At 45.7% G+C, this 101679-nt stretch carries 71 protein-coding genes, 16 tRNA genes, 1 rRNA gene and 2 pseudogenes; 40 read left to right on the forward strand and 50 right to left on the reverse strand.

What is annotated here, in order from left to right; genetic code table 11:
* Window positions 1–389: 389 nt before the first annotated feature.
* Entirely contained in the window at window positions 390–4367 is a 3978-nt protein-coding gene (locus tag RIE73_RS23870; RefSeq protein WP_446403564.1) for a DUF2157 domain-containing protein, read from the forward strand.
* 750 nt (window positions 4368–5117) lie between these two features.
* On the opposite strand, the gene RIE73_RS23875 is transcribed toward RIE73_RS23870, so the two are convergent.
* From RIE73_RS23875 to RIE73_RS23960, 18 genes are all read right to left on the reverse strand, one after another.
* Window positions 5118–5194: transfer RNA gene (locus tag RIE73_RS23875), tRNA-Tyr, on the reverse strand.
* A 44-nt stretch (window positions 5195–5238) separates the two neighbouring features.
* Window positions 5239–5868 (reverse strand): hypothetical protein, encoded by a 630-nt coding sequence (locus RIE73_RS23880; RefSeq protein ID WP_446403565.1) that lies wholly within the window; start codon window positions 5866–5868, stop codon window positions 5239–5241.
* 47 nt (window positions 5869–5915) lie between these two features.
* Window positions 5916–5987 (reverse strand) — tRNA-Thr (locus RIE73_RS23885).
* A 91-nt stretch (window positions 5988–6078) separates the two neighbouring features.
* Window positions 6079–6152 (reverse strand) — tRNA-Leu (locus tag RIE73_RS23890).
* A gap of 101 nt (window positions 6153–6253) precedes the next feature.
* Window positions 6254–6333: transfer RNA gene (locus RIE73_RS23895), tRNA-Leu, on the reverse strand.
* A gap of 62 nt (window positions 6334–6395) precedes the next feature.
* Window positions 6396–6470 (reverse strand) — tRNA-Gln (locus RIE73_RS23900).
* A 5-nt stretch (window positions 6471–6475) separates the two neighbouring features.
* Window positions 6476–6550: transfer RNA gene (locus RIE73_RS23905), tRNA-Asn, on the reverse strand.
* Between the two features lie 7 nt (window positions 6551–6557).
* Window positions 6558–6631: transfer RNA gene (locus RIE73_RS23910), tRNA-Phe, on the reverse strand.
* Window positions 6632–6642: 11 nt separating this feature from the next.
* Window positions 6643–6716: transfer RNA gene (locus tag RIE73_RS23915), tRNA-Trp, on the reverse strand.
* A gap of 31 nt (window positions 6717–6747) precedes the next feature.
* Window positions 6748–6830: transfer RNA gene (locus RIE73_RS23920), tRNA-Tyr, on the reverse strand.
* 39 nt (window positions 6831–6869) lie between these two features.
* A tRNA-Ser gene (locus tag RIE73_RS23925) sits at window positions 6870–6976 on the reverse strand.
* A gap of 3 nt (window positions 6977–6979) precedes the next feature.
* Window positions 6980–7051: transfer RNA gene (locus RIE73_RS23930), tRNA-Glu, on the reverse strand.
* 7 nt (window positions 7052–7058) lie between these two features.
* A tRNA-Met gene (locus RIE73_RS23935) sits at window positions 7059–7131 on the reverse strand.
* A gap of 10 nt (window positions 7132–7141) precedes the next feature.
* Window positions 7142–7214 (reverse strand) — tRNA-Lys (locus RIE73_RS23940).
* A gap of 95 nt (window positions 7215–7309) precedes the next feature.
* Window positions 7310–7382 (reverse strand) — tRNA-Glu (locus RIE73_RS23945).
* A gap of 6 nt (window positions 7383–7388) precedes the next feature.
* A tRNA-Asp gene (locus RIE73_RS23950) sits at window positions 7389–7461 on the reverse strand.
* A 268-nt stretch (window positions 7462–7729) separates the two neighbouring features.
* Window positions 7730–8371, reverse strand: a complete 642-nt coding sequence (locus RIE73_RS23955) for a hypothetical protein (RefSeq protein ID WP_446403566.1) — start codon at window positions 8369–8371, stop codon at window positions 7730–7732.
* A gap of 241 nt (window positions 8372–8612) precedes the next feature.
* Entirely contained in the window at window positions 8613–10499 is a 1887-nt protein-coding gene (locus RIE73_RS23960; protein WP_446403567.1) for a S8 family peptidase, read from the reverse strand.
* Between the two features lie 595 nt (window positions 10500–11094).
* On the opposite strand from RIE73_RS23960, the gene thrB reads away from it, so the two are divergent.
* From thrB to RIE73_RS23975, 3 genes are all read left to right on the forward strand, one after another.
* On the forward strand, window positions 11095–12054 hold the full coding sequence (gene thrB / locus RIE73_RS23965; RefSeq protein ID WP_446403568.1) for a homoserine kinase: 960 nt from the start codon (window positions 11095–11097) through the stop codon (window positions 12052–12054).
* Window positions 12055–12426: 372 nt separating this feature from the next.
* Entirely contained in the window at window positions 12427–12921 is a 495-nt protein-coding gene (locus tag RIE73_RS23970; protein WP_446403569.1) for a pentapeptide repeat-containing protein, read from the forward strand.
* A 325-nt stretch (window positions 12922–13246) separates the two neighbouring features.
* Window positions 13247–15160, forward strand: coding sequence for a CHASE3 domain-containing protein (locus tag RIE73_RS23975; protein ID WP_446403570.1), 1914 nt, complete (start codon window positions 13247–13249; stop codon window positions 15158–15160).
* Window positions 15161–15334: 174 nt separating this feature from the next.
* Here the strand turns inward: RIE73_RS23975 and RIE73_RS23980 are convergent, their stop codons facing one another.
* A complete protein-coding gene (locus RIE73_RS23980) occupies window positions 15335–16201 on the reverse strand; it encodes an Npun_R2479 family HD domain-containing metalloprotein (protein ID WP_446403571.1) in 867 nt (288 codons plus the stop codon).
* Window positions 16202–16740: 539 nt separating this feature from the next.
* Here RIE73_RS23980 and RIE73_RS23985 point away from each other — a divergent pair.
* From RIE73_RS23985 to RIE73_RS24000, 4 genes are all read left to right on the forward strand, one after another.
* Complete coding sequence (locus RIE73_RS23985) at window positions 16741–17721, forward strand: glycosyltransferase (RefSeq protein WP_446403572.1); 981 nt, start codon at window positions 16741–16743, stop codon at window positions 17719–17721.
* Window positions 17722–17939: 218 nt separating this feature from the next.
* Window positions 17940–18872, forward strand: a complete 933-nt coding sequence (locus tag RIE73_RS23990; protein ID WP_446403573.1) for a glycosyltransferase family 2 protein — start codon at window positions 17940–17942, stop codon at window positions 18870–18872.
* Window positions 18873–18946: 74 nt separating this feature from the next.
* Window positions 18947–19168, forward strand: a complete 222-nt coding sequence (locus RIE73_RS23995) for a hypothetical protein (protein WP_446403574.1) — start codon at window positions 18947–18949, stop codon at window positions 19166–19168.
* 20 nt (window positions 19169–19188) lie between these two features.
* Window positions 19189–20151 carry a GDP-mannose 4,6-dehydratase gene (locus RIE73_RS24000; RefSeq protein ID WP_446403575.1) on the forward strand — a complete coding sequence of 321 codons (963 nt, stop codon included), beginning with the start codon at window positions 19189–19191 and terminating at the stop codon, window positions 20149–20151.
* 21 nt (window positions 20152–20172) lie between these two features.
* Here the strand turns inward: RIE73_RS24000 and RIE73_RS24005 are convergent, their stop codons facing one another.
* Window positions 20173–21705: a glycosyltransferase family 39 protein gene (locus tag RIE73_RS24005; RefSeq protein ID WP_446403576.1), complete on the reverse strand. Its 1533-nt coding sequence runs from the start codon at window positions 21703–21705 to the stop codon at window positions 20173–20175.
* A 121-nt stretch (window positions 21706–21826) separates the two neighbouring features.
* On the opposite strand from RIE73_RS24005, the gene RIE73_RS24010 reads away from it, so the two are divergent.
* The 5 genes from RIE73_RS24010 to RIE73_RS24030 all read left to right on the forward strand — a co-directional run bounded on the left by RIE73_RS24010 (window position 21827) and on the right by RIE73_RS24030 (window position 28375).
* Entirely contained in the window at window positions 21827–23041 is a 1215-nt protein-coding gene (locus RIE73_RS24010; RefSeq protein ID WP_446403577.1) for a glycosyltransferase family 4 protein, read from the forward strand.
* 334 nt (window positions 23042–23375) lie between these two features.
* Window positions 23376–24593 carry a glycosyltransferase family 4 protein gene (locus RIE73_RS24015; RefSeq protein WP_446403578.1) on the forward strand — a complete coding sequence of 406 codons (1218 nt, stop codon included), beginning with the start codon at window positions 23376–23378 and terminating at the stop codon, window positions 24591–24593.
* 210 nt (window positions 24594–24803) lie between these two features.
* Window positions 24804–26177 carry an ATP-binding protein gene (locus RIE73_RS24020; protein WP_446403579.1) on the forward strand — a complete coding sequence of 458 codons (1374 nt, stop codon included), beginning with the start codon at window positions 24804–24806 and terminating at the stop codon, window positions 26175–26177.
* Between the two features lie 40 nt (window positions 26178–26217).
* On the forward strand, window positions 26218–27396 hold the full coding sequence (locus RIE73_RS24025) for a DNA cytosine methyltransferase (protein ID WP_446403580.1): 1179 nt from the start codon (window positions 26218–26220) through the stop codon (window positions 27394–27396).
* The gene (locus tag RIE73_RS24030) at window positions 27386–28375 is read left to right on the forward strand and encodes a hypothetical protein (protein WP_446403581.1); all 990 of its coding nucleotides are present in this window, start codon (window positions 27386–27388) and stop codon (window positions 28373–28375) included. The genes RIE73_RS24025 and RIE73_RS24030 overlap by 11 nt, the downstream gene beginning before the upstream one ends.
* Window positions 28376–28409: 34 nt before the next feature.
* Here the strand turns inward: RIE73_RS24030 and RIE73_RS24035 are convergent, their stop codons facing one another.
* Window positions 28410–29498 (reverse strand): hypothetical protein, encoded by a 1089-nt coding sequence (locus RIE73_RS24035; protein WP_446403582.1) that lies wholly within the window; start codon window positions 29496–29498, stop codon window positions 28410–28412.
* A gap of 93 nt (window positions 29499–29591) precedes the next feature.
* Between RIE73_RS24035 and RIE73_RS24040 the strand changes: the two genes are divergently transcribed.
* Window positions 29592–34523 (forward strand): nSTAND1 domain-containing NTPase, encoded by a 4932-nt coding sequence (locus RIE73_RS24040; RefSeq protein WP_446403583.1) that lies wholly within the window; start codon window positions 29592–29594, stop codon window positions 34521–34523.
* Between the two features lie 139 nt (window positions 34524–34662).
* Here the strand turns inward: RIE73_RS24040 and RIE73_RS24045 are convergent.
* The 5 genes and pseudogenes from RIE73_RS24045 to RIE73_RS24065 all read right to left on the reverse strand — a co-directional run bounded on the left by RIE73_RS24045 (window position 34663) and on the right by RIE73_RS24065 (window position 41726).
* Window positions 34663–35191, reverse strand: a pseudogene (locus RIE73_RS24045) (Uma2 family endonuclease).
* Window positions 35192–35800: 609 nt separating this feature from the next.
* The gene (gene lon, locus RIE73_RS24050) at window positions 35801–38338 is read right to left on the reverse strand and encodes an endopeptidase La (RefSeq protein WP_446403584.1); all 2538 of its coding nucleotides are present in this window, start codon (window positions 38336–38338) and stop codon (window positions 35801–35803) included.
* 353 nt (window positions 38339–38691) lie between these two features.
* Complete coding sequence (locus RIE73_RS24055; protein WP_446403585.1) at window positions 38692–40074, reverse strand: cytochrome c biogenesis protein; 1383 nt, start codon at window positions 40072–40074, stop codon at window positions 38692–38694.
* Window positions 40075–40078: 4 nt separating this feature from the next.
* Window positions 40079–40819: a cytochrome c biogenesis protein CcdA gene (locus tag RIE73_RS24060; protein ID WP_446351605.1), complete on the reverse strand. Its 741-nt coding sequence runs from the start codon at window positions 40817–40819 to the stop codon at window positions 40079–40081.
* Window positions 40820–41075: 256 nt separating this feature from the next.
* Window positions 41076–41726: a DUF1361 domain-containing protein gene (locus RIE73_RS24065; protein ID WP_446403586.1), complete on the reverse strand. Its 651-nt coding sequence runs from the start codon at window positions 41724–41726 to the stop codon at window positions 41076–41078.
* Window positions 41727–42049: 323 nt separating this feature from the next.
* Here RIE73_RS24065 and RIE73_RS24070 point away from each other — a divergent pair, with 323 nt between their 5' ends.
* Entirely contained in the window at window positions 42050–43417 is a 1368-nt protein-coding gene (locus tag RIE73_RS24070; RefSeq protein ID WP_446403587.1) for a TldD/PmbA family protein, read from the forward strand.
* Between the two features lie 602 nt (window positions 43418–44019).
* Here the strand turns inward: RIE73_RS24070 and pirA are convergent.
* The 3 genes from pirA to RIE73_RS24085 all read right to left on the reverse strand — a co-directional run bounded on the left by pirA (window position 44020) and on the right by RIE73_RS24085 (window position 46044).
* Window positions 44020–44181: an arginine synthesis PII-interacting regulator PirA gene (pirA, locus tag RIE73_RS24075; protein WP_446403588.1), complete on the reverse strand. Its 162-nt coding sequence runs from the start codon at window positions 44179–44181 to the stop codon at window positions 44020–44022.
* Between the two features lie 203 nt (window positions 44182–44384).
* On the reverse strand, window positions 44385–44981 hold the full coding sequence (locus RIE73_RS24080) for a cysteine hydrolase family protein (RefSeq protein WP_446403589.1): 597 nt from the start codon (window positions 44979–44981) through the stop codon (window positions 44385–44387).
* Between the two features lie 256 nt (window positions 44982–45237).
* Window positions 45238–46044, reverse strand: a complete 807-nt coding sequence (locus tag RIE73_RS24085) for a lipoate--protein ligase family protein (RefSeq protein ID WP_446403630.1) — start codon at window positions 46042–46044, stop codon at window positions 45238–45240.
* 401 nt (window positions 46045–46445) lie between these two features.
* Between RIE73_RS24085 and RIE73_RS24090 the strand changes: the two genes are divergently transcribed.
* The 11 genes from RIE73_RS24090 (at window position 46446) to RIE73_RS24140 (ending at window position 62586) form a co-directional block, all read left to right on the forward strand.
* A complete protein-coding gene (locus RIE73_RS24090) occupies window positions 46446–47645 on the forward strand; it encodes a response regulator (RefSeq protein ID WP_446403590.1) in 1200 nt (399 codons plus the stop codon).
* A 105-nt stretch (window positions 47646–47750) separates the two neighbouring features.
* A complete protein-coding gene (locus RIE73_RS24095; RefSeq protein ID WP_446403591.1) occupies window positions 47751–48122 on the forward strand; it encodes a response regulator transcription factor in 372 nt (123 codons plus the stop codon).
* A 132-nt stretch (window positions 48123–48254) separates the two neighbouring features.
* Window positions 48255–48620, forward strand: coding sequence for a response regulator transcription factor (locus RIE73_RS24100; RefSeq protein ID WP_446403592.1), 366 nt, complete (start codon window positions 48255–48257; stop codon window positions 48618–48620).
* Window positions 48621–48735: 115 nt separating this feature from the next.
* Entirely contained in the window at window positions 48736–49311 is a 576-nt protein-coding gene (locus tag RIE73_RS24105) for a chemotaxis protein CheW (protein WP_446403593.1), read from the forward strand.
* Window positions 49312–49711: 400 nt separating this feature from the next.
* Window positions 49712–52558 carry a methyl-accepting chemotaxis protein gene (locus tag RIE73_RS24110; RefSeq protein WP_446403594.1) on the forward strand — a complete coding sequence of 949 codons (2847 nt, stop codon included), beginning with the start codon at window positions 49712–49714 and terminating at the stop codon, window positions 52556–52558.
* A 319-nt stretch (window positions 52559–52877) separates the two neighbouring features.
* Entirely contained in the window at window positions 52878–56225 is a 3348-nt protein-coding gene (locus RIE73_RS24115) for a response regulator (RefSeq protein WP_446403595.1), read from the forward strand.
* A 107-nt stretch (window positions 56226–56332) separates the two neighbouring features.
* The gene (locus tag RIE73_RS24120) at window positions 56333–56866 is read left to right on the forward strand and encodes a chemotaxis protein CheW (protein ID WP_446403596.1); all 534 of its coding nucleotides are present in this window, start codon (window positions 56333–56335) and stop codon (window positions 56864–56866) included.
* Between the two features lie 800 nt (window positions 56867–57666).
* Window positions 57667–58260, forward strand: coding sequence for a Uma2 family endonuclease (locus RIE73_RS24125; protein WP_446403597.1), 594 nt, complete (start codon window positions 57667–57669; stop codon window positions 58258–58260).
* Window positions 58261–58531: 271 nt separating this feature from the next.
* Window positions 58532–59371, forward strand: coding sequence for a dual specificity protein phosphatase family protein (locus RIE73_RS24130; RefSeq protein WP_446403598.1), 840 nt, complete (start codon window positions 58532–58534; stop codon window positions 59369–59371).
* A gap of 583 nt (window positions 59372–59954) precedes the next feature.
* Complete coding sequence (locus tag RIE73_RS24135; protein WP_446403599.1) at window positions 59955–61934, forward strand: tetratricopeptide repeat protein; 1980 nt, start codon at window positions 59955–59957, stop codon at window positions 61932–61934.
* Between the two features lie 220 nt (window positions 61935–62154).
* Window positions 62155–62586: a nuclear transport factor 2 family protein gene (locus RIE73_RS24140; protein WP_446403600.1), complete on the forward strand. Its 432-nt coding sequence runs from the start codon at window positions 62155–62157 to the stop codon at window positions 62584–62586.
* A 643-nt stretch (window positions 62587–63229) separates the two neighbouring features.
* Here the strand turns inward: RIE73_RS24140 and RIE73_RS24145 are convergent.
* Window positions 63230–63400: a hypothetical protein gene (locus RIE73_RS24145; protein ID WP_446403601.1), complete on the reverse strand. Its 171-nt coding sequence runs from the start codon at window positions 63398–63400 to the stop codon at window positions 63230–63232.
* 80 nt (window positions 63401–63480) lie between these two features.
* A complete protein-coding gene (locus RIE73_RS24150) occupies window positions 63481–64179 on the reverse strand; it encodes a hypothetical protein (protein ID WP_446403602.1) in 699 nt (232 codons plus the stop codon).
* Between the two features lie 35 nt (window positions 64180–64214).
* Here RIE73_RS24150 and RIE73_RS24155 point away from each other — a divergent pair, with 35 nt between their 5' ends.
* A complete protein-coding gene (locus tag RIE73_RS24155) occupies window positions 64215–64994 on the forward strand; it encodes an ABC transporter permease (RefSeq protein WP_446403603.1) in 780 nt (259 codons plus the stop codon).
* Here RIE73_RS24155 and RIE73_RS24160 read toward each other — a convergent pair.
* The gene (locus RIE73_RS24160) at window positions 64980–65132 is read right to left on the reverse strand and encodes a hypothetical protein (protein ID WP_446403604.1); all 153 of its coding nucleotides are present in this window, start codon (window positions 65130–65132) and stop codon (window positions 64980–64982) included. The two genes, RIE73_RS24155 and RIE73_RS24160, sit on opposite strands and share 15 nt — an antisense overlap.
* A 575-nt stretch (window positions 65133–65707) precedes the next feature.
* On the opposite strand from RIE73_RS24160, the gene RIE73_RS24165 reads away from it, so the two are divergent.
* A complete protein-coding gene (locus RIE73_RS24165) occupies window positions 65708–66232 on the forward strand; it encodes a hypothetical protein (RefSeq protein WP_446403605.1) in 525 nt (174 codons plus the stop codon).
* Window positions 66233–66490: 258 nt separating this feature from the next.
* On the opposite strand, the gene RIE73_RS24170 is transcribed toward RIE73_RS24165, so the two are convergent.
* Window positions 66491–66868, reverse strand: a complete 378-nt coding sequence (locus RIE73_RS24170; protein ID WP_446403606.1) for a VOC family protein — start codon at window positions 66866–66868, stop codon at window positions 66491–66493.
* 257 nt (window positions 66869–67125) lie between these two features.
* Complete coding sequence (locus RIE73_RS24175) at window positions 67126–67674, reverse strand: Dps family protein (RefSeq protein ID WP_446403607.1); 549 nt, start codon at window positions 67672–67674, stop codon at window positions 67126–67128.
* A gap of 191 nt (window positions 67675–67865) precedes the next feature.
* On the opposite strand from RIE73_RS24175, the gene hisB reads away from it, so the two are divergent.
* A complete protein-coding gene (gene hisB, locus RIE73_RS24180) occupies window positions 67866–68510 on the forward strand; it encodes an imidazoleglycerol-phosphate dehydratase HisB (protein ID WP_446403631.1) in 645 nt (214 codons plus the stop codon).
* A gap of 418 nt (window positions 68511–68928) precedes the next feature.
* Here hisB and RIE73_RS24185 read toward each other — a convergent pair whose 3' ends face one another.
* From RIE73_RS24185 to RIE73_RS24195, 3 genes are all read right to left on the reverse strand, one after another.
* Window positions 68929–70155: a class I SAM-dependent methyltransferase gene (locus RIE73_RS24185; protein WP_446403608.1), complete on the reverse strand. Its 1227-nt coding sequence runs from the start codon at window positions 70153–70155 to the stop codon at window positions 68929–68931.
* Window positions 70156–70354: 199 nt separating this feature from the next.
* Entirely contained in the window at window positions 70355–71056 is a 702-nt protein-coding gene (locus tag RIE73_RS24190; RefSeq protein WP_446403609.1) for an Ig-like domain-containing protein, read from the reverse strand.
* Window positions 70977–71204, reverse strand: a complete 228-nt coding sequence (locus tag RIE73_RS24195; RefSeq protein ID WP_446403610.1) for a hypothetical protein — start codon at window positions 71202–71204, stop codon at window positions 70977–70979. Before RIE73_RS24195 ends, RIE73_RS24190 begins: the two co-directional genes overlap by 80 nt.
* A gap of 296 nt (window positions 71205–71500) precedes the next feature.
* On the opposite strand from RIE73_RS24195, the gene RIE73_RS24200 reads away from it, so the two are divergent.
* The gene (locus RIE73_RS24200; protein ID WP_446403611.1) at window positions 71501–72007 is read left to right on the forward strand and encodes a hypothetical protein; all 507 of its coding nucleotides are present in this window, start codon (window positions 71501–71503) and stop codon (window positions 72005–72007) included.
* A gap of 4 nt (window positions 72008–72011) precedes the next feature.
* On the opposite strand, the gene RIE73_RS24205 is transcribed toward RIE73_RS24200, so the two are convergent.
* Window positions 72012–72986 (reverse strand): carbohydrate kinase family protein, encoded by a 975-nt coding sequence (locus tag RIE73_RS24205; protein ID WP_446403612.1) that lies wholly within the window; start codon window positions 72984–72986, stop codon window positions 72012–72014.
* 156 nt (window positions 72987–73142) lie between these two features.
* Between RIE73_RS24205 and pedR the strand changes: the two genes are divergently transcribed.
* Both pedR and RIE73_RS24215 read left to right on the forward strand, forming a co-directional pair.
* Window positions 73143–73430, forward strand: coding sequence for a photosynthetic electron transport-dependent transcriptional regulator PedR (gene pedR, locus RIE73_RS24210; RefSeq protein WP_446403613.1), 288 nt, complete (start codon window positions 73143–73145; stop codon window positions 73428–73430).
* A gap of 148 nt (window positions 73431–73578) precedes the next feature.
* On the forward strand, window positions 73579–74631 hold the full coding sequence (locus tag RIE73_RS24215; RefSeq protein WP_446403614.1) for a M28 family peptidase: 1053 nt from the start codon (window positions 73579–73581) through the stop codon (window positions 74629–74631).
* Window positions 74632–74641: 10 nt separating this feature from the next.
* On the opposite strand, the gene RIE73_RS24220 is transcribed toward RIE73_RS24215, so the two are convergent.
* The 4 genes from RIE73_RS24220 to RIE73_RS24235 all read right to left on the reverse strand — a co-directional run bounded on the left by RIE73_RS24220 (window position 74642) and on the right by RIE73_RS24235 (window position 80132).
* Window positions 74642–75481: a hypothetical protein gene (locus tag RIE73_RS24220; RefSeq protein ID WP_446403615.1), complete on the reverse strand. Its 840-nt coding sequence runs from the start codon at window positions 75479–75481 to the stop codon at window positions 74642–74644.
* Between the two features lie 338 nt (window positions 75482–75819).
* Window positions 75820–76725, reverse strand: coding sequence for a DNA adenine methylase (locus RIE73_RS24225; RefSeq protein WP_446403616.1), 906 nt, complete (start codon window positions 76723–76725; stop codon window positions 75820–75822).
* A 258-nt stretch (window positions 76726–76983) separates the two neighbouring features.
* The gene (locus RIE73_RS24230) at window positions 76984–78210 is read right to left on the reverse strand and encodes a hypothetical protein (RefSeq protein WP_446403617.1); all 1227 of its coding nucleotides are present in this window, start codon (window positions 78208–78210) and stop codon (window positions 76984–76986) included.
* A 20-nt stretch (window positions 78211–78230) separates the two neighbouring features.
* On the reverse strand, window positions 78231–80132 hold the full coding sequence (locus RIE73_RS24235; protein ID WP_446403618.1) for a two-partner secretion domain-containing protein: 1902 nt from the start codon (window positions 80130–80132) through the stop codon (window positions 78231–78233).
* Window positions 80133–80281: 149 nt separating this feature from the next.
* Here RIE73_RS24235 and RIE73_RS24240 point away from each other — a divergent pair, with 149 nt between their 5' ends.
* From RIE73_RS24240 to RIE73_RS24255, 4 genes and pseudogenes are all read left to right on the forward strand, one after another.
* Window positions 80282–81703 carry a DUF3370 domain-containing protein gene (locus RIE73_RS24240; protein WP_446403619.1) on the forward strand — a complete coding sequence of 474 codons (1422 nt, stop codon included), beginning with the start codon at window positions 80282–80284 and terminating at the stop codon, window positions 81701–81703.
* A 382-nt stretch (window positions 81704–82085) separates the two neighbouring features.
* Window positions 82086–82235 (forward strand): annotated as a pseudogene (locus RIE73_RS24245) (Npun_R2821/Npun_R2822 family protein); the annotation flags it as partial.
* Entirely contained in the window at window positions 82235–82393 is a 159-nt protein-coding gene (locus RIE73_RS24250; RefSeq protein WP_446403620.1) for a hypothetical protein, read from the forward strand. The pseudogene RIE73_RS24245 and the gene RIE73_RS24250, both read left to right, overlap by 1 nt.
* A 273-nt stretch (window positions 82394–82666) precedes the next feature.
* Window positions 82667–83653, forward strand: coding sequence for a glycosyltransferase family 2 protein (locus RIE73_RS24255; RefSeq protein WP_446403621.1), 987 nt, complete (start codon window positions 82667–82669; stop codon window positions 83651–83653).
* A gap of 168 nt (window positions 83654–83821) precedes the next feature.
* On the opposite strand, the gene RIE73_RS24260 is transcribed toward RIE73_RS24255, so the two are convergent.
* The 3 genes from RIE73_RS24260 to RIE73_RS24270 all read right to left on the reverse strand — a co-directional run bounded on the left by RIE73_RS24260 (window position 83822) and on the right by RIE73_RS24270 (window position 91494).
* Window positions 83822–85915 carry a protein kinase domain-containing protein gene (locus tag RIE73_RS24260; RefSeq protein WP_446403622.1) on the reverse strand — a complete coding sequence of 698 codons (2094 nt, stop codon included), beginning with the start codon at window positions 85913–85915 and terminating at the stop codon, window positions 83822–83824.
* A 48-nt stretch (window positions 85916–85963) separates the two neighbouring features.
* Window positions 85964–91030, reverse strand: a complete 5067-nt coding sequence (locus RIE73_RS24265) for an ELWxxDGT repeat protein (protein ID WP_446403623.1) — start codon at window positions 91028–91030, stop codon at window positions 85964–85966.
* A 230-nt stretch (window positions 91031–91260) separates the two neighbouring features.
* Window positions 91261–91494 (reverse strand): hypothetical protein, encoded by a 234-nt coding sequence (locus tag RIE73_RS24270; RefSeq protein WP_446403624.1) that lies wholly within the window; start codon window positions 91492–91494, stop codon window positions 91261–91263.
* An 83-nt stretch (window positions 91495–91577) separates the two neighbouring features.
* On the opposite strand from RIE73_RS24270, the gene RIE73_RS24275 reads away from it, so the two are divergent.
* Together RIE73_RS24275 and RIE73_RS24280 are read left to right on the forward strand one after the other, a co-directional pair.
* Entirely contained in the window at window positions 91578–91883 is a 306-nt protein-coding gene (locus RIE73_RS24275) for a type II toxin-antitoxin system Phd/YefM family antitoxin (protein ID WP_446342410.1), read from the forward strand.
* A complete protein-coding gene (locus RIE73_RS24280) occupies window positions 91855–92172 on the forward strand; it encodes a Txe/YoeB family addiction module toxin (RefSeq protein WP_446403625.1) in 318 nt (105 codons plus the stop codon). Before RIE73_RS24275 ends, RIE73_RS24280 begins: the two co-directional genes overlap by 29 nt.
* Window positions 92173–92328: 156 nt before the next feature.
* Here the strand turns inward: RIE73_RS24280 and RIE73_RS24285 are convergent, their stop codons facing one another.
* A complete protein-coding gene (locus RIE73_RS24285) occupies window positions 92329–94392 on the reverse strand; it encodes a hypothetical protein (RefSeq protein ID WP_446403626.1) in 2064 nt (687 codons plus the stop codon).
* 223 nt (window positions 94393–94615) lie between these two features.
* Between RIE73_RS24285 and RIE73_RS24290 the strand changes: the two genes are divergently transcribed.
* Window positions 94616–96595 (forward strand): aconitate hydratase, encoded by a 1980-nt coding sequence (locus RIE73_RS24290; protein WP_446403627.1) that lies wholly within the window; start codon window positions 94616–94618, stop codon window positions 96593–96595.
* Between the two features lie 127 nt (window positions 96596–96722).
* On the opposite strand, the gene RIE73_RS24295 is transcribed toward RIE73_RS24290, so the two are convergent.
* From RIE73_RS24295 to glyQ, 4 genes are all read right to left on the reverse strand, one after another.
* Window positions 96723–96809, reverse strand: a tRNA-Ser gene (locus tag RIE73_RS24295).
* A gap of 103 nt (window positions 96810–96912) precedes the next feature.
* Entirely contained in the window at window positions 96913–97488 is a 576-nt protein-coding gene (locus RIE73_RS24300) for a Uma2 family endonuclease (RefSeq protein ID WP_446403628.1), read from the reverse strand.
* A 203-nt stretch (window positions 97489–97691) separates the two neighbouring features.
* On the reverse strand, window positions 97692–100043 hold the full coding sequence (locus RIE73_RS24305) for a ComEC/Rec2 family competence protein (RefSeq protein ID WP_446403632.1): 2352 nt from the start codon (window positions 100041–100043) through the stop codon (window positions 97692–97694).
* A gap of 79 nt (window positions 100044–100122) precedes the next feature.
* Window positions 100123–101016, reverse strand: coding sequence for a glycine--tRNA ligase subunit alpha (glyQ, locus tag RIE73_RS24310; RefSeq protein WP_446403629.1), 894 nt, complete (start codon window positions 101014–101016; stop codon window positions 100123–100125).
* A gap of 533 nt (window positions 101017–101549) precedes the next feature.
* Between glyQ and RIE73_RS24315 the strand changes: the two genes are divergently transcribed.
* A 16S ribosomal RNA gene (locus RIE73_RS24315) occupies window positions 101550–101679 on the forward strand; the annotation flags it as partial.

Genomic DNA, 101679 nt, shown 5'->3' on the forward strand with positions numbered 1-101679 from the left:
CTCTAACGGTACCACAAAACCCGCCCTCACCTCTAACGGAAAAACAAAACCAATTGTAGGGGCGGGTTTAGGGACTCAATTAGATGGTCACCACTAACGGAAAAACAAAACCCGCCCTCACCACTAACGGAAAAACAAAACCCGCCCTGAGTCATCAATCATCAACTGGAAAATCTGATGCTAGAATTAATTAATCTTGCATTAGTATCAACTTAAGGTGAACGGCGTCCTCCTTAAGCAAACTTGGACGCCAGGAAATAAATTTCCTGCTTAAAGCTCAAGTAAGCTAAAGCTTACTACATGAAAGGCTTTGAACCCGTTTTAACGGGTTTTAGCTTTTAGCCCGAACTTTAGTTCAGGGCATAAGTTGACTTACTCCCCCGAAAACTATGTCCTCGCTACGCCCTGTGAGAATTGAACTCACTGTTTCTGCCTCCAATCCCAAGTTACTCGAAGGTCTAGATACTTGGTTGCGCTTGGGTTTAATCAGTGATGCCCAAGTTAAGCAACTCGGTCGAATCTATCTATCTTGTCGCCTCCCTGAACCAGCGATTGCGCCTCTGCCCTCTCGCCCCCCATCCCGAAAGGTGGAACCCAAGGTCGAGGAACCCGTTGCTACAGTGTCGCCTGTATCCCGCATCTGGCAGTCATGGCAAGAGGAACTGAGTGTACGCTGGCTGCTGTTTCTAGGTGTCTTTCTGGTTGTTGTCTCCTCCGGTGTCCTCGCCGCGACTCAATGGCAGAATTTTCCGCCAGCGGGACAGTATGGTGTGTTATGGACCTATACCATTGTCTTTTGGGGAATTAGCCTGTGGGCGGGAAAACGTTCTAATTTGAAATTAACCTCTCAAACCTTACAACTGATTGCCTTACTTTTAGTCCCGGTTAATTTTTGGGCAATAGATGGTTTTGGGTTATGGCGTCATCCCTGGGAATGGATTGTTGTTGGGGTGGCGGCGTTAAGTTTAACGGGAATTACGGTTATCAATTCGTCTATCCAAACCAACTCATTCCGGCTTACCTCCCGCGCTTCTCTAATTTTATGGTTAAGTTATCTACACTGGGGTTGGAATTGGTCACAGGTTCCATTAGTTGCTGTTTATTTAGGTGTCATCGGAACTGCGATTTTTCTCCCCGCCGCCGCTGCAACCCCTCGCGCTTCTCCATCTTTGCCGAATAATCCACCCACGGGTAGTTTAGTGGTGATTTATGCCCTCACGGTGTTATTAGGACGGGCAATTTTCGTGATGAATGTGCCAATTACCCAACTCGGTTTGGCAATGGGAATTTGTGGTTGGTTGTTGGCGCGACAGGGAAAACCTCCAGCCGTCTCACGAGAGTCTGTTTCCTCCTTTAGTACAAAAGTCTGGGATGGAATTGGTGGTGGGTTACTGTTGATCGGTTGGTTGGTTTCGGTAGGAGAAGACATTCCTTGGCAAGCCACGGCGGTTAGCGGGTTGGCGATTGGGTTTTTCGCCCAGCGCTTACAGTATTCTCGGCGGCGTCTGGATTTAGCTGCCATCTTTTTGATTGGCTTGCAAACGCTGTTTTTACTATGGCGATTAATCCCTTTGGCGGTACAAGAGGAGGTAATCAGTTTCCTCTCTCAACAGGTGGGTTCAAACGTGGAAGCCTGTTGGGGTGTCGTCCTATTTCCCTACATTATTCTCTGGGTAGGTTTGACCGATTGGCTATATCGGAAGTCGAACCCTAAATTAGCCCGGTTTGGGGAAGGACTCACATTAGGATTGGGTGTGATGTTAACGGTAATCAGTAGCCTGAATCCGACGGCGCGATCGCTCAATCTTTTACTCTCTACTATCACCCTTGCTATTGTTACTCATCGCCGCCCTCCGCTGCGAATTCCTCTGGTTTATCTCACCCATATCGCCGGATTATTAACCCTCTGTTCGTTTATCGATGGATGGTTTCCAACTCTCAGTGAATCCCGATGGGCAAGTCTATTGTTGGCGTTAATGGTGGCAGAATGGAGTCTGAGTACAAGGCAGGAACCTTTCAGAAGGCAGGAGACAGGAGGCAGAGGGCAGAGGGCAGAGGGCAGAAGGAACAGAGGACAAACAGCAGCAACAAATTTCCCATCTCCTGTCCCCCAACAGAGTTGGTATCGCAGTTGTTGGCACATTGGTTTTGTCCTCGCTGGAATCAGTTATGTGTTACTGGCTGGGGAAAGTGTTACCTATTTGATTTCCTTTCCCACGCACCCTTGGGGACTTTTATGGTTACTCACCCCATTAACCTTAACTGGAGTTGCCAGTCTGACTCAGCGATCGCGGCGCATTCAGGCTGCTTCGTGGAGTGCGATCGCTTTATTTTTAGTACAAGGGCTAACCCTAGCCTCACCGCAGAGTCGGCTGATTGGCTTAGGGGTTGCCACAGTGTTAATGTTCCTGAATAGTCGCTATTTACGCCAAACGGTAGCCGCCGTCATTACGATTGGTTTTGCCCTCAGCTTTTTTGGTGCATGGCTATGGCAAGGAATTCCTGGATTACCAACTCTATCCGCCGCCGATTGGTATTTGGTTGGTGCGATCGCGATTTTCGGATTATGGCTGCTACGGGCTAGCTTAATTCCCCAGTCTGGCGATTTAGCTTCGTTGTACGCCCAAGCCTCGGATGGATGGGCAATTGCCTTGTCTTGTACAGAATTAGGCTTTCTGACGCTGCACAGTACCCAGAGTTACGTCGAACTAATTCCATCCAGTTGGCATTACCTAGCCGCATCAGTGTTAATTGGCGGTGCGATTTGGTTTCGCTGTTGGCGATCATTTACAGAATTTGGTGTCTATGGCATCAGTTGGGCAATCGAATTAGCGATCGCGGATACGATTCTGTTACGAAATGGTTCAACCTTAACCTTAGCTACCGCCAATATTATCTTGGCACTTGTGATACTATTCCTCACCGATTGGTGGTTTGCCCGTTTAGAGGGAAACACCGAGGAAGAGGTAGGCGCTAGAAATGCACTGGAGAGTTTACCCTTAATTTATGCCCTAATTGGCATTAGTTTACGCTGGACGTATTTCACCCCTTATACCGGGTTACTCACCCTCGGTGCAGCATTAACCGGAATAGGCGTAGGGCGTCGCCGTCTTCCCTGGAAAGGGATCACCTATCTTTCCCTAGCGGGGATTTCTATTGCTTGGTATGAACTGGTGATTTACCAGATGATGCAAGCCGATGGGGGAAATTCGGCGGATGGCTTTACCATTCTAGGGGGTGTAGCGGCTGCGATCGCGGTTATTTATCGAGTGTTGGCTTGGTTTTGGCAATCGCGCGATCGTTCCAGAGTTCTCAACCTTAGTATCACTGAAATTAAAATCACCGCCCACATTCACTGGGCAATTGCCAGTTTCCTGATGGTGGTAACGGCGGGAATGTCGGTGTTAACCACACCAAATCTGAGAACCATCGGACTTGCCATCAGTTGGGGACTAGCTATTTACGCCTTATTACAAGGGCGTACAAAACAAAAACGCCAGTTATCTTCCTCATCTTCCCCATCTCCCTCATCTCCCCCATCTCCCCCATCTTCCTCATCATCTAACCTCTGGATATACGCCGGATTAACCGAAGTCGCCGCCACAGGTGTTTATGCGCGTTTGACATGGACACAGTTGAGTATATTTGACCCCTGGAGAGGGGTAATAGCTTGTTTATTCGCGATCGCGCTTTTTCAACTACCCTGGCGACGCTGGGGATGGAATGATAAACCTTGGCAACATTACGCCATCATCTCTCCTTTGCTAACCGTTTGCCTCAATTATCAAACCCTATCTTCAATAAATTTACTGGCAATTGCCGGGTTTTATGCCTGGGTTGCCAACCGCCAGTCTAATTTACGCTGGACCTATTTGAGTCTATTTTTTGTTGATTGGGCAATCTGGCGAGTTTTCGTCGAGCAACAGATCACTGAACCGTTGTGGTATGCTGCCCTAATTGGCGGCTCTTGCCTCTACATTGCCCAAATTGACCCAGAATTAAGACGTCCACGACAACGACAAACTCGTCATTATCTCCGCTTACTGGGTAGTAGCATCATTTGTTTAACCGCGTTCTTTTTCCATCAAGAGACTGGACTGATTCCGGGAATCATTAGCATGATTGCTATATTTGCTGGATTAGGACTGCGAATTCGAGCATTTTTAATGGTTGGCACAGCCACATTTATTCTAACGGTATTTTACCAGTTAGTTGTGTTAAGTTTTCGCTATCCCTTTTCCAAATGGGTCATTGGCTTAATCGCTGGCATCATTTTTATTAGCATTGCCGCTAACTTTGAACAGCGACGGGAACAAATTTTGGGCATTTTCCAAAACTGGGCGAACCAGTGGCGAGAATGGGAATAGAAACTAACAATTTTAGATCCCCTTCCCGTCCCCCTTTTGATCCCCCTCCCGTCCCCCTTCAAAAGGGGGAAGCCAGAGGATGCTTCGCTTTTATTGCACGGGGGAGACCAGATGTTGCTTCGCTTTTTGTTCCATGGGAGAAACCATGCTGCATGAGTGTAGATGGTATACCACACAAGGGTTTCAAGCCATTTTTTGCCCCAACAAGTGCAAAGTTTTTATGCCTAAACGGTCAAAAACCTTGCAATGCAAGCCTAAAAGCAGCATCTCTACCCATCTTCCCCTCACCTCACCACTTACAGCGCTTTGCGCTGTAATAAAGTACAGTAGATCAAAGTCCCCCTTTTTAAGGGGGATTTAGGGGGATCGAAAATGTACCGCGTAGCAGAGCAAACTGCTGTATTCAGCAGACCCTAATTAATTAACCAACAGGATCATAAATTTCCGCGTCAAAGCCAAAGTAAGAATCGAACTTACCGGGGAAGCCTTTGAACCCGTTTCAACGGGTTTAAGCTTTTAGCCCCAACTTTAGTTGAGGGCTTAAGGAGCTATCCAAACGGGGAAATTAACCCAAATTAAGAATGAAATGCTGACCACTCAGCCAGGTGGGGACCTCAAGGTTTTATGGAACCTACAACCAACACCCTGGATTTTATCGATCGTTAACCTTTATGGTTTGAGAGTTAATTGTCTAACCTTTAACGATTGAAGTTTAAGCGTTAAGCGTTGAGCGTTAAGCTTTAAAGGTAGTGGAAGATGGAGTCGGTTGCGAATCGACACCTCATGCTTCTACTAGCATGTGCTCTACGCCATTGAGCTATCCATCTAATACCATAAATTTAGAGACTTTCGAGTGACCAGCACTTCTAGTTTAGTCGGGAATTTCAATCATGGTGCGGGCATTGCTAATTGACAGTACCCGGTCAACCGTTGATTTAAACTCTTCAACAAACGCTTGCCGTCTCTCAATTTCTTCTGCCAGATTAGTGGGATCGAGCAGTTCGACACCTTCTCGCTCTAAGAAGCTATCCGCCAGAGATTGATATTTTTCAGATGACGCATTTTTACCCAACACCTCCTTAGCTAACTTATCCAGTCGATCCTTCACTCGTGTTTGAGCAGCTTTGTACTCATTTTTAGTGTGAGTATACGCCGACACCATCGTGTGAAAAACCGTCTCATAGTACAAGATGAAATTCTTCATCTCGATGGCTTCAGCCACCGTCATTTCTTGACCCGCGACGGAAACCATGGTGGAGGCATTTGACAAAACAACAGCTCGTTTAATCGTGCGTCGTCTGTCAATTAAAGCATCAACTCGTTGTAAAGCCGCGCGTGCTTTAGAGGCATGGTCTTCTCTTGATTTATAGCCTGTTGGCACTTTGCCGACTTCCACAACAGCAATTAACGTATTATTGTCTAAATTCGCTCGTGCCGAATCAATCCGTTTTTCCAACAGTGTTAATTCTGCCAAAGCATCAGTTACCGTCATCGTCGTCATTTCTACACCTCCTTAATCTGACAAACAAAACCTCCAGCATAGTGACAAGCAGGTGGCGAGAGTCGAACTCGCATCGGAAGGATACGACGCTTCTATGCTAGCCATTACACCACACCTGCATTTTGGTGGCGGGGGCAGGAGTTGCACCTGCTGATATCCAGGATATGAGCCTAGCAAGCCACTCTTGCTTCATCGGGAGCGTATCACCCATACCCCTGACTGGACTCGAACCAGCAACGACTAGGTTCTTAGCCTAGTACCTCTTCCAATTGGGTTACAGGGGTATATCGGGATGGCAGGATTTGTTCGCAAAGCGTTCTCGAAGAGTAGCTGCGACTCCATGCTCCCAAAGCATGGCTTCTCGCCACTGAATTACATCCCGTTATGCTCCCGGTGGGAGTCGAACCCACAATTTCAAGAAATCGGGTTTAAGCCGATCGCGTCTGCCAATTCCGCCACAGGAGCAAGTTGTGGTACTCAGGCGTGGAATTTGAACCCACATTAAGTTGGGCTACAAGAGCATCATTTGGCTGCCCCGCCAGGGTTTGAACCTAGACCGTCTGAGTCAAAGTCAGATATGCTGCCAGTTACACCACAGGGCAATAAATGGCTGCCCCAGTAGGACTCGAACCTACAACCCCCGCGTTAACAGCGCGTCGCTCTACCATTGAGCTATAGGGCAATGCCAGTCCCCCAGGTCAGTATTGAACTGACGACCTCTTGCTTTTCAGGCAAGCGCTCTACCCAACTGAGCTACCAGGGGAAATGTTTGATTGGCGCAGGGACTGAGATTTGAACTCAGATCATCGGTTTTGGAGACCGAGATGTTGCCGTTACACTATCCCTACATTCGATTTGAACTTTGAATCCAAAATTCAATGGGTCGGGCAGGATTCGCACCTGCAATGCATATAAGCGGGTGTTTTACAGACACTTGCCCACCCTAATAGGCGAGCCGACCCAGGATATGTAGTATGTCTGGTTCGATATACTACACAAAGCGGAGAGGACAGGAGTCGTTCGCGGAGCGTTCTCGAAGAGTAGCTGCAATGAGTTGCCCCATGCTTCCTTAGCAGGGAAGTGCTTTCACCAATTCAGCCACCTCTCCAGATAGCCCCAAGGAGACTTGAACTCCTCTTTCTGCCTTGAGGGGGCAGCGTCCTAACCACTAGACGATGAGGCTGGAGCAGTAGGAGTAGCAGGGATCGAACCTGCGACTGGCATCTTATGAGGGTGCTGCTCTGCCGACTGAGCTATACTCCCAAAAATTGAGTGGGAGCAGCAGGACTTGAACCCGCAACCAGACGGTTAAAAGCCGTATGCTCTGCCAGTTGAGCTATACTCCCCTTCCTCAAATAATCTGCTTCTTTTAAAGGTCAAGTTCGGAGCTGTCAGTATTCCCTTCAACCCCTTGACAACTTGACCTGATTCATCAATGTCATAGCCCCAACGGGATTTGAACCCGTGTCTTCTGAGCGAAAATCAGAGATCCTTGTCCACTAGACGATGGAGCCAGATAGCGGGAGCGACGAGATTTGAACTCGCAACCTCAGACTCGACAGGTCTTTGCTCTAGCCATTGAGCTACGCCCCCACATTAATGAAAAAATGTGTTACATATTCAGTTTTCAAGGTTCGGTATGAGCGTTTGGAGTCAAGCTGTTTGGCTCTTTCCCCTTCGCTCTTAAGTTTATACTACAAGTATACTACAAACTTGTCAAGGGTTTGGGCGAAAAAATTTTTGGACTTGGCTCAAAAGCTTATGGATAGGACGATTCAAGCGCGATCGCACAACCCATGCCCCAACGAAAAAGCCCGGAACGATTCCGGGCAACTAACAGGGATTTTTTCTGGGTTATCCGTCAATTGGGCAGAGGTTGTACGGGACAATCCTTTCCACAATACACTTCGACAAAACGAATCGTCGCCGTATCCTTATACTCCTTCGTCTGGTTAAATTCCTTTTGGGGCGAGGGATAGACCCCAGCAAAACTATCATCATTCGCAGCACCAAGCCGAAACGTTACGTCAGGAGACGGATGTTGGGCAAACTTGACGTATTCCCGTGACTCGTTAACAGTGTGATAGGTCAGAGTCGCCTCTCCGTAAACCTCTTCTGCTTGCTTGAGGGGGGTTCCAGGTCCAACACCGTCAGCCGTTTGATAATTGGGATTGTCTGTCACTAGCGCCTCAATGATGTCGTCATCACTCATCGGTATTCCCGCCGGATACAAGATGTAGTATTGGGGTTTACCCTCTTGAACGATCGCGATCGCATCAAAATCGACCATGAATGGTGACGTAACCTGAAACTCAGCTTGATCTCCCAGCAATTCTTTCAGTTCACCCAGCGTCATCCCCACTTGCGCCACTCCAATCCCCTTTGCAGATATCCGTTGGGTTTGAGCCGATTGAGTGGATTTAGACGGATCAACAGTAGGACTTTCGCCAGGTGAGGTGTCAGGGGATGATGGCTGCGCCGATGGTGCATCTTGAGAAGACACAGAAGAGGTATCTGTTGGGTTTGGAGAGTTGTTCTCGCAACTGACGAGTAGGCAAAAAATAAACGTGATTAGAGGGATTTGTAGTAGGCGCATGATTGACCCCGTTTTAACTCCAATGGCACGCTCCAGTCAGCATTGTGATCTTATGGGATGAAAGTGTTTCTCTAATATTTTCCCCACACCCCACACCCCATACCCCACACCCTGCCTACCTTTGACGCGAGCTTGTCACCCCCTCAGGTCAATCAAGCTTCTTCCCTAATAATCGAACACCTATCCCCACAGCACCGAATACCAACAACCCTAACACCGAACCCGGTTCCGGAACAGTAGCCGCTACAGCGCGATCAGCTTGAATTAACCCGAAACCACTGTCAAAGTCAAAGCCAGGACTCTCCATATCCAAAGCAGTCGTTTCCAATATACGATAAATTTCACTTGGACTCGTATCCGGCGCCGCGTCCAACATTAAAGCCGCCACAGCCGCCGCATGGGGAGCCGCCGCCGACGTACCAAAGAAGTTGGGAAACCCATCACCTTCGGGATCTCTAGGATCTAAGAAAGGAGGTGGGAAAAAAGTTGTATTCGTTCCGTCAACCGCAATAATCTCTGGCTTCAAGCGAATTTCCGGATTTGCCAAGCGATTACCCGCCGTATCAAACAAAATCGGCGTGGGTCCTGCTGAGGAAAATGGCTCCAATAAAGCTGGATCAACACCAAATTCGGGTGTATCTTGATAAAATGCCGCGCCAACAGCTTCTGCTCCCCTAGCATTAGGATGTCCGAACACCGTTCCACTGGCAGTATCGTACTCGTTCAGCGTACCCTCGCCAAACAAGATGTATTTCATCAATCCAGGATCTAAACCCTCTACCTTTGATATCGCTAAGTTAAACGCATCGGTTCCTAATGAGCCATCATTGAAAAACGAGAACAATTCAACCGCATCATTCCCCACATTTTGATTAACACTGCTCGCCACTATATTCGTTCCTGACTCATCAAACAGGAAAATATCCAGATCATTCAGAGAACCCGCACCACCGCTCACCGAAAAGAAGGGTGAATCCCACTGAAATGAGATGCCAAATCCGCTATTCTCAGGAATCGTCAAACTTTGGAAAATATCAACGCCTACACCTGAATCAAAATCATGAAATTCACCGCCGACTAATGGTTCAAACAGATTACTTCCATTAAACGCACTTTCGTAAGACTGTCGAGCATCGTTACCAGCCGCCGAGAAATAGGAAACACCCTGATCAACGACAGTATCAATCGCTTGAGCAATGACTCCATCCTGGAACATTGGTTCAGTGGGGTAAAAGATGTCATCGACAATAATGTCCGCACCTGCATCGGCGAGTGCCAGAATCCCTTGGGCAAAATCGGTTTCATTAAACGCCGCCGTGTGAAACGCCAAATCCGCACCTGGAGCCACATCATGGATCAGTTGCATCATGGCACGACCTTCATCGATACCAAAGATATCACCTAAACTCCCATCATTGGGTAAATCTTTCAGCACGTTGATACCCGATGGCAAATCCCCACTCGCCACATCCTCGGCGGCTGTACCAGAAAAATTAAAGCTATCCGATAAAACTCCAATCGTCACCCCAGTACCATCGACACCAAACTGCTCACGCGCTATATCTGCACGTAAAGCGGCATTAGCTTGACTGGTGGTTCTGCCGACATTGGTGATGGGTTTATAGGCGGGTTTCGCAAATTTCAAGCTCTCTAACTGTGCCGCCGATGCCAAAGCCTCAATCGGCAGCATTCCTGATACCAAGGAACCAAAGGTCGAAGTATTTTGCAATCCCAAGCCTTGTAAATCAGACAATAGCGAATTTACGTCACTTGCGGCAACAGCATCAATGACCACGTTATTATCGTAGGTCTGTAATAAAAATGAGGTATTCTGACCCGAATAATTAGCTCCATTAACCGCCAGGGGCGCTAAATCAAACATTAGTTTACTTAGAGAACCTTGTTTGATAGCGCTCGTTTCAATAGAGTTTTCCCCATTGGTAAATGTGATTGCCTCGGCTCTATTGGAGAAATAGCCAAGCGTCGCTGTTGTCAGAATGGTAACTGATGCAACCGTTTTAGCGAGACGTTTCATGTTTTCGCCCTGCCAATGAAATCATTATTTATCTATCTCCAGAATAAATCGTTCTATAAAGAATAGGTTAAATTTATCTGTAGCTTTACCAAAGATTTACTATTTTGATTAAACGGAAAAACTTATTAATATAAAGGTTCTGTGAAGAAGAATGACGTGTATAATAGCGGTTTCTAAAAAAAAAGCGTTATAATATCCTCAATATTAAAAAATGCAATAAAATGTGACTTGTTTGGGTGATAAACCTTAAGAAAAGGCAAACAATTATTGAACTGAGTGCTGTCTTAGGGATTTTACGATAAGAAAAACTTATAAATTAATATTGAGTAAGTCCAAGGATGAGTTTTACATACGCTTCATAGTCTGGACTTTAAGGAGGTGGGTAGAAATACACTCAACTCTGTTAAGTTATGTAAACAATCCTCAAACCCTTACAAAGGATGAATGACGGCAGTTGGTTAAGGGAAGCAATATAGAGACGTAGCATGCTACGTCTGGAAGCAGGGGAAGAAAACTTATTTAGCAACCCCGAAGGTATGACTTCTACCAGGGAATCTGATAAGATTTCCCATTGGCATCCTTTAATCCCGCACGAATGTCTATCCATTCTCCTGTCACTGTCACCGTTCCTGCTACAACCGCCAACTTGGGTCCCGGATTTGATTGCATTGGCGCAGCGTTGACCCTCTATAACCGATTTACGTTTACGCGCCTGAGTTCGGATACCCCGTGGGAAACGGAACGGGCGGTAAGAATTCGGGTGTCTGGTGTGGAGGCGACACAAGTTAAAACTGATGACACGAATCTGGCTTACCAGGCTTTTCTGAAATTATACGAGCATATTGGTCATACACCTCCACCCGTCCAACTCAAAATTGAGTTAGATGTCCCCCTTGCCAGAGGGTTAGGAAGTTCCGCCACGGCGATTGTGGGTGGGTTGGTTGGCGCGAATCAGTTAGCTGGGGAACCCCTGAGTCAAACCGAAGTCATGCAATTAGCGATCGCGCTGGAAGGACATCCGGATAATGTTGTTCCCGCTTTATTGGGTGGCTGTCGTCTGGCGGTGCGAGGGGATGCGGTTCTCAAGGAATGGGAGATTTGTGACATTCCCTGGCATGATCAAATCGTTCCGGTTGTCGCCATTCCCAATTTTGAACTCTCCACCCAACAAGCGCGACAGGTACTCCCCCCTCAACTGAGTCAGGCGGATGCTATTTTTAATCTTGCCCATTTCGGGTTACTGATCCGCGCCTTGGCAACGGGACGCCGTGATTGGTTACACACTGCCCTCCAGGATAGGTTACATCAACCCTATCGACAAGCGTTGATTCCAGGATATGACGCGGTGCAAACCGCCGCTTTAAAAGCGGGGGCGTATGGGGTAACGATTAGTGGCGCAGGTCCGACTCTGTTGGCGCTTGTCGATCCGATGCAAGCCGAAACCGTAGCCACCACCATGGCTGAGACTTGGCAACACCTGGGGATTTCTGTGCAAGCGCGATCGCTGGCAATTGACACCCAGGGAACCCAAAGCGCGATCACACCTGCCGTTTAACACGCCTTTAATTTGAGCCTCGAGAGATATAGAGACGCTAGCCTGCTGCGTTTCTACTACATCCAGTCCCCAATCCCTGAATTTAAAGGGTATTCATAACTATGCCATAGAAAATCATCTATGTTTTGACCAAGCACTTCTTATCCGATAAGTTGAATAACGTCTTAAACTTTTGTTACATTGATTAATGAAACCCCTATTTGTTTGATCACCCATTTTTGGCATGAACTCAATGTTAGTTACTTAATTCAACAGTAATCACAGCAATTTTTATGACTCCAAATTAACCCTATTTTTACCAGACTGAATAATTCAGATAATTCTAAAAAAAACATAATTCGATCACGTTGAAACTTGGAGGAGTCATACAAAATGGCAAATGCGAACGATATAGTTGTCCTCAAACAAGGCGTTGAAAATTGGAATCGGTGGCGACTGAAAAATATTAACTTAAACTCAAACAAAAGTCAAGCTAATACACTCAAACTTAACTTTAGTAAAGTTGATCTGAGTGGCTCAAACCTCTGTGAGTATAACTTGCAAAACTTCAACCTGAGTCGAGCCAACCTGAGTCGAGCCAATCTCTATGAAGCGATTTGTCATACGACAAACCTAAATCAAGCCATTTTGATTGATACAAACCTCATGGTGGCTTTCTTGAGAAATGCAGATCTTAGAGGTGCAAATTTGAAAGGAGCGGATTTAACGGATGCGAATCTCAGTGGTGCTGATTTGACAGGCGCTAATCTCAGTTATACCAACCTGAAAGGAGCCAACCTGAGAAATACCAATCTGAATCAAGCAAATCTCAATGGTGCAAATCTCAGTGGGGCAATTTTGAAGGGTGCGATTATTTCTCAAGTCTAGGTGAGTAGCTGAATTTTGACTATCCAGGTTTTCATTCTCTGACAAATGACAAATGACGAATAAACCAGCATTTGCCAAAACCGAGAGTAGCTCGGTAAAATGCTGGTTATATTCTAAGACCCCAAAAGCGCAACGTATTTCTCTGAACGAATAATAAATAACCCAGTTGGGGCATGATTTTTATCTGAAAACAATAAATTCATGCCGAACTGACTGTGTAAAAAAATATTATTATTTTAAATTACTGACAGAGATAAATTATACCTGAATAAGTATTTTGAGATTTAACACCAATCAGAGTTTCTTTCGTTAAACTCTACCCTTGATGATGAAACTATCGATACAACGAAAAATCATCCTAGGATTTGGACTAACCTCCAGCCTTATCATTCTCGTCAGCTCAATTGGTTATTATAGTGCATTTCGCCTAAGAGACACGAATCAAAAAGAACTCCATGCCAAAAAAGTATTAACGAAACTTGAAAAAGTTTTAGCTGAAATTACCGATGCAGAAACGGGACAGCGGGGTTATCTGTTAACGGGTAAACCGCGCTACCTTGACCCTTATAAAAAAGCCGTTGATCAAGTCAAAGATGATATCAAACAGCTACAAATGTTGACAGCTAAAAACCCTGATCATCAAAAAAATCTAGAACGGGCTATTCCCCTAATTAATCAGAAATTTGCCGAACTTCAGCAAACCATTCATTTAAGAAACGAGCAAGGATTAGACGCAGCTTTAGAAATTGTTAACACCAACCAGGGCAAACTGCTCATGGATCAGATCCGCGAAATATTCCATCAGATGAAGGCAGAGGAAGAACGATTATTTCAGGTGCGATCGCAGTCTACTCAAAGTACAGTCCATACAACAATTTGGATTTTCTCCATTGGACTAGCCTTTGATTTAAGTCTGCTTGTCTTTGTCTATTCTCACATTTATCGCGAAATTAATCAACGGCTCCAAGCTCAAGATCAATTACGAGACAGTGAAAGTCGGCTCACTCAATTCTTAGAAGCAATACCCGTCGGTGTATTTGTCGTTGATCACAATAGCATACCCTATTATGCCAATCAGACAGCCAAGAAACTGTTTGGTCAAGGGCTAATTCCCACCAATCCTACCAATCGGTTACCCGAAATTTATCCCATTTACTCGCCTGAAGCTGAGAAAGTCTATCCTGGCAATCTTGAGCCAATTATCCAAGCGCTTAACGGAAAAAGTTCTATCCATGATGGCATAGAAATTCACCAGCCGGACAAAATTGTACCGATTGAGGTTTTAGGCACCCCTATCTTTGATGACAAGGGAAATGTTAGCTACGCTATCGTCGTGCTGAACGACATCACTGAACGCCAACGATCGGAATCCGAACGCCTCCGGTTTACGGGTCATCTCAATCAACTCAATCAAGCGTTCTCTCGTTTTGTTCCGGGTCAATTTCTCCAGTTATTAAATAAAGAGACGATTGTCGATGTTGAATTGGGCGATCAAGTTGAAAAAGAAATGTCTGTATTATTTTCGGATATTCGCGACTTCACTGCGCTTTCGGAAGGGATGACACCTGAAGAAAATTTCAAATTCATCAATTCCTATCTATCTCGAATGGAACCGACGATTATTAAAAATAAAGGATTCATTGATAAATATATCGGCGATGCGATTATGGCACTCTTTAGTGGCGGTGCAGATGATGCGGTTAAAGCCGGAATTGCCATGTTGCATCAGTTAACGGAATATAATCGACATCGGGCTAACTGTAATTATCGAGCCATTCAATTGGGTATGGGAATTAATACAGGAACGTTAATGTTAGGCACTGTGGGCGGATATAACCGGATGGATACCACGGTAATTAGCGATGCGGTGAATTTAGCCGCTCGTTTGGAAGGGTTAACCAAAAATTATGGTGTATCCTTATTAATTTCTCACCATACATTCAAGCAACTACAAAATCCCTACGATTATGCTATCCGCATGATTGATCATGTCAAAGTCAAAGGTAAGTCGGAATTAGTCACAGTTTATGAAATCTTTGATGCTGATTTACCGGAAGTTCGAGAGGCTAAGTTAGACAATCAAGACCGATTTGCTTTAGCGTTGTCTTTGTATAATCAACAGGCGTATGCCGAAGCGCTACGCTTGTTTGAAGCCTGTTTGCATCAAAATCCAGCCGATCAGGTGGCGCAAATTTATCAGCAACGCTGTCATCTGAATTCTAATACCAATTCTGTTTGACAATTCTAGCCCGGAGTTCAAACTCCGGGTTAATCGCTTAAGTAAGTGGGTGGACACAATTAAAGTTAACGGTTGAGCTTAGGGAACTGCTTAACAGGGAACAGTAAGGATTTGAGAGCAATTTACAAAAATTAATACAGTACCGTTTTCTTTTGTCCAACTACTTAGTCGTATTTAGACAAATATCGCAACCTTCCTTGAGCTTACCCTATTTTCTTGTTCAACCTGTAAGACATTACCATACAAATTGGCAATAATCTGTTGACCTGTTCCGGTTACCTCTAAATACTGCAAAGCCGATTGGATGTATTGCAACACAACTTTCCAGAAAAAGTTGGGGTAGTTTTGCCGCAATTCACCTGGATTGTGATAGCCTAAAATTTTATTGGCGCCACTTTCTTCAAACTCACCAAACAATGCAGGAATCTTTTGTAAGTAACGCGGATCACTGAGCTGACCAATCAAATCAGCCGCACGAGTCAAACCCGGATAATTCATCGTATCTTGATGGGCGTCATCAGCAGGTACTGGGAAACGGGTTAACTCAATATTGCGCTTTACGGCAGTACAATCAATGAAGGGATGAGTGCCAAAATATTCCTCCACAAACCGCTTGCCTCGGTCAACATGATAGGATGTCAAACTGGCATCGGTTGCGCCCTGAGGTAAAGATATCATCATATCATCGAGACCAATCACGTACAATCGTTGGTCAGGTTGGTCATTTCGGCAAATCCCCTTAACATAGCCAATGTCATGGCACAACCAAGAGACGATTAACGTGAGCCAGTCTTGACGAGAAACGTTCCCGTGCAGGATATGTTTCCCTCTCAGGATTTCTTGTCCGACTAAGGTTACCAAAATGGTATGTTCAACATTGTGATAGAGAGCATCACTCTGGGCAATCTGTTCGAGAGCCACTTGAGCCACTCCCGTGATCACCTCAGTATAATCGGGTTGACAATTTCCGTAAGTCTGGCGGTAGCCAGCTTGTAGACGTTCAACGCAATCGTGAACTAGCACCCCTGTTAAATTAAACATTGTTCTTCCCCTGTCATTATCTAAATTTATAACCGAGTCGGGTATATCTGCACGCTTGGGCGGCTTTACCCTGGTAGATTCACAGATCAATCGGTGGGGAACACCTATTTATTAGTTTCGTTGATCATGTGGGTTATGTAAACCATAAAATCTCACAAAAATAAAATTATACTTGGGGTGATTGAATAATTCACATCGATTTTATTCGTTAATTAGATAAAAACCTCATAAAACCTCATAACTCTCCAGGTATAGGTTCGTCGTCAGTTAAAAACCTCATGAATGTTCAGGTTAAATTACCTCATCGCTATTCCCGTCATTGAGAAACTGAATTCTCTAGAGATAACGCTTGTTAAGATTATAATAAATTTGATGAATCAGAATTAATATCATTCAGCATGGCACAACTATAACGGGAACGCAACGGCGGGAATCGTCATTCGTCATTCGTATTTGAATGTATTGAGCAAGGGGAGATGGATTTGACGACAAACCCTTGATAAAATGTGACCAGCCTTGAGCTAAATTCGGATAAAATCATGTGTTCTGCTCACACTCCCGATAGTCAACCCCATTCCTCTTTTGTCCCCAAGGTATCCGTCGTTGTCCCCATCTATAACGGTGCAGCCGACATCCCCGACTTAATCCAGTGTCTCTTCTCACAAACATACCCCAAGGATCAGGTAGAATACCTCCTCGTAGACAATAATAGCCGCGATCGCACTCCTGACATCCTGCACCAAGCCGCTCAAGACGCCAAATCTCAAGGCATCACGCTTCACACCCTGACTGAGAACCAGATTCAAAGTTCCTACGCAGCCCGCAATACAGGCATAAAAGCATCCACTGGTGAAATTCTAGCCTTCACCGATGCCGATTGTCGCCCCCTTCCCCAGTGGTTGAGTCTCTTAGTTCAACCCTTTGCCAATCCCCAAATCGGATTAGTTGTCGGCGAAATTTCCGCCCTACCCGGTAAAACCCTGCTCGAAAAACATGCCGAACGTCAAGGAACATTAAGCCAAAAAAACACTCTAGATCACCCATTTTATCCCTACGGTCAAACCGCTAATTTAGCCATTCGTCGCCAAGCCTTACAAGAGGTTGGCTTATTCCGTCCCTACATGACAACCGGCGGAGATGCAGATATATGTTGGCGAATTCAGCGCCAGACTCAATGGCAACTCGACTTTGCCGAAACCGCCGTTGTCCAACACCGCCACCGCACGAACCTAAAGGAATTTCGCAGCCAATGGCAACGCTATGGGCGTTCCAATAAATACTTACACGAACTGCACGGCGTCGAGTTACAACCGAAATTAACATCAAAAAAATCGTTCTATTTAATTAGTCGCTGGTTGCTCAAAGAATTGCCAATAACCAGCGGACAAGTTATTGCCGGAAAAGCCTCTTTTGGGGATATAATAAAAACTCCAATTAATCTGTACGGCGCTTGGTATCGTGACCTCGGACAAAACCAAACTCAACTTGATGAAAAAGCGAATGAAATTGATTGGCTGTAAAGAATTTCTTAATTTTGAAGGGTGTAGGGGCGGGTTTTACCATTATCGTTACTTGTCACCCAGATGTGACTAAACCCGCCCCCTCTGATTCAATGGGGTATAGGGTATAGGGTGTAGGGTGTAGGGGGAAGAGGACGAATGGGATTTGCCGATTCGCCTGATTCTTGTGTTACAACAGAGCTGTTTAGACTCCCTAGCGACGACTCATCCCGACAGTTATGCCAACGCCTCAGATTGCTGCGATTATCTGTACTCACAACCGAGATGCTTATCTAGGCGCTGCCATCGATAGCCTATTAGCCCAAGAGTGTGATAATTTTATCGTCGTAGTGGTCGATAACGCCTCGAGCGATCGCACTCGTGAGATTGTTGAAGCCCGTATCTCTCATCCTCAGCTAAAATACGTTTACGAACCCGTCATTGGTCTTTCCGTTGCCCGCAACACTGGCGCACAGGAAACCACCGCTCCCATTCTCGCCTATTTAGATGATGATGCCGTCGCCAGTCCCCAATGGTTGAGCGTTCTCCTAGACGCTTATCAACAGAATGAACAATTAGCAATCGCTGGCGGTAAAGTCACCCTAATCTGGCCCCCCGGCGTCGAACCCCCCAACTGGATATCCCCAGAACTCGCTGGCAATCTAGGACTTTATGATCTCGGAGATCACGTCGTTTATATCAAAGAACCTGGTTTAACGCCCAGAGGCTTAAACTACTCAATCCGGCGTACCTTCCTAGAACAAATTGGCGGCTTTGATCCTAATTTAGGGCGTCAAGGTAAAAAACTATTATCCAATGAAGAATTATACATGACTGAACTTGCCCTCAAACAGGGTTGGCAAGTCGCTTATCTCCCCGGTGCTGTCGCCGCCCACAACGTCGCCCCAGAACGCCTCAAAGCAAGCTGGTTTTTGCAGCGTAGCTGGTGGCAAGGGATTAGCGAATGTTATCGCGAAGAAGTCGCAGGTCGAACCGGGATACGTCAGTTAGGACGAGGAGGAGAACGCATAGCCCGGGGACTCTACAAATCCGCGAAACATTTGACTGACCCAGCCAAACGGTTTGATAATCTAGTTTATGCTTACGGGCAGATTGGTTACCTAAGTGCCGCCATTCAAGCTATGCTACTTAAACCCAAAGATGAGGGCTGAATGATTAGGGAACATGTAGAGACGTAGCATGCTACGTCTGGGAGCTGGGGAAGCTGGGGAAGTAGAGACGTAGCATGCTACGTCTGGGAGATGGGGGAGATGAGGAAGATGGGGGAGATGGGGGAGATGAGGAAGATGAGGAAGTTAACTCAAAACTCTACCTTACCTGTTCCCTGTTCCCTGTTCCCTGTTCCCTATTCCCTGTTCCCTATTCCCTGTTCCCTGTTCCCTGTTCCCTGTTCCCTGTTCCCTGTTCCCTGTTCCCTGTTCCCTGTTCCCTGTTCCCTGTTCCCTGACCAATGACCAATGACCAATCATGAAAAAAGCACTAATTTGTGGCGTATCCGGTCAAGATGGCGCTTATCTGGCTAAATTACTTCTCAACCAAGGTTATAGCGTCTGTGGTACATCACGGGATGCTCAAATGTCCTCCTTTCAGAATCTAATTCGTTTGGGTATCCGTGACCAAGTGAAACTAGAATCCGCCGCCCTCACTGATTTTCGCAGTGTGCTGCAAGTCCTGATGAAAAACCAACCCGATGAGGTCTATAACTTAGCGGGACAAAGTTCGGTGGGCTTGTCGTTTGAACAACCCGTAGAAACCCTAGAAAGTATTTCTATTGGTACATTAAATCTTTTAGAAGCGATTCGGTTTACGGGTGAGCCAATTAAATTTTATAATGCGGGGTCGAGTGAATGTTTTGGCGATATTGGCACAGAAGCGGCGGATGAAACCACTCCATTTCGCCCCAGAAGTCCTTATGCGGTAGCCAAATCGGCTGCCTTTTGGCAAGTGGCAAACTATCGGGAAGCTTACGGGTTGTTTGCTTGTTCCGGTATTCTGTTCAATCACGAATCTCCCCTGCGACCCCAACGATTTGTAACCCAAAAGATTGTTGCAACCGTGTCTCGCATTGCCCAAGGTAGCCAAGAAAAGCTTTATCTAGGCAATGTTGACATTAAACGCGACTGGGGATGGGCACCGGAATACGTCGAGGCGATGTATAAAATATTGCAACAAGAAGAACCCGATGATTATGTGATTGCCACAGGAGAGAGTTACACCTTAGAAGAGTTTGTGGTAGCGGCTTTTGATTCGGTCGGCTTGGATTGGCAAGATTATGTGATTACGGATAGGAGTTTGTTCCGACCAACCGATTTAGCGGTCAGTCGGGGAAATCCTGCCAAAGCCAGAGAAAAACTCGGATGGCAAGCGCAGTATAAAATGCCTGAGGTTGTGCGGATGATGGTTCAAGCCAAGCAAAATTCGGCACAATAAAAGTGCATGGTTCTTTGTCTGTCATTGGTTATTTGTCTCAATATCCGGAGAACGCGGACTCAACAAGAAAACCTCCATGCTTCCATCATTGTCTAACTTCTGAGCAAATGACTTATGGGTGAGGATATCGAAGTTTTCTGCCAGGAATGTCTCTAATAGTGGAGAACTCTGGGAAGACACTTGAGTCGCTAACCAAAAGCGTGACTCAATTGGTGGTAAGTCACTCAACAACTGTTCCAGATCGGATGTCTCTAAAGTACTTGGAAGGATATGTTGATGAGCTGGGGCGGAACCTTGATAGTAATGGGCTAGCGCCTTGTCATAATACATCGACCAAATAATTACATCACCCGGTTGCTCGTTGGTGTTAATTACTTGGACAACGGCTTTATAATTGGGTCGATCTTGAACGGTGTAGTAGCGTACCAATCCACCGACAACGGCTATTGTATAGGCTACCGCAATGGCTATCGCCACGATTCGCCACTGACGCCATACTCTGATCAAACCTGCTGCCAGTAGGATGAAAATGTAAGGGCTGACAAATAACAAATAGCGGGTTACCCACAGGGACATTGAGATATACGAAAACCCAAATATCAAGCCGAGCGGAATAAATGCCCATGCTGCGACCCAAAACAGCTTTGATGAATTGTGATGTTTATTTTTGATCAGCGCCGCACCTAATAAGCCCGCCAATAGTCCCGTAAATAACTTGTAAAACCAGGCGGCGATCGCATTCGAGTGCACCGAGAAGGGCCAAACTGTAAAAAACTTCAAGGTGCGGACAAGATCAATCAAATGGGGGGTGCGTCTCCCCGCGACATGTCCTTGCTGGGCGTAGGAGGATGAAGGAGACGCCATCTGAACGACAGACAATACACCTGGAGACCACAAAACCACAATCAGCAGTAGCCATTTACCAAAATCGAACAACACGGCGCGTTGATTGCGGAATCTCCATCCCACTAACAGGATATCCGGTATCAGTAACGTCAGATTAAGCGGTACTGTAAATATGGCTAAGAGTCGCAAACCTGCCCACCCAGCCATTGATGCCAAACTCGGACGCTTCCCTGGCTCACTCATCAGGGCGTAGGTCAACGCCACGGTACCGCCTAACCCCAAGCAAGTACTCATGGTATACATGCGTACTTCTTGGGCGTGATTGATGAATAGGGGTGAAAGTGCCAAGATGAGGGCAGCGATTAAGCCTTCTGCTTCTCCGGCTAAACGACGACCTAGCTGATAGACAAGGAAAACACTTGTTATCGCAAAAAGGACGGCTAATCCTCGCAGCCAAGCATCATGATTGCTAACCTGTATCCAGATACTCAGCAGCATATAATAGAGGGGACGAATTAGGTTGTTCGGCGGTAATCCCCGTCCTGTTTGAATGTCGGTAACACTGGTGAGTTCGTCAATCCAGAATCCTTCTTCTGCTAGTTGGTAAAGATAGAGGGTTGCGGCGATTAATCCGATTAAGCTAATGGGCAGCCATTGCCGGAAATGAGCCGATCGCCGTTTGGCGTTTATCGAGGTAGATGATCCCATATCAGTTCACCCAATTGATAAAGTATGTTTTGAGGGAAGAATTATTGATATTCTACAGGCTTGATCAAAACTAAAATAGGTTACGTTTTGGATACACGCCTTAAACCCTCACCAATCACCCATGAAGATTTTGATGCTCTCTTCTACGTTCCCCTATCCCCCAACCCAAGGAGGGACTCAGGTCAGGACGTTTAACTTACTCAAACATCTCAGTGGACATGAGATTACCCTACTCACTCAACGCGCTGACGATGTAACTGATGCTGAAGTTGAAGCATTACGAGAATGGGTGGCTGAGTTGGTCGTTTTTCCCCGTCCCACAACTTCCAGTCTTCCGGGAGGATGGTTCGGTAAGGTAAAGCGCTTCGGTCGATTTTTGCTCCAGGGGACTCCTCCTAGTGTCCTCTCGATATATTCTCCACAATTACAGGATTGGGTTGATCAGTGGGTCAAGAAGAATAACGTTGATGTGATTACCTGCGAACATAGCGTTAACGAGATTTATGTGCGTCCGGAGTTTCGCGAACAACTGCGAACGGTTGTCAATATTCACAGTTCGGTGTACGCTTCCTGTCGCAATCAGTTGCAAACGGGTACAAGTGAGAATCTCTGGCGCGATCGCTTGAATCTGCCTCTACTGTATCGCTATGAACAGCGCTACTGTGCTAAATTCTCTCATATTGTGGTGACCACGGATGAGGACCGCCAACAGATTCAATCCTATAATCCCTCCAGTCAGATTGCTGTGATTCCCAATGGTGTAGACTTTAGCCAATTCCCCTATCGAACCGTTGATCCCGGTGGACATCGTTTGACGTTTATCGGCGCGATGGATAATTTAGCCAATATTGATGCGGTGACGTTCTTAAGTTTAGACATATTACCCGCGATTCAAGAACGGTATCCTGACACAACCTTAACCCTAGTTGGCGCACGTCCCACCCCTGAAGTATCGGCGCTGGGGAATCGTCCCGGAATTACAGTAACCGGGCGGGTGCCTTCTATGGCAGACTACTTACATCAAGCCACGGTATGCGTCGTCTCGATGCGAACGGGGTATGGGATTAAGAACAAAACCCTAGAGGCGATGGCGGCGGGCGTACCTGTGGTGGGAAGCGATCGCGGTTTGGAAGGACTGGAGGTTGATAGTCCTAATGTACCATTGAGAGCATTGAGGGCAAATTCAGTTTCCGAGTATGTTGATGCCGTGACTCGCTTATTTGAAGCGTCTCAACTGAGGCAGGAATTGTCACAAAATGGACGCCAGTTTATTGAGAATAATTATACATGGGAGCGAGCCGCCCAGCTTTATGAACAAGTCATTTGTGCAAAGTGAACAAACAAATAGCTGTAGGGGGTGTGGGGTGTGGGGTGTGGGGTGTAGGGGTATGCATATTTAATCCGCGACAGCTTACCCTTCTACCCTTAATTTCCATTGAAGATATCTGCCTCAAGGAATAGCCTGTCAATAATTTGTGATCGAAAATTAACGATAAATTATCTATATAAATATTTTATGATTAAAACATCAAAATGTTTATATAATAAGGTAAAACTGTTTGATGAAATAGATATAATTCACCAGCAAATTTTAATAAATGCCATCTCAATTCATCATTAATCCCGATAAAACCGAATTTATGACCATTTTGGGGGGAATTTGAAGCGTTATGAAAATTCTCATCCTCTCTGCCACATTTCCCTATCCACCCACTAACGGCGGAACTGAGGTTAGAACGTTTAACTTACTCAAGGCTCTGAGTGAGCGTCATCAGATTACTCTGGTGACTCAACGCACTGATGATATTTCCGAGACTGAGGTGGAAAAATTGCAGGAGTGGGTCGAACAACTCATCGTTTTCCCTCAACCCAACAACTCAGAGAACAACAGTGGACTACGGTCAAAAGTGCAGCGCTTGAGTACATTCTTGCAACAAGGAACGCCTCAAAGTGTCTTAAAACAGTACTCCCCGGAAATGCAGGAATGGGTGAACCAGGCAATAGAGTCAGGAAACTTTGACGTGATCACCTGCGAACATAGCATGAATGAAATTTATGTTCGCCCCCAATGGCGAGAGAAGTTGCGAACCGTCGTCAACATTCATAGTTCCCTCTATCGCAAGCAGCGCCATCAGTTAGACGGCAAACCAGCGGATAAGCAGCTACGAGAGCAATTAAATTTACCTCTACTGCGCCGTTACGAAGAGCGATATTGTGGCAAGTTTACCAATATTGTCGTCGCCACTCCCAAAGATCGGCGTCAGATTGAGGATTATGAACCCGAGGGCAAGATTACCTTAGTTCCCAATGGCGTTGATTTTAAGCAGTTTCCCAAGCGAGTCTCTGATCCGGGAGGACAGCGATTAGTGTTTGTGGGTGTCATGGATAGCCCGACAAACGTTGATGCGGTGCGTTTCTTCAGCTTAGAAGTATTCCCAGAGATTTTACGACGGTATCCAGAAGCAACCCTAGAAATCGTGGGCGCACGCCCTGTACCTGAGGTGCTAGAGTTGCAGGAACGTCCGGGAATTACGGTGGCAGGGCGGGTGAGTTCAACCGTAGACTATTTGCATAAGGCAACAGTTTGTGTGATTCCCCTGCGGACTAGCTATGGGATTAAAAACAAAACCCTAGAAGCCATGGCAGCAGGAGTCCCGGTGGTGGCAAGCGATCGCGGTTTGGAAGGATTGCCCGTCGATGGTGGAGATGTCCCCCTGCGGGCATTACGGGCAAATGATACGGCTGAATACGTGTATGCGGTGAGTCGGTTATTCGAGAACCGTCAGCTTCGCAAACAACTCTCCGACAACGGGCGATCGCTGGTTGAGAAAAAATATACCTGGAAACGGGCGGGAGAGCTTTATGAACAGGTATTAATGGGGAAGTGAGTCATTTGTCATTCGTCATTGGTTGTTTAATTCGGGCTTACTGCACAACGCTGAAACCATTATCCGAGCAATAGGGGTAAGTAGTCGGACTGGCATAAAATGGCACGCTAATTAAGTGCAAGTAAACCGCCCTCAAACCCTTACTGTTAAGAGTTCCCAGTTAAGAGTTCCCTAATCTCAACCGTTAACTTTAATTGTGTCCACCTACTTATGAGTGTAGATTTACTGGTATTTTTTCAGGCGACAAATCCTGGTCAGACGATTAATATTGCTGATCCAGAGGATCGCAAATACTATATCGACTTCTCTCCGGTTCGGGGTGGGACGATTATTGAGGAGTTAAAGGAGAATATTACCATATTCTATGCCAATCAGCCAAGTTGTGATTTGTTTACGGGACATATCGGGTGTGGCAAATCCACAGAGTTACTGCGGCTGAAGGCGGAATTGGAGGCGGAAGGGTTCCATGTTGTGTATTTTGAGTCCAGTGATGACTTGGAAATGGCGGATGTGGATATTGCGGATGTGTTACTGGCGATCGCACGGCGGATTAGTCAGAGTTTAGCAGATGTGGCGATCGCGGAACCTAAGGGTTTGAAGCAGTTGCTGAAACGGACGGCAGAATTGTTGCAGACGGAGTATGATTTATCGGAGGTGGAGTTAGGCTTGCCGAAAATGCCAGGGGTTCCTGAGGTGAAAGTGAAGGCAGATGATAAAGGGGCGTTGTCTTTGGCGTTTGGGATTGGTAAGATTACGGCTAAGGCACGAGCGGATTCGGGATTGCGAGAACGCCTGAATCAGTTTCTGGGACCTAAGAAAGCCGAGTTATTAGCGGCGATTAATCAGGAGTTAATTGAACCTGCGATCGCGCAATTGCAACAGCAGGGAAAACGGGGATTAGTTGTGATTGTGGATAACTTGGATCGAATTGAGGGGCAAACCAAAGGTTGGGGAAAATCCCAACAGGAATATATTTTTATTGATCAGGCAGAATATTTGCAAAAGTTTAATTGCCATGTCGTTTATACTATGCCCTTGGCGTTAAAGTTTGCTGATACCTATGCGCGGTTAACCCAGCGATACAAGGAAGAACCCAAGGTTTTGCCTATGGTACAGGTGCAGCAGGTGGATGGGAGTGACTGTGAGGAGGGGATGGCGTTACTGCGACAGATGGTATTGGCGCGGGCGTTGCCGGATTTGGACGCACAAGGGCGGTTAAATCGGGTAAATGACATTTTTGACCATCCGGAGAGTTTAGACCGATTGTGCCGCGTCAGTGGCGGTCATGTGCGGGATTTATTACAACTGTTGATCCAGTGGTTGAAGAAGGATCTCAAACAAGGGCGGTTGACTGGTGAAACGTTAGAGGGTTTGATTCGCAGCCGTCGCAATGAAATGACGCTTACTATTGATGATCACGAATGGGGGTTATTGCGGAGAGTTCGGGAACGGAAGAAAGTGAGTGGGGATGATGGGTATCAGAAATTAATTTATAGTCGGCTGGTGTTTGAATATCGCGATCGCGGCGAGTCTTGGTTTGATATTAATCCGGTTTTGGCAGATGCTAAGGAGTTAAGGGAATAGTTATTGGTCATTTGTCAAGAATATCATTCAAATCCATCCTATGCCTGAGTCACCTATCTGGACAACCGTTGAGTTATTTTGCGGGATTGGAGGATTCCGGATTGCTGCGGATCAGAGAAATATAGCCACAATCTGGGCAAATGATCGGTGTCCGAAAGCCTGTCAAGTATACCGCGATCGCTTTGGAGAGACATCATTATATCCCGGTGATATTTATCAACTCGTTGATGAAATTCCAGATCATGATCTGTTAACGGCTGGTTTTCCCTGTCAACCGTTTAGTAGTGCTGGCAAAAAAAAGGGAGTACGAGATCCACGCGGTCATATTTTTCAAGTCATTATTGATGTCTTGCAAAACCACAAGCCTAAGTTTTTTATCTTGGAGAATGTTAAACGCTTGCTGTCTATGGAGGAAGGGGGGCATTTTGCCACGATACTGAATGAGTTAGCAAATTTAAACTATAGAATTGAGTGGCGTTTGGTCAACGCCATGAATTTTGGTTTACCCCAAAATCGCCAGCGAGTGGTCATTTTAGGTGTTTTAGGAAAGGATACACAGGATAATTACCCCAATATCCGACTTGCTTCAACTGAAAATATCGCTGAGTTATCCGACTCAATGTTTCACACCTTGACTAATGTTGAACGATGGACAAAAATCAAAGACCATGGCACTAGATTTCCGACGTGGGGACTCGCCCAAACAGGTCGTTTTTTCGGTTACAATTTTGCTCAATTTTATCCAGCTACGCCTATTGTACCCTTACGGACAGTTCTTGAGTCAGATGTCGATTGCCAATTTGATTTTACTGAGTCCACGTTAAACCGTTTACAAAATAGTACCCCAGTGAATGATTTCGTTCAAGGTGTACAAATTCTCTACAATCAAAGTGGAGGAGCGCGAATGGGTTACACTGTGTTTGGCATTGATGGTGTTGCACCCACGCTTACTTCAACAACGAGTCGCCACTATGAACGTTATAAAATTGGTAATCAGTTCCGCCGTTTGACTAATGTAGAATATGCTCGCATTCAGGGCTTTCCAGATCAACATTGTACTGGGATATCGATCTATGATCAATATGCTCTTTTCGGCAATGCTATTCCCCCAGTTATGGCTGGGTGGGTGATGGATTGTATTTTAGAAAATAAGGTTGTCCAACTGAAAACACCTAAATTTGAACAACTATCACTTTTCTCTCTAAACGATGCTTGCTAAAGAAGAATTACGCGCCAGATTAAGGGGATCACTGGATACAACAATTCAGGAAGTTAATCGCGCTTTAAAGGGAGAAAACACGGAACAATTAGCAGACGTATTAACTCGTGTGGGACGAGGCGGACAACTGCCCCAATGGTATGAGCAGTTAAGAACTCAGCATACACTGCCTAATTTAGATGGTAAGACAATTGGTAGTGTTATTGAAATGTTGTTAATCGCGGTACTCGAAAAAATCATATTTCAAGGTCTTGAGATACCGCCATTACGGGTTAATCCAGCGCGAGGAGTGGACTTTCCTGATTTGGATCTGGGCATTAAATCCCCTTCAGAAAACTACTGTACCAGCGAACCTTTTTTCTCTGCTTATGAAAGATTACTCGGTTCTGAGTATGATGTGCTGGTTCTGCTCACTGACTACCAAACTGCTAAGAAAAAGCCACCCTTGAGACTGCAAATTATTAAATTTAAGTACCTCTATAAAACCCAGCTAGCGGATTATCGACTTTGCCAAATTGCTAAAAAGCATCGGGAGTGGTTGGTAACAGAAAATGAATCTTGGGCAAAAAAGGTGTTTCGATTTCTAGCTTATGTGAATCAAAGTGACTGGCGTGCCAAACAACTCCTGCGTTTGCTGGACTGTCTTCAGGATGCGACATCGGTACACCGTTATATTCAGCAGGCTGATAAAGATTTTCAGAAAATTAATGAAAAACGCATTGCCAAAGATGCTGAATCCATTCCCCGATCAGATATTGAATCATTACAAAAAATAAACTCTATTCAGCCGTTTTATCTGGGTGTTATCGATGCGGCTGATAACTGGGTGATCGAGATGCAGAAGGATTTGGCGCGATTCCCTAATAGCAATGAGTGGTCACGTCTTTTAACCAGTCCGTTGGATGGTCAAATTGGGATGAGTCCTGCGTTGCAATGGCGATATAATTTCAGTCGCGTTTTTGGCATGACTTCATCTTGATAAGGAATACAATTAAGTTCCTATTATCTATTGGTTATTCGTCATTTGGGTTTACACCAAACCGTTCTAACAATTGCTCACGGGAAAGGGTAGTTAGTAGGGGAGTTAACTCTTGGGAAGGTAATTGTAACATTGATGCGATCGCACTCGCTAATTCTGGGTCAAGTTCCCCAAATCGTACTCTCAAAAACCGTTCTATGGTTTCTTGTCGTGAGGTTTCGTCTCGAATCGGCAGATTACCAAACCATAGTAAGAGTTCCTCACGTTCAAGGTTAAATAATAGCCGAGTCAACTCCTGAGGGGGCAATTGTAACATGGGCGCGATCGCACTCGCTAATTCTGGGTCAAGTTCACCAAATCGCACTCGCATGAAGTTTTCTGCCATTTGGCGTTGTCCTTCAAGCTTGCCTTGTGCTAAGGTTTGTTCTTGCCATTTTAAGTAAGCTGGTGATAAGTTCATAAGCAATTCTCTGTCCTGTTCACTTAAATTGTCGCTTTCGTTGATAGTTATACGCCAGTTTGCCAGAATCTGTAGAATTGTCTGCCGATAGGGGTTTTGTTGGGGTAAAGCGACCAATTCATCAATCGCTTGCTTTTGAGTTCCGCGTTTTCCCAAAACCCTTAACCATAGTGTATCTTCAGTGACGGGCAGTTGGTTGATGGCGATTAATCCTGTTTTCAGGAACTCTGGCATAAAATATACACCGTCTCCCCAGTTTCCTGACGGATTGAGTTTTGCACCAAATCCGTTTAATAATCGTGTGGAACAAGAGGGTGAGAGAATCCACAAGTGGGGCCAATCGGTGTCGGGAAATGAAGTCCGTTCTCGTCTGGCTTTTCGCCGCATTTCACTGCGTACTGAGTTTAACTTGCTTTGGCAGTCGAGTACCTCGGCGGGGCTGGGTGGATTGCGGAAGGGTTCTAATAGACAGGCGGTTGTTGCCATTCGTCCCAGTAATCCGAGGTTTTCGGGTGCGGTTGCTGGTGATGGTGTGGGTACAAACCAAACATCAACTTGGCGGATTTCGGGGGATATTTCCCGACTGGTTTCGACGTTTCCTAGAGGGGCTAATAATTCCTCTAGGTATTGCTTGGCAAATTGATCGTGAGGCTTTCGTGTCATTCAAGTTTAAGATAATGTTGCTTAGAATTTTAGGGTAAGTGTTGAAGCGATGATGGCGCTAAAGCGCCTACTACGAACGAATGGGACGAAACGATGTCGCAGCTACCTGAGATTACACTGGAGAATCAGACGGAATTGGAGGAATTGGCGTTGACGCTGGATGCTTTTCAGGGTCAGTTTTTGCTGATTTTTGCTCGATGTAATTATGACAGAGTGCGATCGCGTCTGATTCAATGTCTCCAAGATTCGTCTCCTCTGAACATTCGCACGATTATGCTGAACCCTGATGATACGGCGCTTTATCAGCGGATTCAGGGGGAGTTGCAGGGGGATAAACCGGGGGCGCTGATGGTTTTGGGGTTGGAGTCGGTGCTATCTCTGGAGAGGATGCTGGCGGGGGCGGATTTGGTGCGGGAAGAGTTTCGTCAACATTGTCCGTTTCCGGTTGTGGTTTGGGTGACGGATTCGGTGAAGGCGCAATGGATGCAGTTTGCCCGAAATCTGGAAAGTTGGGGGGTGAGTAGTCGGTTTACGATTAGCCGTGGGGAGTTGGCGGCGTTTATTCAGGAGAAGGCGGATCAATGGTTGATTGAGGGGTTAGTTTTAACGGAAACGGAGTGGCTTGAATTTAAGGCGGAATTAGAGGCGGCGACAGGGGAGTTACAGGTAGGAAATAACGGGTTAGAACCGGAATTAGCGGCGGCGTTATTCACATTATTAGGGATTTGTCAAGAACAACAGGGAGATATTTCGGCGGCGATTGATTATTTTGAGCAAGCGTTGGTAGGTTGGCGGGAATTGCAGCGTTTTGAGTATGAAGGGATTGTTTTAAGGGAGATGGTTTATGGGTATTTCTGCCAAATTAATCGGCTTCAACCTGCGACAATTCCCCGTGATGACTATAATCAGATTCAAGCCAAAATTAAGGAGTCTCTTCAGCAAGCTTTGACTGCATTTAATCGGGTGCAACGTCCGGATTTAATTGCTGATTCGATTGGCGTGTTTGGTCAGGTTTTGCGGGAGTTAAAGGATTGGCAACAATTGCAAGAGTTGGCTGAACAAGCGTTGGCGTTTGATCAAGGGGAAAATCGACGGAATAAATTGGCGTTGGATTATACGTTTTTGGCTGATGTTGCGTTGGCTGAAGAACGTTGGCAAGCGGCGAAGGAGTTAGCGGAAACGGCGTTAAGTGGGGCGGTTGAAACCGCAACTACACAAACGAAACCCGCCTGGCCTTCGGCAAGCTTCGCTAACGCGGGTTCCAAAGCGCTTAATTTGTTGTTAGTCCGCGCAGGCGGACTTGGTTTGTCTAGCCGCGAATTCCATTCGCCAAGGCTTATTAATGGGATTGAGGTAGAGCTAATCAGCCGATGTTACTGGATTAAAGCGCGATCGCACGTTAATTTAGGTCAATGTTCTGCCGCGATTGAACAGTTAGAATTTGCCCATGGGATGAGTCAACCGTTATCGAATCCTCGGCTTTATTTGGATATTTTAGCGGAGTTACATCATCTCTATTGGCAGACAAAAGATTATCTGAAAGCCTTTAAAATTAAACAGGAACGGCAAACGGTTGAAACCCAATTAGGATTAAGAGCATTTATTGGTGCCAGTCGCGTTCCATCGATTGTTGGCGCTGTCGGTAGCGTTGTCGGGGCGGGGGCGGTAGGGGCGCACAGACGTGCGCCCTCATCTCCTCCCCAATCTTCCGCATCTTCCCCCCTCCCCATAGCCCCAGAAATTGTTGCCTGGGGGCGGGAAAAAGATGTGCGAGAATTAGTCGAACGTGTGCAGCGTGCTGATCATAAAGTTATTGTCATTTATGGTTATTCTGGCGTTGGTAAAAGTTCTTTAGTCAATGCCGGATTAATACCAACTCTACACCATACTACCGCCAGTGGGCAACGAATCATCCCAATTTTGAGTCAAGTTTATACCGATTGGGAACGAGAATTAGGACAGCAATTAACCGCCGCGCTAGAAAGACAAAATATTCCCATCACTCAACCTCTTGATTCTAAAACCGCAATTCTCGACGCCTTGCGCCAGAGTGAAACCCAGCAGGTGCGAATAGTGTTGATTTTTGACCAATTTGAGGAGTTCTTTTTTGTAACTGATAGCAAAAGCTGCCAGAATAAAATCTTTGAAGCTGATTTTTTCAAATTCTTAGGTCAGTGTCTAGATATTTTGTCCCTGACGGTGATTTTCTCTATTCGCCGAGATTACCTCTATTATTTAGTAGACCAACCCGGAATGGCAAATTATGACCTGTTGAGTAAGAATAGTCTCTATAAAATTTCTAACTTAACACCAGAGGAGGCGCAAAAGTTACTCGAACAACTGACCACACGGTCTAATTTTAAGTTGGAAGCGGCGTTAATTGAGCAACTGGTTCAGGATTTAGCTGGAGATTATGGGAAAGTACGCCCGATTGAGTTACAGGTTGTTGGAGCGCAACTGCAAGCCGAGGGGATTAGAACCTTAGCAGATTATCAACAGTTTGGGACGAAGGAAGAGTTGGTGCTGCGCTATCTGGCGGAAGTGGTGGAGGATTGTGGGGAAGAAAATCAGCAGGTAGCGGAGTTGGTTCTGTATTTACTCACGGATGATAAAGAGCGGCGACTGCTGAAGACTCGTCTTGAATTAGAGGAAAATTTAGATATTTTTTTGACTGTATCTGCGAGCCATTTAGATTTAATTTTAAATATTTTAGTTTTATCCGGCTTTGTATTTATTGTTCCTGATAAATTCGATAATCGCTATCAGTTATTTCATGATTATCTCGTACCCTTTATTCGTCAGCAGCAAGAGCCGAAAATACAAGAAATTATTACCCAACTGAATCAGGAACGAGAGCAGCGTCAGCAGTTAGAGCGACATCTTGAACAGGTTCGGAGGGAATTAACCCTGGTGCAGGAGGAACGAAAGCGGGTGATGTTAGAGGTTAGGGCAGCGCAGAATTATCTGGCACAAGCCCAAAAAGAACGAGAAGAAGCGCTGAAATTAACAGAACTAGAGCGTCTGGGTACATCGGCTCTTAGACAATTCAACTATACTCAAATCCCAGCACTACTTACTGCAATGCGAGCGGGTAAAGAGCTAAAGGCGATTGTCAAAGACCGACCAATTGATCAATATTTTGCCTATAGTCCCCTCTCAGCATTGCAACAGATTTTGAATCAAATCCGGGAGCGAAATCAACTGCGAGGTCATCAAGGTTGGGTGAGAAGTGTAGCGTTTAGCCCAGATGGGAAGCGGATTGCTAGTGCGGCAGATGACAAGACCGTGCGTTTGTGGAATATTCAAGGAAATCAGTTAGCCGTCCTACTTGGTCATCAGGCTAAAGTCAGGAGTGTGGCGTTTAACCTAGACGGGAAAAGAATTGCCAGTGCTTCCCATGACAAAACGATACGCTTGTGGGATAGTCAAGGGAACGAGTTAGCCGTCCTGTGTGGTCATCAGAGTTCAGTGAGAAGCGTGGCGTTTAACCCAGACGGGAAAAGAATTGCCAGCGCTGGAGATGATCAAACTGTGCGCTTGTGGGATATCCAGGGGAATCAGTTAGCCGTCCTACACGGTCATCAGGGTTGGGTGAGGAGCGTGGCATTTAGCCCAGACGGGAAAAGAATTGCCAGCGCTGGAGATGATCAAACTGTATGCTTGTGGGATAGCCAGGGGAATCAGTTAGCTGTCCTACACGGTCATCAGGATAAGGTAAGGAGTGTGGCATTTAGCCCAGACGGGAAAAGAATTGCCAGTGCTTCTGAGGATCAAACTGTGCGTTTGTGGGATATTCAGGGAAATCAGTTAGCCGTCCTACAGGGTCATCAGGATAAGGTAAGGAGTGTGACATTTAGCCCAGACGGGAAAAGAATTGTCAGCGCTGGAGATGATCAAACTGTACGCTTGTGGGATATTCAGGGAAATCAGTTAGCCCTGTTGCGTGGTCATCAAGGTTGGGTGAGGAGTGTGGCGTTTCACCCCGACGGGAAAATAATTGCCAGTGCTTCCGAGGATCAAACTGTGCGCTTGTGGAATATCCAAGGTCATGAATTAGCCCTGTTGCGTGGTCATCAAGGTTGGGCGAGGAGCGTGGCGTTTCACCCCGACGGGAAAATAATTGCCAGTGCTGGAGATGATCAAACCGTGCGTTTGTGGGATATTCAGGGGAATCAGTTAGCCATCCTACTTGGTCATCAGGCTAAAGTCAGGAGTGTGACGTTTAACTCAAGCGGAAAGATGATTGCCAGTGCTGGAGATGATCAAACTGTACGCTTGTGGGATAGCCAGGGGAATCAGTTAGCTGTCCTAGAGGGTCATCAGGCTAGGGTTTCGAGTGTAGCGTTTAGTCCAGACGGGAAAATAATTGCCAGCGCTTCAAATGACAAGACCGTGCGCTTGTGGGATATTCAGGGGAATCAGTTAGCCGTTCTACACGGTCATCAGGGTTGGGTGAGGAGTGTGACGTTTAACCCAGACGGGAAAATAATTGCCAGTGCTGGAGATGACCAAACCGTGCGCTTGTGGGATAGCCAGGGGAATCAGTTAGCTGTCCTACGTGGTCATGAGGATTGGGTGAGGAGTGTAGTGTTTAGCCCAGACGGACAGAGAATTGCCAGCGTTTCAGAGGACAATACTGTGCGCTTGTGGGATAGCCAGGGGAATCAGTTAGTAGTCCTGCGTGGTCATGAGGATTCGGTTAAAAGTGTGGCGTTTAGTCCAGACGGGAAAATAATTGCCAGTGCTTCATGGGAAAAAACTGTGCGTTTGTGGGATATCCAAGGGAATCAGTTAGCTGTCCTGCGTGGTCATGAGAGTCCGGTTGTGAGTGTGGCGTTTAGCCCAGATGGGAAAATAATTGCTAGCGCTTCCCATGATAATACCGTGCGCTTATGGCGGGTGGAGACGTTAGACGACTTGCTGGTTCGCGGTTGCAACTGGTTGCGGGACTATCTCCACACTCATCCCGATGTCAGCGATATTGATGAGTTTTGTGCCGAGGAATTCGGGAGGAGGGAAAAATAAGGCAGAAACCTGAGTCGGGGCAGGTTTAGTCACATCCCTTGTGCAACCAAAAAGATAGTCGTGAAAGTGAGCCCCTACATACTCTTTCCCGCTCTATGCTCCTATGGGAGCGTTGATGGCGCTAAAGCGCAACTACGAACTAACTGAAGTCCTTAAACTCAATATTCTCATAGAGATCAGCAATTTTGAGTTGAAAATCAAACACATTAAAAGATAGGGTGACAGTTGGATCATCATACTCTCATAACAGCCATTGATTCGCCGCCGTTTTCACATAATGTTCCAGATGAATCCTATATTGATCAATAATCAGATATTCCCGAAAGCTGGCAATTGTGCGGTAGGCGACAAACTTACCACTACGGTCATAGTCTTGGGTTGACTTGGATAAAACCTCACCCATAAAACAGGGATTAACGATAGTATCCGTGCGTCCGGTTTGCAGTTGCAATGGCTTTTCCACAACCATGACATCGGGATAAGTATAGAGATTCGCATCGGGAATCCACAATCGCTGCTAGACTGATGGATAATTCATTATGGTCAGGGGTTCCCCCTGTGATTGGAATGATTTCTCCGTTGATATAGTCATGGCGTTCTGCGGAAGCCGTCTCAAAGTCTAAATAGTCTTCAGGGGTATAGGTTTTTTGCTCAAGTTGAATACTCATAATCCGCTAATTTTCAATAGGGCTGGTGGTAAAACTCAGAAATCCTTAAGCTGTCATGCATTTAAATTGGGAATAGGTAGCGAGCAAGATGCTCGCACTACAGGGATTTCGCGATCTCAAATAAATCTGTGTAATCAGTGTCACTAACTTCTTATACCGAGTTACGTTCTATCATGTCATTGGAGAGCGAAGCAAAGAATCTGGACAGATGCTTCGTTTCGTTCCTCCGCTTCGCTCCGGACTCCACTCAGCATGACAAATTCTATAGCCTTACCAAGGCAGGTTAGGACATTTTTACTGTTGCCTGTTGCCTGCCTGCCCTGAACGAAGTTGAAGGGTTGCCTGTTGCCTTTTGGGATAAACTTATGTCCTAACGTGTGTGCGTAGTGCTATATCTTAGACTGCAAATTAGTATCATATCATGTCCGTCCAAACAGTCATTATTCCCTTGTACCTTGCAACCTTCCTCCTTCCCTTCTGCCCTCTGCCTTGTCTCCACCGATAGTGTAAGTATTCCACCGGACACGATATCACTTCCCCACCTGAAACTCTCCTCTAAATCTGTGTAATCCGTGTCATTAACCTCTCACTTCCCCACCTTAAATTCCCCTAAATCTGTGTAATCAGTGTTTCTAAGACTTGTTCCACGCGATCGCACCAGACAAATTCCATCTTCTGACGCACATCTTCGGGTACATCGCCAATATCTTTGTGATTCCGCTGGGGTAATATTACCCGCCGAATCCCCAGCCGATGCGCCGCCAAGACTTTTTCCCGCACCCCGCCAATGGGTAACACGTCACCTCGGAGATTAATCTCTCCCGTCATCGCGGTATCTGTGCGTACCGATTGATTTATTAATAAGGATGCGATCGCCACAACCATGGTTATCCCCGCCGAGGGTCCATCTTTGGGAATCGCGCCAGCGGGAACATGGAGATGTAACCCATTCTGCTTAAATACCTCTAAATCAATCCCTAATGATTCCGCCTGTGACCAAATATAAGATCGGGCAATTCGGGCAGATTCTTGCATTACATCCCCCAGTTTACCTGTCATCGTTAAGTCTTTTCCTTGGGGTAAGAGAACCGCTTCTACAAATAACACCTCTCCCCCTTGCAACGTCCAAGCCAAACCCGTCGCCACTCCCGGTTTCGCCACCTGATCCATTTCATCGCGGAGATACTGCACCGGACCCAACTGTTCCGCTAAATCCCCCGGTTTAAACAACACGGGTTGAGGATTCCCCGACGCATAACGAACCGCCACTTTGCGACATAAGGTTCCCAATTGCTGTTCTAAGCGGCGGACGCCAGCTTCGCGGGTGTAGGATTCAATTACCTGGCGCAGGGTATTGGTGGACAGGTTTAGCGCATCGGCGGGTAATCCAGCTTTTTCGATCTGACGAGGTAGTAAATACTGTTGTGCGATCGCGATTTTCTCTTGATCGGAATACCCGGATAGTTCAATGATTTCCAGTCGGTCTAATAATGGCGGGGGAATCCGCGACAAGTCATTCGCCGTACCAATAAATAACACTTGAGACAAGTCAAAATTTAGATCCAAATACAAATCCCGGAAGCTATGATTTTGCTGCGGATCAAGGATTTCCAGTAACACCGAAGCCGGATCACCGCGATAATCCATGCCCACTTTATCCAATTCATCTAACATAATCACCGGATTTTTTACCCCAGCCCGATGCAAGGCTTGAATAATCCGTCCCGGCATTGCCCCAATATAGGTTCGGCGGTGTCCTCGCAGTTCCGCTTCATCCCGCAATCCCCCCAAACTTAATCGTTCAAACGGACGCCCTAAAGCGCGGGCGATGGAGTGACCTAAACTGGTTTTTCCCACTCCCGGAGGACCGACAAAACAAATTACTGTCCCCACAGTATAGGAGTTTTGATTGTTGAGTTTGTCGGGGCGGGTTTCACTACTATCGTTTCTTTTTGACCCCGATGGGACTAAACCCGCCCTGACCGAATTTTGAGTTAATTCTTCATTTTCTTCATCGTCATCGTTCGCCGACATTTCCGCCGCCAGTTGTTTAAGTTTAAACGTTGCCAAATGTTCAATTATTCTGTCTTTGACCTTCGTTAACCCATGATGATCCGCATCTAAAACTGTTCGCGCATTCTCCAAATCTAAATTATCTTGTACCGTCTTACTCCAGGGCATTTCCACCAACCAATCCAGGTAAGTACGAATTACCCCACCTTCAGCCGAGGCGCTCGTTACTCGTTCTAAACGGGCTAATTCCCGTTTCCCTTGTTTCGCCGCCGCTTCCGGTAAATCACCGTCTTCAATGAACGTGCGTAATTCCTCAAGTTCCTGTTTTTCCGGATCAGTTTCCCCTAATTCCTCTTGAATTTTCTTCAGTTGTTGGCGCAGAATAAATTCCCGTTGCTGTTGATCCAGTTCCTTCTTCGTTTCCCCCATAATTTCCATCCGCAGGCGGTAGATTTCCACTTCCTGCTGTAACTCATTCACCATCAAATGTAAGAGGGACGTTAAATCATCTTCTTCCAGAACCTTCTGCACGTTGGGAACGTCTTGTTGGAGTAAAATTGCGGTTTGGTAGGCTAATTTAGGGGGATTATCACTATTTAAGAGAACGGTCAATACTTCTTCAGGAAAATTAGGATTTAAAGCAGCAGCTTCTCGCCATAAAGATTGAATCGTTCGCGTTAAGGCTTCTAAACTTTGGGAGTCCGTTCCTGTGGCTAAGGCAGCTTCAGTGGTAAGCTTGGGTAATCGTTGAAATTCCACCTTGTAGGTGGGACTATCTTGCAGGAGTTCGTGTAGATAAACCCGCTCTTGACCTTCTACAATAAGCTGAACGGGTCCTATCGGTAGCCGCAACAGGCGCTGGACGATGGCTAAAGTAGCGATGGGATACAGTTCATCTAAGGACTCAATTTCCGCCTGTTCATCCGCTTCCAGTCGTTCGGCGGCTTCTGGACGAACCGTCGCAATCACCACCTGCTTGGGGGAAATTTGCATCGTGGCTTCAGCCACCGCCACGGAACGGGGACGACCCGCGATAACGGGTAAAGTAATCTCTGGTAAGAGTACCATGTTGCGTAACGGTAGCAGTAATGCGGTTTCCATGTCCTCAGCGATGGGGAAAATGGGTATGTTCATAAACCCTCGTGCGGCAATTAAGTCTGGTTATGTTATTGATTGTATTAGCAATGGTACTTGGGACAAGATGAGGTGGAAAATCGCGATCGCGAGTATTTTGCTCCATACTTAGGGTCTGCTGAATAAGTGTTGTGGTGGAGAGAGGGAACAGGGAACAGGGAACAGGGAACAGGGAACAGTTTCAACCCCCTGATGGGGGAAGATTCTGCTTCTTCATCCTCGAAAAATGCCAGGATTTCCAGCTTATGGGTTTCTTTCGCCTTGCACTTGTTGGGTCGGAAAATGGCTTGAAACCCCTATCTGGTCTACCTTACACACTTATTCAGCAATCCTTAATTAGCTGTGCCACACCACTAGACTTGCATCGCTTCTGGTAACGGAACGTCAGGCGTTGATTTATCCTCATGCAATCGATCTAAAATCTCAATCACTTCTCGCTCAAAGGATACCTGGGCGCGGTTAGTTCTCCCCCCCACATAAAAGCGATCGCCTTTTTGTAATGCCCAAATTTGCGAGTGAGACACATAGCTCATAATTACACCCACCATGAGCAAACCAAAGCCCGTATACACAATCGGAATGCCGGGATCAGCTTTAATTTGTAAGCCTGTACTGCCGATTAATTCCTTCAGGCGCAACGTTACCCCATTCACTTGGGTACTCATCCCAGAACGAACCGTGGAGACTAATTTCCCTTTGGCATCGTACACCAAAACCGTCCCCTGTAAATCTTTTGCCAACAGTGAAGCCCCTTCACTTAAATCCGGTTTCGTTGGTACCCACGTTCCCCAGATGCGCCCATTTCCTTGGGTATCCAGTTTCGCCATAGGTAACTGGAAAATCGGACTGTTATTTAACTGCACCCGCACCGCCGCGATTCCCCAGTCGGTTTGGTAGAAGGTGACACCTTGATGGCGCAGGGGTTTATTCACATAAATGGTTTGGCGGTCAATTTCTTGTTCCTGGTTATCCACTACCGATAAATCGGAATAAAACTGATCAATTCCGCCTTCGGGGGTATAGTCAATCCAGAAGCGATTAACATGAACGCCCCAATCTTGAGGAACCTGAGATTTTGCCCAGGGACCGGCATCAATAATATTTCGGACATGAAAGGTTGCGCCACTAGGAACCATCTCCTGTGCCATAAATCCCGTCATCGCCCCCCAAATTGCCCCAGCCAGAATAATCAACATACTGGCGTGAACCACAATCGGACCAATCCGCCCCACGATTCCTTTACGGGCATAAAGGCTATCTCCTTCTTGAAATACCCGATAGCGTTTGGCTTGCAGCAGTTGGGATAAGGAATTCAGAGAACCCGTTTCCAGTTCAGCGCTGAGTGCTAATTTCTGAAACTGACGCGGTTCTTGATAATAATTCCAGCGACGGGCGGCTTTCAGGGCGGGAAATTGACGAGTAAACGTGCAAGCGGTGAGGCTACTGCCAAACAGAACTAGGATTGACAAAAACCACCACGTCCGGTACACATGGTCTAATCCTAAGAATAGGAGAACTTTCCAGGTTAAGAAGCCAAATAAGGCGGGATCTTCGGGATAATTAGCTTGATAAAAGGCAAGAGATTGACCCTGTTCGATAACGGTGCCACTGATACTGAAAAGAGCGATCGCCAGAAGGAGTGCGATCGCCAGTCGTAAATCTGCTAAAAATGATAGGATATAACGCCGGAACCAACGTCCGACAGGATTAGACACAGATTGATTATCTAACGTCATTGAACTAAAAAATTCCCCCAGGAATCCGAGACAGCAGCGAAAAGACGCCGAATCCGACTAATAAAGCCCCACTAACGGGTGTAATCCAACTTGACCATTGGCGTACTTCTAATAACTTCTTGATCGAAGCAGTAAATGTGCCTGCCACAATCAACGGGGTAACATAACCTGCCGTATAGGATAATAGCAGAACGCCTCCTAAAACCCAGTCTTGTGTACTCGCCACCCAAGCCAGTAACGTTGCCAAAACGGGTGTACTGCAAGGAGAGGCGACTAACCCAAAGGTTAACCCAATCAGATAAGAACGTATCCCCTTAGGCAAATCGGGGGAAATCCACTCCATTCCGTCAAAGGATGGTAATTGTAGGGGTAAGGCTTCGAGTAGGTTTAGCCCCATGATAATTGCAATCAGGCTAACAATGATCGGTAACCCGATACCCACTTGCCCATATACTCGTCCCACCGATGCGGCTAAAATGCCCAATCCAGCCAGAGTGGTGGCTAACCCCAAAGCAAACCAAGTGGATTGAGTCGCGGCTTGCAGGCGTCCTTTGGCTTCATAGCCGCCAATATAGCCAATCGTGATCGGCAGCATAGATAGCATACAAGGAGTGAGGCTAGTCAGCAACCCAGCCGCAAAGATAATCCCGATGCTTAATGCACTCAGATGGGTAAGCTGATTGCCAACCAGATTATCGGCAAATTGTTCCAGTTGGTACAGTTGAGTTTGTAAGGTGTCAATCATGCGCTGGGTAATTCACCAAATACCTGTTCTGTGAGCATTTTAACGTATGGGATTGTTTGTATTGACACTCCTCAGCCTGAAGGCGTGAGGATTCTTCTTTCATCGAGCGCTCTTAACTATGAAACAGGGGTCCTATTTCATACCAGAGGAGCATCTCTCCAGAAGCGTTTTGCTTCATTGCAGAAGCTAGTTTCGATATGCCCTATCGTACTAATGACAAATGACAAATGACAAATGACAATCACCACCGTTAACTTTAATTATCCCCACCTACTTCGTGAAGAACTTTGCGATAACGCATTTTCAGGATAAGTCCCAGCGTGATTTGTTTCATCACCCAATACAATACCGTCAACACGATAAAAGTGACAAACATGACCAACAGGGGACGTTTAGCCGTCAAGTCATCCACAATGGTTTGGGCTAAATCCTCCGGTTGTGTGACTAAATCCCAACTATTAAATCTGAGGAATCGTCCTAAATAAATACCAACCGCGCACAGAGCATGAGTAATCAGTTCAGCCGGAAGCGTAAATTTACCCATGCCTTGTTTTTGTAAATAGTATCCTAAATTAATTAACGAAATAACATAAGCTTCAAAGCCCAATAAAATAACGCTAAGATGTTGCGGAATTAAGACCAAAGTAATCACCCATACCGAGTAGTCACGGCGCACCGCATCAATCAGGTGGATGATATCCGTCAACAGATAAGGTGCATTGGGTAAGAAGGCAATGAAAACAATGAAACCCGCCCACCATAAAAGGTTACGGGTTCCAGATGAGCGGCGAAAGAGCCAAACGCTTAAAGCTAAGGGGATAAAAGCCAGAAATAAATTCCAAGCCATCCAACCGCTATGGCGATGCCACGCTTTCCAGGCATCCCTTAATAGAAATCTGAAAGACATGTTTTTACGGGTATAAGTCTGCTAGAGCAATCGGTTATTTACCAGTATAACTAATGGCTTCAAGACGCCGTGAGCCGTTATTAGTGATCCCTTATCAGCGAAATCTTGTCAATTTTAAGTAAGCTAAATTGTAGCCAAGTTGTAGGGTGCGTTAGTGAAGCGTAACGCACCACTTCTCAAGGGTTTGGTGGGTGACGAGAATTTGAGTTTTTGGCGGATGACAGCATTTATAGCGAAGACAGCGCTTACTACAAACGCTGGATTCAGTACCATTCGACTTAAAATGTAAAGAATAAGTTTATAGAAAGCGTGGGAAGATAGTCATGCAGGAACAATTGCAACAGGCGATCGCACCGTATCGGGACGCCGTTGATTATGTGGAAATTCGGGTGGAGCAAAGCGAGCAAACGGCGATATCGTTTCGGGGAGAACAACTGGATGCGGTAGACCGTAGCTTGAGTTTAGCGGGGGGGATTCGGGCTTGTCATCAAGGGGGATGGAGTTTTGTCACATTTAATGGCTTGGCGGAGTTGCAGGATCGCATTGAAGCGGCGATTTCCCAAGCGCGGTTAGTGGGGAAAGACACCACAAGTTTAGCGCCCCTAGAACCGATTCAAGATTATGTGGCGGTGGAACTGGGTCGCGATCCTCGTGGTTTATCTCTGTTAGAAAAGCGTCAGTTAATCGCCGAGTATAATCGCCTATTACTAGAGTATGATCCGCGCATTCAAACCACAATGGTGGGATATCGTGATCGCTTCGGGATTAACTATTTTGTCAATTCCACAGGTTCCTGCATTGTCCAAGAACGGCTGGATATATCCGCCCGGTTTGGTGCGATCGCGCGAGGGGATGAGGGAATCGTGCGTCAAGGCTTTGAGTCGGTTCACTCCCGTTCCGATTACGATGCATTAGTGGGGATTGAAGAACGGGTGTTAGGGGCGGCGAAACGGGCGGTGACTCAGCTTGAAGCGAAGTCGGTGAAGGGCGGACAGCACACGGTTGTTTTAGATCCCTATTTGGCGGGTGTGTTTATTCACGAAGCCTTTGGACATTTATCAGAAGCCGATTTTGTCTATGAAAATCCCCGGATGCAAGAATTACTCACCCTAGGGAAACCGATGGCAATTCCCCAACTGAATGTGATTGATGATGCCACGCTACCGGGTTTACCAGGTACTCTACACTACGATGATGAAGGAGTACCCGCCCAGCGCAAGTATTTAATTAAAGATGGCATTCTCAGCCAACGGTTGCATTCACGGGAAACCGCAGGCAAGATGCAAGAAACGCCAACAGGGAACGCCAGGGCGATTAATGCCACCTATCCGCCCATTGTACGGATGACGAATACGGCGATTGAACCCGGAGATTGTTCCTTTGAGCAGATGATTGGCGATATCGAGGAAGGGGTTTATGCGGTGCGGATGTTGGGCGGACAAACGAATGGTGAAATGTTCACCTTTGCCGCAGGGGAAGGGTATATGATTCGCAATGGTAAGATTGCAGAACCTGTCAGCGATGTCACTCTCACCGGGAATGTGTTTCAAACCCTGAAAGATATTGACGCGATCGGCAATGATACACTCTACGTCAGTGGCGGATGTGGTAAAGGTGGACAAATGCCCTTAGCCGTCAGCGTTGGTGGTCCCCATATTCGGATTAAGGATGTCGTCGTAGGGGGGCGTTAGGAGAGCAGAGCTGGGGGAGCAATGTAGAGACGCGCCATGGCGCGTCTGGGAGCTGGGAGAGATATTAGCTGTTGGCGTTATTTTCTTGCACTAGGGCAAAAAGGCAGGAGATTCTGGTAGGGGCGGGTTTAGCCACCATTGTAGGGGCGGGTTTAGCCATTAACTTAGCTTGTCGCCGATAAATGATCAACGAAACCCGCCCTCCTCTCTGATCAACCAAACCCGCCCAAATGCCAACATTCTCGCATAGGGCAAAAAGGCAGAAGGCAGAAGTTTCTAGAGATTCTGGTAGGGGCAGGTTTAGCCACCATTGTAGGGGCGGGTTTAGCCACTAACTTAGCTTGTCGCCGATAAATGATTAACGAAACCCGCCCTCCTCACTGATCAACGAAACCCGCCCAAGCGCCAACATTCAAAAAAATAGGGATTCTGGGGGGGTTGTTAAATTTTCCTGACATTCGGAGAATTTGATTGTCTCCTGTGTCAGGATGAATTGATATATAGAACTACGCACTCTAGTTAGGACATAGAAGAAAAATTCAAATCGCTCTATTGCCCATTGCCCATTGCAAGAAAGCCTAGCGCGTAGCGCTATATGCCTCTTAGCTGAGTTTTAAGTAGCTAGCTTCGGCTTCTAGCTGACGAACCAAAGCGTCATTGCCATTGGCTCTAGCGACTTCTATACGATGTTGCAAGTTCTTGTGCAGGCTTTGGCGATGGGTAACTGCGGCTTCTTTGGCTTGTTTTTGTAGTTGTTTGTTCATGGTGAACATTCCTTTGGCTTTACTTCTGGTATTGACTCTAATTTAAAAATACCACGAATAAAATAAAAAAAGATCACCTAAACGTAGTATTTGCTACAGAAATTAGGGAAGTTTTGATGTGGATAACCGAAAGCAGAGGGCAGAAGGCAGAAGGCAGAGGGCAGAGGGCAGAAGGCAGAGGGCAGAAGGTAGAGAGCAAGGCGTCAACCTAACCGCTCAATTTGGGCAACCCACTCTCCCCACCGTTGGGGGAGTTCATCAAGACAGGCTAATTCAAGCATAAAGCCTCGGTAACGACGGAGTGCGATCGCGTGAGCTTCGGGATAATCCGCGCAGCAATCCGAAATCACGGTTACCAAGAACCCTAACTGAGAAGCAGAAGCGGCGGTTAACAGGACACAAACCGATGTCACCAATCCCGCCGTCAGGATGTATTTTTTTCCCTGGGAGCGCAGATAATCCAGCAACGGAGGATGATGGAACCCATCTTGGGTTTGCTTTTCCATAACCATTTCTCCAGATTGCGCCGCCGCCACACTTAACACCTCGGCTCCCGGCGTTCCCCTTACACAAACCGCACGTCCCCGCAAGCGATATCGCGGTAACCAATCGGAACCATCGGGGTGAAAAACTTCCCGCAGATGCACCACTTCGAGTCCCTCTTGACGACAGAAGTGGAGCAGACGAGCAATATTAGACTGGAAATCTGGAAACGCTTGTTCGAGTTCCGGATTCCAGAAATCCTGTTGCACATCAATTAACAGTAGAGCAAATTGCTGCCAGTCTCTATGATTCGTCATTTGTCATTGGTCATTTGTCATTCGTATTATGTACAGTCGGGGCGGGTGTAGGGTGCGTTAGCGAAGCGTAACGCACCATTTCAAAAGATAGTAGTGAAACTGATAACTGATAACTGATAACTGATAACTCCCTCATCTCCCCCACATCCACGACTCATACCAAGTTGCAGTCTAAGGTAGAATTTGTCATGCTGAGTGGAGTCCGGAGCGAAGCGGAGGAACGAAACGAAGCATCTGTCCAGATTCTTCGCTTCGCTCAGAATGACATGATAGAACGCAACTCGGTATCAAGCGCTAAAATTTCTTGCCATTCCTGATCCGATAACGGCTGTACAACAAACTCCACACCAAAATAATCGGCGGCGGCTTGGGTTAGTGCTTCGATCACCGTTTGCCTTAAATCATCCCCTCGTTGAGTCAGAGGTAAATTGACAGGAGATGCTTCGCCAAACACCTGAGTAAATAACTGAGGATCTGGCTCTAAGCGCATCGAACCATGTTGTAATATAGCGTCGCCGCGTCGTAACTGAGCGCTGCCAATTAGTTTATCCCCTTCAGTTGTGACCAAATCTGCACCCGTAGCCGTGGCAAAACAATTGGGATTGTGGCGATAATCTCGTCCCGCCTTACCATAATGCAAATCGACGCCAAGCGATCGCCATCCCTGAATCAAAAATTCACAAATCTGCTGATAGGCTTCTATGCGCTGACTACTGAGTCCTGAAGTCACCACCATATAGGTTAAATCACCTTGGTGTAGCACAGCGCGTCCTCCCGTGGGACGCCTGACTAAGGGAATCGGTTTTCCCTTCCAGGTCAACGTTTGCCACGCCGGAGACCAACGACGTTGATGATATCCTAGGGAAATTGTGGCAGATTCCCAGGTGTAAAACCGCAGCACTGGAGAATTACCTGTGTACCCAGACGTGCCATGGCACATCTCTACATTGCCCCCCTGCTGTTGTTCCAGAAGCCATTGGTCAATTGCCATCTGAAGTTGTCCGGGGAGGCACAGGGGGGGGATTAAACGCCAAGGTGGTTGGTTCGTCAGGATTGGGTTCATCGCTTCATTGAATCTTTGCAATCGTTGTCATACAGTAGACAAAACTTTACATTTTCAGTTTGCCACTTCCATCTCCTTTTATCCTGTTTGAGCAAGACTGTAATACGCTTTAATACGATGTGATTTTAGAATTAATTCATTAACTTTAGGTGCAAATCCATTAGATATTATCTAACCATTGAAGCAAATAAAATAGCGTAATACATAAAATCCTATGTATTACTATTTTCCTCTATTGCAAAAGGAAAAAAGTTTTTATAAAACTATTAGTTATTTACCCCCAACGCCCTAGTTGCAGTGTTATTAATTGAATAGAAAGGAACCAGGACAAGTAGAAATACTTAACAGGGTGTGATTGATCCGTATTCTATCCGTTAATTCGTCGAAACTATGGTGTCGTCATGACCGTTAAATCAATCAAACCGAATGTGTCTTTCAGCTTGTTTACAGCATCTAAACAAGTTCAATTTATTCAAACATTAAAACGGATTCGGTTTAGCGGTCAGCTGATATTGACGAGTTCAGACCAGCAAAAATGGTTATTTTTTCTATGCCAAGGTCATCTGATGTATGCCACTGGCGGAACTCATCCAGTGAGACGGTGGCTAAGAAATGTAGCCGCCCACAGTCCCCAGTTAACATTAGATCGCTCAACCATAGAGCGTGATTTAACCGGATTTGATCCCGCCACTTGTAAAACCTGTTGGCAATATCACCTGTTGATTGTATGGGCAAAACAACAGAAAATCACCCATGAACAAATCGCTAAGCTGATTCAATCGGTGATTACGGAAGTCTTGTTTGATATCGCCCAAACTCAGCAAACCACCTATCAAATCAAACAAGATAACACGTTATCCACCCAACTTCCGGTCATTGATGTAGAAGATGCGATCGCCCGGGCAAATCAGCGATGGCAGGCTTGGCATCACGATTTGGTGGCGGAGTATTCTCCCAACCTTGCACCCGTTATTAGACAACCACAAGCTTTGCAAGCTCGTACCTCAGAGGCAGTTTACCAACTTCTGAGCAAACTTTTAGACGGGAAACATACATTGCGGGATGTGGCGGTGCAGATGAAGCGGGATGTCTTGCAAGTGACTCGTTCTCTGTTGCCTTATATTCGCTGGGGATTAGTCGAGTTGATTTCTATCCCTGACTTACCGAATCCCATCAAGCAAGAGGATTCAAAACGTCCACCCGCCACCGCACAATCTACCCAGGCGCTGATTGCTTGTGTAGATGACAGTCCCTTGGTGTGCCATACCATGGAAAAACTACTCAGCGCCAGTGGTTATCAATCGCTAGTGATCGACGATGGCTTACGTGCGATCGCGCTTTTGATTGCTCGTAAACCTGATTTAATCTTTCTCGATTTAGTGATGCCAAATACCAATGGCTATGAGATTTGCGCCAAATTACGCAAATTGCAAGCATTCCAAACGACGCCGATTGTGATTTTGACCGGAAAAGATGGCATTGTCGATCGCGTTCGAGCCAAATTAGTGGGCGCATCGGATTTCTTGAATAAACCCATTGATGCGGGGACTGTACTCAATGTGATTAGCAAGCATCTCAAGCAGAGTGTTGTTAGTCATTAGTCATTTGTTCTTCGTCCTTGGTCATTTGTCCTTAGTGAAAACTACTCACTCATAACCAAGAATCAATTCCAACCATCCATTATTATTTTACACGAGGTAACCGTCATGGGAACTGCCCTAGTTGTTGAAGATTCTGCCACCGACATGCAAATTATCATTAATTGTCTACAGCAAGGAGGCATCAATGTATTGACGGCTGACAGTGGTGAAGCCGCCTTAGAAAAACTGAATAACCACAAACCTGATGTCATTGTTCTCGACGTTGTACTTCCGGGTCGCAGTGGCTTTGAAGTCTGTCGTGATGTAAAAGCTGCCGCTAATACGAGCAAAATTCCAATTGTGATTTGCTCCACCAAAGGCGGCGAGATGGATAAGTTCTGGGGTATGAAACAAGGGGCTGATGCCTATCTTGCTAAACCCGTTGATCAAGAAGAATTACTGCGTACCGTCAAGCAATTGACGCTGAGATCCGCTTAATATTCATGCAGCCTAGATTAATCATGACTGGATTGAGTTTAACTGAACCCTGAGACCTACCCAAAGACAATCCTCAATCAACTGATTAATCTAGACTAACCCTTCCATTCATTTTTTCACGAGGTCAATCCTATGGGGACTGCTTTAGTTGTTGAAGATTGCTTGACAGATTTGCAAATCATTACTCGCTGTTTACAGCAAGAAGGAATCAAAGTTCTCACTGCCGATAGTGGGGAAGAAGCGCTGACCAAGCTGAGTACCCAAACGCCTGATGTCATTGTTTTGGATATTGTTTTACCCGGTCGGAGTGGATTTGAGGTTTGCCGAGATATTAAAGACGCCACTAATACCAAAAGCATCCCTGTAGTCATTTGCTCGACCAAAAGTGGCGAAATGGATAAATTCTGGGGCATGAAACAAGGTGCTGATGCCTACATTGGTAAACCAATTGATCAGGCAGAACTTTTACGCACAGTAAAACAGCTAATCAGAAGCTGATCAACCCAAAACAGGGGGAGCATCTCATTGTAGCAAAAGTAGGATGAGTATCTTTCTCGCCTAGAAAAATAGGTGAGCAAGATATTCACACTACCTAAGTTGTAGAGTAATGTCAATGTCTAACGTTTTACTCAGCTCAAATCGTTCCTTACCCACTACCCCAACGCCAGAACAATTATCGGGTTCTTCTAGCCAAGCCAATGAACAGTTTTTGCGGTTTCATTTGCTACCGGATACCACCGCCTTATTACCCATTCACCAACTGACTGAAGTATTGACCATTCCTAGGGGTCAAATTGTGCCAATTTTTCAAATGCCAGCCTGGGTGATGGGGGCTTACAATTGGCGGGGTGAAGTCTTATGGATGGTTGATTTAGGTCACTTAGTCGGACTGACACCCTGGTATCAACAAGCGGCTAGTAGTTCAGCGTATACGGCGATTGTTCTACAAGCTAAAACAAAATCATCAACCTCCACCCAAGCTAACAGCGAAATGTTAGGACTTGTGGTCAACCGAGTTGAAGATATTGAATGGTGTCATGCTGATTGGATTCAATCTCCTCCTTCCGCTAGTGTGACTCCAGAACTGGTGCCATTCTTGCGTGGGTATTGGTTGAAACAGAATGGTGAAATGCTCGTGATTATTGATGGAAACGCGATGATTGCCTCCATGCCCAAGCAATCGGTTTAAGTCAGTAGGAACAATTAACGTTAACGGTGGGGATCGTCCTTCGTCCTTTATTTTATGTAACAGTTTGATGACTAAACTCACCTCAACCAAGTTGTAAATTTTTCAAGCTTTCGATTTAACTCATCAATTGAGAATCAGGGTGTTCTACATTTGTAAGATTAATTCATTGTTTGCTTCAGGTGACTGGACTTACACGACTGATTATTAAATAAAACTGCCTCCCATTGAGTGGCAGTTAGATTTCTGCCCAAAGGCTTATACGATTCCATATCCCATTATCGTAGAACCCCCTGCCAATGGAAACTGGCAAGGAGGCAAATCGTAGGACATGGACTCGAGTAAGTCCAGTTTTGAGCAATTTGCCAACTCCTCCGTATTTTGTATTAAAGAGGTTCGATTCATGACTAGACTTTCTCCAAAACCGGGTTCCCATAACGATACCAATGGTCGCGGTTCTTACTCCCAGAATCTCCCCGTTGATTCCAGTGACTATCCCCCATCCATGCCTTATCGAACGCCTGGGACTGCTGATCAACCTCTACCCAAATTGTCTGCACTTGAGGCAATGGGAAAAACACCAGAACAGGGTTCCAACCGTCGCGGGTTGCTGTCTAGTCTGCGAAGTAAAGCGATTGGTTTAGCGCTAGCGATTGGAACGTTACCTGTGTTAGCGGTGGGGGCGACTGCTTACTTCACAGCCAGTGGCGGGATGTATGACCAAGTGGTCAGTAACGAACAAACGAACACACTTGACTTGGAAGATAAATTAGAGCTGTTCATGGCAGAACGCTACAGTGACGTTCAAGTCCTGGCAGAACTTCCGGCGTTTAATAATGCTGAAATTGCCAAGGTTATGCCCCGGGAAGAAAAGGAACGTCTGCTCAATGCCTATGAGAAACTGTACGACAGTTACGACAGTATTGGTGTGTTTGACCTCCAGGGTAACGTTCTTGCCCAATCGGACTCTGGAGAAATTCTCGAAAATCACTCTGACCGAGACTATTTTCAAGAAGTATTGAAAACGGATCAGATCTACATCACGGAACCACGGCTCTCGGAAACGACTAACAGGTACGCTGTGTATATCACCGCACCGATTAAGGATTCAGTCACAGGTAAAACCATTGGCATTATCCGCACCCGTGAGCCGATGGAACGAGTGAATGGAATTTTCGGTGTAACCCAAGACCGACAACAAGAATTTCACCTGATTGATTCGTCAGGCAGGGTGGTGGCTGCAGAACATCCTGATGATGTGGGTCAAACATTCGAGGAAAAGTTTCCCGAGACCTATCGTCAAGCTCAACAAAACCAGGAAGAAGTCCTCACCATTATTGAAAAGCGAACTGGACGGGAAGACGTTATTACTTACTCTCCGACAGAAGAACTGGCTGAGGACTATAACCTAAACTGGTCACTGGTTATTGTCCGTCCCACGGATGTGGCGTTTGCACCGCAACGGAACATGCTCTGGACATTGGGATTAGGGACAGGGGGTGCTACCTTAATGGTTGGTGCGATCGCGACGTTCGTGGCTGGTAACGCTACTCGACCGATTGTGGATGCAGCAGGTGCGGTGTCAAAAATTGGTCAAGGTGACTTGAATACTCGTTTGCAAGTGAAAGGAGAGGACGAACTCGCCACCCTGGGTGCCAACATCAACGACATGGCGGGTCAGTTAGAGGTATTTATTGAAGAACAAGAACTCGCTGCCGAACAAGCCCGCTTACTGGCAGAGATTACCGGTTCTCGCACCTTGAAATCCCAGGAAATCCGGGATCTGTTTCAGAAAGCGGTTGAGGAAACCCGTAAAATCCTTAAGGCTGAACGGGTGATGATTTTCCAGTTTAATCCCGATGGCAGCAGCTATGTGGCGGCTGAATCCGTCGCCATGGGTTGGCCCCGTAGCCTGAATGACAAGATTGAAGAACTTACCCTATCGGAGGAACGGCGCGAGACGTATAAAGATGGTCGTGTTGTTGCCACTAATCATGTCTTTGAAGCAGATCTTGTCCCTGAACAACAGAAGTTAATGGCACGTCTGGGTGTCAAAGCCAACATAGAAGTGCCGATTCTCCATGAAGGTCAACCCTTCGCCTTGATCATGGCGCAGCAATGTTCGGTTCCTCGTGAATGGCAAACCGCAGAAGTCAACTTCTTCAAACAGTTAGGAGGTCAGATTGGACTGGTAATTGACCGAGTAATGCTGCTAGAAAGTACAGACAAACTGGCACAAGAACAACGGGAATTGAAAGAAAGCTTACAAAAACGCGCTTTAGAACTTCTGAAGGAAGTAGACCCGATTAGTAAAGGTGACTTAACCATTCGGGCGCGAGTAACGGCGGATGAAATTGGTACGGTTGCTGACTCGTACAACGCCACCGTTGCCAACTTACGCAAGATTGTAGAAAAGGTACAAGACGCGGCGACTCAGGTAGCAACCACGACAGATAGCAACGAAGTCGCTGTTCAATCCCTATCCCAAGAAGCCTTGATACAAGCCGAGCAAATTTCCAACGCCCTTAGCCGCGCCCAAGAAATGGCAGAAACGGTACGCATGGTTGCTTCCCACGCTGAACAAGCAGAATTGGCGGTGCAAGAAGCCTCTCAGACAGTGGCAGAAGGGGACAATAACATGAACCGGACGGTTGAAGGGATTCTAGCTATCCGCGAAACTGTAGCAGAAACAGCGAAAAAAGTCAAACACTTAGGTGAATCATCCCAAAAGATTTCCACCGTTGTTAACCTGATTAGCACCTTTGCCGCCCAAACCAACCTACTTGCGCTAAACGCCTCGATTGAGGCAGCCCGCGCCGGAGAAGAAGGACGAGGGTTCGCGGTGGTTGCGGACGAAGTACGTGCCTTGGCGCGGCAATCGGCAGAAGCGACAGCGGAAATTGAAAAACTGGTGGCGGCGATTCAAGGGGAAACCAATGAAGTAGTCGCAGCGATGGAAGCAGGGACAGAACAGGTGGTCACGGGGACAAAATTAGTGGATGAAACTCGTGCATCGCTGAATAAAATTGCCGCCGCATCTAACCAAATTAACCAATTAGTTGAAGCGATTACTGAGGTTACGGTTGTGCAATCAAGAGCCTCTGAAGAAGTGACTAATACCATGACCGATGTAGCAGAAATTGCTGCCCGAACATCGGAAGAAGCACGTTTTGTTTCGTCTTCGTTTGAACAACTACGAAGCGTTGCCCAAGCCCTACAATCTGACGTGGGTCAGTTTAAGTTGAATTAGTCATTGGTCATTGGCCATTGGTCATTGGTCATTAGTCATTTGTTGATTCATGTCATTAATTCCTTGTGTTCATCCTGTAGGGGCGACATTGGTGTCAATTTAAACGCTAAAAGCAGGGGGAGCAGGGGAAGCAGGGGGAGCAGGGGGAGCAGGGGGAGCAGGGGGAGCTAGGGGAGCCGAGGTGTTGCCTATTGCCTAGGGCGTAGCGCTATAAATCGGGCGCAAGCCTTGCGCCCCTACAGGATAAAAATGACGAATGACGAATGACAAAGGACAAAGGACGAATGACAAAGGACAAAGGACAAAGGACGAATAAAAAATGACACTCAACCCCGATATTCGCGATCAAGCCTATCAATTTTTTATTGAAGAAGCACCGGAACTATTGCAAAATATTGAAGCGGGTTTGCTTAATCTGCGCCAGGATCGTAGCACGACAAATGTCCATGGAATTATGCGATCCGCTCATTCATTAAAAGGAGGTGCGGCGAGTGTAGAATTAGATGCGATTAAGACTATCGCTCATCGTCTGGAAAATATTTTTAAGGCACTCTACAACGAAACCGTTGAAATTGATACAAACTTAGAGAGTCAATTGCTGCAAGCGTATGATTGTTTGCGTCTGCCGTTGATGGAGCAAATTTCGACAAATCAGTTTGATCAAGAGCAAGCGTTAGCCGTTGCTGAACCGATTTTTGAACAGATTGAAGCCCGGTTAGGTGATGCGTTAACTCAGGCAGATAATTTTATCCCCAGTTCCTCAGAATTAGGGGTCGATATGGCACAATCCATCTTTGAAGTGGATGTGGAACAAGGTTTGGAATTACTGTCTCAAGTTGTGGCAGATCCAGACCATCATCCGGTAGCCGGAGAACTACGGGCGCAAGCGGATGTATTTGCCGGGTTTGCCGAACTTTTAAATCTACCCGGATTTGGCGCGATCGCAAACACGGCAATTACGGCGCTAAATGCCCACCCAGACAAGGCGTTGGAGATTACTCAACTTGCCCTGGCTGATTTTGATGCAGGTAGACTGGCGGTGTTAAATGGCGATCGCACTCAAGGCGGTACACCATCGCCTCAGTTAATGGCATTAGCGGGTGTGGCTGATGAGACCCCTCCTGCAAGGGATAGAGAAGCAGGGGAAGCAGAGGAAGCTGGGGAAGCTGGGGAAGCTGGGGAAGCTGGGGGAGAAGAATTTAAATTTAAAGCTTATCCGGGTAGTATTGAGACCCCTCCCCCAACCCCTTCCCTGGATACCGATGTTGAACCGCTTTTAGCCGATTTAGAAGAGGTGGTTCCCTCGTTGGAGGATGTTTTTGGGGAAGTAGAAAGAAGGCAGGAGGCAGAAGGAAGAGGGCAGAAGGTAGAAGAAACAAGCCAGGAAGAGGAATTAACCGCAGCATCGGCATCAAGTCTCAGTATACCTGCACCAGACACCCTGGAAGACGCGATCGCATCCATTGGACAAGTGTATGAAGAATTGCCGGAAGTTGAAGATTTGCCTGCACCTGCGGCGAGTGATGACGCGACTCCCGCTGTTACCTCAAGTAGCCTGGTTTACTCACAACCAAGTTCTCATCAACTCTCCTCTACTCATCCATCAGCCCAACCCACATTCGAGAACCAAGAACCTGAATCGGTATCGCCGAAACGTTCTAAGTCTAAATCGAAAGAAGAAGCAGCGACGCCTCATCTATCGGTACGGGTTGATTCCGACAGACTCGAACGCATGAATAACCTGGTGGGTGAGTTGGCAATTAACCGGAATGGCTTATCCCTACAACACCAGCAACTGCAACGATCTGTGCGAGAGTTATTAGAACGCTTTAGCCGAGTACAAAGCATGGTGGGAAATCTGCGGGAACTCTCCGATAAGATGCTGATTGCACCCGAACGCTATAACTCTGAGATTAACACTGCCCTGCTGAATCAACTGACTGAATTTGTCAGCCGCACCGAAGAGTTTGATTCCCTAGAATTGGATAATTATAGTATCCTCAACTCCCGACTGCAACAACTGATTGAAGATATGGTGCAGTTGGAAGAATCGGTGGATGATGTCGCCCTATTTGCCAAGCAATCGGATCAAACCCTGGAACAGCAACGGCAAATGCTGACCAGTTTACGGGATGAATTGATGTGGGCGCGGATGTTGCCCTTGGGTGAAGTTCTCAACCGTTATCCCCGGGTGATCCGCGATTTGTCTACGCGGTATGAAAAATCGGTGAATTTGAAACTAAATGGGACGAATGTTTTAGTCGATAAAGCCGCCCTAGAAAAACTCTATGATCCGCTACTGCATTTACTTCGCAACGCCTTTGACCATGGGATTGAATCACCAGAGGTGAGGCGTCAGCAGGGGAAACCTGAAGTTGGACAAATTGAAATTCGTGCCTATCACCAAGGCAGTCAAACCATTATCGAGGTCAAAGATGATGGTCAAGGATTGAATATTCAACGGATTGGTCAACAGGCGGTTGATATGGGATTGGTATCACCGCAGCAACTAACGACATTAACGCCGAATCGATTATTTGAATTCCTGTTTGAACCGGGATTTTCTACAGCAGAACAAGTGAGTGAACTGTCGGGGCGAGGGGTAGGATTGGATGTGGTGCGATCGCAGATGCGTTCCTTAAAAGGGACGATTTCGGTTCATTCATCCCCTGGCGTGGGGACAACGTTTACCTTACGGCTACCCTTAACCCTCACTATTGGCAAGTTACTCGTCTGTTTCGTTGGTTCTACCGCGTTAGCCTTACCCTCAGACAGTGTCGAAGAAATTGTCATTCCCAAAGGCAATCAGGTGAAAACCACCGGAGAACAGCGATTTTTACGCTGGCGCGGTCAAATTGTCCCCACCTATCGGTTAACAGATTTATTGGACTATGCTTGTCCCTTACCCGAAACCTGTCCCAGTCAGGCGTTAGTGTCTGTTCCATCACCGACAGATTGGGCGTTACCGATGCTGGTTTTGCGTCAAGATCACTATGTTCTCGCCCTAGAAATCGATCGCCTGGTGACAGAACAGGAATTAGTGATTAAACCCTTTGGCAGTGCGATCGCGCCCCCTAGTTTTACTTACGGTTGTACTATCTTAGGGGACGGCAGTTTAATCCCCGTGATTGACGGCGCTGTGTTAATGGATCAGCTTTTGGGTCAAAGTAGTCAGTCCATCTCAATTACATCCAGCAATCGCACTCTTGTGAGTATGAGCGAGTCGCGTACTGCTCACACAAATGATAAAGGGCAAACCGCGAAAGCCCCCACCGTCTTAGTCGTAGATGACGCCGTAGCATTAAGGCGAACCCTCGCCCTCACCTTAGAACGATCCGGCTGTCGGGTATTACAAGCCAGAGATGGACGAGAAGCGTTAGAACAATTACGGCAAACGTCAGCCATTGATTTAGTCGTTTGTGACATTGAAATGCCCAACATGAACGGGTTTGAATTTCTCGGTCAACGTCGCCAAGATCCCCAGATTTCAAAGGTTCCGGTGGTGATGTTAACCTCCCGCAGCAACGATAAACATCGCTGGTTAGCACGGCATTTAGGCGCAAATGCCTACTTTACCAAACCCTATCTAGAGCAAGAATTCTTGGGTGCGATCGAACAAATTTTGACTCAGGATAAGTCAAAACAGCCGCAATTACAACCCTCTTGAGGGAGTGAGTGGGTAATGGGGTGATGGGGAGAGGGGGTGATGGGGTAATGATTCCCAATGAACAATGAACCATCAACAATGAACCATCAACAATAAACAATCAACAAATGACAACATTAGTTACTCAATTTCAACCCAACGATACTGATTTATCCCAATCTAGACAGGTTACTCCATCCCTAAAATTCATTGTCTTCAGCATGGGGAAGCTGCATCTAGCCTTACGCATTGAGTCAGTTTATAAAGTCGTCGATCACACGCCAATTTACAGTAGTGGACTGAACCATGTCGGCGTTGCTCATTTAGGCGATCGCGAAGTTACAGTTGTAGACTTGTATTGGCGATTTTTCAAGCAAAGCCCGATTCAGGAATCCAGCGCGGGCGGGTATTTGATTGTCGTTAGAAACACCACAGGGGACTTATATGGAATTCCGGTAACGGACACACCAATTTTAATGGAAATACCTTTATCAGCCATTCGCCTGCTTCCTGAATCCTATCGACGAGCCGATACTCTAGAAGTTGCCAGTCATGTCGCCGTCATTCCTCAGGATAAAGAATCGATTACTATATTTTTACTGGATGTTGATTTACTGATGCCAATCTTCCAGGAAATTGGCACATTAACGAATAACGTATGAAACAATTTTGAGCTTGTCTTCGGGGAAAAACCGTAGGGGCGCACGTTAGTGCACCCTTTTCCAACATGCGCCCTTTTCCGACATGCGCCCTAAAGAAGCCAGGAATCTAGAATCGCGATCACAAAGAGTATGGGGAAGTTAAATTTGTTATCTTGATATACAACAGAAAATATATCAACGGCAAAGTTTTATTTAGAGTTAAATTCCTATAACCAAATAATCAAGATAGTTATTGGTTTATTGATGGGAGTGATCTCTGCTATAACGTTAACTTTGTTTATGACAATATCTAGCGGCACATGGCGATTTGTTATAGCTGGATTTCAAGTCAATGAGATAGAAAAGACAACTGTGCCAAATAAATCAAGGAATTAAACAGTCAGCTCAAAATGCCGTTTTTACAACTTTAATTGGTTGGTTGCTTACAGTGTTAATGTGTTTACCGTTAATTATTTTAACTGAACTGCTACCTATAAAACCGGAATTTTTCACTGGGATAGCTATAGTGAAACTCGGATTATTTGTAGGACTAATGGTTGGTATATTTCTCGGATTTTTATCCATTATTCAACACTTGATTTTACGACTCATCCTCTACTTCAACAATTACATCCCTTGGAACTATGCCCGTTTTCTGGACTACGCTAACCCATAGAAGAGGCGAATGTAGGGGCGCAAGGCTTGCGCCCTCACCGCCTGTATCTCATCCATTTAAGAAACGCGATAATCATCCAGTCGATCATGCTGCTTCGCCCCAAAAATCACCGATAATAAAATTAATCCAGCTAGCTTACACAGCCATGGAAACTCTAACCCTGAACGTACCCCCCACTGTCGGTCTAACCGACGAACAATTTTACCAACTTTGTGTCGCGAATGAACAATGGCGTTTAGAACTAACCGCTGATGGGAAATTAATTATTATGCCCCCAACCGATGGAGAAAGTGGCATTAGTAATGCGGGTCTGACCACTAAAGTTTACAATTGGAACGAACAAACCCGACTGGGAAAAGTTTTTGACTCCTCCACTGAGTTTCGATTACCCAATAATGCCAAACGCTGTCCCGATTTATCTTGGGTAATTCTTCAACGTTGGGAAGCCTTATCTCCTGAACAACGGCGACGCTTCCCTCCCTTATGTCCAGACTTTGTGATTGAACTTCGTTCTGAAAGTGATTCGCTTAAAGATTTACGTGCCAAAATGTTAGAGTACCGAGATAATGGCGCTCGCTTAGGTTGGCTGATTGACCCCCAAACCCCCCTGGTGGAAATCTATCGACCGACTGTTGACGTAGAACAAATTAATTTCTCGATTGACGAACCACCCACACTTTCAGGTGAAGACGTGTTACCTGGCTTTGTCCTCGATTTAACTGTCATCCTGAATCCTTAAAGTGAGGGAGGGCGGGTTTTGTTGAACATTTATTGGTGGATATTTGAATTAAGTCCCTAAACCCGCCCCTACAATTGTTCCTAAACCATCGCCGACAATTGTGGCTACATCCACCCCTACCATCAGGGTGTTGTTTATAGGTTATTGGTGATAAGCTTACCTTAATACCAAATCCAGCTTGACTACCCCTTTGTAATCCAGTCCTGGTTAAGCGGAATTTGTTTGTGTAGCCGGGACTTCCAATCGCCAGAGCAATTTATCAATTAAAACTATGGTTCAAAATTCTAATCTTTCCCTGGTAAAAGTTCAAGACATTTATCCTTCCTTACAGTCCCACATCACGCTTTATATGTTGGAGAATTTTGGAGCAACAGTTAAACTCCTGAGTCCCCACCCCCCTCAAGACCTAATTGTACAAATCTGGACAAATGCCTTAACCAAATTCAATAGTGAAGGCGATTGGCATGGAATCAATTTAACCTATACTCCCGAAGAATCCCAGCCAATCTCTGTCTTTCAAGGCTCATTTATGCCAACGGCTCCCGGAGATTTTCAATTTACCTATCGATTCCGCCGGAAAAATGACGAAAATGCATGGCAATGGGCAGGACAATTTCAGGACAATGGTTATCTTAAAGTAAACCTGCCGTCTCCAGATAGACAATGGACACAAGGACCCAATTTTATTGAAGTTTTCCCGAATGTCTATGTTGGCAATTTTATCGCGGCGTCCCAAGCGGCATCTCTAGGTATCGATGCTGTGCTGAATTTGGGCGAGGAATTGACCTTAATGTTTCCCGAATCCTCTCCTATTGCTTACAAAAAAATGGGTACTTTAGATGGCGCATCGAATCCGATTGCTGACGAATTGTTATTAGCCGCTGTTCAGTGGATTGATGAACAAGTACAGCAAGGCAAAAAGAAGATATTGCTTAATTGTCGCGCTGGGATTGGTCGCAGTGGTTCCGTGGGGGTTGCCTATTGTTTCTCTAAAAATCCTCAGTGGAGTTATCAAGAAACTTTAGAGTACATTTGGAGTAAAAAACCAAATATTTACCCCCACTCTCAATTGCAAGATAGCCTAGAACGCCTTTTTCCTCGGTCAACGTAAAGGTAAGCCAGAAAACCTGCTCCGAGTTCAAATTCCTCTCAATTTAGCTCAAGTCCATTGAATGAACTAAAACTCCTTCCCAGTAAATTATCGTCACATTGTAGTGGCATGGCACAGCTAAAATTGTGGAATAGATTTGACGTTTAAACCGGGCGCAAGCCTTGCGCCCCTACAATTCTAATCCACCAAATAAGGTGTGCCACGACAGTAGGGTGCGTTAGCGAAGCGTAACGCACCATTGCTCTAAAGAGGGTCAATCTGAAAAATGTCATACCCCTTCCCACACCTTTCCGAAAGTTTCCTACCGTAGAACTATCAACAGCGCCTAATTAGACAATCGGTTTAATCAGATTTAGTGCGTAATCAAAGATGCGAGTCCTTGAGGGTGTCGGCTTTCCTGCGTCAACCCAACCTACAACTTGGCTTTGTCTAGCTGCGTTAACAAATCGGGACATTTGTTTTTTCGATAACCTTGCTAATGTTTAATTCCTCATTATCCCTATTAATTACAAATCTGACAACCTTGTTTATAGTCGGCTATTCAAATTTTTATCAAACGGCTAACCTACCCTCTTTTCAGTCTATGAAATCCGAACAAACCGCCAATCAACCCTTTGACCAAGAACCAACCCATAAAGGAATTCCGCTAGTTTGCTGGGTACGTGAAGCTTACTCCAAACCGGAGTCTGAGGCGCAAGTCTCGGCATTACTCAAGGTGGCAAATCAATATTCAGCAGCCGGATATCAAGATAAAGCCTCTGATGTGTTAGAACAAGCCTCAGAAATTGCCCAAACTGTTGAGGATGTTCAGAGTAAAATTAAATTATTACTTCAGGTGGCTAGTGGCTATGTGGCAAATCAATATTCAGCAGCTAGATATCCCGATAAAGCCGCTGATCTGTTAGAAAAAGCCTCAGAAAGTACCCAAACTGTTGAGGATATTCAGAGTAAAATTAAATTATCACTTCAGGTGGCTAGTGTTTATATAGATGCAGAGGAATTCGCCTCTGCTACACCCCTACTAAATTCAGCTTTACAACTCACCCAGGCAACTACAGAAAAGCAAGCAAAACTTGCTTTTTTAACAGATATTGCTAGCCAGTATGCAGCAGCTAACCAGAAGGATAAAGCGGCTGATATAGTAGCACAAATTGAACAACTGAGACAAACAATCAATACTCATTATTTTAGACGGGGTTCTATCCTCGACACTCTCACAAAAGTCTATGCTGAGCTAGGTAATCTAGAGCAAGCTTTTCAATTAATCGACACGATTGAAGTCGGATTTTATAAAGACAGTAAATTAGCCCAAGTCGCACGAGAATATATTAAGCGGGGTCAATACGATCAGGCGTTACAGATTGCCCAACATCTAGAAGGTTTTCATTTTCGTCCCCAAATTTTACAGATAATTGTGGGTAAATACACCACCCAAGGACAACTCGATCAAGCACTACAGGTTGTTCAGACAATTCAGGAGGAATCCACGAAAGTTTCGGCGTTAGTTGAAGTTGCTGATAAGTTGATAGCAACGGAACAGCCGGATAATGTCGAGCCAATCCTAGAGCAAGCCCTGGAAATTGCTAACCGTGCCGAGGATGCTAATTTTAAAGCGTCAGCACTCACTAGCATCGCTCAATCATATCGGAAATTTGGGCAAGAAAATCAAGCGGTTGAACTTCTTGATCGCGCTGCTAAAATTGCCGATATCAACAACCATACATTAGCTAAAATTGCTCAACAGTATTGGCAGACAGGACAAGAGGATAAAGCGACTCAAATAGCGATTAACTTGCCGGATGCTAACCAAGATGTATTAGTTGATATTATTCTCCAAAAGGAAAAACAAGGTGAGTATAGCCAAGCCCTACAATTAGTCGCTTTCTTCAAAGAGCTGGATCGAAAATTTTTTGCAGTAAAACATATCGCAGAGCAATATGTAGAGGGAGGCTCAAGTGAGCCATTGTCTGATATCGTAGCAACGATAAAAGATGCTGAATCTAGAGAAATGTTTCTGGGGACAATTGCTGAAAATTATATAAAAAACGACCAATATGACGCCGCATTAACGATAGTCGAAGCCATCAATGATGCTTACTACAAAGCGGCTGTACTGACTCAACTGTCGTTTCATTACACGGCGGCGGGAGATAACAGCAAAGCCACTGCGCTACTCGCTCAAGCCACAGAAATCGCTAAGAACACTGATGATTACATCACGAGCACGCTTCATCCTCTGTACAAACAAGTATCGATATTGACTTCGATCGCAGGTTTATATCAGGCGATTGGTCAACAGGAAAAAGCGGCTGAAGTTTTATCATTAGCCCAGAAACCAGCCGAAACTCTACAAGCAAGTGGTGAAAACCGACCACCTATAAACGATCTCGAAACAAGTGCTAATATACGCCAGGCAAATTACCAATTTCTTTGGCTGCAACTGGCTCAAAACTATACCGAAGCCAAACAATACGATCGCGCCTTAGTAACGCTGCGACTCGTAGACGATCTGGCGACAAGCAAGCGTTTAAGAACTAGGCTGGAATGTGCCAAGAATCTTTAGCACGTCGGTTGGTGTAATCGCTGTTGATGGTCAAACACACCTAATAAGACCAATCATCCTAACGACTGATTCTAACTCGCAACCCTTGCCCGACTGAGCCACTCCATTTCTGTCGCTGGAGTCATGCAGTCCCCTGGGAGCCTGTTTTAAACTGAAGGTGAGTTCAGGCTGGAAATGATTCATTGTGACAATTTTATAGACGTTTCACGGAGCCAATACTATGATTGGAGCCATTATTGCCAAACAGAAAACCCGCGAAAAATTTGCCGATCGCAATCGCGGTGATATTGATACCTTTCTGGACAATTGGGCAGAAGATGCCACCTTTATTTTTCCCGGACAATCTGAAATGAGTGGCACCTTCCACGGTATGAGTGAAATTCGTCCCTGGTTTAAGCAATTCCGGCAGCAATTTCCTCAGGTTAATTTTGAAATTAAACAGATATTTGTCGGGCGGATTTGGGCAATTGGTGCAACCAATGAGCTAGCGGTGCAATGGAACACCACCCTCTGGAATCAAGATAATCAAAAGATGCAGGGTCAGGGTGTGACAATCGTCCATCTGCAAAAGGGTCAACTTGTCTTAGCCCATGAATTTATCTTTGACTTAAGCCCCAGTTTCTTTCAAGCCAATCAGCCTGCTGCACACTGACTACATCGTTGGTTTAGAATCGCCATCTGTAGGGACACGATATCTTGTGTTCCTACTCATAATTTTAGTAATCAATCTTACCCTTATTCTGCTATTTTATCTCTTGTCCCAAATTTTATAAAATTTTATCCCCAATCATTTAATGTAACCCGTGATACATCTCATAGTCTAGCCGGACTTTGATCACATAGATTATTGTTCACTATCACTCAGTTTTTGCCAAACAAATCACCGATGTTCTCGATCAATAGCACTGTAGGTATCCCAATCCTAGAGGAGAATGAGAGTGTCGGAAAAAAACCTAAACCTAGAGTTCGCGAATTAAGGAGATTGTAGCTATGTTAGAACTACTGATTTTGATGGCTTACTTAGTTGGCTGTTTTGCCTTTATCGAAGCCCTATTTGATAAAAACTTCGATGGCTCCCGCTAACGCATAACCCAGACAAGCGTTTAAGTTAGTGAAGCCAAAAAAAAGCCATTTTCCTGTAAAGTTATACATTAACGCCAACATGAAAACCAACATCAGGCGTTCATACTATTGTTTAGGGGGGATGAACCCAATCAGAATGCACCCTAATCCCCCTGCTTTACCCCCGCTAGATTGACGGAACTAGCGGGGGTTTTCTTTGGTATAAGCGATGCTTATTGCTTGTCTTGATCTTTAAAAGCGAAGATTCCCGTGAATAGCATCAGTAACCCCCCAGCTAAAATCGCGATCGCTAACCCGCCAATGACTAAATCGAATATGTTATACTCCACACTGCTTTTCCTACTCTTCCTGCAAATGCTAGCGTAGAGATCGTCATTTGTCATTTGTCATTTGTCATTCGTCATTCGTCATTCGTCAGGGAATAGGAAACAGGAAACAGGGAACAGAATTTATGTTCAGATACTTATTGCTTTAAAGAATACGTACCGATAAGGGTACGCGTCTGGGGATGACAAACGGAGTTGCAGGTGACCAAATGAATCTGAGTAACCTGCATTTCGCCTATTTTAACCGTTGCCAATTCTTGAACCTGCTGACGGAATGCGTCTCCGGGAGAATGGATCAATCGGCAGATTGTTAAATTGCCCCAGAATATGGTATCCGAAAAATAGGTTTTGTTATCAGGGACACCAATATCGCTTAAACCTTTGTCTAAAGCCTGAATTAACTGTTGCAGCGTTTGATTGCTATAACCAATCAGTGCCACGCTGGTGGGAAATAAGGTGAGATCTTGCCAACTGAAGCGGAACACTGGAAATTGAGGCACAATTCGCTGAAACACTTGATCGGCTTTAACCACATCCTCTGGCGTAAATAGGGGCGGTGTGTGGATGGTGCGAACATTTTTAATTGTGGAATGCATTAAATCAGGCGTGTAATAAAAATGTTCTGGTTCTAACTGTTTTAAGGGTTGGATCATACGTTGACTGATAGACTGGGTAAGGGGTTCGGGTACAAATACCACAGACGTTAGACAACGTTCGCGATCGCGTTCGTAATCAGATCGCATTGCCACAACTGTCATCTGCCCTTTCCCTTGGGCGAGGTGGGTTTTGAGTTGTTGAATAGTTGCTTTTTGAGCGGTGGTATAGTTATCGTGCATGATGGCGGTGGTGATACAGGAGATAGAGTCTCGGTGTGAACGCTTTTATTCAACTTGACCCCATTGATTTAGTTTGGGGATTAGGCATGATGGCGATCGCGATTGGTTTATCCAGTTGGCAGGGGTTAGGATTGGAGTTACCCTTAGCGTGGGCAACAGGGCGAACGGTGATACAGCTTTTGGTGGTGGGGTTTTTTCTGGGAGTTGTCTTTGCCTTGGATAACCCCTTAGCAGTTTTAGCCGTTTTACTGGTAATGCTAACCATTGCGGCGATTACCGCCCGTAACCGGATTGGCAAAAAGATTCCTCGACTATTCTGGGTAGTATTCGGTTCGATTTTCTTCTGTAGTGCCTTAACGTTGATTTATACCAATCTACTGATTATTCAACCGGACACCTGGTATCAGCCTCAGTATCTAATTCCCTTGGGTGGTATTGTTTTGGGCAATGCCATGAACGGATCTGCGATCGCGGGTGAACGCTTGGTGAGTACGATTACCAGTAGTCGCTTAGAAATTGAAACGCACCTGAGTTTAGGCGCTACCCCCCAACAAGCCGTGGCGGGATACCGCAAGGATGCTATCCGCGCCGGATTGATTCCTACCCTAAATCAAATGATGGTGGTGGGGATTGTCACATTACCGGGAATCATTACAGGTCAACTGTTGAGTGGCATTGACCCATTGAATGCGGCATCTTACCAAATTTTAATCATGTTTATGATTGCCACAACTAACCTCACTACGACAATCTTGGTGACTCAGGGTATTTATCGTCAATTTTTCAACGCCCAAGCCCAGTTAAAACTGCCTTGAAATGTTATTTGTTGATTGTTGATTGTTAATTGTTGATTGAGAATCTTCTTCCCCATCTTCCCCATCTTCCCCATCTCCCTCATCTTCCCCATCTTCCCCATCTCCCCCATCTCCCCCATCTTCCCTGCACCCCAACACTCCAGCTTCCTTAAGTGATGCTACGATAGCCCTAGTTTAAACAGCACCTAGCTAGTGTCAGGAACCCCACGCCTAAAGGCGGGGGCTTGAAATAAAGCCCATACCTGACCAGCATAAGACCTACGCGGTCTACGTTAACGGTAAGCGTTAAAGTTCGTACCTACAAATGCTTCCGCTAGTTTGTAGCTCTACAACTCCAGCATTAAACAGGTGTACAGGGTTAAGCCAGTGTGTTGGAGAAAGTACCGACCGTTAACTTATGCGAAGCTAACATTACCCCGGAAACGGGAGGGGCGCAAGCCCAATTAAACAACCCTTATGCGTACAGGTTAAAAGCACGAGTCTGTAATTGCCCAGACGAAAGGCAAATGCAATATGTCGAACGTCGTCAGTAAATCCAAGGCGGTAGGTGTTTCAATTTTTAAGCAGTCGTGTACAAGGGAAATGGAGCCGATGCACTTTCTAAAAAAAGGAAGTCCTGTCGGACTGCTGTTTATGTAAGGGGGGGCGAATTCCTCCCCATACATAAATGACAGGGGTTTCCATTCGCCCCCCTTACCAACCCCTAATTTTCGATGAGTTTTTCTTTTATTACCCCCCGTCGCCTTCTCGCTTCTGGTTTGTGTTTAGGCGTTCTGAGTACCCTCGGTTTAACCGTTCGTTCTCATTCATTCCTCTCACCCGCCGTTGCTGAAGTTGCGATCGCATCCACTAAAGACGTCACGGCTGACGATATGGCGGGTACATGGCGAGGGGAATTAGCACCGGGTCAAATGATTACCTGGATTTTTACGCCAGATGGTAAACTCTTCATGACCGCCCCACCTGTTGCTGATGAACCACAACAGGCGTTAGAAATGCGTTATCAGGTAGAATCTAGTACCAAGCCGATGGGTTTGAATATAGACTTGGCGCAGGGGGCGACTGTGATGACAATTTTTGAGATGACTCCAGAGGGTCAAATGCGCGTACAAATTGCGGGTACGACTCCGGGAGAAGCACGACCTGAAGCGTTTTATAATGCCACGGTATTTGAAAAAGTTTCAGATACAACCACATTACCGCCGAATACACAAATTGATGATTTTCAAAGTCGCTAGAACATTAGTTCAGTCGTCTAATCATCTCCTGAAAAACGGTAATATCAAAGATACCGAAAAACCCCTCTTTTGACCAAGGGCGGGGTTTTTTGAGAGGTTAAGCTGTCATGCATTTAAATTGGGTATTAGCTCAATGTAGCGAGCAAGATGCTCGCACTACGGCAAGGATTTCGCCATAATTGACATTAAGGTTGTAATGCCGAACAGCTTATCTATCGGTCGATACAAAAATCACAACAGTAAAATCTATCCCATAGTTTATTCTCCGAAGCGTTGAATTTCAATGAGGTAGCCATTGGGATCACACAAGAAGCAGTGGTAAATCTTGTATGTTTCATTGAACGTCGGCGGCTTTTCAAAGACAACACCGCGCTGCTGAAGATAGTCAAACCACTCGTCCACCTGCGGCGTTACCAGGGTAAAAATTACATTCGATTGCTTGTCAGTGAGTGGAGTTTTTGTACCGCTACTTTGGCACACACCCACGTACCCATCACCACTCACCTGATAAATCCGACAACTGCCTTGATCGAGCCATAACTCCAAACCCAACACATCTTCGTAGAACCGTGCCGAGATGTCAAGGTCATGGGTGTATAAAAAGGTGATTGAAGACTCAATCGGCGGGTGGGACATCGCTTCACTTGTTCCAATAACTGGTCAGATAATCGAGAGTAGCAATCAGTCTGTTAAGTGGGTGGACACAATAAAGTTAATGGTTGAGATTAGGGAACAGGGAACAGGGAACAGGGAACAGTAAGGATTTGAGGGCGTACAAAACTTAATACAGTACCGTTTTATGCTAGTCCGACTACTTATTTGTTCTCCAAAATTATCAAATACCCACCAGCCAACATTAAATTCCACTGGTGGGACATGTTCGCTACGAAGGTCTAGCTTTTTTTCACAAAACCCAACGTTAAGCTATCCGGTGCGAGGAAATGGTTCAAATGATACGCCCGTTCCTCAGTTTTCAACAGGATTTGTTCATACAAATAGCGGGTAGCGCGATCGCCTAAACTTTCCGCTTGTGACGCCTGACGCCGAATTAACTGGATTATAGCTTGCTCGGCTGCCAAGTCATGCTCGATCATCTGACGCGATGAAAAAATGCCATCGGCTTCTGGAGAGAAGCAACATAACTGCGCCAGAGTGCTAAAACTAGCGGCGGGAACTCCACCTAATCCATTGAGTCGTTCTCCCAAATCGTGGACATGTTCCTGCGCCTGTTCGTAGCTTTCTTGAAAGAAGTCGTGCAGGGAATAAAATTCGGTACCTTCTACGACAAAGTGATGTTTTTGGTATTGCAGATAGAGGGCTTGGAAGCTTGCTAATGCAATATTTAGTCCTTCACAAACCGGAGCGGTGACACCTTGCTCCAGTAGGATGGGATTATCCTGGACTTCACCAAATGCCTGGACTAAACCCTGAGTTTCTGGCATGGTTGTGTTCTCCTTCTCATTAAGTTGGCGTTATTGCCAGTGTCTAGGGTTACTGTAGCACGCTTGTGTGGATTGGGTTAGTAACTAAGGGAAGAGATTGGGAGAGGGAAGATCAGGAAGAGGGACTTCCACCCTGCCGCTCTTTCCTGTGAGAGAATAAGAGACGGTGTTCTCCTATGTCAGCAGCGACTATGCAAACCAGCGATCGCACAGCTATCAATTCCCAGCCTCAGCATCCTCTATTCCCCGCCCGGACAGCAACGGTGAGACGTACCACAGGTGAAACCGATGTCCAGGTTAGCCTGAATTTCGATGGTACAGGAACCTGTCGTGCTGACACAGGTATCCCCTTTTTGGATCACATGTTGCATCAGTTATCCTCTCATGGGTTAATTGATTTAGACGTGAAAGCCACGGGTGATATCGAAATTGATGATCACCATACCAATGAAGACGTGGGCATTACACTGGGACAGGCGTTTGCTCAGGCATTAAGCGATCGCAAAGGGATTGTCCGCTTTGGTCATTTTATCGCACCCTTGGATGAGGCATTAGTCCAAGTGGCACTGGATTTTTCTGGGCGTCCTCATTTAAGCTATGGTTTAGAGATTCCCACTCAACGGGTTGGCACCTATGACACGCAACTGGTGCGGGAATTCTTTGTCGCATTGGTGAACCATAGCCAAATGACATTACACATCCGCCAACTGGATGGAATTAATTCTCATCATATTATCGAAGCCACGTTTAAAGCCTTGGCGCGATCGGTCCGTATGGCAACAGAAATTGATCCCCGTCGCGCTGAAATGATTCCCAGTTCTAAGGGGGTTTTGTGACTTAATAGTCATTTGTCTTCTGATATCGGGGCAGTGAATCTAATGTAGGGGCGGGTTTAGGGGCAAAATTAACAGAAAAACCCATAACCTTTCTACAAAACCCGCCCTGCTCCACCCTATCACTACATCTTTGGCGTGCGATCGCGGTTTAAAATCAGGTGGATTTTGTTGTCGGGTTTGAGGTTAATTGATAAATTTAGGTGGGGATTAGGGCGGGTTTTGTTGTTCCGTTATTGGTGGGGAGGGCGGGTTTTGTTGTTCCGTTATTGGTGGGGAGGGCGGGTTTTGTTGTTCCGTTATTGGTGACTAGCTAAATTAATTCCCTAAACCCGCCCCTACAGATTCCCTAAACCCGCCCCTACAGATTCCCTAAACCCGCCCCTACATCTTTTGACAATGACAAATGACATACAACAAATTAAACAATTGGCGGAATCGTTAATCCTTTAAGCGATCGCGCTTTTTCCAGACTCAACCCTTTACTCTGTACTAGCACCATGAATCCCCCCAATCCAGTGGGGTCAATCAGTTGATGTAAAGCATCCCGACGCCGCATAATTCTGATTACATCCTGCGCCCCTGCAATAGCTTGTCCCTGCTGCTTTCCCGCTGATAGTGCCGAGATGCGATCGCCTAATCCTAATGCCATTAAGAATAATCCTTGTTTGGTCAACTCTACGGGTTGTAATCCAGAACGTTCTCCTTGTCGTTCCAACGCTGTAAAATTGACATGGGCGGTCATGTCTTGTTGTCCAAGATTGACATAAGGATTATCATGATGGCGGTGTTGGTAATAGCATTTCAATGTTCCCTGATGTCGGACGGGTAAATAATAGCGATCGGCAGAATATCCATAATCAATAGTCAGCAAAAATCCTTGATTTAGCTTACTCGCAATTGTTTTAATCCAATCTAACGCTGCCAAATTTACTTCACTCCGATAGCCATCTGGATAGGCTCCCGAATATAAATCAATTCCCATCCATTGAAAATAGTCCTTCAACTGAGGTGTAGAAAGGTCATCGATAACTTCACCAAAATGAATTTCATTGGTTTCTGTCGTTATCGTTGTCACATAAACTTCCTGAAGCTGTCCCTTTTCCAGTACCACTTGATGCACCGGAAATGCATCCACGAGTTCATTCGAGAAACAACACCCAATAATTGAATGATCGGGTAGGTCATCAAAGGTACACCAGCGTAAGGGTAATTCAGGTATATTGAGTTGATTTAAAACTTGTTGTTGTTTCGTGATTAATCCTGCTGTTTTTTCGATAATGATATAGTCTAACGCGGCAAAACAGTCTGGATACTGTCGATGTAAATAGGTTAAAATATCAGCCGCAACCAATCCTTGACCCGCCCCCATTTCTACTAAAGTGAAGGGTTTAGGCTGTTCCAGAATCTCCCACATTTGGGCAAACTGTTCTGCTAGTAATTCGCCAAAATCATGACCCAGATGGGATGAGGTAAAAAAGTCTCCTTCTGAGCCAATATTAACTGCACCCGTTGCATAATATCCCTGTTGGGGATGATAAAGGACTAAATCCATATAGTCGGCAAATGAAATACGCTGATTCGGTGTCGCCGCAATTTTATCGGCAATTAGGTGTCTCAGGGATTGTTCCTTTTGGGATAATGACATAAGTGCAGATGGGGATGTAGAGACGTTCGGAACGGTTTGTAGTAAGCGCTGGACTCGCGGCTGGCAGGCTTTGTGCCTACTATAACGATCTTACTATTGGTTTTTACTTTTAGGACTTACGCAAAGCCTCTATTTGTAGTGGCGTGGCACACCTTAATTGGTGGATTAGAATTGTAGGGGCGCATGGCGTGCGCCCGATTCAAGTTCCCCCATTGCCATCAGAGATTGTATAGGTGAAGCTATCTGTGCCGACAAAGCCAAATTCAGGCGTATAAACAAGTTGATCATCCGTTAAGTCATTCGGTGTGCCGTTATCATCTTGGCTAATGGTGCTACCCAGAAGGGAAATGGCATCAAAGCTGTCTATAAATACAGAGTCTCCTTCTACCGGATCACTATCATTAGCCAAGACATCGATAGTTACGGCTGTATTTTCTAGAGTCGTAGCCTGATCATCTCCACTCACTGGGTTATCATTCACCGACGCGATCGCAAGATTAACGGCTGCACCCGAAGCAAATAGGGAACCATCCGAGGCATTCCAGATAAAGCTGGTGGTGCCATTGAAGTTGGCATCGGGAGTAAAACTGAGGTTATCGTTATCTAGGTTGGCGGCGGCAATCGTTTCCCCTGGGGTTACAGCATTACCATTTAAACGGAGGACACCGTTAGCCGGGAGAGACAGAATATTAATGTGACTGAGACTATCTCCTTCAGCATCATTAAATACAGTGGTAAAGTCAGTCGCCGTGAAGGAAATCGTCGTGTCTTCATCCCCAGTTTTGTTAATCGTACTCAGGGTGGGTGCGTCGTTGCTACCATCAATGGTTACGGTGACTGTGGCGGTATCGATGCCGCCGATCGCTTCCTCCGGTAATCGCGAAGGTGGGAATATCACCATCAGGATCAGTGGCGGTAATGGTGGTAACTAAAGTTTTGTTTTCATTTAGGTTAGCGGTAGAACTAGAGGTAATCGTCGGAAAATCATTAGGCGGACTAATCTGAATCGGAATCGCAATAGGCAATAGGAAAATGTAGAGACGTAGCATGCTACGTCTCTACTGACAAGGGATTGAGCGATTTTAATTTTTGGAGCAGGGGAGCAAACAAATGACCAATGACGAATGACAAAGGACAAATGACGAATATTGTAAATCCGCCAAATGGCTGAAAAAATTACGCCAAATGGCTGAGGCAGTAACATCCGGATGGCGAAGACAATTATAGACAACTTTCTTAACAAAATGAAGAATTCGTATCAGGGTTTTCTTTTTCCAGAGTTTATATCACTCCTCTCAAGTGTATCTGCTATCCCAACTGTTTGCTTCCTAACTTACAAAAAAAAATGACAACTGAAGGAAAAGTTCTCGCTATTCTTTTAATGCAATTTAACTTACCTCCTGTTCCAGCCATGAAAGCTGTGGACGCTTGGTTAAAAGAGAATCCTCAAGGAAATTGGGACAGGTTGAAAGAATTATTACACCAGAAAAAAATAACCCTGGTTAACGGAAAACTGGCAACAGTGACCCAATCGAGTGTCCCTCATGCAGGTAATGGTGTCACCTCCTCTCCAAAAGAACAAGCTGTCCGTTCTTCTCAGCCACAATACCCTCAACAACCATCGGTGAAAACATTCCGATTTCGTGGGGTCACGTATCAAAAAGTTGAAGCACCTCCGATTCAGCACTTTACAATGACGCCTCCACCTGTTCCACCGGAGGTTTCCCCACCCAATTCTAATGATGATATTGCTGCCTGTGACCCTCAAGTCGTGAACTTTTATGAATATGCAGAACGCAAGAAGCGATCGCAAGATCATCAGGTGACAGAGCGATCGCAAAAACAGGGTTAAACCATTACCCATTCTCTTTCAGAAACGCTTCTACCTCGCGTTGGGTTGGTTGAGCCGCGATCGCACCCGGTTTGAGTGTCGTTAGTCCACCCACAGCACTGGCGTATTTAACCACATTTTTTGCCGAATCGGGTGTCCCTAGACATTTCAGTCCATGTTGACAAAGTTGGTGAACAAAACCCGCGACAAAACCATCACCCGCCCCGGTGGTATCTTGCACATTCATCGTAAAGGGTGAAACTATGCCTTCTTGTTCACCGAGACAGTAGGTTATATCTTGATCTCCATTCGTCACCAACACCCCTTCCACTGAATCTAGACGGTGGGTAATCGCCCCTGCATCTGAGGTATCGAAGAATAACTCAGCTTCTTCTTTGGCTAGTTTAAGAAAATCGATGTGCTTGACAAATTCCTCAATCAGTGGTTTTGCTTCACTGGGATCTGACCAAAACATCGGACGCCAATTAATATCCACTAAAACCTTGACATCGTAGCGATTAGCCAGATCCAAAGCCTTGTAAATCGCTTGTCGGGTTTGGGGATAGGCTAACTCCAGCGTACCCAACACTAAATAATCAGCCCCCTCGAATAAGGATTCGGGTAACTTCGAGTCGTCAAGGAAAGCGTCAGCAAATTGGGACGTATCGAAATCACCAAACCCAGCAAATTCGCGATCGCCCTTTTCTGAACGCAGGACGTAAACCTGTCGGGTTGGTGCGGTAGGATGGCGTTGAACCCCACTACTATCCACACCCACATCCTCTAATAATTGGATAAGCTGGTTTCCTGGCTGATCAACTCCCACAGCTCCGATAAACGCCGCCGGAGTTCCCAACTTAACCAACGCACAAGCCACATTCGCTGGCGCTCCCCCAGGATAAGGCGTCCAGGATTCGACTTGTTCCAGGGAACGTCCAACTTGATTAGCTAGGCGATCGAATAAAATTTCACCGAGGCAGAGAACACGAGGATTAGTCACGGCAATATACACCTCAACATTTACCTCAGACTACCAGAGGCTTAACCGCTCGTTAAAATAAATCTCTCAAACCAGGATGAGTTATGGCGTGTAGGTATCGAGCGAGTTCGTTAGAATTAAAAAGGCATAAGTAGATTTACCAAGGGCAAAATACCTATGGCTGGTGGCAAGTCGGATAAGTCAGTTTCTCTCTCAGACCGGGAATTACAAATTGTAGACCTGGTCGCCGCTGGTTTGACCAATCAGGAGATTGCCCAGGACTTGGAAATCAGTAAGCGCACCGTCGATAATCATATTAGTAATATTTTGCAGAAGACCCATACCGATAATCGAGTCGCACTGGTGCGTTGGGCGTTGCAGTGGGGTAAAGTTTGTTTGAATGATATTAACTGTTGTACCTTACCTCCCAAGCCCAATACCAATAATGATGAGGTGGTTTCGTAGAGACACGCCATGGCGCGTCTGTATGTAGGGACGGGTTTCACCATTAACGGGAAAGTTTTAACCCAGATGTCACTAAACCCGCCCTGTCTAAATTATTTTGTATTCCCTGTTCCCTGTTCCCTGTTCCCTGTTCCCTGTTCCCTGACAAATGACTCCACTATTAAGCAAACCGTCGTGGAAAATTCCCCTCCTGAATCGCTCCGGAGCCATCCGACTCGCTATACTGAGTCTAATCCTTGTAATCGTCCTACTTGGCGCATGGTCTGTAATGATCCGAATGCCTGGAGAAAGTTATAACGGTGAACTCCCACCCCTGACTCAGAAAGAAATCGCCTTGCAAAATGCGCTTCAGCAAGATGTGGAAAAATTGGCGGGGGAAATTGGACGGCGCAACTATTTGTACTATGACGGTTTAATCGCGACGACTAATTTTTTGGAACAGCATCTATCAGAATCGGACTATAAAGTCAAGCGACAGGGATACGAGATTGATAATCAAACGTATTACAATCTTGAAGTCGAAATTCTTGGCACTGAAAAACCCCAGGAAATCGTTGTCGTTGGCGGTCACTACGATTCAGTCTATACCAGTCCGGCGGCGAATGATAACGGTACGGGCGCAGCCGCAACCTTGGAATTAGCGCGTTTATTTGCGGGAAAAAAGTCGGCTAGAACGCTGCGCTTTGTGGAGTTTGTGAATGAGGAACCGCCCTTTTTTCAAACCGATAATATGGGAAGTTTAGTCTATGCCAAACAATGCCGCGATCGCAATGAGAATATTGTGGCGATGCTGAGTTTGGAAACCATGGGGTATTATTCCGATAAGATTGGTTCTCAGCGCTATCCGTTTCCCCTAGACCGGATTTATCCCTTACAAGGAAATTTTATCGGGTTTGTTGGCAATTTAGGGTCAAGAAAACTCGTTCACAACGTCGTTGACTCCTTCCGCCGTCATGCTAAATTTCCCTCTGAAGGTGCGGCGTTACCTAATCTAATTCCGGGTGTGGGTTGGTCAGACCACTGGGCATTTTGGCAGCAGGGGTATCCGGGTGTAATGGTAACAGATACGGCACCCTTTCGCTATCCTTATTATCATACCGACGAAGATACGCCCGATAAAGTGGACTATGAACGATTAGCGCGAGTTGTTGCTGGGTTGGAGCAGGTAATTACAGAGTTAGCTGGAAGTAAAGTTCCCTAATAAAAATTCTTCAGGGATTATAGCAGACAAACTCAGGAAGACGGTTCTGAATCGCATTCCATTCCCTAGCTAGATTCGTTTCCCCCGGACGAATTTTTCGTCCATTAAGTTCAGGATGACGGGCATAGAAAACCGCATCAGCCACCTGATTCGGACTATAATTAACCACATCATATCCATCCGACTCAGGCGGTTGCTCACAGTCTCTTGGCGTCCACCTAATTTTATCCGCGATCGCACGACGAATCGCGACCCATTCTTGCTGTAATTGAGTTTGTGAGGGTTGAAGTTTCTCCCCTTGCATTTGAGGGTAAAGGCGATAGAAGAAAAAATCTGTCCAAGCGTTAACAGCGGAGGGGGGTGCTGCGGCTAAGAGTCTTCTGCATTCATAAAGCCTTTGTTGAAAATCAATGTCGGATTGAATGTTTTCTAAAGGCACTTTTTGGTAGTTGTTTAGATTAACGTTGATGTTCTCTGTAAATTCCCACGATTCACGCAAAGAAGCAAGTGGTGTTGCTGAATCAGCATTGGTGACGGATCTACCGTTTGCTGTGCCTCGAAAGCAAAGATTCAAGTCAGTTTGATACTTATAGCCATAACCAACCACTAGGTTGCCTCTTTTTTCCAAAATCAGATACTTTTGGTCATCGGAAATGTCTCGAAAAAAATGAAAGACACTCGGTAATGCGTCAAGATTAACGCCTCCTCCTGATTGAGCCAACAGATAGGCTTCAGACTGAGCCACCCTAGGTTGAGTCGGGAAGGTTTGACGACTCGAATGAGCTGGCGCGATCGCCGTAGTCAGACTCAGGACAATGAGAGAAAGTTGGGTGATTGCGCGGGTGTTCATGTTTCAGCACCCCCATTACTGGACAACAATTGTACTTCTACCTTATATTCTAGATTCTACTAGGATTTTTCTCAAGTTAAAGCTAAGTTAGCTAAGTAACGACATTATTTCTGTTTAATTGCTCAAGATGCTTGACTTTAATTTATCAAATATGTAAACGTATTTTGAACATACGAAAATGTTTCAGGTGTACTTAAAAAAACTCGATATTGTTGAAGGCTTATGGACTGACACAACTCAAATCGTTGCATAGAATCGGCTTGTAGTAAGGGCTTTAGCCCTAGATTTGCGCCCCTACAATGCTAATCTAACAAATTAGGTGTGCCACACCGCTACATTTAATAATTCTTGATTAACAATTCATTAATCTGTCCTCGCCTAGTTGCTTTACTATTAATAGTGCGTTGTGCCTTTACTCGTTTTATATGATACTCTGCATAAGCAACGTCAAAAAAATTATCCTCTAAGTTTTCATTTTTGGGGTCAGAGTTACTCAAAATCAACTTAGCACCCTTGTGATCCAAGACTCGAAAAAAATCTCGTAATCTTAATTGTGACGAATCATCAAATATTTCTTGAGCATAAGACGTAAAATTAGCGGTTTTGCTTAGAGGTCTGTAGGGAGGATCGAAATAAACCAAAGATCGATTATCCACAAACGCTTCAGATTCTGTGAAATCTCCATAATGAATCTGAGTATTTTGCAGAATTTGAGCCACCGCTATCAGGTTATCTGGATGACAAATTTTGGGCTTCTTATATCGACCGATTGGAACATTAAATTCTCCTTGGGAATTGACTCGGAACAATCCATTAAAACAGGTGCGGTTGAGAAAAATTAGGTGAGCGGTTCTCTCAACCCAGTCTGGGTGATAAGTCTGGAAGTCTATTTGTTGACGCTGTAGATTGAATTGAGAGCGGATTTGATAGAAATATTGCTTTCGTTTTTCGGCATCGAAAGATAAATATTTGTCTTGAAGCTTTAACAGAAGTTCAATCAAGTCTTCCACATTTTTCTGGATCGTCTTATACGCTAGAATGAGTTCAGGATTAATATCAAAAATCAAAAATTCTTCAATTTCGCCCAACTGGGCAATATAAAAAAATACAGATCCGCCACCGACAAAGGGTTCAATATATCGATTTATTTTTCCCTGAGTTAACTCTTCAGGCAAAATTTCATCAATTTCTTTAATGAGTTGGCTTTTCCCACCTGCCCATTTTAAAAATGGTCTGGCTTGCATGGAATTTTTCATTAACTAGAGAGATAAGCTATAATTTTTTCGAGAATAGTGAAACCTGCTTCATTATAGAATAAAATCCTAAATAATGAAAGCAAGGCTTTACCTCAATTTTACACATAAACAAATCGGTCAATATTTGAGGAAGGGCGACCCGAGTCAATTGAGTGGATTGGAATTTTTTATTAGTGCAGCGGGTCGCCCCTACATATCTTAATTTGGGCTGAGGATAGATTTGGTTGAGGTGTCACTATATTGTGTCTATTCTTCTACCATTTTACCCATTTTACAGGTATTTATTTCTGGCATAGTGGATAGTGTGGCTGTGGGGGCTTGAGCGGTGAGAATTATCGTCCCATCGGGCATTTTTACCCATCCTTGTGCTTCTATAATCCGTTGGGGCTGGATAGGAGTAGATGTAACGGGTTCTTGATTGAGTTCATCTGGAGTATCAGCATCTAGAGTTACCCAATTACTGACCATTACATCACCACTGAGAAAATCCAAGGGACTCGCTGGGATACCGCCGCGACCTGTTATCGTGAAACTACTGGCTAATGCTGCACCTCCAGCTTGACAGGAACGGTCAATTAACTTTTCGGCATCCACTAACCCAGTGGGTAACTCAATTAAGCCTTGATTGGGGTCAATTGATGTTAACAATTCCAGATTAAACTCACCGTTGATGCCAAATTCAGAACTGGCGGTAATATCACTCAAGGGTGTAAGATTATCCCGAAATTCTAACCCAAAGATACGCTGAGTGGTGATATCAATTCTCCCTCCTTGTCCCTCAAAGGCATTCGCGGTAATATCACTATTTTCGGTAGGAATACCTGTGACGAAACCCGCCTCAATGGTAATATTTCCGCCGTCGCCACCTGCGCCAGCTTGTCCGGCGGTGGTGGAAATTGTACTATTTCGACGTAGAAGTAATAAGTCATCAACCTGTAGGCGAATATTACCCCCATCTCCGGATTCCGTTTGAGTAATCAGTTCTCCTTGCTGGTTCAGTTGAATCGAATTGGCTTCAATTTCGATATCTCCAGCTTTTCCGGTTCCTTGGCGACTGCTGGCGGTAATCTGGGCGCGATCGCTTACAATAAGTTGTCCCGTCTGTATACTTAAATTACCCGCATCTTGGTCACCACTGGTGTCACTGGTAATTTTGCTTGTTAATTGGGGATTATCAATCGCCGTTCCCCTCACATCTACCAGTGCAGATGCATTAATATTCAAACGTCCCCCTTGACCCTCACCCGCCGTTCGCACCGAGACTTCTGCACCATCGCGGACAACTAATTTATCGGTATCAATCGTTATTGTTCCGGCGGTTCCTGTTCCCAATGTTTCTGTACTAATCTGGCTGGGTAAAAATCCAGCAAAAATAGTACTATCGATAGGAAGAGTACCAATCACCTCCACAGATTCAGACGCATTAATGTCTAAGGTTCCCCCTTGACCTTCGCCAATCGTTGAAGCTAACACTTTTCCCCCATCTCGGACAATTAATCGACTGGTGTTAATTCGAGTCTGTTACTAATGTCAAATGTATTACCACTACTAGCCATTAAGCTACTGTCGTTATCTAGATTGACAAATTCAGATGTTTGCACAGCAATGCTGCCACTACTTACTCCTAGGATAAGGCGTGAATTGCTGTCTATTATACCTAATGAGCTAGTAATCAAATCAGACTCGTCGAGTAAGGAAAGTGACTGACCGATAATTTTAATATCACCACCATTACCTTGACCGAAAGAACTGGCTAAAACATCACTATTACCAGAAAATACTATTTGATTATTGGCTTTTATTGTAACATGACCCGCATCTCCGAGTAAGGTATTTGCCCAAATATCACTGCCACTAGAAAAACGGACATCGCCCTGGGCTTGTATTGTTATATTTCCTCCATCACCTATACCGTTAAAGCCATGACTGGCGAGATCACTATTTTCCGCAAAAGTCGCATTTTCGTTTACATTAATTTCAATCGTTCCAGCATTGCCCAAAATGCCAAAATTAGCACTACTAATTTCACTATTTTGAGCTAAGGTTAAATTGCCCGTTTTGACTTCAATTATTCCGGCATTGCCAATAGCTGAATTGCCAGCTATAGCGATAATATCAGCTTCCGTCAACTCCACTGTTTGACTAGCAATAATACCGACATCGCCAGCATCTCCTGAACCCAAAACTGCTGAACCAATAACTGCACCGGATGAAAGAGTTACATAATCACTGTTAACGACAACCTGACCTGAATTTCCCGATGTATTAGACTGGGTGCTGGCAAATACGAAGGCTTCAGCGGTTGCAGAGAACAATTGTGTATTGATCAAAATATCTCCCCCATTTCCCGAAGCACCCTGAATAACTTGATTGAAAATGCCACTTCCTGAACCGCTTAAGTCAACACTCGCGTTAGCATTAATGATAATATCTCCGGCATCTTCCATCCCTTCTGTACCTGCGACTAACCGACCCTCATTTGTTGTGCTAAAGGTATTGGCATTAACAATAATATCTCCGCCACCGATACCCCGCACACTCACACGGGCAGCATCGGTTAAACTAACATCGGATAACGAACTATCAGGCGTAAAATTCAGACTTAGAAGATCCCCATCAACTTGCAAGTCAACTTCTCCGGGTGTAGCTAAACCGCCTAACTCAATCCGACCTCCCAACGCACTTAATCGACCCCCTGCTTCTAACCTGACATTACCACCAATTAACAATAAACTTTTGCCATCTAGAACCTGAAGTCCCTGTTCAAATAGCGATCCATTCACAAATCCTTCCAGGACAGGATCGGTGCCAGTGGAACGGTTAACAATTTCGGCTGAATTCGAGAGTTGGTTAAAAAAGAGAACATCCGGATTGATAGTGAGTAACCGACTTGTTTCCGGTTCCGAGGCACTAAATTGCCCCTGATTATCCCAACCAATCCCATTCGCTGTTGTTGCGACAAATGAACCCCCCACATCTAGCTTGGCATTAGATCCAAAGATAATGCCATTGGGGTTGATTAAAAATAAATTAGGAGTAGAGTTGCCAAAGGTTCCCAGCGTACCCAGAATATAAGACGGATTTTGGTCAGTTACTCGTGTTAAGATATTTTGGATATTAGCCGGACTAAAAAAATAGGCTCCTCGGTCAGCATCGATATTAAAGTCCTGGAAACTGTGGAAGAGATTAATCCCTCGGACAGCACCGCCTTCAATGACATCAATCTGTCCAAAGGGAGTAACAATGGAACGTTCTACCCCCAATGTGTCATCTGGTGTAATCTGAGCGAGGGCGGGATCAGGAGAAGAGGCGATCGCACTCAACATACCCAAACCCCCAATTAACCACCAGCACCAGGATTGGCGGATTGTAGCTGCTGCACTTTTGATAGTCATGAATGGCTTTTGCACTCTCGGTGAAGATCTGGATTTGCGATCGCCCATTGCGATACTCTGTTATTTTGCGGTTATCAGAATAATGAAGTATACTTAGTTTCTTTGTTCCCTGTTCCCGATTCCCTAAATCTTAAACCTTTATCTCGCTAATGTTCGCGTTTCTGCCCATTTTCCCCCTCGCCCAAGCTACGCCAACCCCCCCACCCCCAGTGGAGATTGTACAACCGCAAGAGGTACGTCCGTTACCGGGACAACTGGATCAGGTTCCTGTTTTCAATAGCAATAGTCCGGAACTTGTGCAAACTGAGGGAATTTTACTCTCGACATTTTCAGGAAACAACAAAGCCTCTCCTAGCGCCCACTTAAACTTTCCCTTTCAGGGGCGCTTTGATATCTTTGCCCATCATGTTGCTAAAGCGCCAACACCGGATGATTTACGGACGCTATATTTGGGACTACTGGTACATAATCCGGGTGAAGAATCGGTCACAGTTGATATTTTGCAAGCGGCTAGTTATTTAAGTCAACCCGATGCACCGTTTATCCAGTTACCGTCTCAGGTTAAGAATCCCCAAGGTACAGTGTATGCCGGTCCCGGTAGTCGGGTAATGAATGATATTTTGAGAGGCTATCGCCAAGCCGACTTTCCACCGCAAGTGGTGATTCCGCCTCAACAAAGCCGCCTGTTACTTAATTTACCGATTCCCGTGAAATCCTTGGAACCCCCGATTAATGGGCGTTCCACGTTAATGCGGTTACGCAGTGATGGACAGGTTTATCTAGCCAGTCTCGCCCGTTATGCACCCACCGATGAGGCGGGAAATGAACGCGCCCCCACCCTGGTAGAATGGCAGCAGCTATTGGATACAGGGGAATTAGCTAAACCCCGCGATCGCGCCCCTACTCCACCAGACTCGACCACGGGTAATATTATCTATGGTCGGGTTGCAGGTGTGGCTCAAGGATCACAGTGGCAAACTCAGTTAACGGATAGTCCCACCTCCCAAGTTTTGACGATTCCGGAACCGGGAGACGTCTTTTCTTACGGATTGAGTACCTTACCCGGTGGACGTTTAGGAACTGATCAAAGTCAGAGTGCGAGGATGCTGGTACGTTATCCCGATACGGCTTATTTTGCCCATGGAAACTATGGCGTGCAATATAGCTTAACCTTACCCTTGGTGAATCCGACCAGGGACACACAAACGGTGACACTATCCCTACAAACGCCTCTGAAACAAGAGGAAATTCAGGACGGATTACGGTTTCTAGAACCTCCAGCTAACCAAGTCTTTTTCCGAGGAACAGTGCGACTACGCTATAACGATGATGCGGGAGTGCCGCGCACAGGATATTGGCATTTAGTTCAACAACGAGGACAAGCAGGGGAACCGTTAGTGACGCTAAAAATGCCCCCATCGAGTCAAAGATTGGTGCAATTTGATTTTTTGTATCCGCCCGATTCCACCCCGCCGCAAGTTTTGACAGTGGAAACGGGCAGAGGGCAGAGGGCAGAGGGCAGAAGGGAAGGAGGAAGGTTGCAAGGCACGGCTCTCCCGTACTTAGAGTGATAATAAAGTCTTATGAATTAAGCTAAAGTCCCACGGTGTAATGCTTGTAGGTTGGGTTGACAAAGGAAACCCAACTAATCCAGCTTAAAAGCTAGGTTTTCCTCAAATCAAGCCAATCGCCACACAAATAAGTAAAATTTATCACACCATGTACGGGAGAGCCACGACGGATACCTTGGGGACAAAGGAGGGGTAGGGTTGACTATGGGGAATGCGATCAGAGTTCATCGTTTGATCAGGAATTAGTGTCCAACTATACCAGTATCGACTCAGATCGGTTCCTAGCACTGCCTGGACTACTTCCAAGTGTATTCGACATCAACCAATCTTCCAAAAAATAGGTTAAGCTATTGGAAAACTGCTACAGTGAGGATTTTTCTCTATGTCATCCTTTGGTATTTATACCCTAGCTAATGATGCAGTTTATCACCAACTCGTTGCCTTACTCAACAGCATCGAGGTGAATGTCAGTCCTGACATTCCAGTTTGTGTGATTCCTTATGACGAACGACTCGAACGAGTGAAACCGGATTGAAACTATCGATGATTGAAGAATATGGTCAGTTTAAAGCGGCGGATGTTCGTCCTAAACTCCACTGTTCTAGCTTTTTTGGAACCAAACGGGGATTGTTGGACGAAACGCTACTTAATAAACGTTTAAATCAGGCAAAAAAACGTGTTTTTAGCTAGCAACTGTTGCCGAGGTGTAAATGTTTGTGTAGTCCATATCTTTACGAGTAACTCTGTAGTTTTGAATAGTTATTGAAGGAGAACTGTGCTTGTTTTTTTAATTTCTCTCAAAAGTCCCCAAGTTGCCAAATCTTGGGAGCTGACATCTAAGTTATTTGAAAGATGTGTTAAGTCAGTTTGCCATCAAACTTCAAGTGACTATCAAGTGATTGTTATTTGTCATGAAAAACCAAAAATTTAATTTAACTATCCACATATTGAATTAAGTATATTATGTCTAATGTTAGTGTTTGTATTCCTACTTACAATCGTGCCAACTATCTGGTTGAGTCAGTTAATAGTGTTCTGAATCAAACTTATAAAGATTTTGAGTTAATTATTTGCGACGATGGCTCAACCGATGAGACGCCTACGGTTGTCCGTGAGTGGGATGATTCCCGCATTCGCTATATTCGCCATACTAAGAATATAGGACGCAGTAAAAATATGCGCTCTGGATTTGATGCGGCACAGGGAAACTATTTTATCAAATTTGATGATGATGATGCCCTAACGCCGGAGTTCTTAGAAAAAACAGTGGCAGTATTAGAGGCGGAACCCCGTGTTGATTTTGTCTGTACGAATCACTGGGTTATTGATAAAAACGGCAATCGTGTGGAGTCGGCGACGAAAGAGAATGCGGCGAAATGGGGAAAGGATAAGCTGAAGCCCGGTATAATTCCTGATTTAATACGGCAAACGTTTCAATATCAGAGTTTGCAGGTGGGTTCGACATTGTTTCGTCGCGCCTGTTTGCAGGATGTGGATTATATGCGCCCGGAAGCCGATGGCTGCGAGGATTTTGATTTACTGGTACGATTAGCGATCGCGGGAAAGCAGGGGTATTTTTTGCCAGAATATTTGATGGAGTATCGGTTTCACGGGGGACAGACGAGTTTAAGACAGAATTTGCATTTTTTGAAGGCGAAGGTTTTTTGTATTGATAGTTATCGATTTCCCGATCAAGAATTAGAAAAGCTACGGATACAAAAATTGGCATGGACAAAAGAAGCTTTGGGATTACGGTTAATTGAAAATGGGGATACGGTTCAGGGACGCCAAATGTTGCAAGATGTGGCGGAGATCATTGGCAGTTCTCGGAAAGCGCAATTGGGAGTTATTTTATCTTATTTCCCCCTCAGTTTACGGCAAGCGGCGTTGCAAGTATTTCGTCAAATGCGTCCCAAAGATTATACGGATCAGGTGCGAGAAGCGAGTTGATTGGGTTATGAGTGTTCATGTAGAGATGTGCCACGCGAATTAAAAATCTACCCTTCCCGCCTATTTGCCAAAATGGGATGCTCCCCCTTATCTCGCTCCCAGCAACTCTTGATTATAGAAAGTATAGAGAAACTGTCATTAGTTGAATAACCCTCTGTACTTTTTATGTTAATCACAACACCAAATTTTAATCGTCTTATCCATACTGCCACTCACAAGTGTCTCACCATCGGGGCTGAAGGCAACACCATAAACTTCCCAAGTATGCCCATTCAAAGTAGCAAGAGTTTGCCTATCATACAGTTGCCAGATCTTAATCGTTTTATCCATACTACCACTGGCTAACGTGTATCCATCGGGACTAAAGGCTAATGTCCGTACTCGTTGAGTATGACCCCTAAGAGTACCGAGTTCCCGTCTTGTCTCTAACTGCCATAATGTAATTGTGCCATCGCTTTTTCCGGTGGCGAGGAGTTGCCCATCGGGGCTAAAGGCAACAGAATAGAAAAAGCCGAAACGTAACTGGCTATGACCAAAACTATCCTGTTCCTCCCCTGTACTGATTTGCCATAATTTCACCGTTCCATCCCCACTAACACTGGCAAGGATTTCTCCATCGGGACTGATGGCAACATCATTAATATAGGAGGTATGTCCTGTAAGCGTTTGTAATTCCCTACCCTGTTGGATATGCCATAACTTAATCGTGCCATCATTGCTACCACTGGCTACTATCTCTCCATCGGGACTAATGGCGAGGGAACTAATCCATTTCCGATGACCCGTGAGGGTTAAAATAAGTTGTCCATTCTCTACCTGCCAAAGTTTGATGGTTTGGTCATAACTTCCTGTAGCTAAATATTGACTATCAGCAGTGAAGGCGATAGCACAGACTCGTTCAAGATGACCATTTAGAGTATGATACTCTCGTCCTGCTGGTAACTGCCATAACATAGCCGTAGCGTCTGCACTACCACTAGCAAGAATTAAGCCATCGGGACTAATCGCCACTGCTTCTACCGAACCCCAATGTCCATTGAGAGTTTGCACCACTTGCCAGTTAGTTAAGGGAGGATGAGAGGGAGGCTGGAGGATGAGGGGATGCGCCGGAGTTGATGCGATCGCGCTTTGCTTTCCTGTTCCCTGAAATCTTGACAGGCTAATTGATTGAGGCGATAGCGATGGGGTAGGATATTGAGTTAGGGAAATCGAGGGGAGTTGATTTAAATCCCGCAGAACTTCAGCGACAGATTGATAACGGTGATTGGTGGCTCGTTTCAGGAGTTTATCTAAAATATAGCCTAATTCATCACTAATCGAGTTCGTTTTTAAGTAACGCCGCCATACCCAGGTATCCTCGCCTGTATCAAACAATTGTTCAGGATATATTTGCGTTAGTAAATGAATACAACTAACACCTAAACTATACAAATCGCTGGCAAAAATGGCTTTTCCTTTAGCTTGTTCTGGGGCAATATAGTCTGGTGTCCCCACAGTCGTTCCTGTTTTTGTCGTACCAATGGCATGTTTAGCCGCACCAAAATCAACTAATACCAAATTTCCCTTGATCACACTTTCTCCGTTGTCCTCGGTTTCTCCTGTATAAATATGCCTGCGACGAATAATATTTTCTGGCTTAATATCGCGATGAATCACAGAACGGGAGTGGATAAACTCAAGGATAGCTAGCAAATCTCGCAGCATCTCCCGAATCTGCTGTTCGTTAAATACCCCATCCTTTGCCAGGATTTGGGCTAAATTTTGCCCATCAATAAATTCTTGAACTAAATATTGGCGATTATCCTGGGTAAAATGAGCCAGCAATTCCGGAATCTGGGGATGTTTCCCTAACTCATCCAGACGCACGGCTTCTCGTTCAAATAATTCTGTCGCTTTCCGGACATCACTTGTCCCCTGATAGAGAGGAAAAAACTGCTTAATCACACATTGGGGTTTCGAGGGTTTATCCTCATCCACCGCTAAAAACGTTTTGCCAAACCCCCCTTGTCCAATCAGTCGCAGACTGCGATAACGTTCTCGCAGCAACAGCTTAGAACCACAACGTCGGCAAAACCGCATCCCATCCGGGTTCTGGGGGCGATCGCAGTGAGGATTGAGACAATAGCTCATCAGCCAGAGGAATATAGAGGTATTCGTCTCTATTGTGGCTTTCAGCAGGTGAAAGATTGTAGGGGCGCATAGCGATGCGCCCCCATAGCGATGCGCCCCACCAGACAACGGAAAGGTTATTTCCGTTGCCAAAATTTTTGAACTCTCGTCTAACTTCAGCTCAATCCCATCAATCTTGTCCTAGAAAACCCACAATTCAGTTCCATTCACGCCGTCGTTAGCCGTGAAGTAGAGTGTACCCTCAACGTCAGTGAGATTGGCAGGGGAAGAACCACCAGCGCCTAAGTAAATATCCCTGACTGGATCGGTTCCTGAAGCCGTGCCATCACTGATCCAAAGCTCAGTCCCACTCACCCCGTCATCAGCCGTAAAGTAGAGTGTGCCATCAATATTGATTAGATTAGCAACGCTGGCACTCTCACTGTCCCCAAACTCTTTAATCCGTCCAGTTCCCTGGATTGTCCCGTCACTCTTCCATAACTCCGTGTTATTCGCGGCATCATTGACAGTGAAATAGAGTGTGTCATTGACAGCCGTAAGATTTTGCGGCGATGAAATGCCAGAACCTGGATTAATAGTTGTAACCAGCATGGTTCCATCTGCCGTGCCATCACTCTTCCACAACTGATAACCGGTCAATCCATCAAAGGCAGTGAAGTAGAGCGTATCATCAACAGGGGTAAGATTTTGTGGCGAGGAACTGCCCGCTCCCGCATAGATATCTTTCACCAGTAGGGTTCCGACTGCTGTCCCATCACTCTTCCACAACTCAATCCCATAGTTTGGATTATAAGCGGTGAAATACAGCGTGTCATTAACCTCAGTAAAATTGTCGAGGAACGAACCACCAGCCCCTGGGTAAAGGTCTTTCACCAGCACCGTACCATCGACTGTACCATCACTGTGCCATAATTCAGTGCCGTTAACGCCATCATCAGCTGTGAAGTACAATGTGCCATTAACATTAATCAGATTGGCAGGAGAAGAGCTACTGTTTCCTGTGTTGATATCCTTAACCAGGACTGTACCATTGGCTGTACCGTCACTGTGCCATAATTCATTACCGTTAACGCCATCATTCGCCGTGAAGTACAGCGTGCCATCAACATCAGTCAGATGAGCCGGAGAAGAACTACGGCGGTTCACCCGGATGTCTTTAACCAGCATCGTGCCATCCACAGTACCGTCACTCGTCCACAATTCAGTCCCGTTGACACCATCATTAGCTGTGAAGTACAACATGCCATTGGCATTGGTCAAATTGGCAACCCCTGAAGAGAACGAACCAGGTCTGATGTCTTTAACCAATTCAGTCCCTAGGGCTGTACCATTACTCTTCCACAGTTCAGTGCCGTTGAATCCATCGTTGGCACTGAAGTACAGCGTGCCATTGACATTAGTCAGATGAGTGGGAGATGAATCACCCGAACCCGGAACAATATCCCTGACAATACTGGGAACTCCCGTGTCAAGGGTAATGTTCAACGTCAAGCTGTCGTTAACGGAAGCCACACCATCGGTAACCGTGAAATCGAAACTGTCGCTGGTGGCGCTGCTACCATCATGCTGATAGTTCAGGCGACCCTGGTTAATATCATCCTGGGTAAAGGTATCCGTTAAAGTCAGGGCAACCTCATTTAACATTAGCGTACCATTACTGGGCAAACTACTGAGGCTGTACATCAGTTCAGAGGGCAAATTATCGGGGTCTGCAGTGCGTAATGAATTTTGGGCAATGGTAATCGTTCGACCTTGGCGCAGGAATCCGCCCTGATTAATCGTCACCACAGGGGCATCGTTAACGGGGTTGACTGTAATATTGAAGCTATTACCGTTAAGAGTATTGCCAGCCCCATCCGCCACCGTAAAACTAAAGCGATCGCTGGTTGTCTCGCCGCCATTATGCTGATAGCTGAGGCGGTTATTGTTGATATCATCCTGGGTAAACGTCTGACCAACACTCAGCGAATTACCGTTTAAGGAGAGGATACTGTTGATTGATGCCTGAGTCAGCGTGTAGGTTAGTTCTGTTGCCGTGTTGTCGGTGTCGGTGACTTGCAATAAGCTACTGGTAATCGTTGCCGTTCCTGCCTCATCCAAGGTTAGTCCTTCATTGGTGTTGAGTACAGGTATCGCATTAGCCGCAAAGTTGATAGCCTCAACAATTTGACCCGTTCTCAGGGGTACGACATGAGTGGCTTGGGGATTGAACGCGACAAAGGTTGTATCGCTGCCCACATTAAAGGAACTAACGCTATCCAGAGACTCATCTGTCAGAATAATGTCTCCAGATCGTGAACCTACCAATAATTTGCCCGTGGATGAGATATCAATATCTGTCAGATCATTGGCACCACTACTAATACTTTTTTGCCGGATGCCATTGGCATCAAAGTGATAAATATTCCCATCCCAACTAGCTGAAAAAATCTCACCCGCCGCGTTAACGGCAATCGCCCGGTCGCTGGTATGACCTAGGTCAAGCGTCCTCAGCAAATCAAGAGTCAGTGGATCATAGACCGAGATATCGCCATAATCTTCAAGCCCATACAATAGACCGTCTAAGCCGATAGTGAGGTCAATAAACTCACCATTATCAGCAAAGTTTTCCGCCAATCGTTGACCGGAATAGTCATTGATATTGAAACGAACAATTCCATTGGCTTGATCGGCTCCCCCATCACCAAACGTAGACATATCGGTGACATAAACATAGTTTTGATAGCTAGCGATGCCACCATAACTTATGTTATTGACTGTACTCCAACCTGGATAAGTATGATGACTCCAAGTGCTAGTGGTTGGATCATAAGTACTCAAAAACGGATCAAATGTGCCATTGTAAAACTGGATATCACCATTCTGGTCTAAGATCAGATCCCTGACATCTTCTGTGCTTGTGCTAGAACTTGAACCACTGGGAATACTGATGGATTGAAGTTGAGTACCATCAAACGTGTATTCAAATAAGGTATTATCGCTGCTAACAAACAAGCTTTGCGGAAATGTCTGTGTCCAGCCCGATTGGATCACCTCAGCCACCTGATAACGCCCTGGTGTTAAACTGGTAAAAGCGTAATTACCATTAGCATCAGTGGTTGTCGAAGTTTCCCCACTATCGAGTTGACCGTTAGAATTTTGATCCAGAAAAATTGTCCAACCTGCTAAACCGGGTTCACCCGCATCTTTCACCCCATTACCATTCTTATCATCCCACTTAACCCCGCGAATTTCTGTCAATTCCTGAGATGCAGCAAAGTTGACATCCTCCGCAATTTCTCCGGCACTCAAATCAACGACTTGTGTACCCGAACGTCTCAGCTCTAACATCCGCACCCCATCAGGAGTGGACATGAATAGGTGTTGTCCGTTATCACTCACCGTCATTACCCCATTACCCAGAGGTCTGGAGGAATTAGAGAAACCACTGCCAATATCTTCTCCAATGTCAATGCGATAAATTTCATCCCAAGTGTCTGTATTAAAGGCAATGATTTCATCTGTCGTCGAGTTGGCAGCATAGAGGATGTCGCTGACTGGGTCAAATGCCATGCCACCATCTACATTGCCTAGATTCTCGATCGCATTGAGGTTTTGGTCAAAGATAGAAATGCCGTTGTTTAATTCTAGGGCAATCAGAGAGCCATCCCGGTTTACAGCAGATAAAGCGCTGCTCAGAGAAGTATCCGTTCTTGCCCTTTTGGGAAATGTATCGGTAACCCCATCGTAGGTAAATATAGGACCGGCGGAGCTATTAGATTCTGTCATGAACAAGAAGCTGCGATCCGCACTGCGATTAATACTGGTGTTTTGCCTTACCTCTCCACGAATAGAGCCACCCACGTCTGTCCGTATTGACAGGGTATCCGTGGTTAGGTCAAGCTCTCGGAATGGAGTCCAGCCTGAGCCTTCATAGTCTGTGGTCAAAAAGCCTTTCCCATTCAAGGCAATATTAACGTCCCAAGCCCCCCCTTCACCGAAATCTAAATCGTATGTCAGGTTAGTAACAGTCCCATCACTCAAACTCACCTTGCGAACAAAGCCTTGTGTCGCCCCCCGCTGGTCTTCGGCAATATACAAAGCATTACCGTCTGGGGTAATATCCCCTCCATTTAACGAGTTGCCGACATTAAAGGGGTTCAATAAGGTTTGTGTGTCAATATCATAGCGCTGCAAATCTCCATCACTGGTTGTAATATAAAGTAAGTCGCGCTGTGGGTCGAAAATCAGGTCACGTCGGTCTGTAACCGGAATCAGAACACTTTGCATCCCAGGATTGGGATTAGGATTAGGATTAGTCGGAAAGGTGAGCTTCCAATCAGGTTGCAGCACTGTCGCTACTGTGTAAGTGTCTGGTGCTAGGTTTGTGAATGTGTAATTGCCATCGGCGTCAGTGGTGGTTGAGGTTTCCCCTGGGTCAAGCTTACCGTTGAAGTTTTCATCGAGGAAAACCGTCCAACCCGCTAAACCCGGTTCATCGGCATCTTGCACCCCATTGTCATTCTTGTCCTCCCACTGAGTCCCCCGAATTTCTGCGGTATCTGTAGCATCAACAGATACAGTCAAATCCTCAGACGTGGTTGTAACACTAGAGTCAACCTGGGGGTTGTCATCTTCTGCTTCCAGAGTCAGAGCCATGGATTCGGTTGTACTGGCTACACTCTCAATCACACTGCTATTACTTTCGACAATAGGCACACTCGCCTGTTCACGGGTTAAGGTATTCTGGAACGTCAACGGTTCGTCGCTACTCTCAACACCCCCACTGAAACGGCTATTGTCAAGAGTAGTGGTTTGACTGGTAACATTCGGTGGAGTCTCTAACAGTACCAATTGGTCTTGAGTAGTCGGGTTAAGGGTGGCTGTACTGAAATTTTGTGCTGTCGCCGCCTCGGCTATACCATTCAGCAACCCAGCTAGGTTGAGGCTGAAGTTATGGTGATAATTGCCATCAGAGAAGGAACGGTTGGAGAAAGCTGGCTGTAATGCTGTTTGGCGGGAACTGTCGAGTTCAAGGCTATTCCCCATTCCCCGGGTTTGGCTGTCCAACGTTAGGGGAACGCTAACCTGGAAACTTCCCTGATTATCCTCCCCCTCGAATCGACGAGGAGTTCCGTGCCAGAAGCGGTAGTAATCATTCAGGCTTAGGGTTAAGGATTTCTCCAAGCTGGGGAATATCTGGTTGTCCAAAATGAGATCTAAATAGCTAAGAAAGCTTAAGGGATGACTAACGGATTTCGTAGACATGACTATCTCCTGAGCAATGAGTTACTCATACCCTTTCTCTTTAAAAATGCACTTAATGATTATCCTGGGTTTCAGGTGTTCCTGTTTGCTGCACTGTATTAAGTGCATCTACATCGAGAATTGGTATAAACCCTGAGACACGAGCGCAAAAGCTAAAAGTGATTTCTCCAATAATCACGACTTAGCTTGTCTGTGTCATTTCGGCTACTTTCTAGTAAATCAGCGATCGCTTACACAACCAGTGCTAGTGTAAACAGATCCACAAACGTGTAAGGGTATTTACTCCAATGAGTCGCTGTGGTGATTTGTGAATCCAAAACTCTCACACCAGCCAATCGTTGTGAAACGGCGATATCCCTCTCACAACAGTAGCTAGCCAGCAACCAAGACATCGACAAAACCACATCCCATCTGGGTTGTGGGCGCGATCGCAGTGAGGATTGAGACAATAGCTCATCAGCCAAGGGATATCAAGCCTTCGTCTCTATTTTGGCTTGATCAGGGCGCATTGCTTATAATAAATGAACATAACTATGTACATCAGCTTATGCTTCCCTACGAAATCACATCCCCAACAGAGGCACGAAATGGCTTTTTTCAGTTATTAGAACAGGTAGTACAAAATCATCAGATCTATATCATAAACCGCCGTGATGGTGAAAATGTTGCTTTGATTTCAGAGTCTGATTTAACCAGTTTAGTTGAAACTGTTTATCTATTTAGATCACCTGCCAATGCTCGTCGGTTATTGGATGCTATAGAGGAGTCTAAAGCCGGAAAAATTAAACCTCAAACCATTGAAGAACTTGAGCAGGAGTTAGGAATTGAGCAAGAAAAAGAAAAAGAAATCTGAATCTGAACAGAGTAAGCCAGTAGTCGTGACTCGAATTCCTGGTTTTAGCTCTCAATTCAAAGAAGATTTAGCCTGGTGGTTTAAGCACGATTTTCAGAAAGCCTCAAAAATATTGGATTTAGTTACGGCTGTCATGCAAGATCCTTTTGCTGGAATTGGTAAACCTGAACCTTTGAAGTATATGCAAGCAAATATATGGTCACGGCGCATTGACCTAGAGCATCGACTTGTCTATCGAGTTGAAAATGTTCAGATTGATTTTTTAGGGTGTAGGTATCATTATGAGTAACTAATCGCTCAACTCACCTGCTATCCAGCTATATCATTTCCGATTATTTCTCCAATTTTATAACATTTCACTTCAAATACCTCCAATTCTCCACGTCCCTCTGCGCTTTCCTCTGCGTCCCTGGAGCGTTAAAATATAATCCCAATACCCCCATCATCAACAGCGCCAAATCCTAATCGTTTTATCCGAACTCCCACTCACTACAGTCTTTCGATCCGGACTGATCGCCACAGAATACACCGCACCCTTATGCCCTTTCAGAATATCAATAATTTTCCCTGTACTTAACTGCCAAAGCTGAACCGTCTCATCCGAACTCCCACTTACCAGAACCTTTCCATCCCGACTCATAGCCAGTGCATTAACCGAACCAAAATTCCCCGACAAGGTACTCATTTCTTTACCCGTTCCCAAATACCAAAGCTTAATCGTTTGATCCGCACTACCACTGGCAATCATTTTTCCATCAGGACTAAATACCACTGCCTTAACCGCCGCTTTATGTCCACTCAACGTCATCATCAATTGACCTGTGGTTAAATCCCAAACCTTAATCGTCTTATCATCACTCCCACTGGCAAAAATCTGACCATTGGGGCTAATTGCCACGGCGTTAACTCGCCCTAGCCAATCGGAATGCTGAATTGATAAAGGAATTTCTTTACCCGTTGCCAGATTCCACAATTTAATCGTTCGATCATCACTTCCACTAATTAAACGTTGCCCATCTCGACTAAAGCCAATGGATTTAACTGAACTCGAATGTCCCATGAGGGTATAGAGTTCCTGTCCCCTATCTAACGCCCACACTTTAATCGTATAATCATTATTACCACAGGCAAGCCGTTTCCCATCCGGGCTAAACGCAATTGATTTTACCCCATTAAACCAGGCAAAGTTTTTAGCCATAATTCCCATCTCCTGACCCGTTTTTAATTGCCAGAGTCGCAGGGTTTGGTCATCACTGCCACTGGCAAAAGTCTCTCCTTGGGGACTAATTGCCACTGCATTAACTTTACCTGAATGAGTAGTTAAGGTTTGTACACAATGCCAGTTCTGGGTAATTAAACCAGACTCGGTGCGAGTTTCCAGTGTGGTTAGTCCCGTCCATACATCTTGCAGGGAATTACTAATCTGATGAATATTTTTGCCCACTCCCTGAAGTCCGGCGTCAAGTTCATGTCTTAACATTGCCAGAGACAGGAAGGAATGTTCTGGCGTGTCTGAGGCATTTGGGGATGACGAGGGTAATCGATTTTTGTGCTTAATGTCTTGCAGTTTATGAATTGTCCTCTGAAGTTGAACAATAGTTTCCTTGAGTTGTTCAATCTGTTGGTGTCGCTGGGAATTGACCTGTTGCGCGTTGGTTTCCAGATGAGAGACTTGCTGGTTCAGGGGTTCAATGTAGTCATACCATTTGGCGATCGCGTCTTTTAATTGTCCCAGCTTTAATTCTTGGTCGCTAACCTGGGGGGTTAAGGTGTCGAGTTGAGTTTTTAAGGGTTCAAGCTGTTGCTGAACTTGGAGAATAATCGCATCATGCTGTTGCTGATTGGCGGCGTTAAATTCGGCAAATCGCTTTTGAGTTTGGCTATCCAGGCGAATCAGTTCCTGGTTGAGGGTGTCAATGAGGGGGTTAATATAAGCCAGAATTCCTTCCGCTTGCAGGTGTTGTAATGCGTGTAATTGATCCAGTTGGGTTTGGGTTTGGCGATCGCGCTGTTGGGTTGTCTCGTCGAGTTGGTTAAGATGCAGGTGCAGGGGATGGATGAGTTGATAGATGTGGGCGATAATTTCCGCATGTTGTTGCTGATTCGCGCTATTGAATTGTTCCAGTTGCTTTTGGCTGCGGCTATCCAGTTGAATCAGTTGTTGATTCAGGGGTTCGATTAGCTGATGAATTTTCGCGATCGCCGCCTTATACTGTTGAGCATTAACATCCTTAAGGTGACTGATACGCTCCTGAGTCTGGATATCCAGTTGAGAGAATTCCTCGTGAATCGGTTCTAAGTTGTGGTACACCTGCGCGATCGCGGTATCTTGGTGTTCACGGTTGAGTTGATGCAACCGTTGACGATTTAGGACATTCACCCCCAGCGTCAAGGTTAGGGGGGTAGCAGCGTAGACGACTTGCTGAGTCGCGGCGGCGATCGCGGTTCCCAAAAATGAACCCCCGATACAAACATATTCGGTAATATCGAGCCAGTGTCGTTGAGTCATGGCTGTCCTGGTGGCTAGTTGTCCCTGATTACCTTAATTATCTATCATCTCTCCAATTTGGGATTATAGTTTTTACCTCGTCCTGCGATCAGCAACCCAGCCATAATCGATGATTTAGCATGGAAGGCTATCACTTGAACTACTCTTTGGATAGAGATTGTCCCAAACCTTAACCTGCTATTGTCTAACCAACGACTCAGTATAAATAGCAGGAGATCAACTCATGCCCTTGAATGTCACCCAAAAACTGATTCAATCTCATCTGGTTTCTGGCACGATGGAACCTGGTGCAGAAATAGCCCTCCGGATCGATCAGTCTTTGACCCAGGATGCCACAGGAACCATGGTCATGCTGGAGTTAGAAGCTATGGGTATTGATCGGGTTAAAACTGAGCTTTCGGCACAATATGTCGATCACAACCTCCTGCAAACCGACTATAAGAATGCCGACGATCATCTGTTTTTGCGATCCGCCTGTCAACGGTTTGGCATTTGGTATAGTCGCCCTGGCAATGGTGTTAGCCATCCCGTTCAGATGGAACGCTTTGGTATTCCCGGCAAAACCTTGATTGGTTCTGATAGTCACACGCCAGCAGCAGGTTCCCTGGGAATGCTAGCCTTTGGCGCGGGTGGAATTGATGTGGCAATGGCAATGGCGGGGGAACCCATGTTTGTGAAAATGCCCAGAGTCTTGGGTGTGAAACTTTTGGGGAAATTACCCGATTGGGTTAGTGCCAAAGATGTTGTCCTGGAAATGTTGCGCCGCTACGATGTCCACGGCTGTCGGGGCATGATTATTGAATATTATGGACCCGGACTTGCCCAACTCAGTGCCATGGATCGCCATGTTATCGCCAACATGGGAACGGAAATGGGTGCCACGACCACTGTTTTTCCCTCTGATGGTGAAATTAAGCGATTTTTAGAGGCTCAAGGGCGAGGACAGGATTGGGTAGAACTTGTCGCCGATGAGGATGCTGAATACAATGTCTATGACATGATTAATTTGTCGGAACTGGTTCCCTTAATTGCTTGTCCCAGTAGTCCTGGAAATGTTGTTCCGGTTACCGAAGTGCAGGGACGCCCTGTTAATCAGGTGGTGATTGGTTCCTCAGCAAATCCAGGGTTGCGTGATTTCTGGATAGTCAGCCAAATTGTGAAAGGACAAATTGTTCACGATCGCGTATCCTTCGATGTCAACCCAACCTCCCGCCAGGTGATTGAGAATTTAGCGGCAATGGATGACGCCTTTATGAATTTAATCCATGCTGGAGTACGATTTCATCAGGCAGGCTGTTTAGGTTGTATCGGCATGGGACAAGCACCCGCTTCTGATCAAATCTCTTTACGGACAATGCCGCGTAACTTCCCTGGGCGTTCGGGAACGGCTGATGATCAAGTGTATTTGTGCAGTCCAGAAACGGCTGTGGCGGCGGCTATTACGGGGGAAATCACTGATCCGCGTGAGTTGGAACAGCGTTTTGGTATCACCTATCCCCAATTCATTGCCCCAGAAACGGAAATCATTAATACCGATATGTTAGTGGCTCCGCCGGACAATGGTAGGACAGTGGAACTGGAAAAGGGACCCAATATTAAATCCTTCCCCGAATTTACCGCTTTACCCAATGACATTTCTGTGCCTGTGCTGTTGAAAGTAGAGGATAATATTTCCACCGATGAAATTTTACCTGCTGGTGCGCGGGTACTGCCCTATCGCAGTAATATTCCTGGCATTAGCCAGTTTGTCTATTACATGAAAGATGAGACATTTTGGCAACGGGCGGAAGCAGCGAAAGAAAAATCTGGGGGTCATGTTATTGTTGGCGGGAGTAACTATGCTCAGGGTTCTAGCCGCGAACACGCCGCGATCGCACCCCGTTATTTGGGGCAAGTGGCTGTTTTAGCTAAATCTTATGCCCGGATTGGTTGGCAAAATCTGGTGAATTTTGGGATTATGCCCCTAGAGTTTGTCAATCCTCAGGATTACGACAGTATCAGCGAAGGGGATGAACTGGAAATTATTGGCTTACGGGAGGCGTTAGAGGCAGAGCGTTCAATTCCTGTAAAGAACCTCACCAAGGACATCGTATATCCTATGACTCATAGCCTGAGTCCCCGTCAGGTGGAAATTATGCTTTGTGGCGGCTTAATCAATCACTTTAAAGCTAAATCACAAGACGCTCAACCTGTCAATATCTAAATTTGGGTTAACTGCCCCCTTTTTGGTAGGGAAAAGCTACAGGACAGAAGTTCAATTTTTCCCTACACCCTACACCCTACACCCTACCTATACCTCAAGTAGCTTGTCACCCTTCAGGTTTTTTCCACGGAGAGGGGGGGATTCGAACCCCCGATGGCTGTGACACCATAACAGATTTCGAGTCTGCCGCATTCAACCGCTCTGCCACCTCTCCAAATCTTTGTTCTATGATAATAGCACTCATCGTTACTGAATAGTGGTTCGACACCGCTAAAATGGTGGAATAGAATCAAGGCACTTTGTAATCGAGATTGCTACTACTGAGAAATTGCCTGTCTAAAAAACCTCATTGCTTCAACTGTAGAAGTCATTAATACACACCGAGTTAACAAGTCGATGTCTAGATCGGGTAGTACCTCAGAGGTATAAATTCGTTCGTAACCGTCCGCTCTAAGATGATGCAAGGTAAATAGACCATCTTCCCAGAACCAGACTTCAGGTATACCCAACTCCTGATAGCGATTCAGTTTGGAGAGATTGCCACTGGTAAAGACCACTTCGATAGACAAGTCTGGAGTGTTCTTTAACGTTCCGATGGAGTAAGACTCATCAGCTTGTGCTGAGGCTACCCCTTCTTTCTCTTGGGTAAACCTTCCTGTCGGGGTGAACTCAATTCCCTTTTCCTCAAAGTAGATGGCTAACAAAATCCCGATCAAGCGGCTAAAGGTTTCGTGGTCTTGAGAAACTGCCAAGATTTCTACTTCTCCTTTATAGTAGAACAACCTTATTCCTGGTGACTCTGCAAAGCTTTGTTCTAGGAGTTTGAATTGTTGCCAACTCATTCCAGAGTGGGTAAGCCGTTGGTCTTTTTGTTTTGAGACTATCTGTGTCATTCCTTCTGTTCCCCATAACTTGATCAGGTAAGTCGTTCCCCTAATCTGGCAAAGTCCTGAATCCTGAGTGTTACTCCTACTGGCGTGACACACGTTATTCGGTGGATTAGAATTGTAGGGGCGCACTGACGTGCGCCCGGTTTAAACGTCAAATCTATTCCACAATTTTAGCTGTGTCAGTCCACTACCTTCTTGGTCAGGTTTCAGAAAAGCGCTGCATCAGTACGGTTAGCCTCTAAGGTAGTTTCAAAGCCCTGTTCAGGTGTCCACTGAATCGCCCCATCACGCCCAGTCCAGAACAATTCAACCTGAGCATTTTGTAACACTTTAGCGGCTTGGGGTTCAATGACATCCGCCGATGCGATCGCCACTTTGGGTTGGAGTACGTCTACCAATCGAGGCGTGAGAGGTTCACCAGACCACCATAGCACTTGAATTTGAGGCAAATTATCCCGTTGAGCGAATTGATTTTGCTCATCGGGTGGCATATCTCCCAAGAGTAACCAGGTTCGATCCTTAATTTGAAGCTGTACGATAGGGGGTTGAGCTTTGATTAATTCAAGCGTCGTTTTTTCTCCAGAACCCGTAGCACCAACCGCTAAACGTTGTTCCGTTGACACGACTTCATAAATTCCATTTTGGGATTGAACCGCCTCGGCGATCGCCTGTGTATCAGTGGGTAACGGTTCGGAATGGGCTAAGTCGTAAAATCGCTTGACGGGCAAACTTTCCAATATTGGCACCCAACCACTGCGGAGGCGAGGTTGTGAATCAACCGCCACCGCCCAATCCACTTGATTAATCCCCTGCTTTTGCAAAAAAGGTAAGATGGTAAAGGTGGCGGTATCGGTTTCCCCGCTGTTGACAAGGGTAACTTGACCCTGATCCTGAATCACCAAAACCTGTTCTTGATTAGCTGCTAAGACGGTAACTTGAAACTGTTCCAGCCTCGATTGCCAAACAGGTAAAACAACGATCATTAAAGCAATTACACCGGCGAATACGCCTCGCTGCTGCACACGAGAACTGATACAAGTGATGCCAATTAAGCCATAAAGCAGCAACAACTGCGTCAGCGAAATCGTACCTAGGGCGACTGAACTACCGGGTAAAGCATTAAAAAATCGCACCAGTTCCAGCAAGGCTTGAATTGGATAATACAACAATCCCGCGATCGCGCTACTGACGAAGGGCGAAACTAATGCGACTAAGGCACTTAGAAAACCTCCTAGGCTAATTACGCTAATTAATGGTGTGCCGATAATATTAGCAACTACACTGTAAGGGGCAATCATGCCAAAGACATACAGTTGTAAGGGTAATGTCCACACCAGTGCGGCTAAGGGAACGGCGATTAAAGCGGCAATAACCGAAGGTAACCAGTCGAGATTCTTAACTAAAGGAGGTACAGTGACTAGCAATCCCAAAGTGGCTAAAAAGCTTAACTGAAAGCCTAAATCCCAGATCCACAACGGATTGATAATCAACAAAATCGTCGCGGCGAGTAATAGAGAACCCAAGGGTTTAACTTGTCGATGAGTCAGCAGTGCCACTAATGCGCCTAATCCCATAATGGCAGCTCGCAGAACAGAGGGTTGCAAACCCGTTAAACCCACATAAATCAGTAACGCTGTGAGTCCAATCCCGAATTGCGTTTTTGTTCCCCACCGTTTCGTTAACGCTAATACCGAACCCAAAATCAACGACACATGAAACCCAGATGCGGCTAGGACATGAGCGAATCCGGTTTGAATAAATAGGTCGCGAATATCATAAGGTAAATCGACAGCTTTGCGTCCCAATACAATTGAACTCAACAGGGGACCGGCTGGACTTCCTAGCTGACGCACTTGGGCATGGATAATACGTTGGCGTAACATCCACCATCCCCATGTTGGTTGTTGATTTTCATCGGGAAAACTGACTTGTCGCCCACTTAAACCAGCAAACGCGCCTTCCTTGGCTAAATAGGTAGCAAAATCAAATCCGCCAGGATTAGCGGCGGGTTTAGGTTTGTATAAAACACCTGTGACAGAAATAGTTTGCCCTGGGAAAAGACCCGTAGATTGTAATAAAGGAACCGTTACATATAACTTACCTGTGACACCTCGCGTGGTTGTGCCGCGATTTTCATTACTTTCCAGTTCAGTGAGTTGGGTAGCTTCTAGCCAAAATTGTCCCTTCTGCGATCGCGTCAGTCGAGGAACGGTTTCGACTTCGCCTTGAATGGTGACAACTTGCCCTTGCGTCGTATCCTGTCCAGACGCCACAAATTGACTGATGTCATTGGATTCAGGTTGAGGTAATCGCAGTTGGACATAGAACAGGGCGATCACCGCAACCAGGCTAGCGGTCAACCATAATCTAGGTCGAGGTCCGGTGCGCCAAATCCGAGGCAGCGCGATCGCACAAAGTATGCTGATGCCGATTACACTCAAGATTAAGAGGCTATACTCTTGCCAGGTAACAGTACGAGTAGGCAAGCCGACAATGGCTGTAGACAATAAGGCAAGAATATAAGCCACACTCAGTAGCGAACCACTGGCAAGATTCATCGGATAGCTAAACCGGGTTTCCAAACCACAACGGTGTGAAAGAAACAACAAGCATGACGAAGGTGTTCAGTCGCCAACCCTAAACCGATAACGTTTGAGACGAGGATGATGACTTGAGCGGAAATCCTAATCCTTCTCGTTGCTGTAAGTAAAGTTGTGCTACTCGTCTGGCTAAGTTGCGAATTCTGCCAATATAGCGTGTCCGTTCCGTTACCGAAATCACACCTCTGGCATCTAGTAAATTGAATGTATGAGAGCATTTGAGAACATAGTCAAGACTGGGTAAGACAAGGCTTCTGTCAATGAGTTGCTTGGCTTCTTGCTCGTACAAACCAAACAGCGTTAATAATAAGTCAGGGTTAGACGCCTCGAAATTATAGGTACATTGCTCGATTTCACCTTGGAGGTGAACGTCGCCGTAGTTAAGCTGGTCATTCCACTGGATTTTGGTCATCGCATCGACTCCTTGTAAATACATGGAGATTCGTTCCAACCCATAAGTAATTTCGATGGAAACTGGGCGACAGTCCACACCACCGCACTGCTGAAAGTAGGTAAATTGGGTAATTTCCATGCCATCGAGCCAAACTTCCCAACCCGTTCCCCAAGCTCCGACAGTGGCATCTTCCCAGTTATCCTCGACAAAGCGAATATCATGATCTTCAGGATGAATGCCTAAAGCCCGGAGGGAATCGAGATAAATTTCTTGAATCGTGTTGGGTGATGGCTTAATCAGGACTTGATACTGATAGTAGTGTTGAAAGCGATTGGGATTTTCCCCGTAGCGTCCATCGGTTGGTCGTCGGCAGGGTTCTACATAAGCTACTGACCACGGTTCATCGCCAATGGATCTGAGAAAGGTGTGGGGATTTTTGGTGCCGGCACCTTTTTCCATGTCGTAGGGTTGAGCAATCAGGCAACCGCGATCGCTCCAGAACTGGTGTAACGTAGCAATTACAGACTGAAAATTCACACGACCTCCACAATTTTGGTCAAAATCTATCACTACATTTTGGCATCTTGCTTGTTTGTCCCGGCTGAATACCTGGTTCGTGGGTTAAGCGAGGGCGGGGGAGTTGACTGTGTTCGTCTGAGGGTAGGCAGGTGATTGGCTACTTGAGTGTAACAGGATAGTGCGATCGACATAGTGGCTGAGTGGTCTTCTGAAAGGAGTTCTCTACGTAAAAAGGAGTAGAGCTAAAATTTTTTTAGTCCCCTAAACCCTTACTCCTCGTTGATTTCAGCCTCCTCTCAAAAAAAATATCTCAAGAAGGTTGACAACTCTAGAAATAGCCACTACATTGGTAAATGCGCTTGAAACGGAGTTCGCTCCACACCCAAGCGTCCGAACCAAGACAAATCAATAGTTTGAAAGCCAAGTATACAAAACTCCTTGTCAAAAAACTTCGAGAGGAATCAGGAAACTGAAGCTCTCTCAACTTATAAGGATAACTTGGAAATGTCACCTATTAATAGGAGACATTTCGGAGCCTAGAAAAAAACTCTAATATGGAGAGTTTGATCCTGGCTCAGGATGAACGCTGGCGGTCTGCTTAACACATGCAAGTCGAACGCAACCTTCGGGTTGAGTGGCGGACGGGTGAGTAACGCGTGAGAATCTGCCTTGGGGTCGGGG

The sequence above is a fragment of the Coleofasciculus sp. C1-SOL-03 genome (assembly GCF_040220555.1).
GTDB lineage: Bacteria > Cyanobacteriota > Cyanobacteriia > Cyanobacteriales > Coleofasciculaceae > Coleofasciculus.

Coding starts and splice junctions, on each gene's coding strand:
- pedR (WP_446403613.1), top strand. CDS start 73,143: ATGGCTGGTGGCAAGTCGGATAAGTCAGTTTCTCTCTCAGACCGGGAA.
- RIE73_RS24225 (WP_446403616.1), bottom strand. CDS start 76,725: ATGCAAGCCAGACCATTTTTAAAATGGGCAGGTGGGAAAAGCCAACTC.
- RIE73_RS24010 (WP_446403577.1), top strand. CDS start 21,827: ATGAAGATTTTGATGCTCTCTTCTACGTTCCCCTATCCCCCAACCCAA.
- RIE73_RS24000 (WP_446403575.1), top strand. CDS start 19,189: ATGAAAAAAGCACTAATTTGTGGCGTATCCGGTCAAGATGGCGCTTAT.
- RIE73_RS24275 (WP_446342410.1), top strand. CDS start 91,578: ATGCTTCCCTACGAAATCACATCCCCAACAGAGGCACGAAATGGCTTT.
- RIE73_RS24195 (WP_446403610.1), bottom strand. CDS start 71,204: ATGCTACGTCTCTACATTTTCCTATTGCCTATTGCGATTCCGATTCAG.
- RIE73_RS24240 (WP_446403619.1), top strand. CDS start 80,282: ATGTTCGCGTTTCTGCCCATTTTCCCCCTCGCCCAAGCTACGCCAACC.
- RIE73_RS24145 (WP_446403601.1), bottom strand. CDS start 63,400: ATGACAAATGACGATCTCTACGCTAGCATTTGCAGGAAGAGTAGGAAA.
- RIE73_RS24015 (WP_446403578.1), top strand. CDS start 23,376: ATGAAAATTCTCATCCTCTCTGCCACATTTCCCTATCCACCCACTAAC.
- RIE73_RS24095 (WP_446403591.1), top strand. CDS start 47,751: ATGGGAACTGCCCTAGTTGTTGAAGATTCTGCCACCGACATGCAAATT.
- RIE73_RS24070 (WP_446403587.1), top strand. CDS start 42,050: ATGCAGGAACAATTGCAACAGGCGATCGCACCGTATCGGGACGCCGTT.
- RIE73_RS24190 (WP_446403609.1), bottom strand. CDS start 71,056: ATGGTGATATTCCCACCTTCGCGATTACCGGAGGAAGCGATCGGCGGC.
- RIE73_RS24285 (WP_446403626.1), bottom strand. CDS start 94,392: ATGACTCAACGACACTGGCTCGATATTACCGAATATGTTTGTATCGGG.
- RIE73_RS24100 (WP_446403592.1), top strand. CDS start 48,255: ATGGGGACTGCTTTAGTTGTTGAAGATTGCTTGACAGATTTGCAAATC.
- RIE73_RS24085 (WP_446403630.1), bottom strand. CDS start 46,044: ATGAACCCAATCCTGACGAACCAACCACCTTGGCGTTTAATCCCCCCC.
- RIE73_RS24290 (WP_446403627.1), top strand. CDS start 94,616: ATGCCCTTGAATGTCACCCAAAAACTGATTCAATCTCATCTGGTTTCT.
- RIE73_RS24090 (WP_446403590.1), top strand. CDS start 46,446: ATGACCGTTAAATCAATCAAACCGAATGTGTCTTTCAGCTTGTTTACA.
- RIE73_RS24025 (WP_446403580.1), top strand. CDS start 26,218: ATGCCTGAGTCACCTATCTGGACAACCGTTGAGTTATTTTGCGGGATT.
- RIE73_RS23960 (WP_446403567.1), bottom strand. CDS start 10,499: ATGAAACGTCTCGCTAAAACGGTTGCATCAGTTACCATTCTGACAACA.
- RIE73_RS24065 (WP_446403586.1), bottom strand. CDS start 41,726: ATGTCTTTCAGATTTCTATTAAGGGATGCCTGGAAAGCGTGGCATCGC.
- lon (WP_446403584.1), bottom strand. CDS start 38,338: ATGAACATACCCATTTTCCCCATCGCTGAGGACATGGAAACCGCATTA.
- RIE73_RS24175 (WP_446403607.1), bottom strand. CDS start 67,674: ATGCCAGAAACTCAGGGTTTAGTCCAGGCATTTGGTGAAGTCCAGGAT.
- RIE73_RS24055 (WP_446403585.1), bottom strand. CDS start 40,074: ATGACGTTAGATAATCAATCTGTGTCTAATCCTGTCGGACGTTGGTTC.
- RIE73_RS24105 (WP_446403593.1), top strand. CDS start 48,736: ATGTCTAACGTTTTACTCAGCTCAAATCGTTCCTTACCCACTACCCCA.
- RIE73_RS24300 (WP_446403628.1), bottom strand. CDS start 97,488: ATGACACAGATAGTCTCAAAACAAAAAGACCAACGGCTTACCCACTCT.
- RIE73_RS24200 (WP_446403611.1), top strand. CDS start 71,501: ATGACAACTGAAGGAAAAGTTCTCGCTATTCTTTTAATGCAATTTAAC.
- RIE73_RS24110 (WP_446403594.1), top strand. CDS start 49,712: ATGACTAGACTTTCTCCAAAACCGGGTTCCCATAACGATACCAATGGT.
- RIE73_RS24030 (WP_446403581.1), top strand. CDS start 27,386: ATGCTTGCTAAAGAAGAATTACGCGCCAGATTAAGGGGATCACTGGAT.
- RIE73_RS24150 (WP_446403602.1), bottom strand. CDS start 64,179: ATGCACGATAACTATACCACCGCTCAAAAAGCAACTATTCAACAACTC.
- RIE73_RS24135 (WP_446403599.1), top strand. CDS start 59,955: ATGAAATCCGAACAAACCGCCAATCAACCCTTTGACCAAGAACCAACC.
- RIE73_RS23995 (WP_446403574.1), top strand. CDS start 18,947: ATGCTACGTCTGGGAGATGGGGGAGATGAGGAAGATGGGGGAGATGGG.
- RIE73_RS24005 (WP_446403576.1), bottom strand. CDS start 21,705: ATGGGATCATCTACCTCGATAAACGCCAAACGGCGATCGGCTCATTTC.
- RIE73_RS24035 (WP_446403582.1), bottom strand. CDS start 29,498: ATGACACGAAAGCCTCACGATCAATTTGCCAAGCAATACCTAGAGGAA.
- RIE73_RS24255 (WP_446403621.1), top strand. CDS start 82,667: ATGTCTAATGTTAGTGTTTGTATTCCTACTTACAATCGTGCCAACTAT.
- RIE73_RS24060 (WP_446351605.1), bottom strand. CDS start 40,819: ATGATTGACACCTTACAAACTCAACTGTACCAACTGGAACAATTTGCC.
- pirA (WP_446403588.1), bottom strand. CDS start 44,181: ATGAACAAACAACTACAAAAACAAGCCAAAGAAGCCGCAGTTACCCAT.
- RIE73_RS23880 (WP_446403565.1), bottom strand. CDS start 5,868: ATGACGACGATGACGGTAACTGATGCTTTGGCAGAATTAACACTGTTG.
- RIE73_RS24220 (WP_446403615.1), bottom strand. CDS start 75,481: ATGAACACCCGCGCAATCACCCAACTTTCTCTCATTGTCCTGAGTCTG.
- RIE73_RS24120 (WP_446403596.1), top strand. CDS start 56,333: ATGACAACATTAGTTACTCAATTTCAACCCAACGATACTGATTTATCC.
- RIE73_RS23980 (WP_446403571.1), bottom strand. CDS start 16,201: ATGTTTAATTTAACAGGGGTGCTAGTTCACGATTGCGTTGAACGTCTA.
- RIE73_RS24125 (WP_446403597.1), top strand. CDS start 57,667: ATGGAAACTCTAACCCTGAACGTACCCCCCACTGTCGGTCTAACCGAC.
- RIE73_RS24115 (WP_446403595.1), top strand. CDS start 52,878: ATGACACTCAACCCCGATATTCGCGATCAAGCCTATCAATTTTTTATT.
- RIE73_RS23870 (WP_446403564.1), top strand. CDS start 390: ATGTCCTCGCTACGCCCTGTGAGAATTGAACTCACTGTTTCTGCCTCC.
- RIE73_RS24165 (WP_446403605.1), top strand. CDS start 65,708: ATGAGTTTTTCTTTTATTACCCCCCGTCGCCTTCTCGCTTCTGGTTTG.
- RIE73_RS23970 (WP_446403569.1), top strand. CDS start 12,427: ATGGCAAATGCGAACGATATAGTTGTCCTCAAACAAGGCGTTGAAAAT.
- RIE73_RS24170 (WP_446403606.1), bottom strand. CDS start 66,868: ATGTCCCACCCGCCGATTGAGTCTTCAATCACCTTTTTATACACCCAT.
- RIE73_RS23975 (WP_446403570.1), top strand. CDS start 13,247: ATGATGAAACTATCGATACAACGAAAAATCATCCTAGGATTTGGACTA.
- RIE73_RS24185 (WP_446403608.1), bottom strand. CDS start 70,155: ATGTCATTATCCCAAAAGGAACAATCCCTGAGACACCTAATTGCCGAT.
- hisB (WP_446403631.1), top strand. CDS start 67,866: ATGCAAACCAGCGATCGCACAGCTATCAATTCCCAGCCTCAGCATCCT.
- RIE73_RS24265 (WP_446403623.1), bottom strand. CDS start 91,030: ATGTCTACGAAATCCGTTAGTCATCCCTTAAGCTTTCTTAGCTATTTA.
- RIE73_RS23990 (WP_446403573.1), top strand. CDS start 17,940: ATGCCAACGCCTCAGATTGCTGCGATTATCTGTACTCACAACCGAGAT.
- RIE73_RS24130 (WP_446403598.1), top strand. CDS start 58,532: ATGGTTCAAAATTCTAATCTTTCCCTGGTAAAAGTTCAAGACATTTAT.
- RIE73_RS24020 (WP_446403579.1), top strand. CDS start 24,804: ATGAGTGTAGATTTACTGGTATTTTTTCAGGCGACAAATCCTGGTCAG.
- RIE73_RS23985 (WP_446403572.1), top strand. CDS start 16,741: ATGTGTTCTGCTCACACTCCCGATAGTCAACCCCATTCCTCTTTTGTC.
- RIE73_RS24040 (WP_446403583.1), top strand. CDS start 29,592: ATGTCGCAGCTACCTGAGATTACACTGGAGAATCAGACGGAATTGGAG.
- RIE73_RS24080 (WP_446403589.1), bottom strand. CDS start 44,981: ATGACGAATCATAGAGACTGGCAGCAATTTGCTCTACTGTTAATTGAT.
- RIE73_RS24235 (WP_446403618.1), bottom strand. CDS start 80,132: ATGACTATCAAAAGTGCAGCAGCTACAATCCGCCAATCCTGGTGCTGG.
- RIE73_RS24215 (WP_446403614.1), top strand. CDS start 73,579: ATGACTCCACTATTAAGCAAACCGTCGTGGAAAATTCCCCTCCTGAAT.
- RIE73_RS24140 (WP_446403600.1), top strand. CDS start 62,155: ATGATTGGAGCCATTATTGCCAAACAGAAAACCCGCGAAAAATTTGCC.
- RIE73_RS24305 (WP_446403632.1), bottom strand. CDS start 100,043: ATGAATCTTGCCAGTGGTTCGCTACTGAGTGTGGCTTATATTCTTGCC.
- thrB (WP_446403568.1), top strand. CDS start 11,095: ATGTCTATCCATTCTCCTGTCACTGTCACCGTTCCTGCTACAACCGCC.